The 115,343-nt window shown below is 53.5% G+C and carries 104 protein-coding genes, 2 tRNA genes, 3 rRNA genes and 2 pseudogenes (2 of these 111 cut by a window edge); 58 read left to right on the top strand and 53 right to left on the bottom strand.

The window, feature by feature from the left end; genetic code table 11:
• From pepQ to rrf, 9 genes are all read left to right on the top strand, one after another.
• Positions 1 to 331: the final stretch of a Xaa-Pro dipeptidase gene (gene pepQ / locus AL479_RS08275; protein ID WP_061075737.1), read on the top strand. 1,001 nt of this gene lie to the left of the window's left edge; only the last 331 of its 1,332 coding nucleotides appear in the window; its start codon lies beyond the left edge, outside the window; it ends in the stop codon at positions 329 to 331.
• Positions 331 to 945 carry an IMPACT family protein gene (locus AL479_RS08270; protein WP_061075736.1) on the top strand — a complete coding sequence of 205 codons (615 nt, stop codon included), beginning with the start codon at positions 331 to 333 and terminating at the stop codon, positions 943 to 945. The genes pepQ and AL479_RS08270 overlap by 1 nt, the downstream gene beginning before the upstream one ends.
• 38 nt (positions 946 to 983) lie before the next feature.
• Positions 984 to 2,435: a Trk system potassium transporter TrkH gene (trkH, locus tag AL479_RS08265; RefSeq protein WP_042326189.1), complete on the top strand. Its 1,452-nt coding sequence runs from the start codon at positions 984 to 986 to the stop codon at positions 2,433 to 2,435.
• An 11-nt stretch (positions 2,436 to 2,446) separates the two neighbouring features.
• Entirely contained in the window at positions 2,447 to 2,992 is a 546-nt protein-coding gene (hemG, locus tag AL479_RS08260; protein ID WP_061075735.1) for a menaquinone-dependent protoporphyrinogen IX dehydrogenase, read from the top strand.
• 378 nt (positions 2,993 to 3,370) lie between these two features.
• A 16S ribosomal RNA gene (locus AL479_RS08255) occupies positions 3,371 to 4,912 on the top strand.
• 69 nt (positions 4,913 to 4,981) lie between these two features.
• Positions 4,982 to 5,058: transfer RNA gene (locus tag AL479_RS08250), tRNA-Ile, on the top strand.
• 108 nt (positions 5,059 to 5,166) lie between these two features.
• A tRNA-Ala gene (locus AL479_RS08245) sits at positions 5,167 to 5,242 on the top strand.
• A gap of 171 nt (positions 5,243 to 5,413) precedes the next feature.
• Positions 5,414 to 8,318: ribosomal RNA gene (locus tag AL479_RS08240) — 23S ribosomal RNA — on the top strand.
• 131 nt (positions 8,319 to 8,449) lie between these two features.
• Positions 8,450 to 8,565 (top strand): 5S ribosomal RNA (gene rrf, locus AL479_RS08235).
• The 16S, 23S and 5S rRNA genes sit together here with 2 tRNA genes alongside, the layout of an rRNA operon.
• Before the next feature lie 104 nt (positions 8,566 to 8,669).
• On the opposite strand, the gene mobB is transcribed toward rrf, so the two are convergent.
• Positions 8,670 to 9,173, bottom strand: coding sequence for a molybdopterin-guanine dinucleotide biosynthesis protein MobB (gene mobB, locus AL479_RS08230; RefSeq protein WP_071887602.1), 504 nt, complete (start codon positions 9,171 to 9,173; stop codon positions 8,670 to 8,672).
• The gene (gene mobA, locus AL479_RS08225) at positions 9,170 to 9,697 is read right to left on the bottom strand and encodes a molybdenum cofactor guanylyltransferase MobA (RefSeq protein ID WP_061075733.1); all 528 of its coding nucleotides are present in this window, start codon (positions 9,695 to 9,697) and stop codon (positions 9,170 to 9,172) included. Before mobA ends, mobB begins: the two co-directional genes overlap by 4 nt.
• Before the next feature lie 126 nt (positions 9,698 to 9,823).
• On the opposite strand from mobA, the gene AL479_RS08220 reads away from it, so the two are divergent.
• From AL479_RS08220 to dsbA, 3 genes are all read left to right on the top strand, one after another.
• A complete protein-coding gene (locus tag AL479_RS08220) occupies positions 9,824 to 10,093 on the top strand; it encodes a YihD family protein (protein WP_042325406.1) in 270 nt (89 codons plus the stop codon).
• A 76-nt stretch (positions 10,094 to 10,169) separates the two neighbouring features.
• Positions 10,170 to 11,156, top strand: coding sequence for a serine/threonine protein kinase (locus AL479_RS08215; protein ID WP_061075732.1), 987 nt, complete (start codon positions 10,170 to 10,172; stop codon positions 11,154 to 11,156).
• Between the two features lie 14 nt (positions 11,157 to 11,170).
• Positions 11,171 to 11,794, top strand: a complete 624-nt coding sequence (gene dsbA, locus AL479_RS08210) for a thiol:disulfide interchange protein DsbA (RefSeq protein WP_044327813.1) — start codon at positions 11,171 to 11,173, stop codon at positions 11,792 to 11,794.
• A 12-nt stretch (positions 11,795 to 11,806) separates the two neighbouring features.
• On the opposite strand, the gene AL479_RS08205 is transcribed toward dsbA, so the two are convergent.
• Entirely contained in the window at positions 11,807 to 12,742 is a 936-nt protein-coding gene (locus tag AL479_RS08205) for an acyltransferase (protein ID WP_061077947.1), read from the bottom strand.
• A 364-nt stretch (positions 12,743 to 13,106) separates the two neighbouring features.
• Between AL479_RS08205 and polA the strand changes: the two genes are divergently transcribed.
• Positions 13,107 to 15,893, top strand: coding sequence for a DNA polymerase I (polA, locus tag AL479_RS08200; RefSeq protein WP_061075731.1), 2,787 nt, complete (start codon positions 13,107 to 13,109; stop codon positions 15,891 to 15,893).
• A gap of 333 nt (positions 15,894 to 16,226) precedes the next feature.
• On the opposite strand, the gene yihA is transcribed toward polA, so the two are convergent.
• On the bottom strand, positions 16,227 to 16,859 hold the full coding sequence (gene yihA, locus AL479_RS08190; protein ID WP_042998843.1) for a ribosome biogenesis GTP-binding protein YihA/YsxC: 633 nt from the start codon (positions 16,857 to 16,859) through the stop codon (positions 16,227 to 16,229).
• Positions 16,860 to 17,105: 246 nt separating this feature from the next.
• Here yihA and AL479_RS24135 point away from each other — a divergent pair.
• The 3 genes and pseudogenes from AL479_RS24135 (at position 17,106) to hemN (ending at position 19,511) form a co-directional block, all read left to right on the top strand.
• Positions 17,106 to 17,334 (top strand): annotated as a pseudogene (locus tag AL479_RS24135) (hypothetical protein).
• 103 nt (positions 17,335 to 17,437) lie between these two features.
• Positions 17,438 to 17,950: a Der GTPase-activating protein YihI gene (yihI, locus tag AL479_RS08180; RefSeq protein WP_061075729.1), complete on the top strand. Its 513-nt coding sequence runs from the start codon at positions 17,438 to 17,440 to the stop codon at positions 17,948 to 17,950.
• 187 nt (positions 17,951 to 18,137) lie between these two features.
• The gene (gene hemN, locus AL479_RS08175) at positions 18,138 to 19,511 is read left to right on the top strand and encodes an oxygen-independent coproporphyrinogen III oxidase (protein WP_061075728.1); all 1,374 of its coding nucleotides are present in this window, start codon (positions 18,138 to 18,140) and stop codon (positions 19,509 to 19,511) included.
• Between the two features lie 88 nt (positions 19,512 to 19,599).
• On the opposite strand, the gene AL479_RS08170 is transcribed toward hemN, so the two are convergent.
• The 4 genes from AL479_RS08170 to glnA all read right to left on the bottom strand — a co-directional run bounded on the left by AL479_RS08170 (position 19,600) and on the right by glnA (position 23,969).
• Positions 19,600 to 19,710: a YshB family small membrane protein gene (locus AL479_RS08170; protein WP_090050632.1), complete on the bottom strand. Its 111-nt coding sequence runs from the start codon at positions 19,708 to 19,710 to the stop codon at positions 19,600 to 19,602.
• A gap of 110 nt (positions 19,711 to 19,820) precedes the next feature.
• Positions 19,821 to 21,230, bottom strand: a complete 1,410-nt coding sequence (gene glnG, locus AL479_RS08165) for a nitrogen regulation protein NR(I) (RefSeq protein ID WP_042325420.1) — start codon at positions 21,228 to 21,230, stop codon at positions 19,821 to 19,823.
• Positions 21,231 to 21,238: 8 nt separating this feature from the next.
• On the bottom strand, positions 21,239 to 22,288 hold the full coding sequence (glnL, locus tag AL479_RS08160) for a nitrogen regulation protein NR(II) (protein ID WP_044257151.1): 1,050 nt from the start codon (positions 22,286 to 22,288) through the stop codon (positions 21,239 to 21,241).
• A 271-nt stretch (positions 22,289 to 22,559) separates the two neighbouring features.
• Complete coding sequence (gene glnA / locus AL479_RS08155; protein ID WP_042325425.1) at positions 22,560 to 23,969, bottom strand: glutamate--ammonia ligase; 1,410 nt, start codon at positions 23,967 to 23,969, stop codon at positions 22,560 to 22,562.
• A 376-nt stretch (positions 23,970 to 24,345) separates the two neighbouring features.
• On the opposite strand from glnA, the gene typA reads away from it, so the two are divergent.
• Positions 24,346 to 26,169: a ribosome-dependent GTPase TypA gene (typA, locus tag AL479_RS08145; RefSeq protein ID WP_042325427.1), complete on the top strand. Its 1,824-nt coding sequence runs from the start codon at positions 24,346 to 24,348 to the stop codon at positions 26,167 to 26,169.
• 61 nt (positions 26,170 to 26,230) lie between these two features.
• Here the strand turns inward: typA and ompL are convergent, their stop codons facing one another.
• The 9 genes from ompL to yihU form a co-directional block, all read right to left on the bottom strand.
• Positions 26,231 to 26,923 (bottom strand): porin OmpL, encoded by a 693-nt coding sequence (ompL, locus tag AL479_RS08140; protein WP_061075727.1) that lies wholly within the window; start codon positions 26,921 to 26,923, stop codon positions 26,231 to 26,233.
• Between the two features lie 67 nt (positions 26,924 to 26,990).
• Positions 26,991 to 28,409, bottom strand: a complete 1,419-nt coding sequence (locus AL479_RS08135) for an MFS transporter (protein ID WP_061075726.1) — start codon at positions 28,407 to 28,409, stop codon at positions 26,991 to 26,993.
• A gap of 39 nt (positions 28,410 to 28,448) precedes the next feature.
• Positions 28,449 to 29,837, bottom strand: coding sequence for an MFS transporter (locus AL479_RS08130; RefSeq protein ID WP_061075725.1), 1,389 nt, complete (start codon positions 29,835 to 29,837; stop codon positions 28,449 to 28,451).
• A 45-nt stretch (positions 29,838 to 29,882) separates the two neighbouring features.
• Entirely contained in the window at positions 29,883 to 31,919 is a 2,037-nt protein-coding gene (locus tag AL479_RS08125) for an alpha-glucosidase (RefSeq protein ID WP_061075724.1), read from the bottom strand.
• Positions 31,920 to 32,040: 121 nt separating this feature from the next.
• Positions 32,041 to 32,916: a sulfite exporter TauE/SafE family protein gene (locus tag AL479_RS08120; protein WP_061075723.1), complete on the bottom strand. Its 876-nt coding sequence runs from the start codon at positions 32,914 to 32,916 to the stop codon at positions 32,041 to 32,043.
• 91 nt (positions 32,917 to 33,007) lie between these two features.
• Positions 33,008 to 33,901: an aldose-1-epimerase gene (locus AL479_RS08115; protein WP_061075722.1), complete on the bottom strand. Its 894-nt coding sequence runs from the start codon at positions 33,899 to 33,901 to the stop codon at positions 33,008 to 33,010.
• 86 nt (positions 33,902 to 33,987) lie between these two features.
• Positions 33,988 to 35,229 (bottom strand): sulfoquinovose isomerase, encoded by a 1,242-nt coding sequence (yihS, locus tag AL479_RS08110; protein ID WP_061075721.1) that lies wholly within the window; start codon positions 35,227 to 35,229, stop codon positions 33,988 to 33,990.
• Positions 35,230 to 35,244: 15 nt separating this feature from the next.
• A complete protein-coding gene (gene yihT, locus AL479_RS08105; protein ID WP_061075720.1) occupies positions 35,245 to 36,123 on the bottom strand; it encodes a sulfofructosephosphate aldolase in 879 nt (292 codons plus the stop codon).
• 20 nt (positions 36,124 to 36,143) lie between these two features.
• Positions 36,144 to 37,034 carry a sulfolactaldehyde 3-reductase gene (gene yihU, locus AL479_RS08100; protein WP_061075719.1) on the bottom strand — a complete coding sequence of 297 codons (891 nt, stop codon included), beginning with the start codon at positions 37,032 to 37,034 and terminating at the stop codon, positions 36,144 to 36,146.
• A 166-nt stretch (positions 37,035 to 37,200) separates the two neighbouring features.
• Here yihU and AL479_RS08095 point away from each other — a divergent pair, with 166 nt between their 5' ends.
• From AL479_RS08095 to fabY, 7 genes are all read left to right on the top strand, one after another.
• A complete protein-coding gene (locus tag AL479_RS08095) occupies positions 37,201 to 38,097 on the top strand; it encodes a sugar kinase (protein WP_061075718.1) in 897 nt (298 codons plus the stop codon).
• A gap of 32 nt (positions 38,098 to 38,129) precedes the next feature.
• Positions 38,130 to 38,933 (top strand): DeoR/GlpR family DNA-binding transcription regulator, encoded by an 804-nt coding sequence (locus tag AL479_RS08090; RefSeq protein WP_061075717.1) that lies wholly within the window; start codon positions 38,130 to 38,132, stop codon positions 38,931 to 38,933.
• 432 nt (positions 38,934 to 39,365) lie between these two features.
• Positions 39,366 to 41,981 (top strand): autotransporter outer membrane beta-barrel domain-containing protein, encoded by a 2,616-nt coding sequence (locus AL479_RS08085; RefSeq protein ID WP_061075716.1) that lies wholly within the window; start codon positions 39,366 to 39,368, stop codon positions 41,979 to 41,981.
• A gap of 142 nt (positions 41,982 to 42,123) precedes the next feature.
• Entirely contained in the window at positions 42,124 to 42,723 is a 600-nt protein-coding gene (gene yihX, locus AL479_RS08080; protein WP_061075715.1) for a glucose-1-phosphatase, read from the top strand.
• Positions 42,717 to 43,589, top strand: coding sequence for a virulence factor BrkB family protein (locus AL479_RS08075; RefSeq protein ID WP_044257165.1), 873 nt, complete (start codon positions 42,717 to 42,719; stop codon positions 43,587 to 43,589). Before yihX ends, AL479_RS08075 begins: the two co-directional genes overlap by 7 nt.
• Positions 43,586 to 44,023 carry a D-aminoacyl-tRNA deacylase gene (dtd, locus tag AL479_RS08070; RefSeq protein WP_061075714.1) on the top strand — a complete coding sequence of 146 codons (438 nt, stop codon included), beginning with the start codon at positions 43,586 to 43,588 and terminating at the stop codon, positions 44,021 to 44,023. The genes AL479_RS08075 and dtd overlap by 4 nt, the downstream gene beginning before the upstream one ends.
• A gap of 44 nt (positions 44,024 to 44,067) precedes the next feature.
• A complete protein-coding gene (gene fabY, locus AL479_RS08065; protein WP_042325456.1) occupies positions 44,068 to 45,009 on the top strand; it encodes a fatty acid biosynthesis protein FabY in 942 nt (313 codons plus the stop codon).
• Positions 45,010 to 45,023: 14 nt separating this feature from the next.
• On the opposite strand, the gene AL479_RS08060 is transcribed toward fabY, so the two are convergent.
• The gene (locus AL479_RS08060) at positions 45,024 to 45,956 is read right to left on the bottom strand and encodes an alpha/beta hydrolase (protein WP_061075713.1); all 933 of its coding nucleotides are present in this window, start codon (positions 45,954 to 45,956) and stop codon (positions 45,024 to 45,026) included.
• Positions 45,957 to 46,163: 207 nt separating this feature from the next.
• Between AL479_RS08060 and AL479_RS08055 the strand changes: the two genes are divergently transcribed.
• Together AL479_RS08055 and AL479_RS08050 are read left to right on the top strand one after the other, a co-directional pair.
• Positions 46,164 to 46,406: a CopG family transcriptional regulator gene (locus tag AL479_RS08055; RefSeq protein WP_161215612.1), complete on the top strand. Its 243-nt coding sequence runs from the start codon at positions 46,164 to 46,166 to the stop codon at positions 46,404 to 46,406.
• The gene (locus tag AL479_RS08050; protein WP_061075712.1) at positions 46,406 to 46,792 is read left to right on the top strand and encodes a type II toxin-antitoxin system VapC family toxin; all 387 of its coding nucleotides are present in this window, start codon (positions 46,406 to 46,408) and stop codon (positions 46,790 to 46,792) included. The genes AL479_RS08055 and AL479_RS08050 overlap by 1 nt, the downstream gene beginning before the upstream one ends.
• Positions 46,793 to 46,822: 30 nt before the next feature.
• Here the strand turns inward: AL479_RS08050 and fdhE are convergent, their stop codons facing one another.
• From fdhE to fdnG, 7 genes are all read right to left on the bottom strand, one after another.
• Positions 46,823 to 47,752 carry a formate dehydrogenase accessory protein FdhE gene (gene fdhE / locus AL479_RS08045; RefSeq protein ID WP_061075711.1) on the bottom strand — a complete coding sequence of 310 codons (930 nt, stop codon included), beginning with the start codon at positions 47,750 to 47,752 and terminating at the stop codon, positions 46,823 to 46,825.
• Positions 47,753 to 47,896: 144 nt separating this feature from the next.
• On the bottom strand, positions 47,897 to 48,583 hold the full coding sequence (locus AL479_RS08040) for a response regulator transcription factor (RefSeq protein ID WP_061075710.1): 687 nt from the start codon (positions 48,581 to 48,583) through the stop codon (positions 47,897 to 47,899).
• A 4-nt stretch (positions 48,584 to 48,587) separates the two neighbouring features.
• Positions 48,588 to 50,084, bottom strand: a complete 1,497-nt coding sequence (locus AL479_RS08035) for a sensor histidine kinase (protein ID WP_061075709.1) — start codon at positions 50,082 to 50,084, stop codon at positions 48,588 to 48,590.
• Positions 50,085 to 50,101: 17 nt separating this feature from the next.
• Positions 50,102 to 51,439, bottom strand: coding sequence for a vWA domain-containing protein (locus AL479_RS08030; protein ID WP_061075708.1), 1,338 nt, complete (start codon positions 51,437 to 51,439; stop codon positions 50,102 to 50,104).
• A gap of 173 nt (positions 51,440 to 51,612) precedes the next feature.
• Positions 51,613 to 52,248: a formate dehydrogenase cytochrome b556 subunit gene (fdoI, locus tag AL479_RS08025; RefSeq protein WP_061075707.1), complete on the bottom strand. Its 636-nt coding sequence runs from the start codon at positions 52,246 to 52,248 to the stop codon at positions 51,613 to 51,615.
• Entirely contained in the window at positions 52,245 to 53,150 is a 906-nt protein-coding gene (gene fdoH, locus AL479_RS08020; protein WP_061075706.1) for a formate dehydrogenase O subunit beta, read from the bottom strand. Before fdoH ends, fdoI begins: the two co-directional genes overlap by 4 nt.
• 12 nt (positions 53,151 to 53,162) lie before the next feature.
• Positions 53,163 to 56,213: a formate dehydrogenase-N subunit alpha gene (fdnG, locus tag AL479_RS08015; protein ID WP_146109690.1), complete on the bottom strand. Its 3,051-nt coding sequence runs from the start codon at positions 56,211 to 56,213 to the stop codon at positions 53,163 to 53,165.
• Between the two features lie 192 nt (positions 56,214 to 56,405).
• On the opposite strand from fdnG, the gene fdhD reads away from it, so the two are divergent.
• The 10 genes from fdhD (at position 56,406) to AL479_RS07955 (ending at position 64,011) form a co-directional block, all read left to right on the top strand.
• Positions 56,406 to 57,242: a formate dehydrogenase accessory sulfurtransferase FdhD gene (gene fdhD / locus AL479_RS08005; protein WP_061075704.1), complete on the top strand. Its 837-nt coding sequence runs from the start codon at positions 56,406 to 56,408 to the stop codon at positions 57,240 to 57,242.
• A gap of 128 nt (positions 57,243 to 57,370) precedes the next feature.
• Complete coding sequence (locus tag AL479_RS08000) at positions 57,371 to 57,583, top strand: DUF1471 domain-containing protein (protein ID WP_042998873.1); 213 nt, start codon at positions 57,371 to 57,373, stop codon at positions 57,581 to 57,583.
• A 401-nt stretch (positions 57,584 to 57,984) separates the two neighbouring features.
• Entirely contained in the window at positions 57,985 to 58,965 is a 981-nt protein-coding gene (locus AL479_RS07990) for a 6-phosphofructokinase (RefSeq protein ID WP_061075702.1), read from the top strand.
• Between the two features lie 11 nt (positions 58,966 to 58,976).
• Positions 58,977 to 59,291 (top strand): PTS sugar transporter subunit IIB, encoded by a 315-nt coding sequence (locus tag AL479_RS07985; RefSeq protein ID WP_042325486.1) that lies wholly within the window; start codon positions 58,977 to 58,979, stop codon positions 59,289 to 59,291.
• Positions 59,284 to 60,651 carry a PTS sugar transporter subunit IIC gene (locus AL479_RS07980; RefSeq protein WP_061075701.1) on the top strand — a complete coding sequence of 456 codons (1,368 nt, stop codon included), beginning with the start codon at positions 59,284 to 59,286 and terminating at the stop codon, positions 60,649 to 60,651. The genes AL479_RS07985 and AL479_RS07980 overlap by 8 nt, the downstream gene beginning before the upstream one ends.
• Positions 60,638 to 61,480, top strand: a complete 843-nt coding sequence (locus AL479_RS07975; protein ID WP_061075700.1) for a class II fructose-bisphosphate aldolase — start codon at positions 60,638 to 60,640, stop codon at positions 61,478 to 61,480. Before AL479_RS07980 ends, AL479_RS07975 begins: the two co-directional genes overlap by 14 nt.
• 59 nt (positions 61,481 to 61,539) lie before the next feature.
• The gene (locus AL479_RS07970) at positions 61,540 to 61,809 is read left to right on the top strand and encodes a hypothetical protein (protein WP_061075699.1); all 270 of its coding nucleotides are present in this window, start codon (positions 61,540 to 61,542) and stop codon (positions 61,807 to 61,809) included.
• Positions 61,810 to 61,841: 32 nt separating this feature from the next.
• Positions 61,842 to 62,279 carry a PTS sugar transporter subunit IIA gene (locus AL479_RS07965; protein ID WP_061075698.1) on the top strand — a complete coding sequence of 146 codons (438 nt, stop codon included), beginning with the start codon at positions 61,842 to 61,844 and terminating at the stop codon, positions 62,277 to 62,279.
• Entirely contained in the window at positions 62,276 to 62,836 is a 561-nt protein-coding gene (locus tag AL479_RS07960; RefSeq protein WP_061075697.1) for an AAA family ATPase, read from the top strand. The genes AL479_RS07965 and AL479_RS07960 overlap by 4 nt, the downstream gene beginning before the upstream one ends.
• 131 nt (positions 62,837 to 62,967) lie before the next feature.
• Positions 62,968 to 64,011, top strand: a complete 1,044-nt coding sequence (locus tag AL479_RS07955) for a YiiG family protein (protein WP_071887599.1) — start codon at positions 62,968 to 62,970, stop codon at positions 64,009 to 64,011.
• Between the two features lie 41 nt (positions 64,012 to 64,052).
• Here AL479_RS07955 and AL479_RS07950 read toward each other — a convergent pair whose 3' ends face one another.
• Entirely contained in the window at positions 64,053 to 64,376 is a 324-nt protein-coding gene (locus tag AL479_RS07950) for an AzlD domain-containing protein (RefSeq protein ID WP_061075695.1), read from the bottom strand.
• A complete protein-coding gene (locus tag AL479_RS07945; protein ID WP_042998885.1) occupies positions 64,376 to 65,035 on the bottom strand; it encodes an AzlC family ABC transporter permease in 660 nt (219 codons plus the stop codon). The genes AL479_RS07950 and AL479_RS07945 overlap by 1 nt, the downstream gene beginning before the upstream one ends.
• Before the next feature lie 98 nt (positions 65,036 to 65,133).
• On the opposite strand from AL479_RS07945, the pseudogene AL479_RS07940 reads away from it, so the two are divergent.
• Positions 65,134 to 65,679 (top strand): annotated as a pseudogene (locus tag AL479_RS07940) (helix-turn-helix domain-containing protein); the annotation flags it as partial.
• 339 nt (positions 65,680 to 66,018) lie between these two features.
• Positions 66,019 to 67,410 (top strand): carbohydrate porin, encoded by a 1,392-nt coding sequence (locus AL479_RS07935; protein ID WP_061075694.1) that lies wholly within the window; start codon positions 66,019 to 66,021, stop codon positions 67,408 to 67,410.
• A gap of 42 nt (positions 67,411 to 67,452) precedes the next feature.
• Here AL479_RS07935 and rhaM read toward each other — a convergent pair whose 3' ends face one another.
• From rhaM to rhaB, 9 genes are all read right to left on the bottom strand, one after another.
• Complete coding sequence (gene rhaM / locus AL479_RS07930) at positions 67,453 to 67,767, bottom strand: L-rhamnose mutarotase (RefSeq protein ID WP_061075693.1); 315 nt, start codon at positions 67,765 to 67,767, stop codon at positions 67,453 to 67,455.
• On the bottom strand, positions 67,764 to 68,912 hold the full coding sequence (fucO, locus tag AL479_RS07925) for a lactaldehyde reductase (protein WP_061075692.1): 1,149 nt from the start codon (positions 68,910 to 68,912) through the stop codon (positions 67,764 to 67,766). The genes rhaM and fucO overlap by 4 nt, the downstream gene beginning before the upstream one ends.
• Before the next feature lie 60 nt (positions 68,913 to 68,972).
• Positions 68,973 to 69,977, bottom strand: a complete 1,005-nt coding sequence (locus tag AL479_RS07920; RefSeq protein WP_061075691.1) for an ABC transporter permease — start codon at positions 69,975 to 69,977, stop codon at positions 68,973 to 68,975.
• Positions 69,974 to 70,978 carry an ABC transporter permease gene (locus tag AL479_RS07915; RefSeq protein WP_061075690.1) on the bottom strand — a complete coding sequence of 335 codons (1,005 nt, stop codon included), beginning with the start codon at positions 70,976 to 70,978 and terminating at the stop codon, positions 69,974 to 69,976. The genes AL479_RS07920 and AL479_RS07915 overlap by 4 nt, the downstream gene beginning before the upstream one ends.
• Entirely contained in the window at positions 70,978 to 72,483 is a 1,506-nt protein-coding gene (locus AL479_RS07910; protein ID WP_061075689.1) for a sugar ABC transporter ATP-binding protein, read from the bottom strand. Before AL479_RS07910 ends, AL479_RS07915 begins: the two co-directional genes overlap by 1 nt.
• Positions 72,484 to 72,602: 119 nt before the next feature.
• Complete coding sequence (gene rhaS / locus AL479_RS07905; RefSeq protein WP_042998894.1) at positions 72,603 to 73,589, bottom strand: rhamnose ABC transporter substrate-binding protein; 987 nt, start codon at positions 73,587 to 73,589, stop codon at positions 72,603 to 72,605.
• Positions 73,590 to 73,688: 99 nt separating this feature from the next.
• Positions 73,689 to 74,516 carry a rhamnulose-1-phosphate aldolase gene (gene rhaD, locus AL479_RS07900; RefSeq protein ID WP_061075688.1) on the bottom strand — a complete coding sequence of 276 codons (828 nt, stop codon included), beginning with the start codon at positions 74,514 to 74,516 and terminating at the stop codon, positions 73,689 to 73,691.
• Between the two features lie 110 nt (positions 74,517 to 74,626).
• Positions 74,627 to 75,886 carry an L-rhamnose isomerase gene (gene rhaA / locus AL479_RS07895; protein ID WP_061075687.1) on the bottom strand — a complete coding sequence of 420 codons (1,260 nt, stop codon included), beginning with the start codon at positions 75,884 to 75,886 and terminating at the stop codon, positions 74,627 to 74,629.
• Positions 75,883 to 77,352: a rhamnulokinase gene (gene rhaB / locus AL479_RS07890; RefSeq protein ID WP_061075686.1), complete on the bottom strand. Its 1,470-nt coding sequence runs from the start codon at positions 77,350 to 77,352 to the stop codon at positions 75,883 to 75,885. Before rhaB ends, rhaA begins: the two co-directional genes overlap by 4 nt.
• A 300-nt stretch (positions 77,353 to 77,652) precedes the next feature.
• On the opposite strand from rhaB, the gene rhaS (AL479_RS07885) reads away from it, so the two are divergent.
• A complete protein-coding gene (gene rhaS, locus AL479_RS07885) occupies positions 77,653 to 78,489 on the top strand; it encodes an HTH-type transcriptional activator RhaS (protein ID WP_061075685.1) in 837 nt (278 codons plus the stop codon).
• A 154-nt stretch (positions 78,490 to 78,643) separates the two neighbouring features.
• Complete coding sequence (gene rhaR / locus AL479_RS07880; RefSeq protein WP_061075684.1) at positions 78,644 to 79,492, top strand: HTH-type transcriptional activator RhaR; 849 nt, start codon at positions 78,644 to 78,646, stop codon at positions 79,490 to 79,492.
• Here the strand turns inward: rhaR and rhaT are convergent.
• Positions 79,489 to 80,523 (bottom strand): L-rhamnose/proton symporter RhaT, encoded by a 1,035-nt coding sequence (gene rhaT / locus AL479_RS07875; RefSeq protein WP_061075683.1) that lies wholly within the window; start codon positions 80,521 to 80,523, stop codon positions 79,489 to 79,491. The two genes, rhaR and rhaT, sit on opposite strands and share 4 nt — an antisense overlap.
• Positions 80,524 to 80,809: 286 nt before the next feature.
• Between rhaT and sodA the strand changes: the two genes are divergently transcribed.
• Positions 80,810 to 81,430 carry a superoxide dismutase [Mn] gene (sodA, locus tag AL479_RS07870; RefSeq protein ID WP_044257452.1) on the top strand — a complete coding sequence of 207 codons (621 nt, stop codon included), beginning with the start codon at positions 80,810 to 80,812 and terminating at the stop codon, positions 81,428 to 81,430.
• A 193-nt stretch (positions 81,431 to 81,623) separates the two neighbouring features.
• Positions 81,624 to 82,607, top strand: coding sequence for a 2-keto-3-deoxygluconate transporter (gene kdgT, locus AL479_RS07865; protein WP_061075682.1), 984 nt, complete (start codon positions 81,624 to 81,626; stop codon positions 82,605 to 82,607).
• An 85-nt stretch (positions 82,608 to 82,692) separates the two neighbouring features.
• Here kdgT and AL479_RS07860 read toward each other — a convergent pair whose 3' ends face one another.
• Entirely contained in the window at positions 82,693 to 83,583 is an 891-nt protein-coding gene (locus tag AL479_RS07860; protein WP_061075681.1) for a dihydrodipicolinate synthase family protein, read from the bottom strand.
• A 153-nt stretch (positions 83,584 to 83,736) separates the two neighbouring features.
• On the opposite strand from AL479_RS07860, the gene yiiM reads away from it, so the two are divergent.
• Positions 83,737 to 84,411 carry a 6-hydroxyaminopurine reductase gene (gene yiiM, locus AL479_RS07855; RefSeq protein WP_061075680.1) on the top strand — a complete coding sequence of 225 codons (675 nt, stop codon included), beginning with the start codon at positions 83,737 to 83,739 and terminating at the stop codon, positions 84,409 to 84,411.
• Positions 84,412 to 84,526: 115 nt separating this feature from the next.
• On the opposite strand, the gene cpxA is transcribed toward yiiM, so the two are convergent.
• Both cpxA and cpxR read right to left on the bottom strand, forming a co-directional pair.
• Positions 84,527 to 85,900 (bottom strand): envelope stress sensor histidine kinase CpxA, encoded by a 1,374-nt coding sequence (gene cpxA / locus AL479_RS07850; RefSeq protein ID WP_044328277.1) that lies wholly within the window; start codon positions 85,898 to 85,900, stop codon positions 84,527 to 84,529.
• Entirely contained in the window at positions 85,897 to 86,595 is a 699-nt protein-coding gene (gene cpxR / locus AL479_RS07845) for an envelope stress response regulator transcription factor CpxR (protein WP_001033731.1), read from the bottom strand. The genes cpxA and cpxR overlap by 4 nt, the downstream gene beginning before the upstream one ends.
• A 150-nt stretch (positions 86,596 to 86,745) precedes the next feature.
• Here cpxR and cpxP point away from each other — a divergent pair, with 150 nt between their 5' ends.
• The 11 genes from cpxP (at position 86,746) to AL479_RS07790 (ending at position 98,865) form a co-directional block, all read left to right on the top strand.
• On the top strand, positions 86,746 to 87,246 hold the full coding sequence (cpxP, locus tag AL479_RS07840; protein ID WP_061077946.1) for a cell-envelope stress modulator CpxP: 501 nt from the start codon (positions 86,746 to 86,748) through the stop codon (positions 87,244 to 87,246).
• Between the two features lie 148 nt (positions 87,247 to 87,394).
• The gene (gene fieF, locus AL479_RS07835; RefSeq protein ID WP_061075679.1) at positions 87,395 to 88,297 is read left to right on the top strand and encodes a CDF family cation-efflux transporter FieF; all 903 of its coding nucleotides are present in this window, start codon (positions 87,395 to 87,397) and stop codon (positions 88,295 to 88,297) included.
• A gap of 184 nt (positions 88,298 to 88,481) precedes the next feature.
• A complete protein-coding gene (gene pfkA / locus AL479_RS07830) occupies positions 88,482 to 89,444 on the top strand; it encodes a 6-phosphofructokinase (protein WP_061075678.1) in 963 nt (320 codons plus the stop codon).
• Positions 89,445 to 89,637: 193 nt separating this feature from the next.
• On the top strand, positions 89,638 to 90,627 hold the full coding sequence (sbp, locus tag AL479_RS07825) for a sulfate/thiosulfate ABC transporter substrate-binding protein Sbp (protein ID WP_061075677.1): 990 nt from the start codon (positions 89,638 to 89,640) through the stop codon (positions 90,625 to 90,627).
• Between the two features lie 102 nt (positions 90,628 to 90,729).
• Positions 90,730 to 91,485 carry a CDP-diacylglycerol diphosphatase gene (locus tag AL479_RS07820; RefSeq protein WP_061075676.1) on the top strand — a complete coding sequence of 252 codons (756 nt, stop codon included), beginning with the start codon at positions 90,730 to 90,732 and terminating at the stop codon, positions 91,483 to 91,485.
• 265 nt (positions 91,486 to 91,750) lie between these two features.
• Entirely contained in the window at positions 91,751 to 93,085 is a 1,335-nt protein-coding gene (locus tag AL479_RS07815; RefSeq protein ID WP_042325550.1) for an MFS transporter, read from the top strand.
• A gap of 10 nt (positions 93,086 to 93,095) precedes the next feature.
• Positions 93,096 to 94,046, top strand: coding sequence for an aminoimidazole riboside kinase (locus tag AL479_RS07810; protein WP_061075675.1), 951 nt, complete (start codon positions 93,096 to 93,098; stop codon positions 94,044 to 94,046).
• An 18-nt stretch (positions 94,047 to 94,064) separates the two neighbouring features.
• Positions 94,065 to 95,105: an ADP-ribosylglycohydrolase family protein gene (locus AL479_RS07805; RefSeq protein WP_044328837.1), complete on the top strand. Its 1,041-nt coding sequence runs from the start codon at positions 94,065 to 94,067 to the stop codon at positions 95,103 to 95,105.
• A 62-nt stretch (positions 95,106 to 95,167) separates the two neighbouring features.
• Positions 95,168 to 95,890 (top strand): GntR family transcriptional regulator, encoded by a 723-nt coding sequence (locus AL479_RS07800; protein WP_061075674.1) that lies wholly within the window; start codon positions 95,168 to 95,170, stop codon positions 95,888 to 95,890.
• Positions 95,891 to 95,975: 85 nt separating this feature from the next.
• Positions 95,976 to 97,280 carry an SLC13 family permease gene (locus AL479_RS07795; RefSeq protein WP_061075673.1) on the top strand — a complete coding sequence of 435 codons (1,305 nt, stop codon included), beginning with the start codon at positions 95,976 to 95,978 and terminating at the stop codon, positions 97,278 to 97,280.
• A gap of 112 nt (positions 97,281 to 97,392) precedes the next feature.
• Positions 97,393 to 98,865 carry a DASS family sodium-coupled anion symporter gene (locus AL479_RS07790; protein ID WP_061075672.1) on the top strand — a complete coding sequence of 491 codons (1,473 nt, stop codon included), beginning with the start codon at positions 97,393 to 97,395 and terminating at the stop codon, positions 98,863 to 98,865.
• Positions 98,866 to 98,907: 42 nt separating this feature from the next.
• On the opposite strand, the gene tpiA is transcribed toward AL479_RS07790, so the two are convergent.
• Positions 98,908 to 99,675, bottom strand: coding sequence for a triose-phosphate isomerase (tpiA, locus tag AL479_RS07785; protein WP_061075671.1), 768 nt, complete (start codon positions 99,673 to 99,675; stop codon positions 98,908 to 98,910).
• A 112-nt stretch (positions 99,676 to 99,787) separates the two neighbouring features.
• On the bottom strand, positions 99,788 to 100,384 hold the full coding sequence (locus AL479_RS07780) for a YiiQ family protein (RefSeq protein WP_061075670.1): 597 nt from the start codon (positions 100,382 to 100,384) through the stop codon (positions 99,788 to 99,790).
• Between the two features lie 100 nt (positions 100,385 to 100,484).
• Here AL479_RS07780 and AL479_RS07775 point away from each other — a divergent pair, with 100 nt between their 5' ends.
• Positions 100,485 to 100,913: a DUF805 domain-containing protein gene (locus AL479_RS07775; RefSeq protein ID WP_061075669.1), complete on the top strand. Its 429-nt coding sequence runs from the start codon at positions 100,485 to 100,487 to the stop codon at positions 100,911 to 100,913.
• Between the two features lie 75 nt (positions 100,914 to 100,988).
• On the opposite strand, the gene fpr is transcribed toward AL479_RS07775, so the two are convergent.
• From fpr to glpF, 4 genes are all read right to left on the bottom strand, one after another.
• On the bottom strand, positions 100,989 to 101,735 hold the full coding sequence (gene fpr / locus AL479_RS07770; protein WP_061075668.1) for a ferredoxin--NADP(+) reductase: 747 nt from the start codon (positions 101,733 to 101,735) through the stop codon (positions 100,989 to 100,991).
• A 96-nt stretch (positions 101,736 to 101,831) separates the two neighbouring features.
• Positions 101,832 to 102,842: a class II fructose-bisphosphatase gene (gene glpX, locus AL479_RS07765; protein WP_061075667.1), complete on the bottom strand. Its 1,011-nt coding sequence runs from the start codon at positions 102,840 to 102,842 to the stop codon at positions 101,832 to 101,834.
• 159 nt (positions 102,843 to 103,001) lie between these two features.
• Positions 103,002 to 104,510 carry a glycerol kinase GlpK gene (gene glpK, locus AL479_RS07760; protein ID WP_042325572.1) on the bottom strand — a complete coding sequence of 503 codons (1,509 nt, stop codon included), beginning with the start codon at positions 104,508 to 104,510 and terminating at the stop codon, positions 103,002 to 103,004.
• 22 nt (positions 104,511 to 104,532) lie between these two features.
• The gene (glpF, locus tag AL479_RS07755) at positions 104,533 to 105,378 is read right to left on the bottom strand and encodes a glycerol uptake facilitator protein GlpF (RefSeq protein WP_042325574.1); all 846 of its coding nucleotides are present in this window, start codon (positions 105,376 to 105,378) and stop codon (positions 104,533 to 104,535) included.
• A gap of 388 nt (positions 105,379 to 105,766) precedes the next feature.
• Here glpF and zapB point away from each other — a divergent pair, with 388 nt between their 5' ends.
• Positions 105,767 to 106,012, top strand: coding sequence for a septal ring assembly protein ZapB (zapB, locus tag AL479_RS07750; RefSeq protein WP_102602991.1), 246 nt, complete (start codon positions 105,767 to 105,769; stop codon positions 106,010 to 106,012).
• 230 nt (positions 106,013 to 106,242) lie between these two features.
• On the opposite strand, the gene rraA is transcribed toward zapB, so the two are convergent.
• The 7 genes from rraA to priA all read right to left on the bottom strand — a co-directional run bounded on the left by rraA (position 106,243) and on the right by priA (position 114,230).
• The gene (rraA, locus tag AL479_RS07745) at positions 106,243 to 106,728 is read right to left on the bottom strand and encodes a ribonuclease E activity regulator RraA (protein ID WP_042998924.1); all 486 of its coding nucleotides are present in this window, start codon (positions 106,726 to 106,728) and stop codon (positions 106,243 to 106,245) included.
• Between the two features lie 92 nt (positions 106,729 to 106,820).
• Positions 106,821 to 107,750 carry a 1,4-dihydroxy-2-naphthoate polyprenyltransferase gene (gene menA / locus AL479_RS07740; protein ID WP_061075666.1) on the bottom strand — a complete coding sequence of 310 codons (930 nt, stop codon included), beginning with the start codon at positions 107,748 to 107,750 and terminating at the stop codon, positions 106,821 to 106,823.
• A gap of 66 nt (positions 107,751 to 107,816) precedes the next feature.
• Positions 107,817 to 109,148: an HslU--HslV peptidase ATPase subunit gene (gene hslU / locus AL479_RS07735; RefSeq protein WP_044257468.1), complete on the bottom strand. Its 1,332-nt coding sequence runs from the start codon at positions 109,146 to 109,148 to the stop codon at positions 107,817 to 107,819.
• A gap of 9 nt (positions 109,149 to 109,157) precedes the next feature.
• The gene (hslV, locus tag AL479_RS07730) at positions 109,158 to 109,688 is read right to left on the bottom strand and encodes an ATP-dependent protease subunit HslV (RefSeq protein WP_015966504.1); all 531 of its coding nucleotides are present in this window, start codon (positions 109,686 to 109,688) and stop codon (positions 109,158 to 109,160) included.
• A 91-nt stretch (positions 109,689 to 109,779) separates the two neighbouring features.
• The gene (gene ftsN, locus AL479_RS07725) at positions 109,780 to 110,763 is read right to left on the bottom strand and encodes a cell division protein FtsN (protein WP_061075665.1); all 984 of its coding nucleotides are present in this window, start codon (positions 110,761 to 110,763) and stop codon (positions 109,780 to 109,782) included.
• Positions 110,764 to 110,848: 85 nt separating this feature from the next.
• Positions 110,849 to 111,874, bottom strand: coding sequence for a DNA-binding transcriptional regulator CytR (cytR, locus tag AL479_RS07720; protein WP_044257471.1), 1,026 nt, complete (start codon positions 111,872 to 111,874; stop codon positions 110,849 to 110,851).
• Positions 111,875 to 112,031: 157 nt separating this feature from the next.
• Positions 112,032 to 114,230 (bottom strand): primosomal protein N', encoded by a 2,199-nt coding sequence (gene priA / locus AL479_RS07715; RefSeq protein ID WP_105291732.1) that lies wholly within the window; start codon positions 114,228 to 114,230, stop codon positions 112,032 to 112,034.
• Between the two features lie 204 nt (positions 114,231 to 114,434).
• Between priA and rpmE the strand changes: the two genes are divergently transcribed.
• Together rpmE and AL479_RS07705 are read left to right on the top strand one after the other, a co-directional pair.
• Entirely contained in the window at positions 114,435 to 114,647 is a 213-nt protein-coding gene (rpmE, locus tag AL479_RS07710; RefSeq protein ID WP_042325590.1) for a 50S ribosomal protein L31, read from the top strand.
• Between the two features lie 352 nt (positions 114,648 to 114,999).
• On the top strand, positions 115,000 to 115,343 hold the 5' portion of the coding sequence (locus AL479_RS07705; RefSeq protein ID WP_061075664.1) for an oligogalacturonate-specific porin KdgM family protein. The gene runs 337 nt beyond the window's last position; 344 of the gene's 681 nt are visible here — the first part of the coding sequence; its start codon is at positions 115,000 to 115,002; the stop codon falls past the right edge of the window.

Below are 115,343 nucleotides of genomic sequence, written 5' to 3'. Positions count from 1 at the left end.
GCACGGTATCGGCCATCCGCTGGGCCTGCAGGTGCATGATGTTGCTGGCTTTATGCAGGATGACAGCGGTACGCATCTTGCCGCGCCGTCCAAATATCCGTATCTGCGCTGCACCCGTGTGCTCCAGCCGGGCATGGTGCTGACCATTGAACCGGGCTTTTATTTCATCGAATCTCTGCTCGCGCCGTGGCGTGAAGGGCAGTTCAGCAAACACTTCAACTGGCAGAAAATTGAAGCGCTGAAACCGTTTGGTGGTATTCGTATTGAAGACAACGTGGTGATCCACGAGAACAACGTTGAAAACATGACGCGGGATCTGAAACTGGCGTAATGGACAGTTGGTTAATCCCTGCGGCACCGGTCACCGTTGTCGAAGAGATCAAAAAAAGCCGCTTCATTACGTTGTTGGCGCATACCGATGGCGTTGAGGCGGCAAAGGCGTTTGTGGAATCAGTCAGAGCGGAGCACCCGGACGCCCGTCACCATTGCGTGGCGTGGGTGGCGGGAGCGCCCGATGATTCGCAGCAACTGGGCTTTTCAGATGATGGTGAACCGGCGGGAACGGCAGGCAAGCCGATGCTCGCGCAGTTGATGGGCAGCGGAGTTGGGGAAATTACCGCCGTCGTCGTGCGCTATTACGGCGGGATCTTACTCGGCACCGGCGGACTGGTTAAAGCCTATGGCGGTGGGGTAAACCAGGCATTGCGTCAGTTAACGACGCAGCGCAAGACGCCATTAACCGAATATACTTTGCAGTGTGAGTACGCGCAGTTGGCTGGCGTTGAAGCACTTCTGGGTCAATATGACGGCAAAATCGTCACCAGTGATTACCAGGCATTCGTTCGGTTACGGGTGGCGCTTCCTTATGCGAAAGTGGATGAATTTTCAGCAAAGCTGGCAGATTTTAGTCGTGGTTCATTGCAATTGTTAGCGATTGAAGAATAATCCCCACCTCATTTTGAAGAACTAAGGAAGCGGCAGAGATGCATTTTCGCGCCATTACCCGAATCGTAGGACTACTGGTCATCTTATTTTCGGGCACGATGATCCTCCCGGGGCTGGTAGCGCTTATCTATCGTGATGGGGCGGGACGCGCATTTACGCAAACCTTTTTTGTCGCGCTGGTGATTGGTTCCATGTTGTGGTGGCCGAACCGTCGTGAGAAAGGCGAACTGAAATCCCGTGAAGGGTTTCTGATCGTGGTACTGTTCTGGACCGTGCTGGGTAGCGTGGGTGCGTTGCCCTTCATTTTTTCTGAAAGCCCGAACCTCACAATTACCGATGCGTTTTTCGAATCATTCTCCGGACTGACCACGACCGGCGCCACCACGCTGGTGGGGCTGGATTCGCTACCGCATGCGATCCTCTTTTATCGCCAGATGCTGCAATGGTTTGGTGGGATGGGAATCATTGTACTGGCCGTCGCGATCTTGCCGATACTCGGCGTCGGTGGGATGCAGCTCTATCGCGCTGAAATGCCTGGACCGCTGAAAGATAACAAGATGCGCCCGCGTATTGCCGAAACGGCAAAAACGCTGTGGTTGATCTACGTCCTGCTGACGGTCGCCTGCGCGCTGGCGCTGTGGTTTGCTGGCATGCCAGCGTTTGACGCCATCGGACACAGTTTCGCCACTATCGCGATCGGCGGGTTTTCTACCCATGATGCCAGCGTGGGCTATTTTGACAGCCCAACGATTAACACCATCATCGCTATCTTCTTATTAATCTCCGGCTGTAACTACGGCCTGCACTTCTCGTTACTGAGTGGCCGCAGCCTGAAGGTTTACTGGCGTGACCCCGAATTTCGCATGTTCATTGGCGTCCAACTGACGCTGGTGGTCATCTGCACATTAGTGCTCTGGTTCCATAACATCTATAGCTCCGCGCTGACGACGCTCAATCAGGCCTTTTTCCAGGTGGTGTCGATGGCTACCACGGCCGGATTTACAACCGACAGTATTGCGCGCTGGCCGCTTTTCCTGCCGGTACTGCTGCTATGCTCCGCGTTTATCGGCGGTTGTGCGGGATCAACGGGCGGGGGACTGAAGGTTATCCGTATCCTCTTGCTGTTCAAACAGGGGAACCGCGAGCTGAAGCGCCTGGTACATCCCAATGCGGTCTATAGCATCAAACTGGGGAATCGCGCGCTGCCGGAGCGTATTCTTGAAGCGGTCTGGGGATTTTTCTCGGCGTATGCGCTGGTCTTTATTGTCAGTATGCTGGCGATTATCGCGACTGGCGTGGACGATTTCTCTGCCTTTGCTTCCGTGGTGGCGACGCTGAACAACCTTGGGCCCGGGCTGGGCGTCGTGGCGGATAACTTTGCCAGTATGAATCCAGTGGCAAAATGGATCCTGATTGCCAATATGCTGTTCGGTCGTCTGGAAGTCTTCACTTTGCTGGTACTTTTTACCCCGACCTTCTGGCGTGAATAATGGAGTAACACGTGAAAACACTGATTCTTTTCTCATCTCGTGATGGACAGACCCAGGAAATCGCCGCTTATCTGGCGTCAGAACTCAAAGAGCTTGGCGTTTGTACGGATGTCGTCAATCTGCATCGTACCGAAGAGCCTGACTGGGAACGCTATGATCGTGTGGTCATCGGCGCATCCATTCGTTATGGACACTATCATTCCGCATTTCTCGAGTTTGTGAAGAAACATGCGACGCGACTGAATCACATGCCAAGCGCGTTTTACTCCGTCAACCTGGTGGCGCGTAAACCGGAAAAGCGGACGCCGCAAACCAACAGCTACGCGCGCAAGTTTTTAATGAACTCGCAGTGGCGGCCAGACCGTTCTGTGGTTATCGCCGGGGCGCTGCTGTATCCACGCTATCGCTGGTATGACCGCATAATGATTCAACTCATTATGAAAATGTCGGGCGGCGAAACGGATACGCGTAAAGAAGTTATCTATACCGACTGGGAGCAGGTCGCGAGTTTTGCCCGAGAAATCGCTCAGTTAACTCCCGATTCGGTGGTTAAATAAACGTAAAGAGTAAAAAATGCGCGGTTGAGAAATTATTTTAAATTTCCCCTTGTCAGCCCGAAATAACTCCCTATAATGCGCCTCCACTGACACGGAACAACGGCAAACAAGCCGCCGGGTCAGCGGGGTTCAGAGATGAACGCCCACAGAGAAAAGCGAAATAAATGCTTGACTCTGAAGCGGGAAAGCGTATTATGCACACCCCGCGCCGCTGAGAAAAAGCGAAGCGGCACTGCTCTTTAACAATTTATCAGACAATCTGTGTGGGCACTCAGAGTGACATGGATTCTTAACGTCCTCGGACGAAAAATGAATACCAAGTCTCAAAGAGTGAACACGTAATTCATTACGACGTTTAATTCTAAGAGCATCAAACTTAAATTGAAGAGTTTGATCATGGCTCAGATTGAACGCTGGCGGCAGGCCTAACACATGCAAGTCGAACGGTAACAGGAAGCAGCTTGCTGCTTCGCTGACGAGTGGCGGACGGGTGAGTAATGTCTGGGAAACTGCCCGATGGAGGGGGATAACTACTGGAAACGGTAGCTAATACCGCATAATGTCGCAAGACCAAAGAGGGGGACCTTCGGGCCTCTTGCCATCGGATGTGCCCAGATGGGATTAGCTTGTTGGTGAGGTAACGGCTCACCAAGGCGACGATCCCTAGCTGGTCTGAGAGGATGACCAGCCACACTGGAACTGAGACACGGTCCAGACTCCTACGGGAGGCAGCAGTGGGGAATATTGCACAATGGGCGCAAGCCTGATGCAGCCATGCCGCGTGTATGAAGAAGGCCTTCGGGTTGTAAAGTACTTTCAGCGGGGAGGAAGGCATTGTGGTTAATAACCACAGTGATTGACGTTACCCGCAGAAGAAGCACCGGCTAACTCCGTGCCAGCAGCCGCGGTAATACGGAGGGTGCAAGCGTTAATCGGAATTACTGGGCGTAAAGCGCACGCAGGCGGTCTGTCAAGTCGGATGTGAAATCCCCGGGCTCAACCTGGGAACTGCATTCGAAACTGGCAGGCTTGAGTCTCGTAGAGGGGGGTAGAATTCCAGGTGTAGCGGTGAAATGCGTAGAGATCTGGAGGAATACCGGTGGCGAAGGCGGCCCCCTGGACGAAGACTGACGCTCAGGTGCGAAAGCGTGGGGAGCAAACAGGATTAGATACCCTGGTAGTCCACGCCGTAAACGATGTCTATTTGGAGGTTGTGCCCTTGAGGCGTGGCTTCCGGAGCTAACGCGTTAAATAGACCGCCTGGGGAGTACGGCCGCAAGGTTAAAACTCAAATGAATTGACGGGGGCCCGCACAAGCGGTGGAGCATGTGGTTTAATTCGATGCAACGCGAAGAACCTTACCTGGTCTTGACATCCACAGAAGTTTTCAGAGATGAGAATGTGCCTTCGGGAACTGTGAGACAGGTGCTGCATGGCTGTCGTCAGCTCGTGTTGTGAAATGTTGGGTTAAGTCCCGCAACGAGCGCAACCCTTATCCTTTGTTGCCAGCGGTTAGGCCGGGAACTCAAAGGAGACTGCCAGTGATAAACTGGAGGAAGGTGGGGATGACGTCAAGTCATCATGGCCCTTACGACCAGGGCTACACACGTGCTACAATGGCATATACAAAGAGAAGCGACCTCGCGAGAGCAAGCGGACCTCATAAAGTATGTCGTAGTCCGGATTGGAGTCTGCAACTCGACTCCATGAAGTCGGAATCGCTAGTAATCGTGGATCAGAATGCCACGGTGAATACGTTCCCGGGCCTTGTACACACCGCCCGTCACACCATGGGAGTGGGTTGCAAAAGAAGTAGGTAGCTTAACCTTCGGGAGGGCGCTTACCACTTTGTGATTCATGACTGGGGTGAAGTCGTAACAAGGTAACCGTAGGGGAACCTGCGGTTGGATCACCTCCTTACCTTAAAGAACCTGCCTTTGTAGTGCCCACACAGATTGTCTGATGAAAAACGAGCAGTAAAACCTCTACAGGCTTGTAGCTCAGGTGGTTAGAGCGCACCCCTGATAAGGGTGAGGTCGGTGGTTCAAGTCCACTCAGGCCTACCAAATTCGCTCCCGTGCTTTGTTGTGGCAAAGCTCGCATACTTCAGTATGCTTCGCTTCACCACGCCGCGCCCGGCAACGAATTGGGGATGAGGTTTAACTACACTGTATGGGGCTATAGCTCAGCTGGGAGAGCGCCTGCTTTGCACGCAGGAGGTCTGCGGTTCGATCCCGCATAGCTCCACCATACTGTAGAACGTTATCAAGAAAACTTCAGAGTGAACCTGAAAAGGTGCACTGCGAAGTTTTGCTCTTTAAAAATCTGGATCAAGCTGAAAATTGAAACGACACACCGTTAATGGTGTGTTCGAGTCTCTCAAATTTTCGCAATCAGAAGTGAAACATCTTCGGGTTGTGAGGTTAAGCGACTAAGCGTACACGGTGGATGCCCTGGCAGTCAGAGGCGATGAAGGACGTGCTAATCTGCGAAAAGCGCCGGTAAGGTGATATGAACCGTTATAGCCGGCGATGTCCGAATGGGGAAACCCAGTGCAATTCGTTGCACTATCGTTAACTGAATACATAGGTTAACGAGGCGAACCGGGGGAACTGAAACATCTAAGTACCCCGAGGAAAAGAAATCAACCGAGATTCCCCCAGTAGCGGCGAGCGAACGGGGAGCAGCCCAGAGCCTGAATCAGCATGTGTGGTAGTGGAACGGTCTGGAAAGGCCGGCGATACAGGGTGACAGCCCCGTACACAAAACTGCACGTGTTGTGAGCTCGATGAGTAGGGCGGGACACGTGGTATCCTGTCTGAATATGGGGGGACCATCCTCCAAGGCTAAATACTCCTGACTGACCGATAGTGAACCAGTACCGTGAGGGAAAGGCGAAAAGAACCCCGGCGAGGGGAGTGAAAAAGAACCTGAAACCGTGTACGTACAAGCAGTGGGAGCCTCTTTATGGGGTGACTGCGTACCTTTTGTATAATGGGTCAGCGACTTATATTCTGTAGCAAGGTTAACCGAATAGGGGAGCCGAAGGGAAACCGAGTCTTAACTGGGCGTTAAGTTGCAGGGTATAGACCCGAAACCCGGTGATCTAGCCATGGGCAGGTTGAAGGTTGGGTAACACTAACTGGAGGACCGAACCGACTAATGTTGAAAAATTAGCGGATGACTTGTGGCTGGGGGTGAAAGGCCAATCAAACCGGGAGATAGCTGGTTCTCCCCGAAAGCTATTTAGGTAGCGCCTCGTGAATTCATCTCCGGGGGTAGAGCACTGTTTCGGCTAGGGGGTCATCCCGACTTACCAACCCGATGCAAACTGCGAATACCGGAGAATGTTATCACGGGAGACACACGGCGGGTGCTAACGTCCGTCGTGAAGAGGGAAACAACCCAGACCGCCAGCTAAGGTCCCAAAGTCATGGTTAAGTGGGAAACGATGTGGGAAGGCTCAGACAGCCAGGATGTTGGCTTAGAAGCAGCCATCATTTAAAGAAAGCGTAATAGCTCACTGGTCGAGTCGGCCTGCGCGGAAGATGTAACGGGGCTAAACCATGCACCGAAGCTGCGGCAGCGACACTAAGTGTTGTTGGGTAGGGGAGCGTTCTGTAAGCCTGTGAAGGTGTGCTGTGAGGCATGCTGGAGGTATCAGAAGTGCGAATGCTGACATAAGTAACGATAAAGCGGGTGAAAAGCCCGCTCGCCGGAAGACCAAGGGTTCCTGTCCAACGTTAATCGGGGCAGGGTGAGTCGACCCCTAAGGCGAGGCCGAAAGGCGTAGTCGATGGGAAACAGGTTAATATTCCTGTACCAGGTGTTACTGCGAAGGGGGGACGGAGAAGGCTATGTTGGCCGGGCGACGGTTGTCCCGGTTTAAGCGTGTAGGTGTGTGTTCCAGGTAAATCCGGTTCACTTTAACACTGAGGCGTGATGACGAGGCACTACGGTGCTGAAGCAACAAATGCCCTGCTTCCAGGAAAAGCCTCTAAGCATCAGGTAACATCAGATCGTACCCCAAACCGACACAGGTGGTCAGGTAGAGAATACCAAGGCGCTTGAGAGAACTCGGGTGAAGGAACTAGGCAAAATGGTGCCGTAACTTCGGGAGAAGGCACGCTGATAGGTAGGTGAAGCGACTTGCTCGTGGAGCTGAAATCAGTCGAAGATACCAGCTGGCTGCAACTGTTTATTAAAAACACAGCACTGTGCAAACACGAAAGTGGACGTATACGGTGTGACGCCTGCCCGGTGCCGGAAGGTTAATTGATGGGGTTATCCTCGCGGAGAAGCTCTTGATCGAAGCCCCGGTAAACGGCGGCCGTAACTATAACGGTCCTAAGGTAGCGAAATTCCTTGTCGGGTAAGTTCCGACCTGCACGAATGGCGTAATGATGGCCAGGCTGTCTCCACCCGAGACTCAGTGAAATTGAACTCGCTGTGAAGATGCAGTGTACCCGCGGCAAGACGGAAAGACCCCGTGAACCTTTACTATAGCTTGACACTGAACACTGGTCCTTGATGTGTAGGATAGGTGGGAGGCTTTGAAGCGCGGACGCCAGTTCGTGTGGAGCCAACCTTGAAATACCACCCTTTAATGGCTGGTGTTCTAACGTGGACCCGTGATCCGGGTTGCGGACAGTGTCTGGTGGGTAGTTTGACTGGGGCGGTCTCCTCCTAAAGAGTAACGGAGGAGCACGAAGGTTAGCTAATCCTGGTCGGACATCAGGAGGTTAGTGCAAAGGCATAAGCTAGCTTGACTGCGAGCGTGACGGCGCGAGCAGGTGCGAAAGCAGGTCTTAGTGATCCGGTGGTTCTGAATGGAAGGGCCATCGCTCAACGGATAAAAGGTACTCCGGGGATAACAGGCTGATACCGCCCAAGAGTTCATATCGACGGCGGTGTTTGGCACCTCGATGTCGGCTCATCACATCCTGGGGCTGAAGTAGGTCCCAAGGGTATGGCTGTTCGCCATTTAAAGTGGTACGCGAGCTGGGTTTAGAACGTCGTGAGACAGTTCGGTCCCTATCTGCCGTGGGCGCTGGAGAATTGAGGGGGCTGCTCCTAGTACGAGAGGACCGGAGTGGACGCATCACTGGTGTTCGGGTTGTCATGCCAATGGCACTGCCCGGTAGCTAAATGCGGAAGAGATAAGTGCTGAAAGCATCTAAGCACGAAACTTGCCCCGAGATGAGTTCTCCCTGACCCTTTAAGGGTCCTGAAGGAACGTTGAAGACGACGACGTTGATAGGCCGGGTGTGTAAGCGCAGCGATGCGTTGAGCTAACCGGTACTAATGAACCGTGAGGCTTAACCTTACAACGCCGAAGATGTTTTGGCGGAATAGAGAGAATTTCAGCCTGATAACAGATTTGCGAAAACGAAATATTTTGCGCTGAGGCAAGACAGCATCAGAGTAAAATATTCGTTTTGAGCACAAAAGAATTTGCCTGGCGGCTGTAGCGCGGTGGTCCCACCTGACCCCATGCCGAACTCAGAAGTGAAACGCCGTAGCGCCGATGGTAGTGTGGGGTCTCCCCATGTGAGAGTAGGGAACTGCCAGGCATCAAATAAGTGAAGAAGCCCATCCTGACGGATGGGCTTTTTTGCGTTTCTGGACCGCCAAATTATGTAGGCCGGGTAAGGCGAAGCCGCCACCCGGCAAGTCGTCAGATCGCACTCCACTCCACAATAAATTCCGCAATCACATCCACATCATTTAAATCCAGCACCGGAACTTCAAGCGGCAATACAACATCACTGGCCACCGCAATCACATGCTCATCCAGCGTTAACTCGCTGAAATCATGCCCGGCATCGCTTCTGAACAGCAGGATCTTAGGCACGGCCTCATGCTTAAATCCCTCAACCAGCACCAGATCCAGCGTGGCATGATCCATCCTGCTGACCAGGTACGCCAGATCCAGTTCGGGTTCTTCAGGCGTCTCAGTCATTAATGCCCAACGTTGCTGACTGGCGACCAGCGTTTGCGCCGCTCCTGCTTTGCGTAGCTCGTAGCTGTCTTTGCCTGGCTTATCCACATCCATATCATGATGCGTATGTTTGATAAGCCCTGGGCGGATCCCGGCGGCGCACAGCGCCGGGATGAGCTTCCTGAGCAGCGTCGTTTTTCCCGTTCCGCTCCACGCGGCGATAGCCAGTAAAGGGATCATGGTTTCTCCTGCCATTTATCAAGCTCCTCAAGGGTATTCACATTCACAAACGCTTCCTTGCAGTCGCTGAAGTCAACGGCATGCCCACCTGCCTGACGCATGAAAACCATTACCCGCCGCTCGCCTGACTGTAAATAGCGCTGCAAAAATGGCTGGACTGAGCGGTGAACCAGCGCAATGGTGGGATGATCGCGCTCTCCATCATGCACCCATACCACCGGTGCCTGATTGCACCGGGCACGTAATCGGGCTGCCAGCGTCTGCGGGATAAAAGGGGTATCGCAGGGGCAGAACAGAAACCAGTCGCCAGTCTCCTGTTGGAAAACAGAAAGCATGCCCGCCAGCGGGCCGGGAAAATCCGCCATCACATCTGAAATGACTTTCAGGCCACCCGAGCGATAAATTTCCTGATGTCGATTCGCATTCACAACCACTGTATTCAGTTGCGATAACAGCGTATCGGCGACATGTTTCCACAGCGGTTTCCCTCTAAGCTCAAGCAAGCCTTTATCAATGCCCCCCATTCGCCTGGCCTTTCCACCAGCCAGTACAACCCCTGTTATTGCACTATCCTGATTCACTGATATCGCCTCTTTTATTGTGGGATTGACCCTGCTAACGTGTCTGTCTCAAGAGTAAGGAGCACGACCATGAAATGTAAACGCCTGAATGAAGTTATTGAACTCCTCCAGCCAGCCTGGCAAAAAGAGCCCGACCTGAACCTGATGCAATTTTTGCAGAAACTGGCGAAAGAGTCAGGTTTTGACGGTGAACTGGCGGATTTAACCGACGACATTCTGATCTATCACCTGAAAATGCGCGACTCTGCAAAAGACGCGGTTATTCCCGGTATTCAGAAAGATTACGAGGAAGATTTCAAAACGGCGCTGTTGCGCGCTCGTGGCGTAATTAAAGAGTAAAAGCTTGTAAGCGGGGCCACCGAAGTTGTTATGAAATGATATCCTGAATCATTCGACGTATTTTCCGGATGATGGGATGAATAACAACGCTTTCAATTTCCAGACATTACACCCGGATACCATCATGGATGCGCTGTTTGAGCAGGGGATCCGGGTGGATTCTGGTCTTACTCCGCTTAACAGCTATGAAAACCGCGTCTATCAGTTTCAGGATGAAGACCGTCAGCGTTTTGTCGTTAAATTTTATCGCCCTGAGCGCTGGTCGGTTGACCAGATCCTGGAAGAGCACCAGTTTGCGATTGAGCTGCTCGAGGATGAGGTCCCGGTTGCTGCGCCGCTGGCTTTTAATGGTCAGACGCTCTTATCGCATCAGGGGTTCCACTACGCGATTTTTCCAAGCGTAGGCGGCCGACAGTTCGAAGCAGATAATATCGATCAAATGGAAGCGGTGGGCCGTTATCTGGGGCGTCTGCACCAGACCGGCCGTAAGCAGCCATTTACCTGGCGACCAACCATCGGGCTGGACGAATACCTCGTCGAGCCGCGTAAACTCTTCGAACATGCCCGACTCATTCCGTCCGCACAAAAGGCCGCTTTCCTGAAAGCGACGGATACGCTGATTGCGGCCGTCACTGAGCGGTGGCATACGAATTTTGACCGCCTTCGTCTACATGGCGACTGCCACGCTGGAAATATCCTCTGGCGCGAGGGGCCGCTGTTTGTCGATTTAGATGATTCCCGCAATGGTCCTGCCATTCAGGATTTGTGGATGCTTCTTAATGGTGATAAAGCTGAGCAACGTATGCAGCTTGAGACGATTATTGAAGCTTATGAAGAAGTTAGTGAGTTTGAAACATCTGAAATTGAACTGATTGAACCTTTACGTGCTATGCGTTTGGTTTATTATCTTGCCTGGCTGATGCGTCGTTGGGACGATCCTGCGTTTCCTAAAAACTTCCCGTGGTTGACCGGGGAAGATTACTGGCAACGACAGACCGCGACATTTATCGAGCAGGCAAAAGTCCTGCAAGAACCCCCATTACAATTAACACCCATGTATTAATCGGAGACGTAATCATGAAAAAGATTTGGCTGGCGCTGGCTGGTATGGTTTTAGCTTTTAGCGCATCGGCAGCGCAATTCGAGGATGGTAAGCAGTATACCACCCTGGAAAAGCCCGTTGCCGGTGAACCGCAGGTGCTGGAGTTCTTCTCTTTCTATTGCCCACACTGCTACCAGTTTGAAGAAGTTCTTCATGTTTCTGAGAACGTGAAGAAAAAACTTCCTGAAGGCGTCAAAATGACCAAATACCACGTTGAGTTCCTGGGCCCGTTGGGCAAGGATCTGACGCAAGCGTGGGCCGTCGCGATGGCTCTGGGCGTAGAAGATAAAGTGACTGTGCCGATGTTTGAAGGGGTACAGAAAACCCAGACCGTGCAGAGTGTTGCAGATATCCGTAAAGTGTTCGTGGATGCCGGCGTTAAAGGCGAAGATTACGATGCCGCGTGGAACAGCTTTGTCGTGAAATCACTGGTTGCGCAGCAGGAAAAAGCCGCTGCCGATCTGCAACTGCAGGGCGTTCCGGCGATGTTTGTTAACGGTAAATATCAGGTGAATCCGCAAGGCATGGATACCAGCAGCATGGATATCTTTGTTCAGCAATATGCTGACACGGTGAAATACCTGGTCGGTAAGAAATAAAAGCAGCGCCGGTCAGTGACCGGCGTTTTTAGTTGCCGCTTTAATCTCTTCTATTAACACGTCTTTTTCGCTCCACAGCGTATTCAGCCAAAGCTGGAAACGACGCTTAAATCCTTTATCGTTAACGTAGTCGCCGTGCAGTTCTTCCTGAATGGGTTGCATGTCCACGCGAACCACAATGCGCGTCAGTTTCCCGCTCAGCATATCGAAGAATGGCGTACGGTCGTTTTCCGGATAGCACAGCGTAACATTAAGTAATTTATCGAACTGCGAGCCTAACACGTTAAGCGCCATCGCAATGCCAGCCGCTTTTGGTGGCAACAGGTGTTGATACGGCGAGTGGGTCTGCTGACGTTTTTCTTCGGTAAAGCGAGAGCCTTCGACGAAATTAACGATCGTGGTGGGATGCGCGCGGAATTTCTCGCAGGAACGGCGGGTAGTCTCGACGTCTTTACCGCGACGTTCCGGATGGCGCAGAAGGTAAGCGCGTGAATAGCGCTTCATAAATGGCATATCCAGCGCCCAGCAGGCGAGGCCGATAAAAGGCACCCAGGCCAACTGCTGCTTCAGGAAATACTTGTTCATAGGAATGTGTTTGCGAAAGAGTACGCACAGCACCACGATGTCCGCCCAGCTGTGATGATTACACACCAGCAGATACCAGTTTTTCTTGCTCAGTCCTTCCAGACCCTGTACATCCCATTTCAGCCATGGATTGAGATGCAGCAGCAGGGCGAGGCCTTCACACCAGCAGTACATCATGAAATTACAAAACAGAGAAACCTTGCGCCAGACGAACGGAACGGGCAGCAGGAGCTTTACCAGTCCGGCCAGAATGATCGGTACGGAGCACAAAATCGTGACCACAATGGTCAATGCGATGCTCAGCAACAGGGTGACTGTAGCGAGTAATCTCGCCATGATTAAATTATTCAAAGGATTAGCCATAAACAGTACGCTAAAGTCGCGCAAGGGGGCTGATTTTATCAGAAAATGGCCCAAATGACGGTTCTTCGCGACAGAGAAAAACACGCCATATCTATCCACATTCGGTAATTCAATGAAAACATAAAGGGTTTATTCTGTGGTTTTTATAACTAATTGAAATTAAACAATATAATAAATGATGGTTAAAGCATCGATTTGAAATTAATGCGATGAAAATTAATTATGCACAAAGTTATCCACAGGCGGCTTTGCGAGCGATCCAGAAGATCTGCAAAAGAATTACGACAAATGTGGTGAAAAACTCATGTTTTCATCCTGTCTGTGGCATCCTTTATCCATAATCTGATAAACAGGCACGGACATTATGGTTCAGATCCCAGAAAACCCACTTATCCTTGTAGACGGCTCCTCTTATCTCTATCGCGCATACCATGCGTTTCCGCCGCTGACCAATAGCGCAGGCGAACCGACAGGCGCGATGTACGGTGTCCTCAATATGCTGCGCAGCCTGATCCTGCAGTATCAGCCAACGCATGCCGCAGTGGTATTTGATGCCAAGGGTAAAACCTTCCGTGACGAATTATTCGAGCATTACAAATCGCATCGCCCGCCGATGCCGGACGATCTGCGGGCGCAGATCGAACCGCTGCATGCCATGGTGAAAGCGATGGGGCTGCCGCTGCTGGCCGTATCCGGTGTGGAAGCGGACGACGTAATCGGTACCCTGGCGCGTGAAGCAGAAAAAGTGGGGCGCCCGGTGCTGATCAGCACCGGTGATAAAGATATGGCCCAACTGGTTACGCCAAATATCACCCTCATCAATACCATGACCAACACCATTCTTGGCCCGGATGAAGTGGTGACGAAATATGGCGTACCTCCCGAACTGATCATCGACTTCCTGGCGCTGATGGGCGATTCCTCCGATAACATTCCTGGCGTGCCGGGGGTCGGGGAAAAGACCGCGCAGGCGTTGTTACAAGGACTGGGCGGTCTAGATACCCTGTACGCCGAGTCAGATAAAATTGCCGGGTTGACGTTCCGTGGTGCGAAGACTATGGCGGGTAAACTTGAACAAAATAAAGAGGTGGCTTACCTCTCCTATAAACTGGCGACGATCAAAACAGACGTTGAGCTGGAACTGACCTGCGAACAGCTGGAAGTGCAACAGCCACAAGCTGACGAACTGGTTGGGTTGTTTAAAAAGTATGAGTTCAAACGCTGGACCGCCGATGTCGAAGCGGGCAAGTGGTTACAGGCGAAAGGAGCGAAACCGGCGGCTAAACCGCAGGAAACGATCGTCGTTGATGAAGCACCGGAAGAGGCCGCTACTGTGCTTTCCTACGATAACTACGTGACTATTCTCGATGAAGCGACGCTGGAAACGTGGATTACGAAGCTGAAAAAAGCGCCAGTGTTTGCCTTCGATACCGAAACCGACAGTCTGGATAACATCTCCGCCAACCTGGTCGGTCTCTCATTTGCTATTGAACCGGGGGTGGCGGCTTATGTGCCAGTGGCGCATGACTATCTGGATGCGCCGGATCAAATCTCCCGCGATCGTGCGCTGGCGATGCTCAAGCCGCTGCTGGAGGATGAAAATGCGCGTAAGGTCGGGCAAAACCTCAAGTACGACCGCGGCATTCTGGCGAATTATGGTATCGAACTGCGCGGCATCGCTTTTGATACCATGCTCGAGTCGTACATTCTGAACAGCGTTGCCGGTCGTCACGATATGGACAGTCTGTCCGATCGCTGGCTGAAGCATAAAACCATTACTTTCGAAGAGATTGCGGGCAAAGGGAAGAACCAACTGACCTTTAATCAGATCGCGCTGGAAGAGGCGGGACGTTACGCGGCAGAAGATGCCGATGTCACCTTACAGCTGCATCTGAAAATGTGGCCAGAGCTGCAGCAGCACAAAGGGCCGCTGAACGTCTTTGAAAACATCGAAATGCCACTGGTACCGGTGTTATCTCGCGTAGAGCGTAACGGTGTGAAGATCGACCCTGCGGTGCTGCGCAAGCACTCCGAGGAGATCACGCTCCGTCTGGCGGAGCTGGAACAGAAAGCCCATGAGATTGCAGGCGAAGTATTTAACCTCTCTTCAACCAAGCAGTTGCAGACGATCCTGTTCGAGAAACAGGGCATTAAGCCGCTGAAGAAAACCCCAGGCGGCGCGCCGTCAACCTCTGAAGAAGTGCTGGAAGAACTGGCGCTGGATTACCCGCTACCTAAAGTGATTCTTGAGTATCGCGGTCTGGCGAAGCTGAAATCGACCTACACCGACAAACTCCCGCTGATGATTAACCCGAAAACCGGGCGTGTGCACACTTCGTATCATCAGGCTGTGACCGCGACGGGCCGTTTGTCATCGACCGATCCGAACCTGCAAAACATTCCGGTACGTAACGAGGAAGGGCGCCGTATCCGTCAGGCATTTATCCCGCCGAAGGATTACCTGATTGTTTCTGCGGACTATTCGCAGATTGAACTGCGTATTATGGCGCACCTGTCACGCGACAAAGGGCTGCTGACAGCGTTTGCCGAAGGGAAGGACATTCACCGCGCCACCGCCGCCGAAGTGTTTGGTCTGCCGCTGGAGACCGTGACCAGCGAGCAGCGTCGTAGCGCGAAAGCGATCAACTTTGGTCTGATCTACGGTATGAGTGCGTTCGGTCTGGCGCGCCAGTTGAACATTCCGCGTAAAGAAGCGCAGAAATACATGGACCTCTATTTTGAACGTTATCCCGGCGTGCTGGAGTATATGGAACGTACCCGCGCTCAGGCGAAAGAGCAGGGCTACGTTGAAACGCTGGAAGGTCGTCGCCTCTATCTGCCGGATATCAAATCCAGCAACGGCGCGCGTCGTGCGGGTGCTGAGCGTGCGGCGATTAACGCCCCGATGCAGGGTACCGCTGCCGATATTATCAAACGGGCGATGATTGCGGTCGATGGCTGGCTGGAAACGGAAAAACCGCGCGTGCGTATGATCATGCAGGTACACGATGAACTGGTGTTTGAAGTACACAAAGACGACCTGGATACGGTAGCGAAAAAGATCCATCAGTTGATGGAGAACTGCACGCGCATTGATGTACCGCTGCTGGTGGAAGTCGGAAGTGGTGAAAACTGGGATCAGGCGCACTAAGTGCTCGCGAGATAACGCGCTTTTTTCGTAATTAAGCAACATAAGTGCGCGAGTTTTGTGATGGGTATTGGAATTCCCTATGTAAAGAATGAAAAAAAATTACAAAAAGTGCTTTCTGAGCTGCTCAAAAAAGAGTAAAGTTATTCGCGTAGGGTACAGAGGTAAGATGTTCTATCTTTCAGACCTTTTACTTCACGTAATCGGATTTGGCTGAATATTTTAGCCGCCCCAGTCAGTTTCTGACTGGGGCGTTTTTTATGGGCGAAAGAAAGAGATGGCAGGCGTGCCAGACCGGATAAGACGCACCGCGTCGCTATCCGGCGTTGCGATAAATTACTCCCCGCCTTGATCCTCTTCAACCGGCGCCAGTTCGTTAAACCAACTGTCCAGCTTCTGCCGTAATTTATCCACACCCTGTTTTTTCAGCGATGAAAAGGTCTCAACCTGCACATCACCGTTAAAGGCTAATACCGCTTCACGGACCATATTCAGCTGCGCCTTACGCGCACCGCTTGCCAGTTTGTCCGCTTTTGTCAGCAGCACCAGTACCTGGATGTTGCTCTCGACGGCCCACTGGACCATCTGTTGGTCGAGATCTTTCAGCGGGTGGCGAATATCCATCAATACCACCAGTCCCTGCAGGCTCTGGCGTTTTTCCAGATACTCACCCAGCGCGCGTTGCCACTTGCGCTTCATCTCTTCCGGCACTTCGGCGTAACCATAGCCAGGGAGGTCAACAAGGCGTTTGCCGTCGACCACTTCAAACAGGTTAATCAACTGAGTGCGGCCAGGCGTTTTCGACGTTCGCGCCAGGCTCTTCTGATTGGTCAGCGTGTTCAGTGCGCTGGACTTACCTGCGTTGGAACGGCCAGCAAAAGCCACTTCAATCCCCGTATCGGAAGGTAAATGGCGAATATCAGGCGCGCTCATCACAAAGTGCGTCTGTTGATAATTCAGGTTAATCAAAGCGGTCGTCTCCGTCAGTCAAAGCTTTGCCGCGATTATACCTGAACAGGAGCAAAAGACTGATTTTTCGACATGGGTCTGTTGTGAGTAAAAACCCTGCATGTTGTGAGACATTGCCGATCGTTCTTATACGAAATTTCAGAGTAATTGCAGAGCAAATAATTAAATAAATCAACTAAATCATGATATTAAAAAGTATGTAATATTCTGAAAATGCCAGAACTGTGCTGCCAGTGACTTGTTACTTTGCTCCAAAAGAGTAGAGTAATCCCCATAGCGAGGATAGCTGTACAGGAAGACGACTCAGGATGAGGGTCAGGAGCGCCAGGAGGCGAAGACACAGGATTGTCAGGATGACAGGCGTTCGGAGACGTTGGTATACGGAAACGGAAAAGACACGGAATGTTCCAGGCTGAAGGATAAACAGGGTGTGTTGACGGCCGACAGGGAATGTAGGACCCGTTCAGGGTTGTGAGTAAGGTGAAAAGGCGACAGAGCAATCTGTCGCCTTTTTTCTTTATTTCTGCTAGATTCCGGCGCAATTATATACTGAATAAAACAGCCAAAGACGAATCACTATGAAATCCACTTCTACACCACGCGGCAAAGGCCCTGCAAAGGCACGCCGTAAAACCCGTGAAGAGCTGAATCAGGAAGCTCGTGACCGCAAGCGTCAGAAAAAACACCGTGGACACGCGGCGGGTAGCCGTGCGACCGGTGGTGACGCGGCGTCAGGCGGTAAAAACAAGAATCAACAGAAAGATCCACGTATCGGCAGTAAAACCCCTGTTCCATTGGGTGTGACCGAAAAAGTCACCAAACAGCACAAACCGAAGAGCGAGAAACCTATGCTTTCACCGCAGGCTGAGTTGGATTTACTGGAAACGGATGAGCGCCTGGATGCGCTGTTAGAACGTCTGGAAGCAGGCGAAACCCTGAGCGCAGAAGATCAGTCCTGGGTGGATGCCAAACTGGATCGCATTGATGAACTGATGCAGAAGCTAGGCCTCTCCTACGATGATGACGAAGAAGAAGAGGAAGAGGACGAGAAGCAGGAAGATATGATGCGCCTGCTGCGTGGCGGTAACTAACGGTTTACACCGTGGGCCTGCCCGTCCTGCTTATAACCCTTCCGGTTATATGTTATCTGGTGTGGTTATTCGTTAAACTACAGCGGTTGTCGCGGCGACAGAAGTGGCTGCGCAGCCGGCTTAGTACTCGACATGGAGTGCGGCCGGTACGCCGTACCCGCCAGAGACGCCATCGGAAGGAGTGAGCATGTCAGAACAACAAATAGACTGGGATCTGGCCCTGATCCAGAAATATAACTATTCCGGGCCACGCTATACCTCGTACCCGACCGCGCTGGAATTTTCTGATGCGTTTGGCGAACCGGCGTTTTTACAGGCTGTCGCGCGCTATCCTGAGCGTCCGCTCTCGCTTTACGTCCATATCCCGTTTTGCCACAAGCTCTGCTACTTCTGCGGCTGCAATAAGATTGTGACCCGTCAGCAGCATAAGGCCGATCAGTATCTGGATGCGCTGGAACAGGAAATTGTGCACCGTGCGCCGCTGTTTGCCGGACGTCAGGTCAGCCAACTGCACTGGGGCGGCGGCACGCCAACCTATCTGAATAAAGCGCAAATCAGTCGTCTGATGACGCTGCTGCGAAATCATTTCCACTTCAATGCGGATGCGGAGATTTCGATCGAAGTCGACCCCCGTGAGATTGAGCTGGATGTGCTCGATCATTTGCGCGCGGAAGGCTTCAACCGTCTCAGTATGGGCGTGCAGGACTTCAACAAAGAGGTCCAGCGACTGGTTAACCGTGAGCAGGATGAGGAGTTTATCTTTGCGCTGCTCAATCACGCACGTGACATTGGCTTTACTTCGACCAATATCGATCTGATTTACGGTTTACCTAAACAGACGCCGGACAGTTTCGCCTTTACTCTGAAACGGGTTGCGGAATTAAGCCCCGATCGTCTGAGCGTCTTTAACTATGCGCATTTGCCGACACTGTTTGCCGCGCAGCGCAAAATTAAAGATACCGATCTGCCTAGCGCGCAGCAGAAGCTGGATATTTTGCAGGAAACCATCTCCTCGCTGACAGAGACCGGCTATCAGTTTATCGGTATGGACCATTTTGCCCGCCCGGATGACGAGCTGGCGATTGCCCAGCGTGAAGGCGTTCTCCACCGTAATTTTCAGGGATACACCACCCAGGGCGACACCGATCTGCTGGGGATGGGCGTTTCTGCCATCAGCATGATTGGCGATTGCTATGCCCAGAACCAGAAAGAGCTGAAACTCTACTATCAGCAGGTGGATGAGCGGGGAAATGCCTTATGGCGCGGCATCGCGCTGACCCGCGATGACTGTATCCGTCGTGACGTCATCAAGTCGCTGATCTGCAACTTCCGTCTCGACACTGCCGCAGTTGAGCTGCAGTGGGATCTGAACTTCGCGGATTACTTTGCCGAGGACCTGAAGCTGTTGGCGCCGCTAGCGAAAGATGGGCTGGTGGATGTGACAGCGAAGGGTATTCAGGTTACGCCGAAAGGCCGCCTGCTGATTCGCAACATTTGCATGTGCTTTGATGCGTATCTGCGCCAAAAAGCACGGATGCAGCAGTTCTCACGCGTGATATAAAAACGTAGCCCGGTGGCGCTAACGCTTACCGGGCCTACGATTGATGTTGCCTGTAAGCCAGATAAGCATAGCGCCATCCGGCACAGTGTTAGCTGAACAGCCCAACCAGCGCGGCGCACAGTACTGCGGCAACCGCAGTTTGTGGCGTATGGCTGTCGACCGCTCCGCTTGATAGCAGATTTATAATCGATTCCAGCATGTTTTGTCCCCCGTTTGCCGGGCACGATCATACTGAACTCATCGGAACAGTAAAGCGCAAAATAACGGCAATTTGCGCTCAATTATTAATCTTTACACAAACGTGTGACGTTACTCCATTCCCAGCTCTTTTAACTTACGCGTCAGGGTATTACGCCCCCATCCGAGCAAGCGTGCCGCTTCCTGTTTATGGCCCTGTGTATGACGTAGCGCGGTGGTCAGCAACGTGCGTTCCATTTCAGGTTGTGCTTCCGACAGCAGGTTTTGATGACCGGAACGCAGCGCCCGATCCGCCCACTGCGCCAGGAGCGTGGCCCAACTGTCCGGCTGGAGATGCGACGGACTTTCCGGCGCGGTGGCTTCGAACAGTTCAGCGGGGAGATCCTGAATTAATACCTCTTGTCCGGCCGCCATCACGGTTAACCAACGACAGGTATTTTCCAGTTGGCGAACGTTGCCCGGCCATGCCAGCCGCGTCAGCGCCGCTTCGGTTTCCGGGTGCAATAACTTGGCTTCTACGCCCAGTTCGCGAGCCGCAACCTGCAGGAAGTGGCGCGCCAGACGCGGAATATCCTCCCGGCGCTCGCGCAGCGGCGGCAGGTGTACGCGGATAACGTTCAGACGATGGAATAAATCCTCACGAAACTTGCCTTCCTGCACACGCAGTTCCAGATTCTGGTGAGTCGCGGCGATGATACGTACGTCCACCTTCACCGGCGCATAGCCGCCAACGCGATAAAACTGCCCGTCGGCTAATACGCGCAAAAGACGGGTCTGTACATCCAGCGGCATATCGCCGATCTCATCAAGAAACAGCGTGCCGCCATCGGCCTGTTCGAAGCGTCCCTGACGAATGGTATTCGCTCCGGTAAACGCCCCTTTTTCATGACCAAACAGTTCGGATTCGATCAAATCTTTCGGAATCGCCGCCATGTTCAGCGCGATAAACGGCGCTTTGGCGCGTGGGCTGTGGCGGTGCAGGGCGTGTGCGACCAGCTCTTTACCCGTCCCGGACTCCCCGTTAATCAACACGCTGATGGAGGAACGAGAGAGCCGCCCGATAATACGAAACACATCCTGCATGGCCGGCGCTTCACCGATGATGTCGGTTGTCGGGCCGTTGAGCTGAATATTGCGCGGCTGCTGCTGTTCCTGATAATGACTGATGGCGCGTTCAACCAGCGCCACCGCTTCATCGATATCAAAGGGTTTCGGCAGATAATCAAACGCCCCTTGCTGATAGGCGCTGACGGCGGCATCCAGATCGGAATGCGCGGTCATTATGATGACCGGAAGCATTGGATGACGCTGTTTAATCTGTTTTAACAGCGCCAGCCCGTCCATTCCCGGCATCCGAATGTCGGACAACAGCACGTCCGGCGTTTTGCTCGCCAGCGCGCCCAGCACGTCGTTACCGTTTTCAAAGGTCGTACAACTCAGACCCGCCCCGGCGAGAGCACGTTCAAGCACCCAACGGATGGAACTATCGTCATCGACTACCCAGACTATCCCTCGTTGCATAAGCACCTCTATTTCCGAATCGGCAGATAAACCGAGAACTCGGTATGACCTGGCCAACTGGTAAATTCAATTTTGCCGGAATGCTGATCGATCAAATTACGGGCGATGGATAATCCCAGCCCGGTGCCGCCTTCGCGGCCGCTGACCATGGGGTAAAACAGCGTATCCTGTAAGTGGGAAGGGATCCCCGGTCCGTTGTCCTCGACGTCGATACGCGCCGCCAGGCGATAGCGCTCGCCGTGCAGCGTGAGCTGGAACGCGGTACGGGTACGTAGCACGATCTCCCCACCGTCTGACCCCAGCGCCTGCAACGCATTACGGACAATATTCAACAACACCTGCTCGATCTGTTCCGGGTCGTGCGGCAGTTCCGGCAGGCTGGGATCGTAATCGCGGACCAGCGTGACGTTGGCCGGTAACTCCATAGAAACCAGCGCCACCACGCGCTCTGCCACCTTATGAATGCTTTCCGTGACATGCGTTCCCGGCATCTGCGGGCCCAACAGTCTGTCGACCAGATTACGCAGCCGATCAGCCTGTTCAATAATGACTTTGGTGTATTCCAGCAGCGCCGGATCGGGCAGGGCTTTACTTAATAGCTGTGCAGCGCCGCGTAAGCCACCGAGCGGGTTTTTAATCTCGTGCGCCAGTCCACGTACCAGATCGCGCGCGGCGACCTGCTGAGCGTGCTGTAGCTGCTCCTGGCTGAGGCGGCGCTGGTTATCCATCGGCGCCATTTCGAGCAGGATCTGGCCGTCCGGCAAACGCTGTGCGGTGAGCGACAGAATGTGCGAACGCCCATCAATTACCAACGTGACCTCATTGTCGGTAAACCCTTGGCCCGCCTCTAAGCTTTCGCGCATCAGTTCGATATTCAAAGAAAAATAGCTCAGGAGTTCAGGAAGCGGCGTACCAAACAGTTTGCGGGAGCTTTGGGCGAGTAACTGCTGCGCGGCCGGGTTGGCGTAATGCACCGCCAGCTCATCGTCGACCAGTAAGATGCTGTTGATTAAAGAATTGAGGATCTGCCCAGCATCGGGCAGCGTGCCTGTTGCCATACAGCAGTCTCCTGAATAGTTTGCACCAATTTAGTGCATTATAGCTTTTTATGTAGAAAAAGCGCGAAGGATCAGATTGTTGACGGTGAAAAAAGCCCATCGTGAGATGGGCTAAAAGTTTCCACGGCAACTAAAAACTCCTGACGCTTTTCACGCCGTTGCTGCGTTGGCTACCTTCGCTCACCCCAGTCACATAGTTATCATGCTCCTGGGGATTCGCTCCGTTGCCGCCTTGCCGCAACGCGAAATTCGTCGGACGTTTAAGATACGGTTACACGCTGTAGTACAGCTCAAACTCTACCGGGTGCGGCGTCATGCGTACGCGGTCGTTTTCTTCAATGCGCAGCGCGATGTAAGCATCGATGGCTTCATCAGTGAACACGCCGCCCGCTTTCAGGAACTCACGATCCAGGTTCAGCTCGTTCAGGGCTTCTTCCAGAGAGCCTGCAACCTGTGGGATCTCTTTCGCCTCTTCCGGCGGCAGGTCGTACAGGTTTTTGTCCATGGCTTCGCCCGGGTGGATCTTGTTCTTAATGCCGTCAAGACCGGCCATCAGCAGGGCTGCAAAGCACAGGTACGGGTTCGCAGCCGGATCCGGGAAGCGGACTTCGATACGACGTGCTTTCGGAGACGCTACCACTGGAATACGGATAGAGGCAGAACGGTTACGGGCAGAGTAAGCCAGCATAACCGGTGCTTCGTAACCCGGGACCAGACGCTTGTATGAGTTGGTGGTCGGGTTCGCCAGGGCGTTAATCGCTTTAGCGTGTTTGATCACGCCGCCGATGTAGTACAGCGCTTGTTCAGACAGGCCCGCATATTTGTCGCCGGAGAACAGGTTGGTACCGTTCTTGGACAGGGACATGTGGCAGTGCATACCGGAACCGTTATCGCCGAACATCGGTTTTGGCATAAAGGTCGCGGTTTTGCCGAAGCGGTGAGCGACGTTGTGTACCACATATTTGTAGATCTGAATTTCGTCCGCTTTTTTGGTCATGGTGTTGAAGCGGGTTGCCACTTCGTTCTGACCCGCAGTCGCCACTTCATGGTGGTGAGCTTCAACGACCAGGCCCATCTGCTCCATCACCAGACACATTTCAGAACGGATGTCCTGAGCGGAATCTACTGGTGGAACCGGGAAGTAGCCGCCTTTCACTGCCGGACGGTGACCTTTGTTACCACCTTCGTACTGGGTGGAGGAGTTCCATGCGCCTTCGATGTCATCGATAGCCACGTGAGAACCGGAGATTGACGCGCCGAAACGGATGTCGTCAAACAGGAAGAATTCTGGTTCTGGCCCAAACAGAACGGTATCCGCGATACCGGTAGAGCGCAGGTACTCTTCAGCACGCTTGGCGATAGAACGCGGGTCGCGGTCATAGCCTTGCAGGGTACCAGGTTCCAGGATGTCACAACGGATGATCAGGGTAGAATCCGCGAAGAACGGGTCGATGACCGCAGTAGAAGCATCCGGCATCAGCACCATGTCGGATTCGTTGATGCCTTTCCAGCCACCAATCGAAGAGCCGTCAAACATTTTGCCTTCTTCGAAGAATTCGGCATTTACCTGATGAGCAGGAATCGTGACGTGCTGTTCTTTACCTTTGGTATCAGTGAAGCGCAAATCAACAAACTTCACTTCGTGCTCATTCAGCATCGTCAAAACGTGTTCAGCGGACATACTTAACTCTCCAGATTGGTCATAGTCGTCGTGGTAACGAGGTGTTCAATTCTTTAATCATTGGCCGTGTCGCCGTAAAAAAGATAAAGCGAAATCTGTGCCAACTTTTAAATTGCCCCTAAAAGGCGTTATCATGCGCACCATCGTGCAAAAGGGTTGCACCATGTTGTGTATGTTGCACCAGTATAGTGCTTTAATGTGAACATTAAGCACCATATTGGTGCAATGGACCGTGCATAACCCTTTTAACGCTCCGTGAAAGCGATCACAAAGAAACTCTGCAATACTTGTTTGCGGAGGATGTTTGTGATCCTGTTTTGTAGTGCGATTAATCCGTGTACAATAACGCGCTATTTCTAATGCCTGAGGCAAAGTTGTGATCGAAAATTTGCGTAACATCGCCATCATCGCGCACGTTGACCATGGTAAAACTACCCTGGTTGATAAGCTGCTGCAGCAATCCGGTACGTTCGACTCTCGTGCCGAAACTCAAGAGCGTGTGATGGACTCCAACGATTTGGAGAAAGAGCGTGGGATTACCATCCTCGCGAAAAACACCGCTATCAAATGGAATGATTATCGTATCAACATCGTTGATACCCCTGGGCACGCAGACTTCGGTGGTGAAGTTGAGCGTGTCATGTCCATGGTTGACTCTGTGCTGCTGGTGGTTGACGCATTTGACGGCCCGATGCCGCAGACGCGCTTCGTGACCAAAAAAGCCTTTGCGCATGGCCTGAAGCCGATCGTGGTCATCAACAAAGTTGACCGTCCTGGCGCGCGTCCGGACTGGGTTGTCGATCAGGTATTTGACCTGTTTGTGAACCTCGACGCGACCGACGAACAGCTGGATTTCCCGATCATCTACGCTTCTGCGCTGAACGGTATTGCTGGTCTGGACCACGAAGATATGGCGGAAGACATGACCCCGCTGTATCAGGCGATTGTCGACCACGTACCTGCGCCGGACGTTGACCTTGATGGTCCGTTCCAGATGCAGATCTCTCAGCTGGACTACAACAACTACGTTGGCGTTATCGGCATCGGCCGCATCAAACGCGGTAAAGTGAAGCCGAACCAGCAGATTACTATCGTGGATAGCGAAGGCAAAACCCGCAATGGTAAAGTCGGTAAAGTGCTGACTCACCTGGGTCTGGAGCGTATCGATAGCGATCTGGCAGAAGCCGGCGACATCATCGCGATCACCGGTCTGGGCGAGCTGAACATCTCTGACACCATCTGCGATCCGCAGAATGTGGAAGCGCTGCCGGCGCTGTCTGTTGATGAACCGACCGTCACCATGTTCTTCAACGTCAACACCTCTCCGTTCTGTGGTAAAGAAGGTAAATACGTTACCTCTCGTCAGATCCTTGACCGCCTGAACAAAGAGCTGGTGCACAACGTTGCACTGCGTGTTGAAGAAACTGAAGATGCGGACGCGTTCCGTGTATCCGGTCGTGGTGAGCTGCACCTGTCTGTTCTGATCGAAAACATGCGTCGTGAAGGTTTCGAAATGGCGGTTTCCCGTCCGAAAGTTATCTTCCGTGAAATCGACGGTCGTAAACAAGAGCCGTTCGAGAACGTGACGCTGGACGTTGAAGAGCAGCACCAGGGTTCTGTCATGCAGGCACTGGGCGAGCGTAAAGGCGACCTGAAAAACATGAATCCAGATGGCAAAGGCCGCGTACGTCTCGACTACGTGATCCCAAGCCGTGGTCTGATCGGCTTCCGTTCAGAATTCATGACCATGACCTCCGGTACCGGTCTGCTGTACTCCACCTTCAGCCACTACGACGACGTACGTCCGGGTGAAGTGGGTCAGCGTCAGAACGGCGTACTGATCTCCAACGGTCAGGGTAAAGCGGTTGCGTTTGCACTGTTCAGCCTGCAGGACCGCGGTAAGCTGTTCCTGGGTCACGGTGCCGAAGTGTACGAAGGCCAGATCATCGGTATTCATAGCCGTTCCAACGACCTGACCGTAAACTGCCTGACCGGTAAGAAACTGACCAACATGCGTGCTTCCGGTACCGACGAAGCCACGGTTCTGGTTCCGCCGGTTAAGATGACCCTGGAACAAGCTCTGGAGTTCATCGATGACGACGAACTGGTAGAAGTGACTCCGCAGTCTATCCGTATTCGTAAACGTCACCTGACGGAAAACGATCGCCGCCGCGCGAACCGTGGTCCGAAAGAAGATTAATTCATCATCTTGTGACGAAAAAGCCGCTGATATCAGCGGCTTTTCTTTTACCTCTGCGAACTCAGAAGAAATATTTAACCCCAACGCGAATCTGGTTTTGTTCGCGGTGATAGGGTTCTACGTTACGGTCCAGCCAGCGTAGTTCGAAGTAGGGCAGCCAGTTCTGGTTGATCCGATAACGGAAGGTATTCGTAATTTCCCAGTGATGATCCTTGCCATTGCTGCTATTAAAATCATTTACCCGCATAAAATAGTGGGGTTCAAAGGTATACGAGAATTTATCGGTAATAATAAAGTTCCAGTAGTTGCCGATCTCATAGGTATCGTTATTATCCCGATCGCCATTTAAATCGACCGAGCTGTAATTATTATGATTGTAGCGGTTACGTACCGTCAGATTAAACCACGGAGTAAACTTGTAATTGACGTCGAGATAGACCGCGCCGCTGGAACCAATACTCTTGTCGGTAATCAATCCGCCGGGTTGGATGGTTAATTTGTCCGTGGGTTTGAATAACGGGTACCAACCTTCAATCTCGTTATAACCGTGCTTTAACTCGTCTTCACGCTGGAGCGTGTAGGTGTTGGTGAGCATGATGCCGGCACCCATATCGAAGTTATAGCCAACACGTAACATGATCTCCTGCTGGTCGGAGGCCAGATTATAAGCTTCCCGGTTTTCGACATAAGCACCGGCAAAAACAGAGGTTGATATCACTGAAGATAACAGGATGATGGTGTTTAATGTTTTCATCATAAATCCATTTTTTAAGCGTAGGGAAGCCGCCATCCATTAGGATGGAAATAGCGGCAAGTTTTATTTATAGATTTACAGTAGCGATGTTATTATCGTTATTAGTTACGTCAGAAATAGTGTTATTCTTTTTTCGTTGATTAATTTCCTCGATAATAAAAGCGAAGCGCGCTTCGTTGAGCTTATAAAAGAAACCCATAGTCAATGCGGCAATCATCGCCAGACCACAGGGCCAGAGAAAAATTAACTGGCGTAATCCCAGTAAGGTGGCATCACTTTGTGCGATGTTTGGGACATAGCCAATCTGGGTCAGCATAATACCGGGCAGGAACCCCGCCAGCGCAGCGGAAATCTTCCGCGAAAAAGTATATCCCGTGTAGACGGAACCTTCTGCGCGAATCCCCGTTTTCCATTCGCCGTAATCGACGGTATCCGGCACCAGTGCCCAGTTCAGGCTGTTAACGAAGGCGGTGCCGAAAAAGGCAATGCAGGAGAAGATGATAAAGGTGAAGGAACTGTCGCCCCAGAAATAATTCAGGATATCGCCAAGCGCCCATAACACCATACCGGCTAAGTACACCTGTTTTTTACCGAAGCATTTAACCGTCCAGGGGACAAGAATGACACCGATTAAAACACATCCCATGCTGAAGAATCCCATCCATGATAATAGATGCGGATCGTTCAGGACGTATTGTGTGTAATAGACCTGAATGGCTAATTTGATATTAAAGGCAGCCAGCGTACATAAGTTGGCGATACAGAGTACGAGCAGTGGCGGATTATGAAAAATGGCGAAGAACGACTTGAGGATACCCATCTTATGCTCTGATGAGACGGTTTCTCTGTAATGCTCCTTCACGCCTTTGAAGCACAGCATCATGAACCCAAATCCACAGACAGAAAAAATGAATGCGGCACAAGCATAGCCGAGGGCTGAAGAAGAAAAGAGCGATTGCAGAGGAATAAATGCCACCGTGCAAACTAATAGCCCCACGGTTGCGCCTCCCTGCCGGAAAGCAGCCAGTTGCGCCCGTTCGTTCGAGTTTTTGGTCATCGCAGGGATCATTGCACCATAAGAGCAGTTCATCAGGCTGTAGAAAAGGCCAAATAACATAAACAACCCTGTTGCGATGGCGGTTTTGATCGGCAGGCTAAATGTGGTGGTAATAAATTGTACCGTCGCAATAATCGCTGAAGGGATTGCCGCATACAGGATAAAGGGGCGGAATTTCCCCATCGGTCCAATATTTCTGCGTGAGTCAAGCAGAAATCCGGTGAGCATATCGGTGAATGCGGTAAAGAATTTTGCCACCAGAAAGATGATCCCACCGTAATAGGCGGGCATTCCCAACTCATCAGTATAAAATTTCAGCAGATATAATGTGCCGACGCTCAGCATGAGATTGGAGCCAATATCGCCCACGCCGTAGGCCAGTTTTTCTCGCAAACTCAGTTTCAGGGTTAGTGGATCTTGGTCAGACATAATCAATCCTCGTGAAGTCCCGCAAATTGCCACTCTTTCTCACACTGGAATAACGCGTTTACGGGCTTCGATTTCGCCAACGATACGGATATACATCTTTTCGTTGAGATCGTAGAAACAGCCCATCGCAATAACGGTGACGACTGCCAGCGCACAGGGATAAATAAAGATCAGTTGTCGCAGGCCCTCGACCGTTCCCGCCGATTGCACCACGTTTGGCACATAGCCTATTTGGGTCAGCATCCATCCCGGGAAGAAACCCGCCAGCGCTTGTGAGACTTTACGGAAGAAGGTGAAGCCAGTGTAGACCGTTCCTTCAGAACGTACGCCGGTACGCCATTCGCCGTATTCTACCGTATCGGAGACCAGCGCCCAGTTCAGGCTGTTTACAAACGCAGAGCCGAAGAACGCCAGGCATGAGAAGGCGACAAAACTGACCGATCCTCCGCCGAAGAAGTAGTTAAGCAGATCGCCTGCGACCCAAATCAGCAGTCCGCCGATATAGACCTTTTTCTTGCCAAAGCGGCGGACCATCCCCGGCATTAAAAAGACGCCGATGAAAATACATCCCATGCTGAAAAAGCCCATCCATGAAAGCAAAATCGGGTCGTTCAGCACGTACTGGGTGTAATAAACCTGGATCGCCAGCTTGACGTTAAATGCGCCGAGCGTACAGAGGTTGGCAATACACAGAATGAACAGTGGGCGGTTACCGGCGATGGCGCGAAATGACTGCAATAATCCGGGTTTCTGCGCCGCGTCGATGGGTTTCACTTCGACATAGCGCTCTTTTACCCCGGCATAGCACCACCACATGAAAAACAGTCCGAACAGAGAGAACAGCGTTGCGGCGAAGATATACCCTAGCTGCGAATTGCCTTCGATCAGGTTCATGACCGGCACAAAACCGACGGTACATAGCAATAGGCCAAGCGTCGCACCACCCTGCCGCCAGGCGGCGAGCGAGGCGCGTTCGTCCGGGTTTTTAGTGATGGCGGGCACCATTGCGCCATAGGAGCAGTTCATCATGCTGAAGAACAGCCCGTAGAGCATGAACAGGACAGTCGCCATTACCGTTTTGCCGGTAATTTCAAACGGTGTACCGACAAAGTTAGCGATAGCCAGCAGGGTCACCGGAAACGCAGCATACATAACGAAAGGGCGGAATTTACCTTTTGGACCGATTTTACGCCGTGAATCGAGCATAATACCGGTTCCCATATCGGTAAACGCGGTAAAAAACTTGGCAATAAGGAAAATAATGCCACCATATGTGCCCGGTAAACCGAGAACATCGGTATAAAACTTCAGTAAATAGAGCGTACCGATATCCAGAAGAATATTGGAACCTAAATCACCCATCCCGTAGGCGAGTTTTTCCTTAAAAGGCAAGCGTAGGGTTGCCGGATTGGTTATGTTTTGACTCATGATTATCCCTCATTTGCCCGTGAGTTTCCCCACGGGCGAGCCTTATTAGATGTGGCGTAAAGATGCAAACAGCGACGCCCACTCACTTTTCGCGCGATAAAAGACCGGCGGTTTACCCAGCGGCGCATCCAAGGTGATCTCGCCACCCCGATGGGTTTCACCAGTCCAGAGGTTCACCCAGTTATCCTCCGGCAGATACAGCGTCCAGTCGTTGCGACCCTGCTCATGTACCGGAGCGACCAGCAGATCCTGTCCCAGCAGGTATTGGTATTTCAGGGTGTAGGTGTGTGCATCGTCTTCGTAATGCAGGAATAGCGGACGCATGACTGGCAAGCCGGTTGCGGTGTTTTGTGCGACGGTTTGCTTGAGATACGGCTTCAGAGAGGTAAAGACAGTCGTCATTCTGGCGAAATGGGCAATGGTTTCGCCATCGCCGTCAAACTGCCAGTTATCGCCGGGACGGTTACCTTCGTGGGTACGCATCATCGGCGTGAAGGCGCTGAAATCACACCAGCGCAGCAGCAGCTCTTTGCTGCGTTTCATGTCAAACAGCGTGGTGTAACCACCGATGTCGCTGTGGTGCAGGCCGTGACCGGTCATGGCTAGCGAGAGCGCGGCGGGGACAACGGAAGCAAGGCCATCATCCAGACTCCAGTCCACGTTCTGATCGCCAGCCCACATCATGGTGGAATACTTTTGACTGCCGGTATAACCCGCACGCATGAAGAACAGGATTTCGCCAAGCTTGCCGGTTTCCTGAAGCGCCTCGTAGTTACATTTTGCCCACAGTGCAGGCCAGGCGTTATGCATGATCTCAGCACTGACGCCGTTATGCAGAACTGTGTCGGTCGGCAGATATTCGCCAAAGTCCGCCATCCAACCGCCGCAGCCGAGTTCGATCATGTTTTTCTTGATGACGCCTTTGAACCAGTCATAAGCCGCCGGGTTGGTCAAATCAACAACGCCACCGTAAAACTCACCAAATTCAACAAGGTAATCATTACCTGACATATCTTTTGCCAGATAGCCGTGCTTTGCCGCTTCGGCGCACAGGTCTTTATCGCTGGCGACATACGGGTTGATATATGAAAGGAATTTCACGCCTTCGGCATTCCACTGTTTGATACGGCTGTCCAGTTGTGGATAGTTGTCGCTGTTCCATTTCCAGTTCCACATCACGCGCTTACCGAATGAAGTCATGCGGATCCCGGACCAGTCCTGCGCCCAGATGCCGTTTACCTTCACGCCAGCACGGCGCATCGTATCCAGTTTTTTCTGGCAAACGTCGGTGCCGCCCTGAATGCCCAGTGTGACGCCATCATAAATCCAGTCTGGTAACTCGGGTTGACGACCTAACAGCGCGGTCAGTTTTTCCAGCAGCGCGATATAGGTGTCGGCGCATTCAATTCGCAGGGTGGTTTTATCCTCCCACAATGCCAGTTCGTGATAATCCGGCGCGCTGAAGTCAAAATTCATGTAGCAGCTATTATCAACGTGGCAGTAATACTTCTGCGTACTGACAAACGTAGGTTGCGGGAAGAAGGTCCAGTAGTAGTCCCCGCCGGCGTTCTCTTTGCAGTCGGCTTGCCAGGTGACGTAGCTGGTTTTATTACGGCCCACCCCCTGTTCGCTGGTCCATAACGGGAACGGTTTCCCGCGCAGGTCGAAGTAAGAGAACTGTTCGCCGCAGCCATAAACATGGTCGTCCGGGTTAGCAGCCAGTCTCAGCCAGATGCGGTTATGGTTGCGATCGTCGTTGTGCAGATCCAACTGCAGACGACCTGCTTCATCGACAGAGATATGCAGCGTCGCATTGACAGCATCACCACGGCTAAAGCGTACTTTCCAGCCATCGGTTGATTCGCTGACCGTGGCATCGGTCAGGGCAATTTTCTCGTTAAGCTTATCTTTAATGCTGAAGTTACCGCGAAACATATCGATATCGGCGACGCCAGCACCTACCCACAGACAGGGGGATTCTGTCGTATGGCGTAAGATCACGCGCTGCTGATAACGTAATGCAAAACCATCAATAATTTTTTCGACCTGAACAAACGATAAATGTCGGGTTTGCGTACTCATATAAAACTCTCCATGAAATAGGGAACGCGAGCACAGTAATGGATTATGGTTTGCTATTTTTCATTCGCTTTAAACCGTTACGCGCGACCATTAGGTAGCGCGTAAAAAAGATAATTCGTTATTATTGACCGGTATCCGCTTTACGGATCTCCGCTATTTTTTTACCCAGCAATAGCTGTAATACTGCCAGCAAGACAAAAGGTGGCAGGAGCGCAGTGAACGCGGAAATACCCATTGCCCCTTTTATTAACATGGCCCCAGAGGCAATCAACAATAAAAAAACCAGAACACGGAAGACTTTTACGGAAATACGTTTATGCACATACTGTCCAACCAGTGAACCGAGGATCATGGTAGGAATACAGAAAATGACCAGTTTAAAGGTTGAGATCGTCAATATCCCGCTGGTCGCCAGACCGCCAACCACGGCAATATTATTCGCCGTAAAGAACGCATTCAATGTACCGCGAAATGCCGCCGGGCCTAAATTACGCAACATGCCGTACATCACTACCGGTGGGCCGTTCGTCGAGAAGGCAGCACCCAATGCACCCGCGACAGCACCCAACGGCGCAGCAATCCAGCGGCGGTCGTAAACGGGCAGGCGAGGAATAAACATGCTGTAGAACGAGTAGAGGATCAGAAATCCACCCAATCCAATTTTCATGATGTGATCGGGCAGGTAAGACAGCGCATACAGGCCTACCGGGATCCCCAGAAATGAGAAGCCGATCAGCACCGCCGCCGAACGCCAGTCTGTCTCTTTGCGTGACAGCCAGGTGGCATAAATGGCCGTCGCCGTACCGACAATAACGGAAAGTGGGGTCGCCATTTTAACGGGCAGCATCAGAGTGATGAGCGGCATGGTGGTTAATCCGCCACCAAAACCTGCACATATCCCCACAAAGGTATAAAGAAACATTAATGCGATGACGGTATAGACAACCTGGTTATCTAACATCACGCCATCGGGAGTAAATAAAGTAAAGAAATCCATTGTCATTCCTTCATTATCAAATAAAGCTTCAAAATGTGACTCCGGATATTTTTAAGTCCGAAGAGATGAGCTTTTTGCATTAAATAAGTTATTACACTGCTGTTTTTTTGCCTCGAATATTAAAAAATAACTGATGTTGTTCTTGGGGCTTGAGTAATATTAAATCTGTCCCAGAGTTAAACGCATTGGGTGGACAACTCATGGGTTCGACAGCTAATCCCTGACGATCTAATTTTTCTCCACTGTAAACCTGTAACCACGGCTGATCGGAAAATAAACTGACGGACAGTGCCTGCTGTTGATGAATCATCTGCATTTCCCACGGGCTACCGTGTGTCCTGAAGGTATGATCAATTTTTTGATCGCCTACAGTACGCAAGGTGGAATAGTCCAAATCCATTTCTTCAACGGGATATAACGTCGTGGGGTTGGCCTTTGCATCGACAGCAAAAACCTGCTTTGCCGGAAGTCGCAGCATACAGTCATCAACAGGCGCTAAATTGCAGGTTAAATAGGGGTGGATCCCGACGCCGTAGGGTGCGGGTTGTTTACCACTATTTTTACTGATGATGGCAACAGAAAGCCCCATCTCCGCGTCCAGTGAGTAGATAACCTGAGACATCAACGAGAAGGGGTAACCATAACTGGGCGGTAAAAAAAGCGTCAAAGAGACCCTTGTCGCCGTCAACGCCTCAATCTGCCAGTCGCGCCAGGCAAGCAGACCATGAATGGCCGCCTGAGAACTGTGCTCATTGATCGGTAACTGATAGTCCCGCCCCTTATACTGGTAGCAGCCGTTGGAAATGCGATTAGGCCAAGGGATCAATACCTTGCCCAGATGAGCCAGTGGCATTTCTTCTGGATTGTGCGGTATGACCAGATGTTTGCCCTGCCAGGTCAGTTCGGCAAGACCTGCACCGACAGAAACAATCTGCGCCCGATAATCGCCCGCAACGAGTAAAATCGAATTCCCACTACTTTGCATACACGTCACCTGTCTATGAGAGCCCCTTCGTGAACAACGGTACAGGCAACGTTCGCATGTTGCTATGCCGTGTTTCTCAGACTGATTTATTTCGCATTAATGTCCAATAGGCCCGCCGCAACGGCAGGTGCCAGACCAGGTGCTAGCGGGATGCGCGGGATGACCAGACAATGCAACAGGTGATAAATATCCTGCTTGCCGTCCCATACCCGGGTTGTGACCTTGTTGTCAGCATCCAGCTCCTGCCACCATGAACCATTTTCGTAATCCATCAGGTACTTAATGCAGTATTCCCACCATGTCTGATACCAGGTTTCGTACTGACGATCGCCCGTTACCGTATACAGTGCATAGGCGGTGCCCATCGCTTCCACAATGGGCCAGCGCACACGTTCACGAACAATGGGCTTACCATCCCAGCCAACGGTGTACACGATACCGTCAGCGCCATCGGGTGCCCAGGCATCACGAATGGTGGCGTGGAAAAGACCTTTTGCGTCTTCCAGTAACCAGGCGGGCGGCTGCTCGCATCTTGCTTCTAACGCGGCGTGGATATGCAGCATCAGACGCCCCCACTCAATCCAGTGGCCAGGCGTGCCGCCATAGGCGCGGAAACGATGAGCGGGGTTGTCTTTGTTGTAATCGCGGACCGGGTTCCAGTTCACGTCGAAGTGCTCATTGACACGGTATTCCCCTTTGCGGGCGACATCGTGAATGATGACCGAGGCGATGCGGATCGCACGATCCAGCCATTTTTTGTCATGGGTGACGTCGTAAACAATCAGGAAGGCTTCAACGGCGTGCATATTGGCATTGCCGCCGCGATAGTCTTCGGTTTTGCTAAACGCTTCATCCCAGGATTCCAGACACATTTGCTCTTCTTCACTCCAGAAGTATTTCTCAATGACTTCAATGGTGTAATCGAGCAGTTTCCTGGCCTCAGGGTGTCCGGTGGTGACCGCGCTGGCAGCGCCCAGCAGCGCAAAAAAGTGTTGGTATCCCTGTTTGGAGGCATCTACCACGCCTTCGTCATTCACACAGGCGTACCAGCCGCCGTATTTTTTATCCCGTAGCGCGCCGTTCATAGCCTTGATGCCGTGATCAACCAGGCTGTAAGCGCCTGGTCTGCCCATCGCAGCGGCGACGGAATAGACGTGCAGCATACGGGCGGTGATCCACAGGTGCGTGCCCATCTCTTCTTTGATCTGTCCTTTGTTACCCAGCCAGCCGAATCCGGTCGGTACTGCCGCATTCTTACCAAAATTGAAGATGCGGTCGGTTTCTTGTTCCAGCCAGCGGTTGTGGCTCATTGTGTTAAACCATTTCATTCTTTGATCCTCGTATTAACGGCGGCGGGCCATCATTTCATCGACAATTTCACCTAAGCGTTGCAATTTAGGTGCAGAAACATCACGCAGCATCATCTCGCTGTCCGGCAGGCCAACCACCGATGACCAGACCGCACGACCGGCCAGGAAACCGGAAGCGCCAGCACTCATCGCGACGCTGACCGCGCGTGGAAACAGCTTTTCGTCAACGCCGGAAGAGAGAATGACCCACGGCATATTGATGTGTTCGTTCAGGTGCTGAGAGGCGCTGAGCAGGGCTTGTTGTGTGCCTTTACCATGCAGCGGCATTTCGACCTTGTAGAGATCGGCGCCGCTGTCGCCCAGCTCTTTAGCGGCATCGATAATTGCTTGTTCGCGATCGAATTTATCTCCGCGACGCGGCGGACGGACCACCGGTTCGATGATGCTCAACAGACCATGGCTATGGCACAACGCATTGAACTCTTTCACCATTTCAAGACGTTGTTGCGCGTCTTCATCACTACGCCAGAGCACCAGCAGCTTTAAGGCTTTCGCGCCATCCTGCTTTACGGCTTGCGGATTGATGCTTTTATCAATCACCACGCTGTCGACGGGAATGCCATTACCTGGGATGAAGGCGTCGGCGGCGACAATCATGGCGCAGCTTTTGGCAACTGCGTTTTGCTCTACCGCCTGGCGGTAGCAAAACTGTTGGTCAAGCAGGATCGCGGAGGCATACGGCGAGAGAATCTTTGCAGCATTGACTTTAAAATCCGTGAGATGCTGATCGGTGACCGGCATTGGCGTGCCTGCGGCGGCAAACATCAGGCGCATCGCTTCACGCTGGTCAACGGCCAGCATGGCGAAACCGCCGGAAGGTCGGGTGATATCTTTCAGGGTGTACGTGGTCATTCTTCAGTCCTTTTTACCTGTCAATGGTGGTTTTTCAGTCCGGCAGAAGTGCGAACCTGTTCAAGAATGGCGGTCCAGTCTTCCCGCCCACGGCCAGCGGCTCGCGCCTGGTTATAAACTTCTCTGGACGCCGCGCCGAGCGGCATAGGAACGTGCAGCTGGTTGGCGACATCCAGCGCGATGCCAAGATCTTTGTGGGCCAGGTCGATCATGAAGGCCGGGGAAAGATCGCCTTTCAGCACTTTGTTCGGCCACGAGGTGGTGAAGTGACCTTTACCTGCGGGTGTACCGCTCATGACCTGTAACGCCACATCGAAGGAGAGGCCCAGTGCTTCACACAGCACGGTGGCTTCGGCTGACAGGGCATTCAGCGCGATGCTCATATAGTTGTTAATCAATTTCACGCGGATCCCCATCCCGGGGCCTCCGGCGTTAATCAGTTCATTGCCCATTGCCATCAGTACCGGTGTGGCGCGCTCGACCTGGTCCGGTGTGCCGCCCGCCAGCAACAGCAATGTACCGGCAACGGCGTGGTCGGAGGTTCTCCCGACCGGTACATCCATCATGGAGAAACCTTTAGCGCGCAGGTCGGCGATCAGCTTGTCAGTCTGTAAGGGATGGATGGTTGACATATCGATCACCAGAGCTTGTGGGGAGAGGCTTTCACAAACACCGCCTTCACCCAATAACACGCTGTGTACCAGATCGCCGTTGGGCAGCATCGTGATGACAAACTCAGCGCCTTCTGCGGCCTGTGCTGGAGAGCGGGCTGGTTGTGCCCCTTTTTCGACCAGACGCTGTACGGCATCGGCGTTAACGTCAAAAACGCTGAGTTGGTGACCCTGCTTGAGTAAATTGCTCGCCATTGGGGCGCCCATCTGTCCTAATCCGATAAATGCGATTACTGCCATATCGTTCTCCTGAGAGGGTGGTGTCATTTTTTGTCACTTATGACCGGTTGTTTATGTCTGTTTTTGATCGTATTTGTAATTTATGGTCAAAAAATTGACAGCCGTCACTTTTTAAACATTTTGTGGAATTAAAATAATCTCATCCCGAAATGCTTAAGGAACGACCATGATTCGTATTGCTTGTGTAGGTATTACTGTGCTGGATCGCATCTATTATGTAGAAACGCTACCAACGGAGGGCGGTAAGTATGTGGCGAATCGTTATACCGAAGTGGGCGGCGGGCCTGCTGCGACAGCCGCAGTGGCTGCGGCAAGGTTGGGCGCTCAGGTGGACTTTATTGGCCGCGTGGGCGATGACGACACCGGAAAACACCTGCTGGCGGAGCTGGAATCCCTGGGGGTAAATACCCGCTACACCCGGTGCTATGCCGGAGCGAAGTCATCACAGTCCGCCATTATGGTCGACGCTCATGGGGAGCGGATTATCGTTAATTTCCCCAGCCCCGATCTGCTGATGGAGGCTGACTGGCTTAACGACATCGACTTTTCTCAGTGGGATGTGGTACTGGCGGACGTTCGCTGGCATGAAGGGGCAAAGCAGGCCTTTACGCTGGCGCGTCAGGCGGGCGTGAAGACGCTACTGGATGGCGATGTGACGCCGCAGGACATTAGTGAGCTGGTGGCTTTAAGCGATCATGCCGCGTTTTCGGCCCCGGGTCTGGCGCGCCTGACGGGCATCAATGAGACCGCCAAGGCGTTGAAACAATCACAAACGCTCACAAATGGACATGTCTACGTCACGCAAGGTAGCGAAGGGTGTTACTGGATAGAAAATGGCATGCTGCAACACCAGGCCGGTTTTGCGGTGGATGTGGTGGATACAACCGGGGCAGGCGATGTTTTCCACGGTGCACTGGCATTCAGTCTCGCGTCAGGAAGCGAACTGAAAGACGCGGTCAGATTCGCCAGTGGGGTGGCGGCGCTGAAGTGTACCCGACCCGGCGGGCGTGCAGGAATTCCTGACTGTGATCAAACCCGATCTTTTCTGTCACTTTTTGTATAAAATGCAGGGCAATGGTTTTTCGAGGAATTTTCATGAGTTTTACCGAACTGACCGGTAACCCACGGCATGATCAGTTGCTATCGCTCGTTGGTGAGCGTGGGTATATGAACATTGATGAACTGGCGGGTTTACTGGATGTCTCTACGCAGACGGTGCGCCGTGATATTCGTAAATTAAGCGAACAGGGGCTGATTACCCGTCATCACGGCGGTGCAGGCCGCGCATCCAGCGTGGTTAACACCGCTTTTGAGCAACGTGAAGTCTCGTGGACGCAAGAGAAGAAAGCCATCGCGGAAGCGGTGGCGGACTATATTCCAGATGGTTCAACGGTGTTCATTACCATTGGCACCACCGTGGAACAGGTGGCGCGGGCGTTATTGAACCACAATCATCTGCGCATCATCACCAATAGCCTTCGGGTTGCGCATATTCTCTATAACAATCCCCGCTTCGAAGTGATGGTCCCCGGTGGAACACTGCGGCCACATAACAGCGGTATTATTGGCCCTTCTGCGACCGCGTTCGTCGGCGATTTCCGTGCGGACTATCTCGTCACCAGCGTCGGGGCGATTGAAAGCGATGGCGCGATGTTAGAATTTGACGTCAATGAGGCCAGCGTGGTGAAGACGATGATGGCCCACGCAAGGCATATTCTGCTTGCTGCCGACCATACGAAATACCACGCCTCAGCGGCGGTTGAGATAGGCAATATCTCTTCCGTCACTGCACTGTTTACGGATGAGCTTCCCGGTCCGGCCCTCCATACGCTTCTCCAGTCTCATCAGGTTGAAATCGTCCAGGTTAGTCCGGACCAGGATGATGTCGTTTCTGCGTAACAAACTCCTTTTGAATAAACCGCCGTTCAGGCGGTTCTTATCACAAAAAATAAAAATAGTTAAACATCCTGGTATTACGTATAAAATTCCTAAAACCCGTATGGGTTATCAAAATGTGTTTTTAATACACATTGATTTATAAGCCTTTTTCACCTTCATTACGCATTCTTTTTATTCGTTGAAAAAACTCCCAGGAATAGTATTAATAAATGGATAGTCTTTTATTAATTTTCCTTTTTCGTCATTTCAAGCCCCGTTGACATAACATTTGAATAACTGTATTAATCGCGCAAAAGGAAAGATTTATAATTTTAAGGTAAGCGAATCTTTAAGGTTTTAAAGATGAACGGACCCGCTTTGCCTTTTAATTAATTTTTACTGCGTCTTTTATGCTCTTATCCGAAAAAAGAGTAGTACGGAAAAGGTATTCCTATGAAAACACAAAAAATGAAATGCAAACCACCCTCACCGGGGAAATTGGCACTCTGTATCGCCAGTGCGCTGGCGCTCGGAGGATTCAGCGGGCAAGTCGCTGCGGCATGCAGTTACACCACCACAGCACAGCTCTTTTGCGATAACACCACGATCTATCACTACGGCAATCCACTCGGTGGCGATGGCCGAGATTACACTGGATTTGATGAAGTGCGTATCGATACGACTTCAGAAGGTACTACCGCCGGGCTAACCGGTTGGGGCGTCTATATTGATAATATTGGCTATAAGTTTAAAAATCTTGTTATCAATACAACAGGCACTGCAGCAGATGGTATCCATTCTAAAAACGCAGGTGGTAAGCTGGTTGCTGATAATATTTACATTACAGCAACAGGCAGTAGCGCCGATGGTATCAACATCGGTCGCGAACTCCAGGCGGATTATTCAGTCGTTGAAGTCAATGGTAATGTGACTGTTGATGCTGAAAATGGAATGGGGTTACGTGCTAACGCATCGGCGAATAAAGACAATGCCCAGTCATCCATAATTATTCATGGGAATACGGATATTGTTACTCGTGGTCCCGGAGGCATGAATACAGGTTATGGTATTTATGCAGGTAGAGATCCTGCACAACTTACAGGAACTGCAAGAGGAAATGCGGATATTACGCTCAATGGCACGACGTCAGTCACGACGTCAGGTCGAAGTGCACATGCAGTGTATGTGGGGCGTAAAGGAACCATAAACCTGAATAACGTTGATTTAAAAACCTCTGGTGTCACTGCGCACGGCGTTTATGCGTCTTCATCTACTGAGTCCGCAACGGTGAACCTGGGTGGCGATACGAAAATTCAGGTGACTGACAGTGGCGCTTATGCCATTTACGCATATGGTTCGCAGGGCGTCATTCGTTCATGGGATTACGCTACCGATACGGCTGACTCAGGTGTGTACGACATTGAAGGCAATTTACGTGCTTATTATGGCGGCACCATGGATCTGCGTATGGAAGATGGAAGCCGCTTTGTAGGCAAAGCCGATTCTTCACAAGAGAATAGTAATGCAACCTACCACGGCTCGCTGGATTTGAGTATGAAGGGCGCCAGCAGCGAATGGACGATGACTGGCAATTCCGTGGTCTCTAACTTGACCCTGGATCAGGCGACGCTGCGCTACAGTCCTGACGGCGTGTCTCGCGATGATGCGGGAACGTTCAAGACGTTGACTGTGATAGGAAACTACATCGGGACCAACGCGTTGTTAGTGCTGAACACCGTACTGGAAGGTGACGGTTCATTAACTGACATGCTGAAAGTGAATGGTGATACCTCCGGTAATACCAAAGTGGGCATCAACAACATTGGTGGTGTCGGTGAACTGACTGTCGATGGGATTAAAATTGTCGAGGTTGCCGGCAACTCTGACGGTACCTTTACAAAATCAGGGCGTATCGTCGCCGGTGCGTATGACTATGATGTGGTGAAAAAAGCCAGTGACTGGTATCTGACCAGCGAACTGTCACCGGTGGATCCGCCGCCGCCCGTTGATCCAGAACCGGAGCCAGATCCCGATCCCGCGCAGCCAGACCCGGTTGATCCTCCAGGACCGCCAGCGCCAACCCCACCGCCTGTGGAGCACCAGTATCGCCCTGAATTTGGGAGCTATCTGGCGAACAACTATGCGGCTAATACCATGTTTATCACCCGTCTGCACGACCGTCTGGGTGAGACTCAGTACACCGACATGCTGACTGGCGAAGAAAAAGTCACCACCATGTGGATGCGTAACGTAGGTGGCCATAATCGCTTCACTGACGGCAGCGGACAGCTGAAAACCACCGCTAACCGTTATGTTCTGCAGTTAGGCGGCGATTTGGCGCAATGGAGCAGTGACGGCCTCGATCGCTGGCATCTGGGTGCCATGGCGGGTTATGCCAACCAGAAAAGTAAAACCCGTAACAGCTACACTGGCTATGCGTCTCGTGGTCAGGTAGATGGTTACAGCGTGGGTTTATATGCCACCTGGTATGCCAATGAAGCGGATAAGACCGGGACCTATCTGGATAGCTGGGTGCTGTATAACTGGTTTGATAACACCGTTAGCGGCGATCATCTGGCCAGCGAAAACTACAAATCCGACGGTATCACGGCGTCTGTTGAAGGCGGTTACAGCTTCCTGGTCGGGGAAAGTGAGAATAAAACCTACTGGATCCAACCGAAAGCACAGGTTATCTGGATGGACGTGCAGGCTGATTCACACCGCGAACACAACGGAACTCAGGTGAAAGACAAGACGGATGGTAACCTGATGACACGCCTTGGTGTCCGTGCTTACCTGAAAGGTCACGCGGAGAAAGATGCCGATAAAGGCCGCGATTTCCAACCGTTTATTGAAGCAAACTGGATCCACAATACCAATAATCAGACCGTACAGATGGGCTCCATCAAGGATGAAATCAGCGGGACACGTAACATTGGTGAACTGAAAGTGGGAGTCGAAGGGCAAATCAATCCTCGCCTGCAGGTGTGGGGTAACGTTGCGCAGCAGGTAGGCGACAACAGCTACAGCGATACCACCGCGATGTTCGGGGTGAAATACAGCTTCTGAGAAACCGATAAATATCACACCAGAACAAGGCGATGCCCTCAGGGCATCGCCTTTTTTTCCTTCATCTTTCCCTGACGGGCGCATAGTCAAAACGCCCCTTTCCCGCTACAGTTATTCATCCACGGCAAGTAAGGAGAGGGACATGCTCTATATCTTTGATTTAGGTAATGTGATTGTCGATATCGACTTCAACCGCGTATTAGGTACCTGGAGCGATCTGAGCCGTGTGCCGCTGGCATCGCTAAAGCAGAGCTTTACGATGGGTGAGGCCTTCCATCAGCACGAACGGGGAGAAATCACTGACGAAGCGTTTGCCGAGGCCCTTTGCCATGAGATGGATCTGTCGCTGAGCTACGAACAGTTTTCCCACGGCTGGCAGGCCGTTTTTGTCGCGCTGCGGCCTGAGGTTATCGATATCATGCAGAAACTGCGTGAGCAGGGGCATCGCGTGGTCGTCCTGTCGAACACCAACCGGCTGCATACGACGTTCTGGCCAGATGAATATCCAGAGATTCGCCAGGCGGCGGACCATATTTATTTGTCGCAGGATCTGGGGATGCGCAAGCCGGAGACGCGGATTTATCAGCATGTGTTACAGCAAGAGGGTTTTTCAGCGAGCGATACGGTCTTTTTTGACGACAACGTCGATAATATAGAAGGGGCCAACCAGTTGGGGATAACCAGCATTCTGGTGACCGATAAAACCGTCATCCCTGACTATTTCGCGAAGTTGTTATGCTAAAAACCGTGCATCAAAAAGCCAGGCATCATACCCGACCGATCTGGGCCTGGCTGAAGCTCCTCTGGAAGCGCATTGATGAGGACAATATGACGACCCTGGCAGGGAATCTTGCCTACGTCTCATTGCTCTCATTAGTGCCGCTGATCGCCGTTGTATTTGCGCTTTTCGCCGCTTTTCCGATGTTTTCCGATGTCAGCGTCCAGTTGCGACACTTTATTTTTGCCAACTTTATCCCGGCAACGGGCGATGTGATCCAACGTTATATTGAACAGTTTGTCGCCAACTCTAATAAAATGACGGCGGTGGGAGCCTGCGGGTTAATCGTCACCGCGCTGTTGTTGATGTATGCCATTGATAGCGCTCTGAATACTATCTGGCGCAGTACGCGCACGCGGCCAAAAGTGTACTCCTTTGCCGTGTACTGGATGATTTTGACGCTGGGACCATTGCTGGCAGGGGCCAGCCTGGCGATCAGTTCCTATCTTCTCTCATTACGCTGGGCCAGCGATCTCAATACGGTGATTGATGATGTGCTGCGCCTCTTTCCGCTGATCCTCTCCTGGCTCTCATTCTGGCTCCTCTACAGCGTGGTGCCGACCACGCGCGTACCGAATCGAGATGCGATTGTCGGCGCCTTTGTCGCCGCGGTACTGTTCGAGGCCGGAAAGAAAGGTTTCGCGCTTTATATCACCATGTTCCCGTCATATCAGCTTATTTACGGCGTGCTGGCGGTGGTACCCATTTTGTTTGTCTGGGTGTACTGGACGTGGTGTATCGTCTTGCTTGGCGCGGAAATAACTGTCACTCTCGGGGAATACCGCAAACTCAAACAAGCCGCAGAACAAGAAGAAGCAGACCAACCATGATTGCATTAATTCAGCGCGTAACCCGTGCCAGCGTCACCGTGGAGGACGAAGTGACGGGTGAAATTGGCTCAGGACTTTTAGTGTTGTTGGGTGTCGAAAAGGATGACGACGAGCAGAAAGCGAATCGCCTGTGTGAACGCGTGCTCGGCTACCGTATTTTTAGCGATGCCGAAGGCAAGATGAACCTGAACGTGCAACAGGCGGGCGGGAGCGTGCTGGTGGTTTCACAATTTACGCTGGCGGCGGATACCGAGCGCGGCATGCGCCCGGGGTTCTCTAAAGGGGCGACGCCGGAGCGGGCGGAGGCCCTGTACGACTATTTCGTCGAACGCTGCCGCCAGCAGGAAATGAACACGCAGACCGGTCGCTTCGCTGCGGATATGCAGGTTGCGCTGGTGAATGATGGCCCCGTGACGTTCTGGTTACAGGTATGAATCAGCTTCCGGCGTGGCCGCGGGTAACAAGAGAGAGTACAGCTATGTATCACCTTCGAGTACCGCAAACAGAAGAAGAATTAGAGCGTTACTATCAGTTTCGCTGGGAAATGCTGCGCAAGCCGCTGCATCAACCGAAGGGTTCCGAGCGTGATGCCTGGGACGCGATGGCGCACCACCAGATGGTGGTGGATGAAGAGGGCAATCTGGTTGCCGTCGGGCGGTTGTACATCAATGCCGATAATGAGGCTTCCATCCGTTTCATGGCTGTCGATCCCACCGTGCAGGAGAAGGGGCTGGGAACGCTGATGGCGATGACGCTGGAGTCCGTCGCGCGTCAGGAAGGGGTCAAACGAGTGACCTGTAGCGCGCGGGAAGACGCAGTCGAATTCTTCGCCAAGCTGGGGTTTGTCAATCAGGGCGAAATCACCACGCCGCAAACTACGCCAGTCCGCCACTTTTTGATGATCAAACCGGTTGCCTCGCTCGATGACATTTTGCATCGCGGCGACTGGTGCGGACAACTGCAGCAGGCGTGGTATGAGCACATCCCGCTGAGCGAGAAGATGGGTGTGCGCATTCAGCAGTACACCGGGCAAAAATTTATTACCACCATGCCGGAGACCGGCAATCAAAATCCGCATCACACGCTGTTTGCCGGGAGCCTGTTTTCGCTGGCTACACTGACCGGCTGGGGGCTCATCTGGCTGATGCTGCGCGAGCGCCATTTGGGGGGTACGATTATTCTCGCTGACGCCCATATCCGCTATAGCAAGCCTATCAGCGGCAGACCCGCCGCAGTTGCCGATCTCGGCTCGTTGAGCGGCGATCTCGACCGTCTGGCGCGTGGAAAAAAGGCGCGGGTTCAACTGCAGGTAGAACTGCTGGGCGATGACACACCGGGCGCTATTTTTGAAGGTATTTACATCGTCCTGCCCGCCCGACCGTTTGGCCCCTATGAAGAAGGCGGAAACGAGGAAGAGTAGGGGTTGCCCTCTCTTTATTCGATAACAGTTTCTGAGCGCTGAGTACATACACGCCAGGCAATATCCTGCATTGCGCTGCGTGCTGCATGGCTGACGCCGGCTAGCTGGAAAAACCCATGAATCACGCCGAGGTAGCGCTGGCAGGTGCAGTCGACGCGTTGCGCCGTCAGTCGGTGATACAAAAGTTCGCCTTCGTCGCGCAGCGGATCAAATTCAGCGGTGATGATGTGCGTGGGCGGTAAGTCGTTGAGATCATCTCGCCAGAGTGGGCTGGCTTCGGGATGCTGGCGATCTGTATGGGGCATATACATCTCATACCCGGTAAGCAAGGTGTCGCGGGTAATGATGTAGTCCAGACCGTTGCGGGTATAGCTCTCACACTTTGCGGTCGCGTCGAGCATCGGGTAGATCAGCACCAGTTGTGCGGGTAGCCATTGTTTTGCTGCCTTCAGGCGCAATGCCGTCACCAGCGCCAGGTGTCCGCCCGCACTGTCCCCGGCAAGCGTGATGTGCTGGCGTTCAACGCCAAGCTGCTCCGCATATTGCCAGATCAGGTTGGCCCCTTTTTCGGCATCGTCATGCGCCGCAGGAAACGTGTGTTCTGGCGCGAGGCGGTACTGTACGGCAATCACCCGGCAACCGCTGGTATACGCCAGTTGCCGCAACTGATTATCATGCGTGGCAAATCCGCCGCTCACGAAACAGCCGCCGTGGTAGTAAATAACGCAGGGCAGAGCGCCCGAAGCGTGGCGCGGCGATACGACGCGCAGCGTCATCCCCTCCAGCTCAACATCGCTGACTTCTACGCGCGTTTCGGTCTCTCCGGCCAGCACGGTACTGGCGATATAGCCCGCTCTCCGGTCATCAATATGTTGCCGTCGAGCAGAAGGGCGACCCGCTGCAATAAATTCCTCGACCAGTTGTGCGATACCGTTTTCAAGCACCATTTTCTTAATCCCTTAAATCTGTATGAATATACAGTGTTATAACCTGGTTTTTCATGAAAGAGAATGGTGGATTTGGGTCAGGGTGAAATTCTGGAAAGCGCCTCGCAAAAGGAAAAGTCACTACGGGGATCGCTTTTTTCCTGCTTGCCGACGGTGTATGTTGTTTGAAAATTATTCGTCACTGATATACTGGAGGTATATGTGAGCATAATGGCTGGGATGGACATGGGCAGAATATTACTCGACTTATCCGATGAGGTGATCAAACGCCTTGATGATCTCAAGCAGCAGCGGAATCTGCCCCGTGCGGAGTTGCTGCGCGAAGCGGTTGAACAGTACCTTGAAAGGCAAGGCCAGGCTGAAACCACAATTTCCAATGCGCTGGGGCTCTGGCAGGGTTGTGAGGAAGACGGCGTTGAGTATCAGAGGACGCTGCGCGAGGAATGGTAATGCAAAAGGGACCCGTGTTGTTCGATACCAATATCCTGATTGATTTATTTAGCGGGCACCAGGAAGCGCAGCGGGTACTGGAAGCGTATCCGCCGCAGAATGCCATCAGCTTGATTACCTGGATGGAAGTCATGGTGGGGGCAAAAAAATACCATCAGGAATATCGTACGCGTGTGGCATTGAGTGCGTTCAATATCATCGGTGTATCACTGGAAATTGCTGAGCGAAGCGTGAATCTCAGGCAGGAATATGGGATGAAACTTCCGGACGCGATCATTCTGGCTACAGCGCAGATTCATCGGTTTGCGCTTGTGACGCGCAACACCAGAGATTTTGCAGGGATCCCTGGCGTCATTACCCCTTATCAGTTGCAAACCGGACGATAAGCACCGTCCGGTATCACACGTTGCAGGCGTTTACTCCCCTTCACCCGGGAACAGGAACGGGTTGATGGAACTGCGAGCGAAGCCTTCTTGTTCCATACGTGCGTCCAGCACCAGCGATGCGAGGTCGTCGGCGACGGCTTCCACTTTCGGGTCTTTTTCCTGATAGAGGATCTTCAGGTAAGTTCCGCAGTCACCGCAGCTTTCGGCTTTGATTGCCGCCTGCTCATTGTCCAGTGACCAGTAGTGCAGATCGCGGCTTTGCTCGCAGTTGCTACATTTAACACGAACCACATGCCACTCAGTTTCGCAGAGGTTGCAGTGCAGATAGCGCAGCCCCTGGGTGGTGCCAATTTGCACCATGCTGGAGACCGGCATCGAGCCGCACACCGGGCAGTACTGACGTTGCTCGCCGTATTCCGCGCGGGCTTTGCCCGGGATCAGGCTGGCCATTTGCGCCCAGTACAGCGAGAGCGCGGCCCAGATGAACGGGGCCTTATCGCTGCTGACCGCAGCGAAATCAGAGGAAAACAGGGCGCTGGCCATCTGTTCCAGTTCCTGTTCGGAGGCTTTTTCCAGATTTTCGATCACCGCCAGCGCCGGGCCGCTCATCTCAGGTTTCAGTTCGGCGATCAGCGAGTGCAGCAGTTTCTGCCAGTGTTTATCGCGCGGCAGAACGTGGATATCCAGCGGTGGCTTACCCTGATCGTTGGCTTCTTTGATGCGTGCGGTGAGATCCATCTGCAACGGATGGTCATACAGCACCACTTCCTGGGCATGGGCGATCAGCGCAGCAAAGCGCAGGTAATCCCCCAGCGGGTTATTCTCAGCCAGTTCGCGCAGACGCTCGGCGCGACGGTTATACAGATTTTTGAGCCGGGGGAATAATAACGGTGGAATCATATCCGTCGCGCGTTTCTCGCTCTTTTCCAGCTCATCTTGCGGGATGATACGAATGCTCATTCAGTCACTTCCTGGTTAGGCAGATTTAGCTATGTGTAATCCGCTCTGTGAATTGGCGGGCATTTCGCGCCCGCTCTGGTGAATGTCATTAATGATAACCGCAATCGACCTGCGGGTTATAGCGGTGACATCGCAATGTATGCGTTACGATACCTGATATCGATACCCCAGACCATGCACCGTTCGGATTAGCTGCGGCTGATTGGCATCCTGTTCGATGACTTTGCGGAGCCGGGAAATGTGCTGATCCAGCGTACGGCTATTGGGCAAATAGTCGTATCCCCACGCCGCATCGAACAGCATATCGCGCGTAACCACCTGATTTTGATGACGCTCCAGACAGCTTAAAATGCGGACTTCCCGCAGCGTAAGCTCCAGCTTTTGCTCGCCGCGCCAGGCGCACAGCTCATTCGGGAACACCGTCAGGTCGCCAAAAGCAAAGCTGAGGTTAGGCTGCGTGGCGTTATGGTTCAAACAGCGACGGGCGATGGTTTTTATCCGTGCCCGCAGTTCATGAATACCAAACGGTTTGCTGATGTAGTCATCTGCCCCCAGTTCCAGCCCCACGACACGGTCGATCTCTTCATCTTTGGCGGAGAGAAACACGATGGGAATGTGCTCGTTCTGGCGGCGAATTTCCCGGCAGACCGTGTAGCCATCCATTTCGGGCATCATAATATCTAACAGCACAAAGTCCGGTTTATCGCGGTGATAACTCTCCAGCGCCGCACGCCCGTCCGGTGCGGCAATGAGCGAATAACCCTCGCGCGACAGCGCATCCACCAGACCCTGGCGGATGTTGGCATCATCTTCGGCAATCAATATCTTCATGTTCTCATCCCTGCGGCAGCGTAAGGGTAAAGCGGACGCCGGGCTCTTGCGCCGTTACCTGAACCTTGCCGTTCAGGCGTTGCGCCAGCTGGCAAGCGATGGTGAGCCCAATACCGGTACCTGAAACACCCTCGGTAATGGAGGATTTGACCCGATAAAACGGGCGGAAGATCAAGGACATCTCATTCTCTGCAATACCGGGACCATAGTCGCGAACGGCGATCTCCACGTTTTCCGCAACGCGTTCAACGGTCAGATCCACCCGCAGACCCTGCGAAGCGTATTTTTCGGCATTACTCAGAAAATTGCTGACAATTTGCGTGATCACGTCGCGATCGCTGTGCAATGTCAGATTCTCAGGGCAGGACATGTGAATCGTCATGCCTTTTGCCTGCAACGCAGGCGTAAAGATCTGCGTGATTTCTGTCATCAGACAGCGGAGATTGACTGGCTGAAGATGCAGTTTCGGTGCGCGCGTAAAGGTCAGGATATTCTGGATAAGCCGCGATAACCGTTGCCCTTCCTGAGTGATCACATCCACATAGCGTCGCTCGTGCGTTTGTTCATCATCCAGCCCTTCGCGCAGCAGTTCGGCATAGAGTGTGATGTTGGTAAGCGGTGTTTTCAGTTCGTGCGACACCTGACTGACAAAATCGACCTGCTGGCGCGCCTGACGCGACGCGCGGGTATATTCCCGCCACAGCGAGAAGCCCAACAGTGCGACGGCGACCAACAGCAGGACGATTAACGCGCCGCCCCACAGCCAGATATGCCAGAGCGGCGCGTTGACGCCGTAAGCGCTGACCTGCCATGTTGTGAGCGGATACTCCAGCGTGCGGGAGTCCAGTAAGGTGAGCCGCCGCAGATCCGCCTGCGCGTTCTGATAAAGCTGACGGCCATTTTCCGTCACTCTGACAATCTGCTGCGGATCCTCCGGGTTCACCTGAATGCCGTTCGCCATATCCATCATCAGCTGTACCCAGGAGAGGCGAAAACCGATGATCGCCCCGTCTTTCTGTCGCCAGTAGATCAACAACGGTTCCTGAGTCTCAAAGCTAATAAACCAGCCGGCCTGCGGCGTGTCCTGCTCGCTGTGCGTCATATGACTGGCAAGTTGGCTGGGATCGTTGACCAGCGGGCTGAGCAGGCGTACCCACTCTTTATCCTCGTTGCTCAACGACAGGCGTTCATCAGGGTAGAGGAGATGATTTTTCCGCAAAATAAAGACGTCGGCAATGTCGCTGTCGTTCTCTTTGAGCGCGCTGAGGGTGGCGGCATCAGCAGGGTCGATAAAATCGCCAATCGCATGTAGCCGGGAGGCTTTTTGCTGCAGAATATTTTCGATACCCGTGGCAACGCTGGCGGTTTGCGATTTCGCCAGGGTCTGGGTCTGGTACTGGCGCAACAAGACTTCATGTTCCAGAGTGCGAACGCCCAGGTAAGCAAGCAGGATAAAAAACATCAGTGTCATGACGAGATAAATCGGCTTGCGTCTGAGCATCCAGCACTCCTTGTGGATCAGTTCGATTTCGAACTCTGGTTTTTGGTTTTATAGCTCTGCTCTTTCAGGGATTTGCGCGACGCTTCTTTGCTTTCGCTTTCCATCCTGTCCAGCAACTTAAGGTTTTCCTCTGCGCTCTCCTGTGCCTTCATTCTGGCGGCCGGTGCGCTAAGCGGTAACGCGCTGAGTGTACTGGAATTTTCGCGCAGGATCGCTTTCGCCTCGTCCATTTTACCTTCATCAATGAGCTGTAACGCCTGCTCATTCTGAATGGCGGATTTCTGAATGGCGGAATCGACGACCACATCCTCTACTTGCGCTTTCTGAACGTCGCTGGCAGAGGCGGTATAGCTGACGGCCATCTTGTCATCCCAGCGCTCTTTTTGCCCGGTGGCGAGGTTGTTATAGCTGACGTTGACCTCAGCGAGCGGCTTACTCTGTGCGGCCTGGCCTTTCGCCGGCAGCACCTCCAACATGACATACTTCTCCTGATTGGCGTAAAGCTGGTTCAGTTTTACGGTCACCCTGTTGTCGCGGATTTCACCTTCACGCCCCAGCAGACGCAGTGGCTTAACGTTATCGGCAACGTTAATTTGCACCACCACATCCTGAGCGACGACGGACATCACATCGCCAAACTCATGGGCAAAGGCCTTCTCCAGCGCGTCGGTATTCTGTACGAACACGTGGTTGCCGTCGCTGTACTGGGCAATCGCCGCCATCAGATCTTCATTGTAGCCTTCGCCAATGCCCATCGTTGTGATGGCAATGCCTTTGCGGGCGGCAATTTTACCCAGTTCCGCCAGTTCGCTGGTGGAGGAGGGACCGACGTTCGCCTGACCATCAGACAGCAGGATGATGCGGTTAACATGGGCCTTATCGAGGAATTTACCGGTTTCTTTGATACCGCGGCTGACCCCGGCAAACAGTGCGGTACCGCCGCGTGCGGTCAGTCGTTCACGGATTTGGCTGATAAGCGTCGCTTTATTGCCGATTTTGGCCGCCGGCACGATGACATCCACGACGTCGTCGTAAATCACCACCGAGAGCGTGTCCTGGGCGCTTAAGGTGTTCACCGCCATCACGGCGGCTTCCGTCGCCTGTTCGATGCGGTCGCCGCGCATCGAGCCGGAGCGGTCAATTACCAGCGCGAGGTTGATCGGGCTGCGTTTAGTTGCATGCAGCGGGAAACCCGTCAGTGACACTTTGAGGTAGTTTTTGTCCTGGCTGTTTTCCAGCACCAGAGGGGAGGCCAGTTCGGATTTAATCGTCACTTTCGGCGCGGGGGGTTGTGCCGCCGTTGTTGTCGCAAGCAGTCCCAATGCCAGGGCTGCGAAGAGGTGTTTGAGATTCACGGTACGTCTCCTTGTCTTAAGAATCGACTCCATTCTTATGCGACCGCAACGACGGTTGGTCTGTTATCTGTATAAAGTTGTCAAAAAGTTGTCAAAACAAAAAACAATTCTTAAAAAAAACGCCGGAAACTCAGTCTCCGGCGTCATTTTATCGGTTCACGAACAGCCTTTGCTTACGGCTGAGTCTTATCCTGCTTTTCGCGAACTTCACGGTACCAGCGCGGGTGATGCTTCTTCGCCCAGGAGCGGGTTACCCAGCCTTCCACCATCGCGGTGATGGTGCCTTTTACCCACAGCGCGGCGTAAATATGCACCATGATAACCACAATCAGCGCGACGGCGGCAAATGAATGCAGCATTAACGCGAAGCGGATCACCGGAATGGAGAACGCGGGCGCAAAGTACGGACGCCAGATAATCACACCGCTCACCAGCAGCAGCACCAGGAAGATAATCGCCGCCCAGAACACGCATTTCTGACCGAAGTTATACCGCCCGGTGTCACCCACCTCTTCGTTGACGACAATCTTGCGAATGTTCTTCGCCCAGAAAATGTCATCCCGGTTAATCAGGTTGTGGTGCCAGTAACGGAAGAACATGATGATGAACGAGGCAAACATGATGACGCCCACAAACGGGTGCAGAATACGCGCCAGCTGCGGAGTCCCCATGATTTGCATCAGCCAGTTGAAGGACGGGAAGAAAAAGCCCAGTCCGCTCACCGCCGCCAGCACGAAGCAGAAGGCGGTGACCCAGTGGTTGATGCGTTCCGGCGCCGTGTAGCGCACGATGGTGTCACGTCTTTTCATTTGCGCACCTCATCGTCTTTCTCTTCATGCAGGTTGTCTTCTTCCTCATCCGCACGGTTCGGACCGACACCGACGTAGTGGAAGATGCTGGCCGCAAAGGTCGCGGCAAAGCCGACCGCTGCAAGAGGCTTCCAGATCCCTTTCCAGAATTTCACGGTGGCGCTGATTTCCGGGTTCTCCGGCAGACCGTGGTACAGATTCGGTTTGTCGGCATGGTGCAGCACATACATCACGTGCGTCCCACCAACGCCTGCCGGATCGTACAGGCCAGCGTTGTCGTAACCACGGGTTTTCAGCTCTGCCACGCGCTCGCCTGCCAACGTTTTCATATCCTCTTTGGAACCAAAGTGGATAGCACCCGTTGGGCAGGTTTTCACACAGGCTGGCTCCTGGCCGACGGTCACGCGGTCAACACACAGCGTACATTTGTAGACGCGGTTGTCTTCCGGGTTCAGTCGCGGCACGTCGAACGGGCAACCGGCGATACAGTAACCGCAACCGATGCACTGCTCAGACTGGAAGTCGACAATCCCGTTGGCATACTGAATGATAGCGCCTTCAGCCGGACATGCCTTCAGGCAGCCCGGATCGGCGCAGTGCATACAGCCATCCTTGCGGATCAGCCATTCCAGTTTGTCGTTCTGCTCCACTTCCGAGAAGCGCATCACCGTCCAGGATTTGGCAGTTAAATCCGCCGGGTTGTCGTACACCCCGACGTTGCTACCGATTTCATCACGGATATCGTTCCACTCAGAACAGGCCACCTGACAGGCTTTGCAGCCGATGCAGGTGGTGACGTCGATGAGCTTCGCTACCTCTTCCTGGAAGTCCCGCGCCTGAGGCGCGGGGGTGAGACCGTTAGTCGCGGAACGACGGATAATGTCTTGCGATTGATAAGCCATAAGTCGTCTCCGTTACACCTTTTCCACGTTCACCAGGAAGGACTTAAATTCCGGCGTTTGTGAGTTTGCATCGCCCACCGACGGCGTCAGGGTGTTCGCAATAAACCCTTTCTTCGCCACGCCTTCATAGCCCCAGTGAATGGGAATACCGATAGTATCGATATCCTTACCGTCTGCCTTCAGCGTGCGAATACGCTTGGTCACCACTGCTTTGGCTTTGATATAGCCGCGGTTAGAGGAGACTTTAACGGTATCGCCATGCGCGATGCCGAGCTTGTTCGCCAGCGTTTCACCGATCTCCACAAACTGTTCCGGCTGTGCGATAGCGTTAAGCAGCGCATGCTTGGTCCAGTAGTGGAAGTGCTCGGTCAGACGGTAAGTGGTCCCGACGTACGGGAATTTATCGGCTTTACCCAGCGCTTCGGCGTCGCCCTTAAAGATACGGGCGGCAGGGTTAGAGATAACGTTCGGATGCAGCGGGTTAGTTCCCAGCGGCGTTTCAAACGGTTCGTAGTGTTCCGGGAACGGCCCTTCCGCCATCTTGTCGAGGGCAAACAGGCGCCCCATCCCTTCCGGCTGCATGATGAACGGTCCGACATCGCTGCCTGGGGCGGCGGCGCTGTAGTCCGGAATGTCCATCCCGCCCCATTTCGCGCCGTCCCATTTCAGGATTTGGCGCTTCGGATCCCACGGGTTGCCCTGCGGGTCAGCGGAAGCACGGTTGTACAGGATGCGGCGGTTCAACGGCCACGCCCATGCCCAGCCCAGCGTATTGCCCAGACCGGATGGATCGGCGTTATCGCGACGCGCCATCTGGTTGCCTTCCGGCGTCCAGCTACCGGCGAAAATCCAGCAGCCGCTGGAGGTGGTGCCATCGTCACGCAACTGAGCAAACGAGCTGAGCTGTTGGCCTTTCTTCACGATCACAGCGCCCGTTGCCGGGTCGATAAGATCGGCCAGCGCTTTGCCGTTGCTCTCCATCGCCACTTCTTCCGATGCCGGTTCATGTGGGGTAGCGTAGTTCCAGGTCATGCTCAGCACCTGTTCCGGGTTGGCACCGCTCTGCTCGGCATACATCTTGCGCAGGCGCAGGAAGATACCGGCCAGGATTTCACCGTCGGTGACTGCGATCCCCGGGGCGTCCGCGCCTTTCCAGTGCCACTGCAGCCAGCGACCGGAGTTCACGATCGAGCCGTTCTCTTCGGCGAAGCAGGTGGACGGCAGGCGGAACACTTCGGTCTGGATTTTCGACGGATCCACATCGTTCGACTCACCGTGGTTTTGCCAGAAGGTGGAGGTCTCAGTGTTGAGCGGATCGATCGTCACCAGGAACTTCAGTCTGGAGAGTGACGCGATGGTTTTGTTTTTGTTCGGGAATGATGCGACCGGGTTGAAACCCTGGCAGATATAGCCATTGACCTTGCCCTCTTTCATCATCTCGAAGTACTGCAACACGTCATACCCTTTGTCCCACTTCGGCAGCAAGTCAAAGCCCCAGCTGTTTTCTGCTGTTGCTTTATCGCCATAGAAGGCCTTCATCAATGAGACGAAGAATTTCGGGTAGTTGCCCCAGTAGTTGACCTGGTCTTTCAACAGCGGTTTCGGCGTGTTGGCGGCCAGATACGTTTGCAGGTCGGCTTGTTTTTCACTCGGCAGCGTCAGGTAACCCGGCAGACTTTGCGACAGCAGGCCTAAGTCCGTCAGCCCCTGAATGTTGGAGTGGCCGCGCAGGGCGTTAACGCCGCCGCCTGCCATCCCCATGTTGCCAAGCAGCAACTGGATCATCGCCATGGTGCGAATGTTCTGTGAACCGATGGAGTGTTGTGTCCAGCCGAGGGCATACAGGAACGACGCGGTTTTGTCTTTCGCGCTGGTTTCCGCAATGTACTCGCAAACTTTCAGGAAGTCGGCTTTTGGCGTACCGCAGATGTTTTCCACCACGTCCGGCGTGTAGCGGGAGACGTGCTGTTTCAGCAGGTTCCAGACGCAGCGCGGGTGTTGCAGGGTGGTATCGCGTTTCGCAAAGCCCTCTTCGTCCAGCTCATAGTTCCAGCTGGTCTTGTCGTACTTGCGTTGATCCGCGTTATAGCCGGTGAACAGGCCATCTTCGAAGCCGAAATCTTCACGCACGATCAGGCTGGCGTTGGTGTAGGCCTCGGTGTATTCGCGGTTATATTTTTCGTTCGTCAGCAGGTACAGCATCACGCCTGACAGGAAGGCAATGTCAGTACCAGAACGGATTGGGGCATAGAAATCGGCCACCGACGCCGTACGCGTGAAACGTGGATCGATCACAATCAGCTTCGCGCCGTTGTGAATTTTCGCTTCCATCGCCCAGCGGAACCCGACCGGGTGTGCTTCAGCGGCGTTACCGCCCATCACCACGACGAGGTTGGCGTTCTTAATGTCGACCCAGTGGTTGGTCATCGCACCGCGACCAAATGTTGGAGCAAGACTTGCTACCGTTGGTCCGTGTCAGACACGCGCCTGGTTGTCGACCGCGAGCATACCGAGCGCGCGGGTGAATTTTTGCGTTAAAAAGCCGGTTTCGTTACTGGACGCGGAAGCACACAGCATCCCGGTCGAGAGCCAGCGGTTAACGGTGACGCCATCGGCGTTTTGCGCAATGTAGTTGGCATCGCGGTCTTCTTTCATCAGTTTCGCGATGCGGTCAAATGCCTCATCCCAACTGATCTGTTGCCATTTATCCGAGCCTGGCGCGCGGTATTCCGGGAATTTCAGGCGGCTTTCGGAGTGGATGAAGTCCACCAGACCGGCCCCTTTCGGGCAGAGCGCACCGCGGTTGACCGGATGGTCCGGGTCACCTTCGATATGGAAGATCGACGCTTTGGCGTTTTTTGCACCGTCGCCGAGGCTGTACATCAACAGCCCACAACCAACGGAACAGTAAGTGCAGGTATTACGGGTTTCGCGGGTGCGCAGCAGTTTATATTGCCGTGTTTCCGCGAGCGCTACGCCGGGCGCGAAGCCCAGTGCTGCCGCCGTGGTGCCTGCCATACCGCCAGCGCAGATCTTAAAGAACTGCCTTCTGCTGACCTGCATGGTTTGCTCCTTTTTCGACATTGTCACATCCCTTTCACATTCATGTTGGTGAGCGCTCAGGGTGTGGTTGTTATTTTTCTTTGCGGACGGGACCGCAAAGGTCCAGAATTGGGTCAATTCCCCCCATCCAGGAGGGGCTTGTGACAGAATACCACAATGTTGGTACGTGTGTTCTTATACGGTTAAAAGAAAGTGAATAAGATACATCCAAAAGAAGTCGAAAATGTGATAAATGTCACGAGTTCTCGCCAGATTAACCTTTGGAAGCGTGAGGATTTGCAACACCCTCAGCCGGATGAGGTAGCTGAAGAGGTGCCTGTGGCACTGGTTTATAACGGCATTTCTCATGTTGTCATGATGGCCTCGCCGAAGGATCTGGAACATTTTGCGGTCGGTTTTTCCTTGTCTGAGGGGATTATTGACAGCCCGCGCGAGATCTATGGCATGGATGTTGTGCCCTCCTGTAATGGTCTCGAAGTCCAGATCGAGCTTTCCAGTCGCCGTTTTATGGGGCTGAAAGAACGCCGTCGCGCGTTGGCCGGACGCACCGGCTGTGGCGTGTGCGGCGTTGAGCAGCTCAATGACATCGGTAAACCCGTGCAGCCGCTGCCGTTCACCCAGACCTTTAACCTCGCCAGACTTGATCACGCATTAAGGCATCTGAAGGATTTTCAGCCAGTGGGGCAGCTCACCGGGTGTACGCATGCTGCGGCGTGGGTGATGCCATCGGGTGAACTGGCGGGCGGCCATGAAGATGTCGGTCGACATGTTGCGCTGGATAAACTGCTGGGGCGCCGTGCCGCCGAAGGTGAGAGCTGGATGCCGGGAGCAGCGCTGGTCTCCAGCCGCGCAAGCTATGAGATGGTGCAGAAGTCTGCAATGTGCGGCGTTGAGATCCTGTTTGCGGTTTCTGCCGCCACCACGCTGGCGGTAGCCGTCGCGGAGCGCTGCAATCTGACGCTGGTGGGGTTCTGTAAGCCAGGCAGGGCGACCATTTATACCCATCCGCAACGTTTAATCGCTGAGTGATTTTGATTCAATTAATTTGAATAAGATGGGCAAATCCTTCCGCTTTTAGTTGTCTGAGTAACGGCCTATTATTTATCACATCAAGGCACGGTGCCTTATTCAAACAACTAAGTTAAAGGGTTTATATCATGAAAAGCATCAAAACTTTTGTCGCAGTTATCGCTCTCGCTACTTCTTTCGGTTCTTTTGCTGCTCAGTCTGTGACGGCGACCGGTTCTACTCTGGAAAGTGCTGAAGCAAAAATCGCCGCTCAGGCTGAACAGGCTGGTGCAAGTTCCTATAAAATCACTCAGGCTTACACCGGTAACCGCGTGCACATGACGGCGGAACTGCTGAAATAAGTTCATCTTCATTGTCGAAAGAGCGCCCTTGAGGCGCTTTTTTTGTCTCTGCTATTCCTTTCCCGTCCCTCTTTTTCCCTTCAAAGGCACTAACAGAAAATAAAAATGGGGTCTTAATCACATTTTTATCTTTTTATAAAATACGTCTGCTAAAGGAAAAACAGTTCGAAGCTAAGGGATTTTCCTCTCTGCATTAACTCAATGATATCTAAATAAATAAAAAAATAAGTGTTAACTCCGTCGCTAATTTTAAATGTGAAGAATCTCACAAAAAACGTCTGGTTATGGCGGCTGTCAATACTACTCCCTGACAAATTTATCGGCATAATGTGATCTTCGTTGCAAATAACAGGCTTGAAGTCAGGGAAAAATGTTTCCACGGGTGCTTCGGAGGAAACGCAATGAAAATTGGTATTGTCATTAGTGGTGGCGATGTTTCTGGAATAAATAATTTCATATTCCAGATCGCCAGACTCGCCGATGCAGAAATTACCTTATTCAATGGTGGTATTCCCGGCTTGCTGGAAAAAAATCATCATGACGTTGCATGGCGTGATTTGGTCGATTTTTCTATCGCGGCAATCCCTCTCATTACCTCGGGAAGAACAACCCGTAAGTTGCAGCGTAGCGAATATGAAACGATCGCCAGAAAACTCAAGTCGCTGCATATTGATGTGCTAATTATGGCGGGCGGCGACGGCAGTTTACAGTTTCTCAATACCCTGAGCGAATTTGATATTAATTGTTTTGGCGTGGGGATGACTATCGATAATGATGTTTATGGCAGTCATTATACGATTGGTTTTTCGACCGCCTGCGAACAGATTATTAAGGAGGTTTCTCGTTTACGAAATACGGGCAGAGCGTTACCCGGTCGCGTGTTTATGGTGGAGTTATTGGGGGGATATTGTGGTGAATTAACGCTGCAATCTGCGATTAAATGCAATGCAGATATCGCCCTGATTCCGGAATCCCAGATGTCGCTTGACGCCTTAGCGGAACGGGTAAAGCAAAAACTGACCGTCCAGAACAGCGTGATTATTCTGTGCTCAGAAGGCTACACCAGAGAATATTCTCCCGGCTTTCAGGGGGCGATTGACACCATGATTAAGCAACTCGAACCGCGTATTGGCGAGCGAATTCGTAAAACGATTGTTGGTTACGGTTTACGTAATGGCGATCCGACCTGTGAAGAAATTTATCAGGGCACCATTATGGCGAGCGAAGTGGTTCGGTGCATCCAGTCAGGGATGAAAAATAAAGCGATTATTATAAATCAAAGCAATAAACCTATTCCGATTGATCTCGTAAGTATGAAAAAACGTCTGGTCGATACAGAAGGACATCATTACAAACTTGCCAAACAACTCAATATTATTTGAGGAGACCTTACATGCTGAAAATTCTTTGCGTATGTGGCTGCGGCCTCGGTTCAAGTTTTGCTATTGAAATGACGGCGAAAGCGGTTTTAAAGAAACTGGAAATTCCTGCTCATATCGAACATACCACGGTATCTGAAGCAGGGGCGTTTAAATCTGACATGATCCTGACGCAAAAAACCTTTGCTGACATCTTAACGGCTGATGCCAGTGAAGAAGAAATTAAACGGGTCGTGGTTCTGAATAAGCTCACGGACAAAGACGAAATTGAAGCCAAAATCGTCGCGTTTTTAAAAGAGCGGAATCTGAAGGTAGCTCATTATGAATAGCTTCGTTGAATTCATCGTTAAGGATTTGCTCGGTCAGGCGTCGATATTAATCGCGTTTATCGCGATGCTCGGACTGATCCTGCAAAAGAAATCACCGGGAAAAACCGCAGAGGGGACGTTTAAAACGCTGCTCGGTTTTTTAATCATGATGGCCGGGATCAATATTATTGTCGCCACACTGACCTTCCTGAACGATATTTTTACTCAGGGATTTGGTATGAAGGGCTACATTACCGATGTGGCCGCCATTGCCGGGTTAGCTAACCGTGAGTTGGGCTCAGAAGTGGCGTTAACTCTGATGGTGATTTTTGCCGTCAATATCATCATCGCGCGTCTGACACCGCTGAAATACATCTTCCTGACCGGACAAGCTTTATTGTGGATGGCGACCATTGGCGCGGTCATTGGCTATAAATCGGGGCTCACCGGACTGCCGTTGATTCTGACCGGTGGGATTTTTGGCGGCATGATGGCGGTACTGATGCCTGCGCTGGCGCAACCGGTGGTCAGACGCATCACCGGCTCGGATGATGTGGCGTTGGGACACTTTTGTACTATCGGCTACCTCGTGCAGGCGGCGGTGGCCAAAGTGGTAGGTAAAGGATCTCGCTCCACGGAAGATCTTGAATTACCCGATAACTTCAAGTTCTTACAGGATACCTACCTCGCCATGGCGGTAGTGATGGTGCCGATGTACCTCATTCCGGCGCTGGCGGCGGGGCCAGAATATATCGCCCAGTTCTCCGGCGGCGTGAACTACCTGATGTATGCCTTCATGCAGTCCATTCAGTTTGTGGCTGGCGTCTTCGTGCTCTACAGCGGCGTGCGCTTATTGCTCAATGAACTGGTTCCGGCGTTTCGTGGTATCGCCATGCGTATCGTTCCCGATGCTAAGCCCGCGCTGGATTGCCCGGTTCTGTTCCCTTATGCGCCCAACGCGGTGATTGTTGGATTCCTGGCGACCACTGTCGGTTCCATCATCGGCATGCTGGTGTTCCCGATGTTTGGTCTGGCGATGATCCTGCCGGGTCTGCTAACCAACTTTTTCGCCGGGGGGACCGCAGGCGTCTTTGGCAACGCGCTGGGCGGCCGTCGTGGCGCGATGATCGGCGGCGTTGTTCACGGTCTGTTCATCACCTTCCTGCCTGCGATTCTGGTGCCGATGCTGGAAACCTACGGCTTCACCGGCGTCACGTTCAGCGATTCTGACGTCATCAGTTCCGGCCTCGTTTTAGGCCACGCCTTCCAGAATAACTGGCTGTTTGTCGCGTTGTTCATTGTTTTTGTTGCCGCACTGGCATGGTTCGTAAACGGTAAATCCGCTAAGCCAAAAGGGGAAAATGTTCATGAGTCTGTATAACTTCAACGAGATCCTAAAAATCGGCCAGGAAAGAAATTTCAAAGCGATTGGATCCTTTAACCTGCACTGTATTGAAATGCTGCCTGCGTTTTTTAAAGCGGCGCAAAAAACGAATAGCCCGTTAATGATTCAGATTTCAACCGGGACGGCAGAATATCTGGGTTATCGCCTGCTGGTTGATGCGGTGCGTTCGCTGGCGGAGAGCGAGAATGTCCCGACCTGTCTGCATCTGGATCACTGCTCTGATATCAGCGCCATTGAGACGGCGATGAATGCCGGATTCTCCTCAGTCATGTATGACGGCTCGCACCTGGAACTGGAAGAGAATATCGGTAATACCCGCATCGTGGTGGAGATGGCGAGACCGCGCAATATTACGGTGGAAGGCGAGCTCGGGGCTATTGGTGGCTCAGAGGATGGTAAAGCGGTGGCGGCAGAAGATATCTGCTTTACGACGGTAGAAGATGCCAAACGCTTTGTCGATGAAACGCGGGTCGACATGCTGGCGGTGTCGGTGGGCACAGTGCACGGCCTGTATACCGGCAAGGCGCAGATTCAACATCAGCGGCTACAAGAGATCAGCGCTGCGACCGGTGTTCCACTGGTGTTACACGGTGGGACGGGGGTGAGTGACGACGATATGCGCCTGGCCGTCACCGAAGGGATTAATAAAGTGAATGTCGGCACGGAAATGAACGTACAGTGGGTTGATCAGTGTAAAAACACCTTTGAGAAAGGCAAGGTGAATGACAGCGTCCGTAAGTTTTTAATTCCGGCAAATAATGCAGTGACCCAGGTATTAATGGAAAAGATCGCGTTATTTAAATAACTCCGTTATTAATAAATGATGTTTTGTTGCCCTGTTGTCCATCAGGGCGGGGGATCGCTATGTTTGAATCTTTGAAATCGTTATGGAAAAAAGAAACACGCCCGCCGGAAGATTATGATGAACAATCCCGTGTTCTGACGGAAGAAATCGCCAGGCTGGAAGGTGAACTGCAGGGCAACCCAGGTAATGGTGAAATACAGAAAGCATTAATGCTGATCTATAACCGGGCGTTGTCGGTCTATGCCAAAAGCCAGACGCATCGGCAGGATATTGATTCGCTTTTTGTGCGTATAGATGAGTTGCGTAATGTTATTCGCCGGAATATTTAGCGTCGGGTTTATTAAGCGCTTAGGGAGTCGTCATGACGATAAAAGAATTACTGGTCGAGGCCGATGCGATTCAGGTTGGCGTCGCGGAAAACGACTGGCAGAAGGTGATTCAACTGGCGGCCAGACCACTGGTCGCAAAAGGGTATATTTCAGCGGAATACAGTCAGGCGGTTATCGACAATACCCTCAGTCATGGGGCGTATTATGTATTTGATGAAGGTGTTGCGATCCCCCATGCCCGTCCAGAATGCGGCGTGAAGCGTAACTGTTTTAGCATGGTGCTGTTGGATAAACCCATTCAGTTTGCCGACAGTGAAGCCGCCGACATTGTCATTATGTTTGGCGCGCAGGACAGTAATGCGCATATTGAAGAGGGCATCCGCGCCATCGTCGCCTTACTCGATAACGATGAACGCATGGCGAAGTTGCGGGCAGCACGTTCCCGGGAAGAGGTGGTCGCGTTGCTATGAAACGACACCTCGCGCCGGACTGTAAAACAGTCATCCTGATTAACGGGATCCCCGCTTCAGGTAAAAGTACGATTACTCGTCAGCTCTCCGAGACGTTCAGTTTGCCACTGCTGACGATTGATGGGATCAAAGAGCCGTTTATGGCGCGCTTTACGGATATCGACCGGCCTTTCAACCGGCAGTTGGGCTGTGCGGCCTATGAGGTGATCTGGTCGATTATCGGCCACTCTCCGGCGAATGTTGTCTGGCTGGTTGATGCCTGGTTTGGCTTTCAGCCTCGCGAGACGTTGCAACAGCTATTGCAGCAGGCGGGTGTTGAGAAGGTGTTGGAGGTGTGGAACCGCATCACGCCTGAGCTGGCGGTGACGCGCTATGCCACCCGCTTACAGGATCGCAAGCCGGGTCATCCTGGCGAGGAGTATCTACCCGAGCTGGCGCAACTAGCAGAACGCGCCGAGCCAATGCGGCTCGGACCGGTATTTACAGTAGATCAACAGCAAACGCTGGATGTTGAATCCGTTATCGCCTGGATTGAAACACAGATAAGCAAAGCGTAATTCGTTAATTCTTCATTATGTTTAAAAGCGCCAGTCGGCGCTTTTTTTGTATCTGAATCACCTCGCTATTACGTTATGATTATTTTCTTGGGTCGACACGCAGATCTTTAATCTTAATGGAAGGGATATCAATGAAAAGAAATTTATTGTCTACAGCAATAGGTTGCGCGTTATTATTAACAGGGGTTGTCGGCTGCGATGATAATAAAAAAGTGGAAAGCACACCACCACCATCAACGTCTGCCGCAACTCCGGCTCCGGAAAAACCTACAACCTCTTCAGATGTCAGCAAAAATGAAGAAAAGAGCATGGATTCAGAGCATGTCATTAACGAAAAAATGCGTGTTTACATTGAGTGCTATAATGATATTGATGAAACTATTTATCGTACTATTCAATCATATGCTATATGGCTGGCCGATTTTAAAAAGGGCCCCACAGGTAAGGAAGCCTATGTCTACGGCATAGCTAAGATTACGAATAATTTAGAAAAGTGCCGCGCCGATATGTCTGAGGTTGCGGCATTAAAGCCAGAACTGGAGCCTATTGATAAAGCAGCTTTACCCTATATCAATTCAGCAATTGATATGGTGAAAATAATAAATACAATGAATCAATATTATGAGCAACAAGATTACAAAGATGATGCTTTCGTAAAAGCCAAAGCGTTGCATACGGAGTTTATGCAGGCATTTTCGACCTTCAAACCGACATCTGACGCATACTCCGCAGCGATTCATGAAATCAATGACCGACGTCAGGAACAACGGCTTCAAAAGATTGAGGCGCAGGAAGGGAAGTCTCTTAACTACTATTCGCTGTCGATCATGCTGATCAGCAAAAAGATTAATCAAGCACTGCAGTCCGATCGGTTTGATGCGGATGTGGCGATGAAACAGGTGCAGGATTTGAGTCAGCAAATCGAGCAGTTGAAAGCGACGCTGGGTGACAGCAAAAACGGCTCCCAGGATCAGGCCTCAACCTTTATCGATGCTGCGGAAAAGTATCTTCTGGATGCGAAAAAACGTGTCCGCCGCATCCGCGACAAAACGCCTTTGACGATGGAGGAGGAAATGTTGATGGACGGTTCCCCACAAATGGTGGAAGGTTCTTTTGAGAAAATGATGGACAGTTACAACCAGATGGTAACGTGGTTTAACGCGATGAACCGTTAATTTGCAGTAATGTCAGATAAAAGCGCCCGCGGGCGCTTTTTTTAGTGTATCCCCACCATTCGCAGCAGCGCGGTCACCACGGCTGCGGCGACGATCACCACAATCAATGGCATCTTACGCCAGGCAAGAAAGACCGCGAATGCCACGCCGAGGACGCGCGCCATGCCAGCAAAGTGCTCGCCTTCATAAAAGGTGGTGGCCAGAGCGACGGAAAATAGCAGTACTGTGGCGGCGTCGGATAACAGCGCCTGAGCGCGTTCAGAAAGCGCCAGGCGGCTGCCCAGCTTTGCGCCGCCGAGGCGCATTAAATAGGTGCCTGCCGATAAAAGAGCGATACCGACGATAAACAGCGTCATGTTGCCCATTATTTTTTCCTCGTCAGTAAGCCCAGCAGGGAGAGCAGCACCGGCAGTCCGACCGGCGCAAAAGGAACGGCGGCGAGCGACACGGCGGCTCCGCTCAGGCCCCGAATCAGGGTGGTACGGTTTTTAAACGCCGGGACGACGAGAGCCAGCAGGATAGCCGGGAACACGGCGTCCAGCCCGATGGTTTCGGGGGCTGGCAGCAGTTGACCCACCACGGTGCCCAGCAGGGTCCCCAGCGGCCACAGAATGGCAACGCCGAGGCCGCATAGCCAATAGGCGGCTTTGCGCTGCTCCGGGGTTTTCTGCGACAGGCCGAACACGACGCTTTCATCGTTCATAATATGGCAGCCGAAAAAACTCGCCGCGCGGGTGCCGACCAGGTCGCGTACCGTCACGCCAAACGGAACATGGCGGGCGTTAACCAGTAAACCGGCTGCGGCAGCGGCTAACGGATTCCCGCCGCTGGCGACAATGCCGATAAACATAAATTCGGACGCCCCTGCCAGTACACAAATAGAGAGTACAAACGGCACCCACACCGGGAAGCCGTAAGCCATCGCCAGTGAACCGTAGGACATCCCTACTACGCCTACCGCCAGGCAGACCAGAAAGATTGCTTTTATCGTATCTGCCTTCAGACAGGAGAAGAAGTGCGCCATGATTTAGCCATATCGAACGAATTTCCATTATAATGAACGCAACATCAGCGTTTGACAAGATGAACGATTCGTTCGATATAAAAAACATGGAGTCGGGTATGACACAACCCATCAGCGTGATCGCCAAAAGTCTGGTTCGCGAACGTCAGCGGACGGGGCTGTCGCTGGCAGAAATCGCCCGACGGGCGGGGATCGCCAAGTCGACGCTTTCCCAACTGGAAGCGGGGAATGGTAATCCTAGTCTGGAAACCCTCTGGTCGCTTTGCGTGGCGCTGGATATTCCCTTTGCGCGGCTGCTGGAGCCGCAGGTGCAAAAAACGCAGGTGATCCGTTGCGGTGAGGGCACGAAAGTGGTGGCCGAACAGGCGCACTATCAGGCAATTTTACTGGCTGCTTGCCCACCTGGCGCACGGCGCGATATCTATCTGTTGTTGACCCAGCCCGGAGCCGACCGCATTTCTCAGCCGCATCCACCGGGCTCGATCGAACATATTATTGTGACGAAGGGAAAAGCGTTGGTCGGACTGACAGAAGCGCCAGAAGTGTTAGGTGAGGGCGACTATATTTGTTATCCCGCCGATCAGGAGCATATCTTCCAGGCGCTGGAAGCGGATACCCAGGCGATTCTGGTGGCCGAGCAGAGTTTAGCGAACCTGGAATTTCACCGCTATGGTATGCAAAAAGCGCCCCCGAATGATTACTTCTAATTATTTTTCATCTTAATTCATATTTAATTGTTTTTATGATATTTCGTTTATTTAAGCCCTTTTGTTATATTCCTCACGAACTGAAAGCTTTCTGCGTTTACACAAAGAAAGCTGCATGTTAGTAATTGCTGGCCTGTGGCGCTGTAACAGTTGATTATTATCGTCAATTGCTGCCGTTATTAAATATAAGAATAATACATACTATCTTGTTATTCATTTTGCGTATTTCTAAAAGAAATACGCTGTCCGTTATTTATTTTCAAGGAGCGCAAATAAATGAGGAAATCGACGCTGGCTTTAGCAATAGGTCTGTTATTAATCGCTAATAATGGTTTTGCTAAAACGCAAAAAATGACTCTGGAACAACGGCTCGAACAACTGGAAGCACGACTGGAGGCCGCAGAAAATCGGGCGGCGAAGGCGGAAGGCCTGGTCCAGCAATTACAGACCCAACAGGCAACCGAAATCCGTGAAATTAAGGCGGCGCAGGGCAACACGCCAGTTAACGGCCAGACCCCTCCTGAGGAGACAAAAAAGAATGCCGCGACACCGAATCTGCTGCTTTCCGGTTATGGCGATCTGAAAATCTATGGTGATGTTGAATTCAACATGGATGCGGAAAGTAATCATGGCCTGCTGGCAATGACCAATGCCAATGTTGACCATGATCCGACTAACGAACAGTGGAATATCAATGGCCGAATTTTGCTGGGCTTTGATGGCACACGTAAGCTGGATGATGGTTATTATGCCGGATTCTCCGCCCAACCGCTGGGTGATATGTCCGGTACGGTGAATATCGATGATGCCGTCTTCTTCTTTGGTAAAGAAAATGACTGGAAAGTGAAAGTGGGACGCTTCGAAGCCTACGACATGTTCCCACTGAATCAGGATACCTTTGTAGAGCATTCGGGGAATACCGCCAACGATCTGTATGACGACGGCAGCGGTTATATCTACATGATGAAAGAAGGCCGCGGTCGTTCTGATGCCGGCGGCAACTTCCTCGTCAGCAAGCAGGTGGATAACTGGTACTTCGAGTTAAACACGCTGCTGGAAGAAGGAACTTCACTCTATAACGATGACGAATTCCACGGTCGGAAAATGGATCAACAGAAAAACGTTGCCTATTTGCGTCCGGTTATTTCATGGTCGCAGGATGCGTTCTCTGTCGCTGCCGCGATGGAATCGAACGTCGTCAATAACGCCTATGGCTACACCAACTCAAACGGCAAATTTGTCGATCAGTCGGACCGTACCGGTTACGGTATGACGATGACATGGAATGGTTTAAAGACCGATCCGGAGAATGGCATCGTGGTAAACCTGAATACTGCTTATCTTGATGCCAGTAATGAAAACGATTTTACCGCCGGCCTGAACGCGCTGTGGAAACGTTTTGAATTAGGTTATATCTACGCGCATAACAAGATTGATGACTTCGAAGGGGTGGTGTGTGATGACGGCTGCTGGATTAATAATGAAGGCACCTATGACATTCATACTATTCACGCTTCGTATCAGTTCGCTAACGTGATGAATATGCAAAACTTCAATATTTACCTTGGCGCATATTACTCAATTCTGGATAGCGACGGAGATAACGTGAACGGCGACGATTCTGATAATCGTTATGGTGGTCGCGTTCGCTTTAAATATTATTTCTAAAGGAAAAGGCCCGGTAGCGCTGATGTCTACCGGGCTCATCGATTACTCCAGATAAAACACTTCTTTCAGCTCTGCGCTCACCGGGCTGTTATCCGGATTCGCGGGCATGACGTCGCGCATATGCTTCCACCAGCGCTGACAAACGTCAGTGTTGGCAACGGCGTTCCAGCGTTCTTCGGACTCAATCTCTATGGTCGCAAACAGCAAATTGCGCGGCGCATCGAGATAGATCGCGTAATGATGCGCGCCGTGCGCTTTCAGCACGGCTTCCAGCTCCGGCCAGATGGGATTATGACGACGCTGATACTCCTCATGCGCGTCGGCATTCACCTGCATCACGAACGCTTTGCGGATCATAACGCCTCCAGATACAACTCGCGCACTTCGTCACGGCTGGCCGTACGCGGGTTACACGGTGCGCAAGGATCAGCCAGCGCTTTGTCCAGCCAGCCTTCGATATCCTCTTTGGTGACGCCAAGCTGGCTGAAACCTGCCGGAATACCGACACGTTTGCTTAGCGCGCGGATGGCGTTGATCGCTTCCATACTTGCTGCTTCATCGCTCATACCACGGGTATCGACACCCATCGCCTGCGCGATGCGGGCAAAACGCGCTACCGCGTTCGGGCGGTTAAAGTTTTCGATAATCGGCAGCAGGATGGCGTTACAAACGCCGTGCGGCAGGTTATGCGTGGCGCCCGGCTGGTGCGCCAGGGCGTGAACCAGCCCCAGACCGGCGCTGTTGAACGCCATCCCCGCCAGATACTGACCAAACGCCATTTGCTCGCGCGCTTCCAGGTTGTGACCCTCATCGACCGCTTTCGGCAGCCACAGGTTAATCAGGCGAATCGCTTCCAGCGCATTGGCGTCGGTCAGCGGATGCGCGCCAACAGAAACATACGCTTCCACCGCGTGGGTCAGCGCATCCATACCGGTTGCTGCCGTCACGGAGGCCGGGATTTCCAGCATCACGCTGGCATCGTCCACGGCGATGTCCGGGATAATGTTCGGATCGATGATGACCTCTTTCACCTGACGTCCGGAGTCGATGATCACTGCGTTACTGGTCATCTCGGCGGCGGTTCCGGCAGTGGTGTTGATGGCAACCAGCGGCACGCCTGGGTTTTTCACTTTCCCCACGCCGGAGTAGGCGGTGGAAGGCCCCGGGTTCGCAGTGAGGATTTTCACGGCTTTAGCGGTATCGATCGGGCTGCCGCCGCCAAAGGCGATGAGGTAATCACAGTTCGCGTCCTGATAAGCCGCGTAGCCTTTTTGCACCAACGCTTCGGTCGGGTTCGGGAACACCTCATCGAACAGATGGTACGACATGTTGTGCTCATCCAGCGCCGCAAACAGACTGTCGAGCAGGCCCAGCTTAACCAGTTGACCGTCGGTGACGATCAGCGCTTTTCCCCATTGTTTGTTCGCAACGAGGTTCACCATATCGCCAATCGCGCCTGCGCCGTGCAGACTGATTTTCGGAAGTGCCAGCATAAAGCTCATGTTGTTTCTCCTTAAAGTGATGATATTTCCGGCGGCAAAACTCCATGTCGCCGGAGGGATTCAGATTCGTCGTCGTTGCATCATTCGGCGGGTAAGAATTGGCAGCGAGATCACCACGATCAGCATCGCGCCGATAATGATCGACATCACGATGCCCGGCACGTTGAGCAGGCTCAGGCCGAAGGTCACCAGCCCCATCAGGAACGCTGCGATGATGACGCCGGTCATGCTGCCGGAGCCGCCGAGAATATTGACGCCACCCAGCACCGCCATTGTCACCACGGCCAGCTCCCAGCCCATCGCGATGGTGGGACGCGTACTGCCGAGTCTGGAGGTGAGCAACACGGCGGCCAGTCCCGCCATGAGTCCGACCAGAGCGAATAAAATCAGGTTGTGACGTTTCACGTTAATGCCGGAGTACCACGCGCCCACCGGGTTATTGCCGATGGCATAGGTGCGGCGACCAAAGTTCGTTTTGTGCAGCAGGAAGGTGAACACTATCGCCAGCACGATAAACAGCGCAAACTCGAACGACAGCGCGCCCCAGACGTAGCCCTGACCAAACCACGCAAAGCTTTCCGGGTAAGCATTCAGCGCCTGATCGCCGAGTAAAATGTAGGTTATGCCGCGATACAAACTCATGGTGCCGATGGTGATCACGATGGATGAGAGGTTAAACCGCGTCACCAGGATGCCGTTCAGCAGCCCGCATAAGAGTCCGGTTCCCAGCCCGACGCAGACCAGCAGGGGCGTATCCATTCCCGCTGCCGCGCAGAACCCCATGGCCGTCGAACTGAGCGCCAGGGTTGACGCCACCGAGAGATCAATTTCCCGGGCGATAATCAGCATCGCCATTGGCAGCACGATGATCGCTTTTTCGGTGAAGTTGAACGTTGCGTCGGAGAGATTCCAGATGTTGAGGAAGTACGGCGAGGCCAGCGCGTTGACGATAAACACCGCCAGGGTGACGGCGAACAGAAAACCTTCCCAGCACAACAGGCGTTGCCAGACCGCGCGCGTGTCGGGGGCGCGTTCGATCGCTTCAGACGTCATCACTTTACTCATGAGTTCACCGCCTGTTTTTGCCGCGCCAGCGCCGCGTTGCGCAGAATTAAGCGGCCTCTGTGTTTATTGCTGCGTTCGTTGAGCAGAACGGCAATCACGATCACTGCGCCGGAAATAGCCATCTGCCAGAAGGGTGAGATGCCAATGACGGGCAATGCGTTATTGATCACGCCAAGGAACAATGCGCCACACAGGCAGCCGAGAACGCGACCGATTCCTCCCATCGTACTGATACCCCCAATCACACAGGCTGCCACAACCTGTAACTCAAAACCGTTAGCTACATCGACATAGGCAACAGCGAATCGGGAAATCCACAGGTAGCCGCAGAAACCGGCGAGGGCGCCCGACAGGCAGAAGCTGACGAACTGCATTTTCCCGGCGTTGATTCCGGTGTAATACGCCGCAGTGGCATTCCCGCCTGCGGTGTACAGCGCCCGCCCTGTGCGGCTGTAGCGCAGGAAGTAGCTCACCACGATAACGGCGGCGATGGCGCACCAGCTCAGTACCGGCAGGCCAAGCAGTGCAAAACGAGGAAGGGCGAGGAAGCTGTCGCTCATCTGATGCGAGTTAATCCAGCCGCCATTCGACAGCAAAAAGATAATGCCGCGATAAATGCTCATGGTGCCGAGCGTGACCACAATCGCCGGAATGCCTAACTTCCAGACCAGCAGACCGTTGATCATTCCCATCACCAGACCGCAGACGGTTGCCAGTAACATCAACGCCCAGACGGGGATCTCAGGATGCTGGAAGTTGAGCAGGGCGACGATCATCCCGGTGAGCGCCAGATTAGCGGCCATCGACAGGTCGATACCTTTGGTCAGCAGCACCATCATTTGCCCGAGCGCGAGGATGATCAGAATCGAGGTGTCATTGAAGATCTCGGCCAGGTTGCCGGGAGAGACAAACGACGGGACGCGACTGCCGATGGCGGCGATCATCAGGAGGATGACTGCTGCCAGCAGGGCTTCGCGATGTTTGAGCAGACGCTGAATCATTATGCTGCCTCCTTACCGATGCCGCTGGCGGCGCTGACAATGGCCTCCGCCGTGGCTTCTCCGGCGCGGTATTGCGCGACCATCAGCCCTTCGTGCATGACGATAATTCTGTCCGCCATGCCCATCACTTCCGGGAGCTCAGAGGAGACCATGATCACCGCCAGCCCTTGCGCCACCAGTTCGGACATAAACTGGTGTACCGCCGCTTTTGAGCCGATATCGATGCCTTTAGTCGGCTCGTCGAGAATAATCACTTCAGGGTGGGTGGCGAGCCATTTACCGATCACCACCTTTTGCTGATTGCCGCCAGAAAGCGTCTCGACCGCCTGACGCCAGCTAAACGCTTTGACCTGCAGGCGTTTAGCATAGCTGTCCGCCAGTTGCCACTCTCGTGCCGCATTGAGCACGCCGCGCGGATTCAGCTTACTCAACTGCGGCAGACTGATGTTCTCGGCGATACTCATTTCAATGATGGCCCCCTGTTTTTGCCGCTCTTCCGGCACGCAGACAATACCGGCACGAATCGCATCGGCGGGCTGATGAAAATGAATGGCCCGTCCGTTGAGACGGATTTCACCGTGAGAAGGCCGGGATACGCCGGACAGCGCCTGCATCAACTCGGTCCGTCCCGCCCCCACCAGCCCGTAGAAGCCGAGGATCTCCCCTTTTCTCAGGGTGAAATCAATGTGGGCAAATTCAGTGGGATGGCAGAGATCTTTCACCTCCAGCACCGTCTCACCTTTCTCGCAGGCCACTTTCGGGAAGGTCTGGGTAATAGCGCGTCCTACCATCATGGCGACCATCCGCTCTTCGCTAATCTCATGGATGTCGCCGGAACTGACGAATACGCCGTCGCGCAGAATGGTGTAGTGGTCCGCCAGCTCAAAGATTTCATCGAACTTGTGGGAGATAAACAGAATCGCTTTGCCTTCCTGCTTCAGGCGCTCAACGATTTGATAGAACTCCAGAATTTCGTGTTGCGACAGTGCGGCGGTCGGTTCATCGAGAATCACCACCTGGGCCTCAAAGGAGAGCGCGCGGGCAATGGCCACCATATGGCGCTGGGCGATGCTCAGGGTTTTCAGCGTGGCGCGTGGATCGATCTGCACTTCCAGTCGGGTGAGGATCGCCTGCGCCCGACGGTGCATTTCTGGCCAGTCGAGCTTTTTGAAAAGGCCGGTGTACAGGTACTGGCCGACAAAAATATTCTCGGTCACCGACAGCTCATCGAACAACACCGTTTCCTGATGAATCGCGGTGATACCGATTTTATGCGCCGCTTCCGGCGTCGGGAGCTGAATGGGAATGGCCTTGTAGAGGATTTCCCCCTCTTCAGGCTGATAGATGCCGGTCATGACTTTGACCAGCGTGGATTTCCCTGCGCCGTTTTCGCCCACCAGCGCGGTCACTTTGCCTGGCCAGAGATCGAGCTGAACGTTCTCAAGGGCGCGCACGCCGGGGAATATCTTGGTGATCCCGTGAAGTTGTAGTAAAGGGGTGGACATGTCAGTTCTCCTCTTCATGTAGCGTTGCCGGATGGCGCTAACGCTTATCCGGCCTACAAAACGTATCGGTACCCGCAGGCCGGATAAGCACAACGTCATCCGGCGGCGTGACCCTGGGATCAGAAGATTTTTGAGAACTTATCAATGTTGCTGGCATCGTAGACGAATGGCTTAGCCATCGCGCCATTGCCGTCGGCATCCAGTTGCACTTTACCCAGTTTCCCCATATTGGCTTCGGTTTTGCTGGCAGTGCCTTTGACCAGATCGTCCGCCAGATACGTCGCCGCATAGCCCAAATCGATAGGGTTCCAGATCGCAAAACTTTTTGACGCGCCTGACTTCACCGCGCCCGCCATTTCAGACGGCAGTCCGAGGCCGGTCACGTACACTTTGCCAATTTTGCCCTGATCCTTCACCGCCTGTGCCGCGGCGACAATACCGACGGAAGATGGGGAGACGATCACTTTCAGGTCCGGGTAAGATTTGAGCAGTCCTACCGCTTCGCGGTAGCTCTTGTCTGAGAGATCGTCGCCATAGGCCACGGTCACCAGGTTGATAGACGGATATTGCGGAAGCACCTTTTTCATCTCCGCAATCCAGATATTCTGGTTGGTTGACGTTGGCGTGGCGCTCAGGATCGCCACATCGCCTTTCTCCACGTTCAATGCCTTCAGCGCATCGGCGGCGAGTTTGACGTTGGTTTCGCCGATCAGGGCGTTATTTGACGGGTTAAGGTGGATTTGCCGTCCCGCAGGCGCGACGCCGGAATCCCATGACACCACTTTGATTCCGCGCTGCATCGCTTTCTTCAGGACGGGCACAACGGCATCGGGATCGTTGGCAGAGATGGCGATCGCATCGACGCCCTGGGCGATCAGCCCATTCAATACTTCGATCTGCGCTTCAGCGGTAGTTGTGGTGGGACCGGTGTAGATCACTTTGACATCACCGATCTCTTTAGCCGCTTCCTGGGCGCCGACGTTTGCCGCTTCGAAAAATCCATTACCTAACGATTTCGCCACCAGGGCGATTTTTACTTCAGCTAAAGCGGAACCGGACAACGCCAGAGCGGCAACGGTGAGGATCAAGCTTGTCTTTATATTCATTGCTTTTACTCCACATCATGTTGATTCCCATAGGGAATGGTTTGGATTTGCAGGTGACAGAGTTCGCCCCGTCTCAGTGAGCGGGGCGCGATGTTGTTATCAATACAGTTCTAATGCACTGGCGAGCGGGGTGACGCCAAAGCGTTTACCCAGCGCGATCAGTTCCTCGCGGCTGATGGTTTGCTTCATACCGCCCATCGACAGCACTTTGACTAACACTTCGGCGGACTTCTCGGCGGTATCGATCAGTCCAAACGCCTCATCCAGCGTCGGGCCGCTGCCGAATACGCCGTGGAACGGCCACAGCACCAGCGAATGTTTCTGCATTTCCTGCGCGGTGGCCTGGCCGATTTCATCGGTGCCCGGCACCATCCATGGCAGAATGCCCACGCCATCCGGGAAAACCACCAGACACTCGGTACTGCCTTCCCATAATTTGCGGGTAAAAAGCGCGGTGCTGTTTTCCAGCACATAGGTCAGGGCGATCAGGTTGGTGGCGTGGCAGTGCATGATCACGCGATCTTTACCTTGCGTGGTCTGGATGCGTTCACAGTGTGACAGGAAGTGTGCCGGCAACTCAGAGGTAGGCACCGCCTCGTTCGTCAGCCCCCATAGAATGTGGTAGCCCGCTCCGTCGCTGTCCACTTTCACGATGCCTAAATTGGCGGCGGGATCGAGCTGTACGTTGCGGAAGAATTTACCGGAGCCGGTCACGATAAACGGCGTGTTCGCCAACTGCGGCATTGGCTGGCTCAGGGCAATGTAGCGTGGCGTTGGATGGAAATCGGCGCTGAAAGGGGCAATATCCGCGTCATCGAGACGCAGCGTCAGGTTGCCGCCGTTGCGCTCGTCCCAGCCTTTCAGCCAGGCGTCGGAGGTGGCTTTAATCATCCCCTGGACAAACCAGGCGTCGAGAATATTTTGCATAAAAGATCTACCTGTCTTAGTCAATGCCCGATGTCGCTGCGCTTATCGGGCTTACGATGTTGAGTGTGTCAGTAGGCCGGATAAGCGCAGCGCCATCCGGCAATGATGTGTTAACCGCGTTTGCTCAAAATCTCTTTCTCATAGGCGCGCACGCTCTCCAGCCACTGACTGCCGGCGGGCGTGTCATGGCGCTGGCAATACATCTCCCATACCGCCTGCCACGGCAGACATTTCTGCTCTTCCAGCAGCGCCAGACGTGCGGTGTAATCGCCGCAGGCCTCCAGTTGGCGCAGATGTTCGGTTGGCTCCAGCAGGGCGCGCAGCAGCGCTTTTTTCATATTGCGGGTGCCGATGACCCATGCCGCGATGCGGTTGATGGAGGCGTCGAAGAAGTCGAGACCGATGTGGACGCGGTCGAACAGGTTGTGGCGTACGATCTCGCTGGCAATCGCCTGGGTTTCATCATCCAGCAGCACCACGTGGTCGCTGTCCCAACGCACCGGGCGGCTCACGTGCAGCAGCAGACGCGGCACATACAGCATGGCGGCGGAGATTTTGTCGGAGATCACTTCTGTCGGATGGAAGTGTCCCGCATCAAGGCACAGCGCGGTCTGGCGGCTGGTGGCATATCCCATGTAGAACTCGTTGGAACCGACGGTGTAGCTTTCTGCGCCGATGCCAAAGAGTTTGCTTTCAACGGCGTCGATATGGTGCGCCGGGTTCAGTTTTTCGCTGATGACTTCGTCAAGCGCGTCCATCAGACGCTGACGCGGAGCCAGGCGGTCCACGGTGACATCTTTCATGCCGTCCGGGATCCAGATATTCATCACTGACGGTGTGCCCAGTTGCTCGCCAAAGTATGCGGATACGCGGCGGCTGGCCTTGCAGTGGTCGATCCAGAACTGGCGGATAGTGTCGTCGGCATGCGCCAGCGTGAAGCCGTCAGCGCTCAGCGGATGCGAGAAGCAGGACGGGTTGAAATCCAGACCGAGTTGATGCGCTTTTGCCCACTCCACCCAGTTTTTAAAGTGTTCCGGTTTGATTTTGTCACGGGCGACCGGGGTATCGGACTCCAGATAGATGGCGTGCAGGTTCAGGCGTTTAGGGCCTGGGATCAGGCTGAGCGCCTGCTCCAGATCGGCGCGTAGCTCATGGGCATTACGCGCTTTACCCGGGTAGTTACCGGTGGCCTGAATACCGCCGGTGAGCGATCCTTCCGGGTTTTCGAAACCGGCTACATCATCGCCCTGCCAGCAGTGCATTGAGACCGGCAGACGATCGAGCTGGCGCAGTGCCTCCTCGACATCAATACCTACTGCGGCGAAGCGTTGTTTCGCCAGTTCCCAGGCTTGTTCCAGTTGAGTGGTCATGCGCAAAGCTCCTTTGTCTGTCGTTTTGAATGAAATTGCGTCACATAGCGGGCAATCTCACTGTCAGGATTGGGGGTAAACGTGGTCAGGTTGTAATTGGCGGTGACCACCTGGCGGAAGTCATCGACGTTGTTGAGTTCATCCAGCGTCATCAACTGGATACCGATGTTGCCGAGCGTAGACGCTTCAACAGGCCCCGCCATGACGCGAATACCGCAGGCATCGGCGCACAGTTGGTTCAGCAGGGCGTTCTGGCAGCCACCACCGACAATGTGCAGTTGGCTGAACGATTCGCCGCGCAGTGTCGCCAGTTCCTGCAGGACATCGGCGTACAGCAGTGCGAGGCTGTCGAAAATACAGCGCGCCAGTTCCGCGTCGCTATCAGGCACCGGCTGTCCGGACTCGCGACAGGCGGCCTGAATTTCAGCGCTCATGTTGGCGGGGTTGATAAAGCGATCGTCATTCGGGTTGATCAGAAAACGGCAGGCGGGCAATGCGTGCGTTGCGGCAATCAGCGCGGACAGGTCATCCACCTGACGCTCTTTCAGCACGCGCTGTAGCAGCCACAGACCCATGATATTTTTCAGTACCCGATAACGCCCTTCCGCGCCGCCTTCATTGGTGATGTTCGCAGCCAGCGCGGCGTCGTTGGTGTAAGGCGTTCTGCTTTCAAAGCCCATTAACGACCAGGTGCCGGATGAGAGATACGCGCTGTGTTTATCAGCCAGCGGCGAGGCGATCACCGCGCTGGCGGTGTCGTGACTGGCGACGGCCACTACGGGGATCTGATTCTTCTGCGGGCAAATCCAGTAACCAATCACGTTGCCCGGATGCGTCGGGTGACCAAACCAGGCGTTGTCCGCTCCCGTCCACGCCAGCAGCGTCTCATCCCAGTCATCACTGTTGATGTTTACCAGTTGCGTGGTGGTGGCGTTGGTGTATTCCCAGTTCAACTCCCCGGTCAGACGGAAGCTGAAGTAGTCGGGGATCAGCAGGGCATGTGCGACCTGTGAAACCCACTCCGGCTTTTGTTCAACCAGCGCACGCAGCTGGTAGAGCGTGTTGAACGGCAGAAACTGGATCCCGCTGCGTTGATAAATGGCGCATTTACCGAGCTGTTCCTGTGCGCGTTGCATCACGCCCGTGGTACGGCTGTCACGGTAGGAAACCGGCAGCCCGACGCGCTGGCCTTGTTTATCGATCAGGACATAGTCCACACCCCAGGTATCAATACCGATACTGTCAATGCGGATACCTTCATCGCAGACTTTTTCCAGCCCCAGGCGGATGGCGTCTTCGAGACTGTCGAGATCCCAGGTGTCGAAACCGTCCTGCTTTTGCAGACAGTTGACGAAGCGATGGATTTCACGCAGCGTCAGGGTGCGATGTTCACTGTCATAGCGCGCCAGCATTACGCGTCCGCTGGAGGCGCCAAGATCGACAGCGACACAATGGCGAAAAGTCATAGTGAGGTCCTTCTGAGTTTCATTAGGCCCAGTCTAGAAAACCTCGTCATGGCTCACCTTCTTGTTACTGACAGGCAAAATTGGCCGCTGGCAAGAAAGCAAAGGTGAACGTGATAACGTTCACAGTTTCCGGTAATAAGCGCGATTTCCCCTGATGTGACGCCGTCCGCATTTCCGGATCTTTCCCGTCTTTTCTTGAAAAATTGACCTTGTTTGCACAGTTTTATGTCAAAAATTTAAGGTGAGGTGGCTAACCCTTAATTACTATTTCTGACATGTTCATTTGACCTGGATGCCATCATGACCGTACTGCACTGCGTGGATTTTTTTCCATCAGGTAAAGCGCCTGTGGCCATTGAACCCCGGCTACCTCAGTCCGCTTTTCCAGAACATCATCATGATTTTCATGAGATTGTGATTGTGGAACATGGCACCGGTATTCATGTGTTCAATGGACAGCCCTATACCATCAGCGGCGGTACGGTCTGCTTTGTCCGCGACCATGACCGACACTTGTATGAGCATACGGACAATCTTTGTCTGACCAATGTGCTCTACCGTTCACCTGATGCGTTCCGCTTTCTGGCCGGGTTGGATCAGTTACTGCCGCAGGAACAGGATGGCGTGTATCCCTCCCACTGGCGGGTGAATCAGAGTGCGCTACAACAGGTGCGTCAGCTGGTGGCAAAAATGGAACAGGACGGCGATGAGAGCGATCTCCCCGGCGTGGCCAATCGCGAAATTCTGTTTATGCAACTGCTGGTGCTGTTACGCAAAAGTAGCCTGATGGAAGGGGCGGAAAATAACGATGCGCGCCTGAACCATTTGATGGCCTGGCTGGAAAATCATTTTGCGGAGGAGGTCTGCTGGGAGGCGTTGGCCGATCGCTTCTCGCTTTCTCTGCGCACGCTGCACCGCCAGTTGAAACAACAGACCGGGCTGACGCCGCAGCGCTATCTCAACCGTCTGCGCTTAATCAAAGCCCGCCATCTGTTGCGTCATAGCGATGAAAGCGTTACAGAAATCGCCTATCGCTGTGGTTTTGGCGACAGTAACCACTTTTCGACCCTGTTTCGCCGTGAATTTGACTGGTCGCCGCGTGACATCCGCCAGGGACGGGATGCGTTACTTCAGTAACGCGAATGCTATCAACGTTTTTCGCCGCCAGAATGTTAATAATCATCAATCTGTGATGCCGGATGGCGACGCGGTGGCGTCTTATCCGGCCTGGGTGTTGACGTAATTTGCGGGCCGGGTAAGGCGAAGCCGTTATCCGGCAAGGAATATTCAGGTGGTGAATCAACTGATTCTTCTAAAAGACGACTTCTTTGCGAATGCCGGACAGGCCGTCGCTGTCGCCGATCGCTATCCGCAGGACGTGTTTGCCGAACATACGCATGATTTTTGTGAGCTGGTGATCGTCTGGCGCGGCAATGGTCTGCATGTGCTCAACGACCGTCCCTATCGCATTACCCGTGGCGATCTGTTCTATATTCGCGCTGAAGACAAGCACTCCTACACCTCCGTTAACGACCTCGTGTTACAGAACATTATCTACTGCCCGGAGCGGCTAAAGCTGAATCTGGGCTGGGAGAACGCGATCCCGGGTTTTAACGGTACGCCGCGGCAACCGCACTGGCGACTGGGTAGTGTCGGTATGACGCAGGCGCGCCAGGTGATAAGCCAGCTTGAGCATGAAAGTAACCAGCATGATCCGATCGCCAACGACATGGCGGAGCTGCTCTTTGGCCAACTGGTGATGACGTTGAAGCGTCATCGCTATGCGACCGACACGCTGCCGGCGACCTCCAGCGAAACGCTGCTGGATAAACTGATTACCGCGCTGGCCGCCAGTCTGGAACGTCCTTTTGCGCTGGATGCCTTCTGCGATCGGGAAGCGTGCAGTGAACGCGTGCTGCGCCAGCAGTTTCGTAGCCAGACCGGAATGACAATTAACCAGTATCAGCGCCAGGTCCGTGTCTGTCATGCGCAATATTTGCTTCAGCACAGCCGTCTGATGATCGGTGAGATTTCGATGAAGTGTGGGTTTGAAGACAGTAATTACTTTTCTGTGGTGTTTACGCGGGAAACCGGGATGACGCCCAGTCAGTGGCGTCATCTCAGTAATTCAACGGATTAGCTTGCCATACCCAGACCGACAATGTTGGCGGCGATGATGATCACCACGCATCCCAGACTCAGGACGCTGACAGGACGACGTCCGGCGTTGTTCCACTCTTTCAGTACCAGACCGACGATACCGCCGCACAGCACGTAGAAACTCATGTGCAGCATCCAACTGATGTAGTCATATTGCGCCGGAATGCGCGCGTGGCCCCAGGCGTAGAAAAAGAACTGCAAATACCACATCAGGCCACCCAGCGCGGACAACAGCACGTTGGTGATGATAAGCGATTTTGCCAGTGAGAAGTCGGCTTTTACCGACAGGTTCTTCACTTTTGCCAGACGAATAAAACAGAAGCCCAGGTTGACCAGCGCGCCGCCGCCCATGATCACCACGTAGCTTGGCAGGGCGACATACAGCGGGTCGACACCCAGCGCCGCAGCGGCTTCATGCATCGGCTTCGCGGCGTTCATCGCAAACGACATGCCTGCGGAGAAAATGCCGCACATTACCGCCAGCAGCAGCCCTTTTTTCAGGTTGAAATCTTCGGCTTTGATGCCCATTTTGCGCTCTTTGAGCTGACCCGCGCGGGTGACGATCCCGACGCCAATCAGCGCAACCAGCACCCCGAGCAGCGTCATACGCCCGCCTTCGGTGTTAATCAACACATCAAAATTGCCGTTGATGATAGGAGTCATCAGCGTACCGACAATCAGCGTGATGCCAATGGCAATGCCAATCCCCATCGACATGCCGAGGTAGCGCATGGTCAGGCCGTAGTTAATATTGCCGATGCCCCACATTGCGCCGAACAGAAACACCGGAAGCAGAGTGGAGAGGCTGAACGAACGGTAGTAGGCCCAGAAGTCGGGCAGTAGCATGGCGCTGATGGTCCACGGAAGGATCAGCCAGGAGACAATCCCGCCGACCGACCACATGGTTTCCCATGACCACTGTTTCACTTGTTTGAACGGGGCATAGAAACAGGCTGCACTGGCCGCACCTATCAAATGCCAAAAAATACCCATCGTAATCGCGTTACTCATCACATCATCCTCATTGTTTTTATCGTCGTTTCTACCCTTCCGACGTCATGAGTTTAAAAATTGCGCAGATGTATAACCTTTTGCCGATTGCCGCGATTTTCCCTTTCTGGCAAAGACCCGGTTAAGTGGGTGATATGGCTCACATAATCAGCAAAAGACGTTAATGTAATAACCTTATTAAAAGTACGGCATTGATAATCATTTTCAATATCATTTAATTAACTATAATGAACCAACTGCTTACGCGGCGTTAACACCCGGCCGCTCGACAATAATGGAGATGATTATGAGTTATACACTGCCATCCCTGCCGTACGCTTATGATGCGCTGGAACCGCACTTCGATAAGCAGACGATGGAAATCCACCATACCAAACACCACCAGACCTATGTAAACAACGCCAATGCGGCGCTGGAAAGTCTGCCTGAATTCGCTAACCTGTCTGCTGAAGAGCTGATCGCTAAACTGGATCAGGTACCGGCCGACAAGAAAACCGTTCTGCGTAACAACGCAGGCGGTCACGCTAACCACAGCCTGTTCTGGAAAGGTCTGAAAAAGGGCACTACCCTGCAGGGCGATCTGAAAGCGGCTATCGAACGTGATTTCGGCTCTGTTGATAACTTCAAAGCGGAGTTTGAAAAAGCGGCCGCAACTCGTTTCGGTTCCGGCTGGGCCTGGCTGGTGCTGAAAGGCGACAAACTGGCGGTCGTTTCAACCGCAAACCAGGATTCCCCGCTGATGGGCGAAGCGATTTCTGGCGCGTCCGGCTTCCCGATTGTGGGCCTGGACGTCTGGGAACACGCTTACTACCTGAAATTCCAGAACCGTCGTCCGGACTACATTAAAGAGTTCTGGAACGTGGTGAACTGGGACGAAGCGGCTGCGCGTTTCGCTGCAAAAAAATAAGTCTTATTTAACAAGACATCGCGTTTATATAACCCCGTCGGCGTGGCCGGTGGGGTTTTTTTGTGATCAAAATCGAATCAAAAACAGTGATCCACAAAAATTGAAACATTGTTTTGTTATGTGGTGGGGATCACTTTTATTATTGTGCTGAATGTCTATCGTTGACACATCTTTACATCGGAAGGTGATGGAAATGCAGATTAAACGCACGATAGAAAAAATCCCTGGTGGCATGATGCTCGTCCCTCTGTTCCTGGGCGCGTTGTGTCACACGTTCTCTCCTGACGCGGGGAAATATTTTGGCTCATTCACCAACGGGATGATCACCGGCACGGTGCCTATTCTGGCCGTGTGGTTCTTCTGCATGGGGGCCTCCATCAAGCTGAGCGCGACGGGTACCGTCCTGCGTAAGTCCGGGACGCTGGTGGTGACTAAAATTGCCGTGGCGTGGGTGGTGGCGGCGATTGCCTCGCGGATTATTCCTGAACATGGCGTGGAGGCAGGATTCTTTGCCGGGCTGTCGACACTGGCGCTGGTTGCGGCAATGGACATGACCAACGGCGGGCTGTACGCGTCCATTATGCAACAGTACGGCACCAAAGAAGAGGCCGGGGCATTTGTTCTGATGTCGCTGGAATCTGGCCCGCTGATGACGATGATCATCCTCGGTACGGCCGGGATTGCGTCGTTTGAACCGCATGTGTTCGTCGGCGCAGTGCTGCCTTTCCTGGTGGGCTTCACGCTGGGTAACCTGGACCCGGAACTGCGCGAATTCTTCAGTAAAGCCGTCCAGACGCTGATCCCCTTCTTCGCCTTTGCGCTGGGTAATACCATCGATCTGAGCGTGATCGCACAGACCGGTCTGTTGGGTATTCTGCTGGGTGTGGCGGTGATTATCGTCACCGGTATCCCACTGATCATTGCCGATAAACTGATTGGCGGCGGTGACGGTACAGCAGGGATTGCCGCCTCCAGCTCAGCAGGGGCTGCAGTGGCGACACCGGTACTGATCGCAGAAATGGTGCCCGCGTTTAAACCGATGGCGCCGGCTGCAACTTCGCTGGTCGCTACCTCGGTGATTGTGACATCAATCCTGGTGCCGATTATCACCTCCATCTGGTCGAAGAAGGTCAAAGCAAAAGTGGCGACAGTCGAAATCCAGAATGCAGTGAAATAATACAATAAAGCCGGATAGCACTACGCTTATCCGGCTTGTTTTTGCGTCATAACAAGGCCTGGTGAATCTCACCAGGCCTTGTCTTTTAACGACCAAACACCTCATCAATCGTCCGGCAATCGTGTTCGTTTAACTCGCCGCCCGCATTGCGTGAAACCCCCGTGCAATAGCCAAACTTCCGCGATACCACCGTCTTGATGGTGGTGACGAAATCTTCGCCGATGGCATAAATCGACATGTACACGCCAATTTTCTGCTGAATGTCGCGAAGGGCCGCCAGGTCACCGGCCTTGAACGCTTCACGCGCACTGACAAACAGCTCCGGCATCACGTTGTTGAGTCCAGAGATAATCCCCGCGCCGCCAGCCAGCAGATTGGGAATAAAGTACTCGTCATAGCCTGAGAGGACAGCAAAGTCGTCACGCACGGCCTGAGTTGCCTCGATCATTCTGCGGGTATGCGACTGACAGTCAACGGTATCTTTGATCCCGGCAAAGTTCGGGAACTCGCTGGCAAGCTGGGCGACCAGATCCGGCGTTAAATCGCTGCCGGTGCGCGGCGGAAAGTTGTAGGCGAACCATTTACCACTAAGCTTTTGTCCCAACTGGCGGAAGTAGCTCAGCAGCTGCTTCGGCGTTTGACCGTAGTAATAGGGCGGCAGAACCATCACTGCATCGTAGCCCGTACGATAGGCTTCCTGCGCCATCCGCAAGACATCGTGGATGCAGGTGGAGGAGACGTTAGCCACCATCTTCAGCGAGCTCATGGCGCGCGCCTCGCGAATCAACAGCAGGCGTTCGTCGAGGGTGAAGGAAGCGAACTCCCCGATACTGCCCATCAGCAAAATTACGTCGATTTTTGCGTCAGTCAGGCGTTGAAGGTGTTGGCTCAGACCGTTGAGATCGATATTACCATCCTGATCCATTGGCGTAATGGAGGGGCACCAGACGCCAGCAAACTGCGTTTGACCTGTCACGTTGTTGACTCCTTATTATGAAATGGCGTTTCAAAATCACTTCCATTGATAGCATGGATATCTGCGCGTCGTGTGAACCTTGCTCTCATTTTGCGCGGTTGAGGTAAAATAATTGTGGTTAAATAGGGCAAATTTATCGGGGAGAGGGACCAGATGCGATATCCAGTAGACGTGTTCAGCGGCAAGATTCAGGACTACGCGGGAAGCCGCCCCAGTGCGATTGGCAAAATTCAGGTCGATGGCGAACTGATGCTGACGGAGCTGGGTCTGGAAGGCGATGAACAGGCAGAAACGAAAATCCACGGCGGGCCCGATCGTGCGCTGTGCCATTATCCGCGCGAGCATTACCTGTACTGGGCGCGTGAATTCCCGGAGCAAGCGGATCAATTCGTGGCCCCGGCGTTTGGCGAGAACCTCTCTACCGATGGCCTGACGGAACAAAATGTTTATATCGGCGATATTTTCCGTTGGGGCGAAGCGCTGATTCAGGTCACTCAGCCGCGTTCACCGTGCTTCAAGCTCAATTTCCACTTTGGTATCAGCGATATGGCGAGCCTGATGCAGAACTGCGGCAAAACGGGTTGGCTGTGCAGCGTGATTGCGCCTGGCATGGTGTCAGCCGATGCGCCACTGGAGTTGCTCTCCCGCGTTAGCGACGTCAGCGTGCAGGAGGCGATCGCCATAGCCTGGCATATGCCTTTTGATGATGAACAGTACCATCGTTTACTGTCAGCGGCGGGGCTGTCGAAGAGCTGGACGCGAACGATGCAAAAGCGTCGTTTAAGCGGCAAAATCGAAGATCAATCACGGCGTTTGTGGGGCAAATAAGCGCTGCTATCCGCAACGGAAAAAATGCCTGATGGCGTTACGCTTATCAGGCCTACCGTTCGTGGAGAGTTGTAGGCCGGATAAGGCGTTTACGCCGCTATCCGGCACAATACCGTTACGAACGCTTATACAGCGGCAACCAAATCACCAGCCGTAAACCGCCCAGCGGGCTGTCTTCGGCTTTCACCCAGCCGCGATGCTGCTGAATGGCGGTTTCTACAATCGCCAGACCCAGACCGGTGCCGCCGGATTCGCGATCGCGCGCTTCATCGGTACGATAGAACGGGCGGAAAATCTGCTCACGGTCCTCCGGACTGACGCCAGGACCATCATCATCCACCGTGATTGTAATCCCGTCTTTATCCACCGCGAAGCCGACTTCAATCTTCGTGTGTGAATAGCGCAGGGCGTTACGGACGATGTTTTCCAGCGCACTTTCCAGCGCGTTCGGGTTACCGTACAGCGGCCACGGTCCCGGCGGGAAATTCACCGTGAGCGATTTGCCCATCTGTTCGGCTTCAAAGGCGGCGTTATCCAGCACCTCGCCCCACAGATGATTGGCCTTCATCGTTTCGCTGACCAGAGCGTTTTTCTGCTGATTGCGCGACATGACCAGCAGATCGTTGATCATGCTGTCCAGACGCTGTGCTTCAGTCTCAATACGCTCCAGTTCCTTGCTCTCACCGCTGCGGCGACGCAACAGCGCGGTCCCCAGTTGCAGACGGGTGAGCGGGGTTCTCAGTTCGTGTGAGATATCAGACAACAGACGCTGTTGCGTGGTCATCATCCGTTCCAGCGCGGTCACCATCTGGTTAAAACTGGCGCCTGCGGCAAGAAATTCCTGCGGGCCGGCTTCCAGTTCAGGATGCTGACGCAGGTTACCCTGAGCCACCTCATCCGCCGCGTTTTTCAACTTACGCGCCGGTTTCGCCAGGCTCCATGCCAGCCATAACAGCAGCGGGGAACTGACTAACATCGTGACAATCAGCAACAACAGCGGGCGGTCAAACAGCAGGTTGATAAAATCGGATTGGGAACTGCTGGCCGGTCGAATCAGGTAAAGCTGGTAGTTATCTTCCCCGTCTCTGACGGAGAAGGGCCCCACCATTTCAACGCGACCGTACTTTTTCTTCTGCGGATGATCGGCGTTGTCCGCCTGACCAATAAAGTTACGAATGATCTGCATTTCGCTACGTTCTGCGCCGATCACGCGTCCTTCGGTGGTCACAAGCAATAACCGCTGTCCCGGCGGCGCCCACTTGTCAATCGCACGGAACAGGCGACGCCACCACATCAAATCATTAGGTGGATCGTTCGCGAGTTCAGCTTCTACGTGTTGCTCAATCATTAACCCCTGGCGCTGTTCGCTGTCCAGTAGCTCGGTCATCTGGCGTGAGTCGAGCTTGGGTAACATCAGTACCAACATCAACACCAGTGCCAGCGTCAACCAGAAGATGGCAAAGATGCGCGCGGTTAAGCTCCCTATCATGAAGCGGAAACCATCAGATAGCCGCGACCACGCAGGGTTTTAAACCACGGATGCCCGTCTTTCCGCTCCGGCAGTTTGCGCCGCAGGTTGGAGATATGCATGTCGATGGCACGGTCGAAAGGCGTCAGGCGTTTACCCAGCACTTCCTGGCTCAAATGTTCACGCGATACCACCTGGCCGAGATGCTGCGCCAGCAGATAGAGCAGGGTAAATTCGGTACCGGTTAACTCCAGCGTCTGGCCATCAAAGCTGGCTTCCTGGCGGCCCGGATTAAGGCTAAGGGCATCCACTTCCAGCGTCGGCGAGCCGTTATCGCTGCTCTGCTGCTGCTCGCTCCAGTGCGAACGACGCAGGATCGCGCGGATACGGGCGACCAGTTCACGATCGTTAAACGGTTTCGGTAAATAGTCATCCGCACCCAGCTCAAGGCCGAGTACGCGATCCAGTTCGCTGCCGCGGGCGGTCAGCATAATCACGGGGGTCTGGTGTGTCTGGCGAAGCGCTTTCAGCGTATCGATACCGTTTTTCTTCGGCATCATGACATCAAGCAAAAGTAAATCAATGCTGTCGTCCAGAAGCTCAAGCGCCTGCTCCCCGTCATGGGCAACCAGCACATTGAAGCCTTCCATTTCGAGCAGCTCCTTTAACAGGGAAGTCAGCTCTCGGTCATCATCAACTAACAGGATTTTATTCATTGTTTAAGTACCTCCGAGGCAGAAATTACGTCATCAGGCGTCGCTAATCCATGACTTTACGTTGTTTTACACCCCCTGACGCATGTTTGCAGCCCGAATCGTAAACTGTCTCTCGTTGAATCGCGACAGAAAAGATTTTGGGAGCAAATGATGCGCAAAGTTACCGCTGCCGTCATGGCCTCAACGCTGGCACTCAGTACGGTTAGCCATGCAGCTGAAGTCGTTACAGGCGATAACTGGCACCCGGGTGAATCCCCTGCACCGCGCACTGTACAAAGCCATATGTTTGACGGCATAAGTTTAACCGAACATCAGCGTCAACAGATGCGAGATCTGATGCAGCAGGCCCGACATGAACAGGCGCCTGTTAATGTTAGCGAAATGGAGACGATGCATCGTCTTATTACCGCAGAAAATTTTGATGAAACCGCGGTACGCGCTCAGGCAGAAAAGATGGCGCAGGCACAGGTTAGCAGACAGGTCGAAATGGCCAGAGTCCGCAACCAGATGTATCGCCTGCTTACCCCCGAGCAGCAAGCGGTTTTAAACGAGAAGCATCAACAAAGAATGGAGCAGTTGCGCGACGTGACGCAATGGCAAAAAAGTTCTTCGTTGAAGTTATTGAGTAGTAGCAACTCACGTTCCCAGTAGTAAACCCTGTTTTCCTTGCCATAGACACCATCCCTGTCTTCCCCCACATGATGTGGGGGTTTTTTTTGCCTGTAAATTGTCACTGTCATAATCACTGACTGTCTTACACCATCCGTTATACTACCGGCATAAGAGGGCAGGAGTGTTTATGAATCAATCCTATGGGCGGTTAGTCAGTCGGGCGGCCATTGCCGCGACAGTGATGGCGTCGCTGTTACTTTTGATCAAAATTTTTGCGTGGTGGTATACCGGATCGGTGAGTATTCTGGCGGCGCTGGTCGACTCGCTGGTAGATATCGCCGCGTCGCTCACTAACCTGTTAGTGGTGCGCTATTCGCTGCAGCCGGCGGATGATGAGCATACCTTTGGTCACGGCAAAGCGGAATCGCTGGCCGCGCTGGCGCAAAGCATGTTCATTTCCGGTTCGGCGCTGTTTTTGTTTTTAACCGGTATTCAGCATCTGATTTCACCTACGCCGATGAAGGATCCCGGCGTGGGGGTTGTGGTGACCATTATCGCCCTGATATGTACTGTGGTGCTGGTCTCGTTTCAGCGCTGGGTGGTGAAGCGGACGCAAAGCCAGGCAGTACGGGCAGATATGCTTCATTATCAGTCTGATGTTATGATGAACGGTGCGATTCTCGTGGCGCTCGGTCTGGCCTGGTACGGCTGGCATCGCGCGGACGCATTGTTTGCATTGGGGATTGGCATCTATATTTTATATAGTGCATTACGCATGGGCTATGATGCCGTCCAGTCGTTACTGGATCGCGCATTACCCGATGAAGAACGTCAGGAAATTTTTGACATCGTGACATCATGGCCGGGCGTCAGTGGTGCTCACGATCTCCGTACGCGGCAGTCAGGGCCGACCCGCTTTATTCAGATTCATTTGGAAATGGAAGATAATCTGCCGCTCGTTCAGGCGCATGTTGTGGCTGAACAGGTAGAGCAGGCGATTTTACGGCGTTTTCCGGGCTCCGATGTCATTATCCATCAGGACCCGTGTTCCGTCGTCCCCAGGGAAGGCAAAAGGTTTGAGCTTTCGTAAGTGAGCGTAAAAAAGAGAGCCAGGCTCGCATTTTGTGTATAAATTACCGCCATTTGGCCTGACCTGAATCAATTCAGCAGGAAGTGATTGTTATACTATTTGCATATTCGTTGGATCGTCTCGCTATGCAGGATCGACTTCCGGCAACAGACTTCATTTTGCATTCCAAAGTTCAGAGGTAGTCATGATTAAGAAAATCGGTGTGTTGACAAGCGGCGGTGATGCGCCGGGCATGAACGCAGCAATCCGTGGTGTGGTGCGTGCAGCACTGACGGAAGGACTGGAAGTCATGGGGGTTTATGATGGCTACCTGGGTCTGTACGAAGACCGCATGGTGCAACTTGACCGTTATAGCGTGTCCGACATGATTAACCGCGGTGGTACCTTCCTGGGTTCCGCTCGCTTCCCGGAGTTCCGTGACGAAAACGTCCGCGCCGTGGCTATCGAAAACCTGAAAAAACGTGGAATCGACGCGCTGGTGGTGATCGGCGGTGACGGTTCTTACCTGGGTGCGAAACGCCTGACTGAAATGGGCTTTCCGTGCATCGGTCTGCCTGGCACTATCGATAACGATATCAAAGGCACTGACTACACCATCGGTTACTTTACGGCGCTGGGCACCGTGGTTGAAGCGATTGACCGTCTGCGCGACACCTCGTCTTCTCACCAGCGTATCTCTATCGTTGAAGTGATGGGCCGTTACTGTGGCGACCTGACGCTGGCGGCGGCGATTGCCGGTGGCTGTGAGTTCGTTGTGGTACCGGAAGTGGAATTCAGCCGTGACGATCTGGTCGCTGAAATCAAAGCGGGCATCGCGAAGGGTAAGAAACACGCTATCGTGGCAATCACTGAGCACATGTGCGATGTCGACGAACTGGCGCATTACATTGAGAAAGAGACGGGCCGTGAAACCCGCTCGACCGTACTGGGTCACATCCAGCGCGGCGGTTCTCCAGTGCCTTATGACCGCATCCTGGCTTCCCGTATGGGTTCTTACGCCATTGAACTGCTGCTGGAAGGTCACGGTGGTCGTTGCGTCGGTATTCAGAACGAAAAACTGGTTCACCATGACATCATCGATGCTATCGAAAACATGAAGCGTCCGTTCAAAGGTGACTGGCTGGATTGCGCGAAGAAACTGTACTGATTCTTCTCTGTTCTACGCTTATCCGGCCTACAGATCGCAAAGACTTGTAGGCCGGATAAGGCGCCAGCTACCATCCGGCATAAGCCTTTCATATATTCCCCCAAGTTATAGCCAATCTTTTTTTATTCTTTAATGTTTGGATGCCTTTCTGGCACGCTTTGCTCATCACAACACAACATAAGAGAGTTGGGCGATGAACAAATGGGGCGTGGGGTTAACCTTGCTGCTGGCATCCAGCGGCGTTCTGGCAAAGGATATTCAATTACTGAACGTGTCTTACGATCCAACACGTGAGCTGTACGAGCAGTACAACAAAGCCTTTAGCGCGCACTGGAAGCAAGAAACGGGCGATAACGTGGTGATTCGTCAGTCGCACGGCGGGTCAGGCAAACAGGCGACTTCGGTGATTAACGGCATTGAGGCGGATGTGGTGACGCTGGCGCTGGCCTATGATGTTGATGCGATTGCCGAGCGCGGCCGTATTGATAAAAACTGGATCAAGCGCTTGCCGGACAACTCTGCGCCTTACACTTCCACCATTGTGTTCCTGGTTCGCAAAGGTAACCCGAAGCAAATTCATGACTGGAACGATCTGGTTAAGCCTGGCGTTTCGGTGATCACCCCGAACCCGAAAAGCTCCGGCGGAGCACGCTGGAACTATCTGGCTGCCTGGGGCTATGCACTGCACCACAACAACAACGATCAGGCGAAAGCGCAGGATTTTGTGAAGGCACTGTTTAAGAATGTCGAAGTGCTGGATTCTGGCGCGCGCGGTTCGACCAATACCTTCGTGGAACGTGGCATCGGCGATGTACTGATCGCCTGGGAGAACGAAGCGCTGCTGGCGACCAATGAGTTGGGCAAAGATAAATTTGAAATCGTGACACCGAGCGAATCCATTCTGGCTGAACCGACGGTTTCCGTCGTGGATAAAGTGACCGAGAAGAAAGGCACTCAGGCCGTGGCAGAAGCCTATCTGAAGTATCTCTACTCACCGGAAGGTCAGGAGATTGCGGCGAAAAACTACTACCGCCCACGTGATGTGGATGTGGCGAAGAAATACGAAAATGCGTTTCCGAAACTGAAGCTCTTCACCATTGATCAGGAGTTCGGCGGCTGGACGAAAGCGCAGAAAGAACACTTCTCGAATGGCGGAACGTTCGATCAGATCAGCAAGCGCTAAACGCGGAGCGCAGTAGAGGCCCGGGGCACTTGCCGCCGGGCTTTTTTATTTGTCATCATTTTGCGTTACTCTTGCAGGCCGTTGAGATACAGGGAACGCGTTATGAAAAAAACAGGCTGTGGACTACTGGCCGTTGTCGTTATTGTCGCAGCGGCAGGTTTTGGCTACTGGAAGCTGGCCGGAAACCCGGATGCGTTACGTAAGATTGTCCTTGAGCAATGCCTGCCCAACCAGTTGCAGCATCAAAACCCTGCGCCATGTGCCGAAGTGAAGCCCGATGCCGGATATGTGGTCTTTAAAGATCGCAATGGCCCGCTGCAATATCTGTTGATGCCGACTTACCGCATTAACGGCACCGAGAGTCCGTTGCTGGTGGAACAATACACGCCGAATTTCTTCTGGCTGGCCTGGCAGGCGCGCGATTTCATGAGCCAGAAGTATGGCCAGGATATTCCGGACCGCGTTGTTTCGCTGGCAATCAATTCGCGCAGCGGACGGACGCAAAACCATTTCCACATCCATATCTCCTGCCTTCGTCCTGATGTCAGAGCGCAACTGGACGCTAACCAGGCCAAAATCAGCACCCGCTGGCTACCGTTGCCGGGCGGACTGCGTGGTCATGAATATCTCGCCCGTCGCGTGACGGAAAGCGAACTGGCGCAGCGCAGTCCGTTTATGATGCTGGCAGAAGAGGTGCCGGAAGCGCGCGAGCGAATGGGCAGCTATGCGCTGGCGCTGGCGCGTCAAAGCGATGACGCTTTTGTTCTGTTGGCGACGCAGCGCAACATGCTGGCGTTTAACCGGGCCTCGGCGGAAGAAATTCAGGATCACGACTGTAAGCTCCTGACTCAGCCCTGATCGCCATGCCGACGGTTGTCGGTGTTTTTTTGCACAATCTCCCACTTCAGGCCAGCGAAGATGTATCGTTGGTTAAAATAATGTGAATTCGATCAAAAGATATAAAGGTATACCTTTATATCTTTTATGATTCCATTACACTCCCTCATAACACCTGATCCTGGTTTTCTGGGTCATGCGTTAATCATAAAAGCTTTTATTTCACGTAGTTACGTCATCCTTTTTTCGACATTCTTGCGCTGAACGGCGCAAAAGGAATACCGATATGAAATTGTCTATCGTGGAAAAAATAGGTTTCGGCGCCGGGGATATGGCGATCAACGTAGTGATTATTGCCATGCAGCTACTGCTGGCATATTTCTACACGGATATTTACGGTTTACGGGCAGCAGATGTGGGGGTGCTGCTGGTGGTTGTGCGGATGATCGATGCCATTATCGATCCGGCAATGGGAATGCTGACCGACAAAGTGTCGACCCGCTGGGGACGCTATCGTCCATGGTTGTTATGGTTTGCCATTCCATTTGGCTTTGCCGTCTATCTGATGTTTATCACGCCGGATATGGCGTATACGGCGAAGCTGGCGTGGGCCTATTTCACTTACATCCTGATGACGCTGGTCTATACCGCGATCACCATCCCTTACATCTCTCTGATTGGCGTCATCACGGACGATCCGGGCGAGCGTCTGAGCGCCAACGGGTATCGTTTTGTGATGACCAAAATCGCCGCGTTTCTGGTGACGATTGTGGTTCCCATGCTGGCGGTCTGGCTGGGACAGGGCAATAAAGCGCTGGGTTATCAGCTCTCTATGGGCCTGATGGGGGCGATGGGCGCTGTGCTGTTTATCTTCTGCTTTATGACCACCCGCGAACGCAGCGAGCCTGAGTTGCCGTCACTGTCAGTCAAACAGCAGTTCGCGAATCTGCTGCGTAACGACCAGTGGCTGATTCTGGGCGTGGTGATTATGTTGCTGATGTGCGGCTACGTGATCCGCGGTTCGGTCGCCGCCTATTACGCCAAATATTATCTGAATGGCGGTGACAGCCTGATTTCACCGTTCCTGACCGTCGGCGTCGTGGCGTCTATTCTGGCGATGATTGCGACCACGTGGGTGACTAAGTTCTGGGACAAAATAAAAATGTTCCGCTACACCCAACTGATGACTTTCGCGCTGAGTATCGGCATGTATCTCTGCGTCGGACAGCAGAACCTGATCCTCGCCTTTGTCTTTTACTTTCTCATCAACTTCTTCTGCGACATGCAAATGCCGGTGTTCTGGTCTTCCATCGCGGAGGCGGTCGATTACGGCGAGAAGAAAACCGGGCTGCGCGTTTCCGGACTGGCTTTCGGCGGCATTCTGTTCTTTCAGAAATTCGGGATGGGGATTGCCGGCGGCGTCCTTGGCTTCCTGCTGAGCCACTTCGGCTACCAGGCGGATGTCCAGCAGAGTGCAAGCTCGCTGACCGGTATTGCGCTGATGATGACGCTCATCCCTGCCATCTTCCATCTGGTGGTTGGCGTGGTGATGAAAAAGTATCTGATCAACAACGATTATTACCGCGATATCCAGAGTGAACTGGCGCAGCGTCAGGCGTGAGGAGGAGCAGATGAGTCATCTCAAAAAAGTCTGGGTGATTGGCGATGCGTCCGTGGATCTGGTGCCGGAAGGCGCGGACACCTACCTGAAATGTCCGGGTGGCGCATCGGCTAACGTCGCCGTTTGCATCGCGCGACTGGGTGGCGACTGTGAATTTATCGGCTGTCTTGGGGAGGATGACGCCGGACGTTTCCTCCGCCAGACGCTGGCGGAAAACGGGGTAGGCGTGGGTTCATTGCGCCTCGACCCACAGCAAACCAGCGCGGTACTGATCGTCAATCTGACGCCAGAAGGCGAACGCAGTTTTACCTATCTGGTACATCCCGGCGCGGACACTTTTGTCTCGGTGCAGGATTTACCGACCTTCAGCGCCAACGAGTGGTTTTACTTCAGCTCGATTGGCCTGACCGACAGTCCGGCGCGTGAGGCGTGTCTGGAAGGCGCCAGACGCATGAAGGCGGCGGGAGGACACGTCATGTTCGACGTCAACCTGCGCGTCAGCATGTGGCGGGATACCCATGAAATCGCCCCCTTACTCGCACAATCTATTGCGCTGGCCTCTATTTGCAAGGTCTCTGCGGATGAGCTGTGTTGGCTGGGTAAGGTCGAACGCTGGCAGGACGCACGCTATCTGATGCGTGAACTTGGCTGTGAAACCACCGTTATCTCACTGGGCGATGCAGGGGCGTACCTGGTGACGCCAGAGGGCGAATGCGCGTTTCCGGCCGCAAAAATTTCCGTGGTGGACACCACCGGAGCGGGCGATGCGTTTGTCGGCGGGCTGCTTTATACCCTTTCACAGGCCGCTTCCTGGGACAGTCACTTGCTGGCGCAGGCGATCGGTACCGCCAACGCCTGCGGCGCGATGGTGGTCACGGCAAAAGGGGCGATGACCGCGCTGCCTTACCCTGAACAGCTCGCGGCTTTTCGCGCCAGCCATCCACTGGAACAAATATGCTAAACCGTTAAGGAGTCATTCATGCACGTTGAAATTAACAAAATACTGGGCTGCCTGATTGGTGCCGCTGCGGCGGACGCGATGGGCGCGGCGACCGAAGTGCGTACTCAGCAACAAATTCGCGAATACTTCGGTGGCTGGGTAACCGGTTTTGAGAAACCGCCCGCCGATACGTTTGGTCGCTGTAATGAAGCCGGAATGTGTACCGATGACTTTATTCAGGCGAAGTACATCATGGACGCCCTGCTACAGCACCATCGTCAGGTGAGTGATGAGGCAATGCGTGAAGCCTTCCAGCGCTGGCTGGCCTATCCGTACTACGCCAATTTTACCGGGCCAACCACCCGGGCCGCGATGAAAGCCATCTTTAACGATAATCGCGTATCCCTGCAGGGGGAACTGGAAGGCGAGAAGCAGTCGGTACAGATTATCAATAAGGGGAATGCGGAAGCCACCAACGGCGCGGCAATGAAGATTTGGCCTGCCGCTGTATTGCATCCTGGCGACATAGAAAAAGCGATTCAGACTGCGCTGGATATCTGCCGCTTTACCCACAATAACGTACTGGCGATGTCTGGTGCAGCGGCGATGGCGGCGGCAACCAGCGAGGCGCTACAGTCTGTCGCGAGTGCGGAAAGCATCATTGCGGCCGGGATTTACGGCGCTGACCGGGGCTATGCGCTGGCGGCAGAACAGGGTGCGATGATGGTTGCCGGGCCGTCGGTGGCGCGTCGTATTGAACTGGCGGTGGCGATCGGCAAGCGGCACGCCCACTGGGAGACGGCGATTGTCGAGATTGCCGATATCATCGGGTCCGGGCTGCACGTCAGCGAGGCGGTTCCGGCAGCGTTTGGTCTGTTCGCGTGTTGTCCGGATTCGGCCGTTGATGCTATCATTTCCGCCGTTAATATCGGCAATGACACCGATACCGTCGCCACCATGGTTGGGGCACTCTCCGGCGCCTGGCACGGTGCTGATGCTTTTCCTGCCGACTATTTAACTACCGTTAATCGTATGAATCATTTCGATTTGGCTGAACTCGCCAGACAGATTAAAGGGTAGCGCGCTGCCCTGCGGGGGCGGCGACAACCGTCCCCGACTGGCAGACTTTCGAGGTAAATGGCTTGCAGGTTGATAAAACGAGTTTCACTCCGCTGTATAAGCAGTTGTTTTATATCATCTGCCAGCAGATCCAGAACGGCACTCTGCCGCTGGGGAGTCAGTTGCCAACGCAAAAAGCGATCGCGCAAACCTATAATGTGTCGCTGATCGTCGTGAAACAGGCGTGGAGTGAGTTGATCAACGCCGGTGTGATCACCTCTCAGCGCGGAAGTGGTTCTGTGGTGAGCGCGGTGCCGGAAGGCGTCAGCTATGGTCATACCTTTCGCGGGATCACCAGCGACCTGCGTGATGCCAGCGTGGCGGTTGAGAACCGCATTCTGGAGATCGCCACACGCCGGGCGCGTGATGCGCAGGAAGATGGTTTAAGCCTGCCGGCCCATCATCACTATCTCTATATTTCTCGGGTGCGATACCTGAACGAGCGCCCGTTTAACCACGAGAAAATTTATCTCGATCTCTCCTTTTTTCCGGGCCTCACGCTGACGGCCGATGAACTGGCCCATACCTCGCTTTATCACCTGTTGAATGTGAAAAGCGATTCGGCGATCGAAAAGGTCGATGCCATTTTGCCCGGTCCCGATCTTTGTGAGAAGTTGCAGATCGCTGAGAACAAACCGCTTCTTTCTGTGGCGCGCCAGACGTTTATGGCGGGGGAAGCGCATCCCTTTGAGTATTGCCGCTACTATGTGCTGTCTGACTACTTCGGCGAAATCCATTATCACTAACCCTCTGCTTTTTTAGGGGGAGACGCGCGTTTACAGAAGGGGGATGCCCCCGTATTCTTGTTGAAAAAAACAACAGGAGACAGGCATGTCGCTCTGGTTTTCACACCCTCTGTTTCTGCCCTCGCTGGTGGTGATTGTCACCATCCTGCTCTGGGCAACCTCGCTATTGCCGGAATTTATCACCGCGCTGCTGTTCTTCACGGTAGCGATGGTGGCGAAAATCGCTCCACCGGATGTCATCTTTGGCGGCTTTGCCTCCTCGGCGTTCTGGCTGGTATTCAGCGGCTTTGTGCTGGGCGTGGCGATCCGCAAAACCGGACTGGCGGACAGGGCGGCTAGAGCGCTGTCATCACGGCTGACGGAATCCTGGCCGCTGATGGTCTCAAGCGTGGTGCTGCTGAGCTATGCGCTGGCGTTTGTGATGCCCTCCAATATGGGGCGTATCGCACTGCTGATGCCCGTCGTTGCGGCGATGGCGAAGCGTGCCGGGATCCTCGATGGCACTCGTGCGTGGTATGGACTGGCGCTTGCTGTGGGTTTTGGCACTTTTCAGCTTTCCGCCACCATTCTGCCCGCCAACGTGCCGAATCTCGTGATGAGCGGGGCGGCGGAGGGGTCGTACGGCATCCACCTCAACTATCTGCCTTACCTGCTGCTGCATACGCCGGTATTAGGCTGGCTGAAAGGCGGGCTGTTGATTGCGCTGATCTGCTGGCTGTTTCCCGGAAAACCCCATGCGCCCCGTGAATTCTCACCACCGGAGCCGATGAGCCGCGACGAAAAACGGCTGGCCTGGATGTTGGCAGTCGTGCTGGTGATGTGGGTCAGCGAAAGCTGGCATGGCATTGGCCCGGCGTGGACCGGACTGGCGGCAGCGGTCATCACCCTGTTACCGCGCGTCGGGTTCATCAATGGAGAGGAGTTTTCCACGGGAGTAAACATCCGTACCTGCATTTATGTTGCCGGTATTCTTGGCCTGGCGAGCGTTGTGACGCAAACCGGTATTGGCAGTGCGGTCGGTGAAGCGCTGCTGCATGTGATGCCGCTGGATCCGGAGAAACCGTTCACCAGTTTCCTCGCCCTGACCGGCATCACCACCGCGCTTAACTTCATTATGACCGCCAACGGCGTTCCGGCGCTGTATACCACCCTGGCGCAGAGCTTTTCTGAGGCCACGCAGTTTCCGCTGCTGTCGGTGATTATGATTCAGGTGCTCGGCTATTCAACGCCGCTGCTGCCGTATCAGGCATCGCCTATTGTGGTGGCGATGGCGTTGGGCAGGGTGCCGGCGAGAGCCGGGATGCTACTGTGTCTGGTGCTGGCGGTGACGACTTATCTGGTCCTGCTGCCACTGGACTATGCATGGTTTAATATATTAGGAAAATTGTAGTGTTAATTGCCTGATTATTTTAGTTTTGTGAGAGGGTGGTGAGTTTTACCTGCACGAATGACGGTTAATACTGAAACGCATACTTATGCGCAGGATACTCAAGGATTGATCCATGGATAGATTGACCCCCATTCGCGGTTGGCCCGCCATCATCTCGATTGTTATCACACTGACCATCTGGTTTATCATCCCTTGTCCGGCGGACGTGACGCCACAGGCGTGGCATCTGCTGGCGCTGTTTATCGGCACGATTGCGGCCATTATTGGTAAAGCGATGCCCATCGGGGCGATTGCTGTTGTGGCGATCATGCTGGTGGCGATGACCGGCGTGACGAATCCCGGTAAGCCTGCGGCAGCGCTTAACGATGCGCTGAGCGGCTTTTCCAACCAACTGATCTGGCTGATCGGTTTATCGATCATGCTGTCGCAAAGCTTGCTGAAAACAGGACTCGGGGCGCGTATTGGATACGGATTTATTGCGTTGTTTGGTAAGCGAACCTTAGGTATCGCATGGGCATTAACCCTCGCGGAAACGCTGATTGCCCCCGTCACCCCAAGTAACACGGCGCGCGGCGGCGGCATTATCCACCCGGTGATGCGCGCCATCGCCGACAGCCTTGGGTCGCAGCCTGGTAATAGTGAAAATGGCTCAACGGGGCGCTATCTGGCGCTGGTGAATTACAACATTAATCCGATCAGTTCGGCGATGTTCATCACCGCAACGGCGCCTAACCCTCTCATTGTCACCTTTTTGACTCAGGGGACGGATGGGGTATTGAACATGACCTGGGGGATGTGGGCCATTGCGGCACTTCTTCCGGCGGTAGTCTCGCTGCTGGTGATGCCCATCGTCATCTGGTGGCTCTATCCACCTGCCATTACCCGCACGCCCAATGCGCCGCAGTTCGCCCGGCAAAAGCTGGATCTTCTCGGCCCGCTGTCGCTGGCGGAAAAAATCACGCTGGCGGTGTTCATTTTGCTGCTCTGCCTGTGGGCTGGCGTTCCCGCGATGATCATGGGCAGCGGCTGGACCGTTAACCCCACCAGCGCGGCGCTGATCGGCTTATCGATTCTGTTGGTGACGGGGGTATTACACTGGGAGGATATCCTTAAGTGCCGCGGCGCCTGGGATACCATTGTCTGGTTTGCCGCGCTGGTGATGATGGCGGATTTCCTCAGCAAACTGGGACTGGTCGGCTGGCTGGCGACCAGTGTGGGGACGGCAATCAATCATCTTGGCGTCCACTGGAGTATTGCGACACTGCTGTTGATCCTGCTTTACGTCTATTCTCACTACTTTTTCGCCAGCACCACGGCGCATATCACGGCCATGTTCTCCGCCTTCTTCATCGCGGGGTTAGGTCTGGGCGCGCCACCGGCCCTGCTGGGGCTGATGCTCGGTTTCTCTTCCTCATTGATGATGTCGCTCACCCACTATGGTACGGGCACTGCGCCGATTATTTTTGGCTCTGGCTACGCCACGCTGGCGGAATGGTGGAAGACGGGGCTGGTGATGAGTGTGGTGAACCTGACTATCTGGGCGGTGACCGGGGCTTTCTGGTGGCGCTGGCTGGGATACTGGTAATACGGGGATCAGTCGGGGGAGAGGTTCCCCCGACTGCACAACTTAAGCCTGTTTTGCCGCTTCAGCTGCTTTGACGATCACAGCGAAAGCGTCAGCTTTCAGAGAAGCACCGCCAACCAGCGCGCCGTCGATGTCCGGCTGAGTGAACAGTTCTGCCGCATTGGCTGCGTTTACGGAACCGCCGTACTGGATGATGACCTGCTCAGCAATTTTCGCGTCCGCTTTGGCAATGTGGTCACGGATAAATTTGTGAACAGCCTGTGCCTGCGCTGGCGTTGCGGATTTGCCGGTGCCGATTGCCCAAACCGGTTCGTAAGCGATAACCACGCCTTCGAATGCCGCAGCACCCTGAGTTTTCAGCACGGCGTCGATCTGACGCGCGCACACTTCTTCTGTTTTGCCCGCTTCGTTTTCAGCTTCGGTTTCACCGATGCATAGAACCGGAGTCAGACCCTGCTCTTTCAGCACGGCGAATTTTTTCGCGATCAGTTCGTCAGACTCTTTGTGGTAAGTACGACGCTCAGAGTGGCCAATGATGATGTACTGTGCGCCGATGTCTTTCAGCATTTCAGCGCTTGTTTCACCGGTAAATGCGCCGGACAGGTTCAGGTCAACGTTCTGTGCGCCCAGGAGGATGTGGCTACCGGCCGCAGCGTGTTTTGCCAGATCGATATACATTTCCGGCGGCGCGATCGCTACCGCACAGCCAGCGACGCCAGCCAGCTCTGTACGCAGGTTAGCAACCAGTTCGTTTACCATGTGGCGGCTGCCGTTCAGTTTCCAGTTACCCATCACTAAAGGATGTCGCATTTCTATTCTCCACGCTTTGTCAGCGAATTAAGGAAGATGGCCGCCCCTCAGGGCAGCATGGTCTGTGAAACAGTATAGAGATCACTCCCCGGAAAGGCTTTGCTTTTTATCATCAATTGGACCCGTCCAGGTTTTCAGATAACGCCAGCTTAATCGGTTCAACCGCGAAGGTCAGCCCCTTTTCGCCGTTATCTGCGACAACATAGCGAATTGCGCCTTCGGTCTCCGCGTAATAGCGCTTATTTTTCCCCGACGTAAGCAGCTTTTGCAGCTTTTTCTGGCTCTGCTCTTTGGTCAGCAAGGGGGCGACCGTGCGGATCACTGCCGCCATATATTCCAGCGCTTTGGCTTTCGCCGCTTTCTGTTCTGGCCCCTGAATCGGCAGCCAGGTTATCTGCATGCTCTTGATCTTCAGCGTTCCGCGCTCAAGAGCGGTCGAGGCGTACAGGTTTTCATTAATTTTGCTGGCCGCACGGGTGAGATTGGCTTTGTCGCGACTACTGTCGATGGCGCGGAATTCATTTAAGGTAAGCTTCGGATTTTGCGTATTAAAGTTTTCGCGAAACTGGCTGATGGAAAGGTCAAACGTGGGAGCGCCAGCGAGTAAATACGGCGCGGTGGTGGCCGCCAATGGCTCAGCCGCCAGCGTCGGAGGGCTGGAGAGCATCGCAGAAAACAATAATAAAAACAGTGAACATCCTGGCTTCATCAATCTTACCTTTCGTTATGACTGTTCACGATTAAAACGATAACCGTCTGGCTTGTCAAAAGGGTAAACTGTCGAAGATAGTCATTTTAAAGGAACAGACATGACCCTACAGCAGTGGTTATTCTCATTTAAAGGGCGTATTGGACGCCGTGATTTCTGGATCTGGATTGCGCTGTGGATTGTCAGCATGGTGGTTCTGTTTTCGCTTGAGAGTCAAAAATTACTCCCCGATCAGATTGCTCCCTTTGCCCTGGTGTGTCTGCTCTGGCCGACGGCGGCGGTTACGGTGAAACGTCTGCACGATCGTGGGCGTTCGGGGCTGTGGGCATTATTGATTATTCTTGCCTGGATGCTGTTAGCCGGCAACTGGGCGATTTTGCCGGGAATGTGGCAATGGGTAGTCGGACGCTTTGTACCGACGCTGATCCTCATCATGACCCTTATCGACCTGGGGGCGTTTGTTGGTACCCAGGGCGAAAATAAATACGGTAAAGACACGCAGGATGTCGCGTTTAAATCAGCGCCCTGAATCGCACGCCGGATGCGCTTCGCTTGCCCGGCCTACGGTAGGCCGGTTAAGGCAGAACATTCATCCGACACCGTATTACCAGTAGTGTTCTGCGGTCATATGACCAGGCCGGCGGCGCAAATGTTTGGTCATCTGCCGGGTCTCTTTCAGCAACTGCTGCGTGTCGCGAACCATTTGCGGATTTCCACACAGCATCACATGGCTGGTTTCTTTATCCATCGGTAAGCCTACCGCTTTTTCCAGTTCGCCACTTTCAATCAGTGCCGGAACGCGGCCGGTCAGTGAACCTGCGACGGTCTCCCGGCTCACCACCGTCTGGATCCGCAGTTTGCCTTCGTAGCGCTTTTGCAGCGCCTGCATCAGCGGCAGGTAGCTTAAATCGGCGGCGTAGCGTGCAGCATGGACCAGCACCAGATTTTTGAAACGTTCGAGATCTTTACCCAGTTGCAGAATCGATAAATAGGGACCGATGGCGGTGCCGGTTGCCAGCATCCACAGCGTGTCACAATCCGGTACTTCGTCGAGCACAAAGAAGCCAGCGGCTTCGCTCACCACCTGTACTTCATCGCCGGGCTTGAGTGCCGCCAGACGTGGGCTTAGCTTACCGTCAGGCACGGTAACCAGGTAAAACTCCAGATCGGGATTATCAGGGGCATTCACATACGAGTAAGCGCGCTGAACGCGCTCGCCGTCAATCTCAAGACCGAGCTTGGTAAATTGACCTGCGGTGAAGGGATGAACGGGGGCGTGAACGGTCAGACTAAACAGGGCATCGGTCCAGTTCTGTACCTTTGTGACTTTGCCTGTTACCCAATCTGCCATGGTTTTCTCCTGTACTGGTCTCGTTCCCTTATCTTCGTTCGTTGGCGGAAAGATTTCCAGCCCGGAGGGGCTGGAAGGCTCGAACGAACAAATCAATTACAGGATGTGCGCCTGCACGTCCGGGTCTTTGCGATCGAGGTAGTGAATCGACTGAATGCGGCGGATGGTGCGTGACTTACCGCGGATTAGCAGCGTTTCGGTGGTCGCGATATTACCTTTACGGCTGATCCCTTCCAGCAGATCGCCTTTAGTGATGCCGGTTGCGGAGAAGATGACATTGTCGCTGCGCGCCATTTCATCCAGACGCAGCGCTTTACCGGCCTCGATGCCCATTGCCTGACAGCGTGCGAGCTCCTGTTCGCCGATGCGACGGTTCTCTTCGCTGTCGCCTTTGACATCATGACGTGCCAGCAGGCGGCCCTGCATGTCGCCATCCAGCGCGCGGATTACCGCAGCGGACACCACGCCTTCCGGCGCACCGCCAATCCCGTACAGCACATCCACTTCGCTGTCCGGCATACAGGTCAGGATGGACGCGGCAACGTCGCCATCAGGAATCGCGAATACGCGTACGCCAAGCGTCGCCATCTTTGCGATCACGTCATCATGGCGCGGTTTCGCCAGAATCGTCACCGTCAGTTCGCTCAGCGGTTTGCCCAACGCGTCGGCGATATTGCGCAGGTTTTCTTCCAGCGGCAGATTGAGATCGATGCTGCCTTTTGCGCCTGGTCCGACAATCAACTTTTCCATGTACATGTCAGGCGCGTTCAGGAAGCAGCCCTTGTCACCAACGGCCAGAACGGCCAACGCGTTAGCCTGGCCCATCGCCGTCATTCGTGTGCCTTCAATAGGGTCAACGGCAATATCCACCGCGTCGCCGCGACCGGTACCGACTTTCTCACCGATGTAAAGCATCGGCGCTTCGTCGATCTCGCCTTCCCCGATCACGATGGTTCCGTCAATGTTGACCTGGTTTAGCATTATGCGCATGGCGTTAACCGCCGCGCCGTCGGCGGTGTTTTTATCACCACGTCCTAACCATTTGTAGCCAGCCAGCGCCGCCGCTTCGGTTACGCGGGAAAATTCGATGGCAAGTTCTCGTCTCATAGCAAACTCGTAGCAGAAAGGAATGGCGCGAAGTGTAGCACAGGGGAGAAGAGGGAATTATTGATATCAGAGGGGGAGTGTGCGGGGTTGTTCCCGCACCCGTAATACAATTCGTAGGCCGGATAAGACGCTTTCGCGTCGTTATCCGGCAATTCACGATTACTCTTCGTGGTCTTCCCACGCCAGCGCGCGTTTGACCGCTTTCTTCCAGCCGCTGTAACGGTAGTTACGCTCGGTGGTTTCGATGCCAGGACGGAATTCGCGTTCGATGACCGCTTTCTCCTGTAGTTCATCAAGGTTCTGCCAGAAACCGACCGCCAGACCGGCCAGGTAGGCCGCACCTAACGCCGTTACTTCACGCACTTCCGGACGCTCAACGCGCGTGCCGAGAATGTCAGACTGGAACTGCATCAGGAAGTTGTTGGCGACCGCGCCGCCGTCCACGCGCAGGGCGTGCAGGCGAATGCCGGAGTCTGCTTGCATTGCTTCCAGTACGTCACGGGTCTGGTAAGCGATAGATTCCAGCGTTGCACGGATGATGTGGTTGGAGTTCACACCACGGGTCAAACCGAAGATCGCGCCACGCGCATACGGGTCCCAGTACGGCGCGCCCAGGCCGGTAAAGGCCGGCACGACGTACACGCCGTTGGTGTCCTTCACTTTGGTCGCGAAATACTCGGAATCGAAGGCGTCGCTGATGAGCTTCATTTCATCACGCAGCCACTGAATGGAGGCGCCCGCCATAAACACGGCGCCTTCCAGCGCATAGTTCACTTCCCCGGTCGGGCCGCAGGCGATGGTGGTCAACAGGCCGTTTTCGGACTTCACCGCTTTCTCGCCGGTGTTCATCAGCATAAAGCAGCCGGTACCGTAGGTGTTTTTCGCCATCCCTTCCTTCACGCACAGCTGGCCGAACAGTGCCGCCTGCTGGTCACCGGCGATGCCGGAGATCGGAATACGCGTGCCGCCTTTACCGCCGATGTTGGTCTGGCCGTAGACCTCGGAAGAACGACGCACTTCCGGCAGCATGGCGCGTGGAATATCCAGCGCATCCAGCATCTTGTCGTCCCAGTCCAGCGTGTGGATGTTGAACAGCATGGTGCGTGAGGCGTTGGTGTAATCCGTTACGTGTACGCGTCCCTGGGTCATTTTCCAGATAAGCCAGGTGTCAACGGTACCGAACAACAGTTCGCCGCGACGTGCGCGCTCACGAGAGCCTTCGACGTGGTCGAGGATCCACTTCACCTTGGTGCCGGAAAAATACGGGTCAATGACCAGACCGGTGTTATTGCGGATGTACTCTTCCATGCCATCGCGCTTCAGGCGTTCGCAGATATCCGCGGTACGACGGCACTGCCAGACAATCGCGTTATAGATAGGTTTACCGGTCTCTCGTTCCCAGACGATGGTCGTTTCACGCTGGTTAGTAATCCCGATAGCTGCAATCTGATCGGAACTGATGTCCGCTTTCGCCAGGACTTCCACCAGAGTAGAGCTCTGCGTTGCCCAGATTTCCATCGGGTCGTGTTCTACCCAGCCTGCTTTCGGGTAGATCTGCTCAAATTCGCGCTGTGAGACGCTTACGATATTGGCATCATGATCCATCACGACGGCGCGGGAGCTGGTGGTTCCCTGGTCGAGCGCAACGATATATTTTTTCTCAGTCATAATTATTTGTCCCGTAGTCACATTACAGCGAAGCTTTTTGTTGTGAAGTGGTCGTGGTTTCCTTCTCTTCCACGGCACAGGTATCGCACGGCAAATGGCGACCGATCAGCTTGCGATAGGCGAAAGCGCCCAAAATAGCGCCAACGATGGGGCCAAACAGCGGCACCAGGAAGTAAGGAATATCTTTGCCACCGGTGAAGGCGACATTACCCCAGCCCGCGAGCCAGGCGAACGCTTTCGGACCGATGTCACGTGCCGGGTTCATCGCAAACCCGGTCAGTGGGCCCATGGATGCGCCGATAACCGCAATCAGTAAACCAATCAACAAAGGAGCCAGCGGGCCACGCGGTACACCGTTACCGTCATCAGTCAGCGCCAGAATAAGCCCCATCAGGATAGCGGTAATCACCATTTCAACCGCGAAGGCCTGCACAAAATTGATATGTGGGTTGGGATACGTTGAGAAAGTGCCGGCCAGATCAACACTCTCAATGCTGCCACGTACAATGTGGTGCGTTTGTTCGAAGTCGGCGAAAAGATTGTAGTAAAGCCCGTAAACTAACGCCGCTGCGCAAAAGGCACCGGCAAATTGAGAAAGGATAAAAGGAACAACTTTGCGCTTGTCGAAACACGCAAACAGCCACAACGCGATAGTGACTGCCGGGTTGAGATGTGCGCCAGACACACCTGCGGTCAGGTAGATAGCCATGGCTACCCCCAGTCCCCAGATGACGCTGATTTCCCACTGTCCAAAAGACGCACCCGCGACTTTAAGCGCAGCGACACACCCCACACCGAAGAAAATCAACAACCCGGTACCGAGGAATTCAGCAATGCACTGGCCTTTTAAGGTTGATGTTTGACTCATAATCGGATCCTGAAGAGTTTAATGTTTATTGTATGCGAGGAGGTCACTGACGTCCGCGATGCCCTGTAGGCACACTGTTAATTTATCGTTAACGAGCACAAACGAGAAATATCGAACTTAAAATGTGTGTGCTCCGTCAATAAAATGAGCGTTTTCGCGCCATAAAGCGCGTTTTGTTATACAAAAATAGTGTGAGCTGAATCATTTCATTAACCAAAGTGTTAACACTTAAGGGTTAGGCCGTCGATGTCTGTAAGAGTCGACTGAAAAGTGTTGCAAACCGCAATCAGCGCGGGATGCCGCTGGACAGGGAGGGCGGGGCTTCATACAATCGGCACTATATATTGTGCGCGTTCACGTGAAGCGTCGCCTTGCAATTCAGGAGAGTATGACCATGTCTTTAGAAGTGTTTGAGAAACTGGAAGCAAAAGTACAGCAGGCGATTGATACCATCACCTTGTTGCAGATGGAAATTGAAGAACTGAAAGAGAAGAACAGCTCTCTGGCGCAGGAAGTGCAATCTGCACAGCACAGCCGCGAAGAGCTCGAGCGCGAAAATCAGTCTCTGAGAGAACAGCAGAATGGCTGGCAGGATCGTCTACAGGCGCTGCTGGGCCGCATGGAAGAAGTCTAATCCTCGTCATCTTTCACATTATGGCGGCGTTGGCTGCGCGTATTCACCCCAGTCACATAGTTATCTATGCTCCTGGGGATTCATCCGCTTGCCGCCTTGCCCTAACGCGAAATCTTTAGAGGATTCCTGAGCAAGTCGCTTGTAGGCCGGATAAGGCGCTTGCGCCGCCTTCCGGCATTGTCTCAGATGACACCGCGCATAAAAAAGGCACCTTGCGGTGCCTTTTTTGATCACTCGATATCAAGCGGGTCTTCGGAGAGAATGATTCCGGTGTTATCGGCGTACAGATGGTCGCCGGAGAAGAACGTCACGCCGCCGAAATTGACGCGCACATCGCTTTCCCCAATCCCTTCACCTGCTGCACCTACCGGAATCGCGGCAATCGCCTGAATGCCGATGTCCAGCTCTTCCAGATCGTCTACCTGACGCACCGCGCCGTAGATGACCAGGCCTTCCCATTCATTTTGCACAGCCAGACGCGCCAGTTCGGCGTCGACCAGCGCACGACGGACAGAACCGCCGCCGTCGACCAGCAGAATGCGACCACGGCCATTTTGTTCGAGCAGATCGTACAGCAACCCGTTGTCCTCGAAACATTTCACTGTGACGATTTGTCCGCCAAACGACGACCGTCCTCCAAAGTTAGAGAACAGGGGTTCCACGACGTTGACATCTTCTTGATAGATGTCACAAAGCTCGGAAGTATCGTATTTCATAGGCTTAACGTTCAGTTGCTGCGAGAATTTTTAGTATATCGCGCTAAGCGTACTGTTGGCAAAATCATCAATTGTTAATTGATATTTGTCAGTTATCTTGCCCACTGACTTAAGAAAATCCCGACGACAAACAGTAGGTTAGTCAGCAACGCGGCTTTTACTGTACGTTCAAGCATTGGGCGCATCGCTGCCGGTTCCATCTGGCGCATCACGTAACGCGCCTGTTTTACCAGCACTGGCGCGGCCAGCAGGAATAGCCAACCCCACGGACTTTGCAGCGAAAGCAGGTTAAACAGCGCCAGGCAGACCAGCGTTCCTATCAGTAAGCAAGCGTGGTAACGACGGGCATTTACGGCGCCGAGGCGGACAACCAGCGTGTTCTTGCCGTTTTCCCGGTCGCTGTTGATATCGCGCAGATTATTGATGTTAAGCACGGCGGTGGCCAGCAGACCGCAGGCGGTAGCCGGAAGGATTAACGCCGGGATCAGTGTATGCGCCTGCAGATACCAACTGCCCATCACGCTCAGCCAGCCAAAGAAGACCAGCACGGAAATATCGCCCAGACCGATATAGCCATAAGGACGATTGCCCACGGTATAGGTGATAGCGGCAATGATCGACAGCACGCCGAGCACCAGGAAACCGACAAAATCCGCCGGTGTGCGGCACGCCACCGCAACCAGCGACAGACCGGACAAGCAAATGAGCACGACGGTGATGATCAGCGCGCGCTTCATCTCCTGTTGAGTGATTACCCCTTTTTGCATCCCACGCAGCGGCCCAATACGATCCGGCTTATCGCTGCCCTTAACGGCATCACCATAGTCGTTGGCGAGGTTTGACAGGATTTGCAGAAGCCCTGCCGTAATGAGCGCCAGCAGGGCGACCAGCGGATCAAAGTATCCCTGCCACCATGCCAGGGCCGTACCGACGATGATCGCCGCGAAGGCGAGCGGTAGGGTCTTGGGTCGTAAACTTTCCAGCCAGGCCTGGGAGCGGCTAATTTGTTGTTGTTCAGTCATATTTAGCGCCAATAAAAATGGGGCCTTTCAGCCCCATCAACAATGATGAAAATGCAGTGAACGCGATTATAGGATAAAACGGCTCAGATCTTCATCTGCGACCAGCGCATCCAGATGTTTGCTCACATAATCCGCATCAATTGTTATGCTTTGACCGTTCAAATCGCTCGCATCATAGGAAATATCTTCCATCAGACGCTCCAGAACGGTGTGCAGGCGACGGGCACCGATGTTTTCGGTGGTCTCGTTAACCTGCCATGCTGCTTCAGCAATACGCTTGATACCGGATTCAGTAAACTCAATGTTGACGCCTTCGGTCGCCATCAGCGCTTTGTACTGCACGGTAACAGAAGCGTTAGGTTCCGTCAGAATACGTTCGAAGTCGCTGGTGGTCAGCGCCTGCAGCTCTACGCGAATCGGCAGACGGCCCTGCAGTTCCGGGATCAGGTCAGACGGTTTCGCCACCTGGAATGCGCCGGAGGCGATAAACAGAATGTGGTCGGTTTTGACCATACCGTGTTTGGTCGAGACGGTGCAGCCTTCAACCAGCGGCAGCAGGTCGCGCTGTACGCCTTCACGGGACACGTCCGGGCCTGAGGATTCGCCGCGCTTACAGATTTTGTCGATTTCGTCGATAAACACGATCCCGTGCTGCTCAACGGCGTCGATAGCTTCCTGTTTCAGCTCTTCCGGGTTCACCAGTTTGGCCGCTTCTTCTTCAATCAGCAGCTTCATCGCGTCTTTGATTTTCAGCTTACGCGCTTTCTGCTTCTGCCCGCCCAGGTTCTGGAACATGGACTGCAGCTGGCTGGTCATCTCTTCCATTCCCGGAGGCGCCATGATTTCCACGCCCATCGGCGCGGCGGCAAGATCGATCTCGATTTCTTTATCGTCGAGCTGGCCTTCACGCAGCTTTTTACGGAACGCCTGACGTGCAGCGGACGGTTCAGACTGTTGCTCCGCCTGGCCCCAGTTATTTTTAGCTGGTGGGATCAGCACATCAAGAATGCGCTCTTCTGCCATCTCTTCCGCACGATAGCGGTTTTTTTCGATCGCCTGGACGCGAACCATTTTGATGGCGGCATCGGTCAGATCGCGGATGATAGAGTCGACTTCTTTACCGACATAACCCACTTCGGTGAATTTTGTCGCTTCCACTTTGATGAACGGCGCGTTGGCAAGCTTTGCCAGACGACGGGCGATTTCGGTTTTACCGACGCCGGTTGGGCCGATCATCAGAATGTTTTTCGGTGTGACTTCATGGCGCAGCTCTTCGTCGAGCTGCATGCGGCGCCAGCGGTTACGCAGTGCAATCGCCACGGAACGCTTGGCGTTATCCTGGCCGATGATGTGCTTATTCAGTTCGCTGACGATTTCGCGTGGGGTCATTTCAGACATGGGAGATCCTTACGCTTTAGACGGTAATTCTTCAATGGTATGGAAATGGTTGGTGTAAATGCAGATATCACCTGCAATATCCAACGCTTTTTCAGCAATGTCGCGAGCGCCGAGCTCGGTGTTTTCCAGCAGAGCACGTGCCGCAGCCTGGGCGTAGGGACCGCCGGAGCCGATGGCAATCAGATCGTTTTCCGGCTGCACGACGTCACCGTTACCGGTGATGATGAGGGAGGCGGTTTCATCCGCGACCGCCAACAGCGCTTCAAGTTTGCGCAGCATGCGATCGGTACGCCAGTCTTTCGCCAGCTCAACGGCGGCTTTGACCAGATGTCCCTGATGCATTTCCAGCTTGCGCTCAAACAGTTCGAACAGCGTGAATGCATCCGCCGTACCACCCGCAAAGCCAGCAATGACTTTGTCGTTGTACAGACGACGCACTTTCTTCACGTTGCCTTTCATTACGGTGTTACCCAGTGTGGCCTGACCATCACCGGCGATAACCACATGGCCGTTACGGCGTACGCTTACTATTGTTGTCACGAGCAGACCCCTTGGTTACAAATACAGAATACAAGCCCCGCACAGTGTACGGGGCGTAATGCAACTATAGATGGGGGGGATTTTGGGGGTTTCAACCCCCGGAGGCGAGTCGAATACAGTTTGTGTGACCTGCCATCTTCAGACGGCTAATGGTGCTGTCGGCATTCTCTTTGCCTTTCACCGGCCCGATGACCACGCGGTTCCAGCCATTGTTGGTGGTGATTTTGGAGTCAAAGCCTTCAAAAGCTAACTGCGCACGCACGGTTTCTGCCTGCTCAGCGCCTTTAAACGAACCACACTGCACCATCCAGCGACGTTCGTCTTTCTTCTCTGCCGTCGGCTTCGGAGCCTCTGGCACGCGCTCAACCGGCGCGGCTGGCTGTGTTTTTGGCTGCGACGCCGTGGTGTGCGCCGGTGTCTGTAGCAGATCCTGGTACGGCTGCGATGTCGTGGCAGATTTCTGCGGCTGCGTAGCAGGCTTCGACGGTTGCTGTACTGGCGCCGTTTGCGCAGTACGCGTTTGCGTCTGTGGCGGCGTACGCGGCTGTTGAACCGGCGGCGTGCTGTTCCACTGCTGCTGTTGTTGCTCAACCTGACGTTGCTGAGCCTGGCGCTGCAACGTTTGCTGACGCTGTGCCGGCGTCTGCTCGTTCCACGGCACTTCGTTGAGCTGCGTCGGCTGCTGGCGCATATCGGCCTGCATTTGCGCAAGTAGCTGGCGCTGTTCTTCAGTCAGTTGATCCGGCTTCATGACTTCACCACCGGCAGACGGTTCTGTAGGCGTACGTACGCCCGGCTGGCGGCTTTCCAGCTCTTTAATATAGCGCCAGCGCTCTTCCGGTTTTGGCGGCAACCCGTTGCCGGTCACTTTCTGACCCTGCAACGTTTCGGATTCTTCTTTTTTATGATGCGTAATGAAGTACAGACCACCGATAAAGGCCACAAGCACGGCGGCGGCAATGGCGACCATTGCGGGCGATACCGCAGACGTGTTGCGTTGCTTTTTCCGTGAGGTGCTCTTTTTGCGCCGCGAAGATGCCGGTTGGCCGCGACGTACATAATCTCGTTGTGCCACTATCGTTTCGCTGTATTGATTCGTTCGTCAGCCCGCCATGTTACTTAAGCGGCGGGCCTTTGACCAGACACGGTGTCTGAAAGGTTTACGTTAAGGCGCGCGTCGTACCCCGAAGGATTAACTCACAATCCATTAAACGCGAGCCGCTGTTGACATTTTGCCCCTGAATTTGGTCAAGCAGCAACAGCATCGCTTCGCGACCAATTTCGAAGCGCGGTTGCGCAACGGTGGTCAGCGGCGGATCGCAAAATTCCGCCAGGGCGATGTTGTCGAAACCAATAATCGACAGGTCATCCGGGACGTTGATGCCCTGACGTTTGGCCCATGAGAGGGCGCCAAGCGCCATGACATCGCTATGACAGAATACCGCTGTCGGTGGTTGCGGCAAGTCGAACAGTTGTTTAAGCGCATTGCCGCCCGCTTCGTAGGTAAAATCCCCACGGGCGATATAGTGTGGATCAACGGTAATACCGCAACGACGCAGCGCCTGTACGTAACCCTGCAAGCGGTAATGACACAGCGGCATCTCTTCCGGCCCGGCAATGCAGCCAATGCGCTGATGTCCCAGCTCATGCAGGTAGTTCACGGCATTGAAGGCGGCGGTCAGGTTATCGATATGGACGGTGGGCAGTTCCAGTTCCGGCGCAAATTCGTTCGCCATCACCATCGGCGGCAGATTGCGCTGCTCTTCAATACTGGCGTCAAACGGCAGACGAGAGCCCAGCAGCAGCATGCCATCAATTTGCTTGGTGATGATCAGATTGACGAAGGTTTTTTCCTGCTGGTTCTGATGCGCGCAATCGCCGATCAGCACCAGATAGCCATGACTGGCGGCGGTGACCTCGATCCCACGGATCAGTTCGCTAAAGAAGGGATCGCAAATATCCGGAACAATCACCAGGATGGTTCGCGATTCATTGCGTTTGACGTTGCGTCCCGCCGCCTGCGGTAAATACCCCACCTCTACAGCTGCCTGTTCAACCCGGTTTCGGGTGGACTGAGAGACTTTATCCGGGTTCATTAGCGCGCGAGACACGGTTGCCGTTGAGACTTTCGCCTTCATAGCAACATCTTTCATTGTAGCGGCAGCAACCTGCTTATTCGGTTTCACTCTTTCTCCTCGCCTGGGAAATCCGGCGCAGCACAATCCCTGTTTAAATTCACATCGGAAACATTTTTATCAGATAGCGAATGGAAACGGTTACAGAATTTTCATAAAAAGTGTGATGGGTGTTAAATTTTACGATCCGCCTCGCATCGTGAGGGGATTATCCCTCAATAGGATCGACATCCAGCACCCATTTCACCTTGCGTGAATCCGGTAAGGTATTGATGAGCGCGAGCGTTCCACTGACGATATGTTGCAAACGAATTCGTGACGGATGTTGCAATAAAATCTGCCAGCGATAGCGTCCGCCGCGCTTCGGCGCCAGCGCCGGAACGGGGCCTAACACCCAGAGCTTGTCATCTGCCAGCGGGCTGGCCTGGATCAGATTACGCAACTGCTGCAAAAACAGCGGAGCCTGCTGATTATTATGATCTTCTGCACGCACGATGACGTGGCTGGTCCACGGCGGCAGTTGCATCGTTTGGCGTTCGGCCAGCGCCTGTTCGGCAAATGCGTCATAGCCTTTATGCAACAGGGTTTGCAGCAGCGGATGTTCCGGATGATGAGTCTGCAAAACCACTTCCCCCTGTTTGCCTGCGCGTCCTGCGCGCCCGGAAACCTGAGTATAAAGTTGGGCAAAGCGCTCCGCCGAGCGGAAGTCTGCGGAGAACAACGCGCCATCCACATCCAGTAGCGCAACCAGCGTCACATCAGGGAAATGGTGGCCTTTCGCCAGCATCTGGGTGCCGATCAGAATCCTTGCGCCGCCGCGATGCACCTCCGCCAGATGCTGCTCAAGCGATCCTTTTCGGCTGGTGGTGTCGCGGTCAATGCGGGAAATCGGCACGCCGGGAAAGAAGGGGGCTAAGGCTTGTTCAAGCTGCTCGGTGCCTAACCCGACCGGCACCATATGCGTGGAGCCGCAGGAGGGGCACTGACGCGGCACCGGGCGCTGACTGTCGCAGTGGTGACAGCGCAAGTGGTGTTGCGCCTGGTGCAGGGTGTAATAGTGATCGCAACGCGGACACTCTGCAATCCAGCCGCAGTCGTGGCAAAGCAACGCAGGCGCAAAGCCCCGGCGATTGAGGAATAAAATCACCTGGTTGTCGGCCTGTAAATGCTGGCGCATACGGGCGATCAGCGCCGGCGCCAGACCAGCCTGTACCTGCTGACCTTTTAAATCCAGTACGTGCTGGGTGGCGGGGCGCGCGTTTCCGGCCCGGCGTGTCAGGCGCAGCATGCGGTATTTTTTCTGCCGCACGTTGCACAGCGTTTCCAGCGCCGGGGTGGCCGAACCGAGGATAATCGGGATGTGTTCACTATGGGCGCGCCAGACCGCCAGATCGCGGGCATGGTAGCGCCAGCCTTCCTGCTGTTTATAGGAACTGTCGTGTTCTTCATCGATCACGATCACGCCAAGATTTTTAAACGGTGTAAATAAGGAGGATCGGGTGCCAATGACGATCGCCGCTTCGCCGTTTTTCGCCTTCAGCCAGGCAGAGAGGCGTTCGCTGTCGTTGAGCGCGGAGTGGAGTACTTCCACCGGCGCGTTGAAACGTTCGCGAAAGCGGGCGATGGTTTGCGGCGTCAGGCCAATTTCCGGCACCATTACCAGCGCCTGTTTACCCTGCGCGAGGACGTTTTCCAGTACGCTCAGGTAAACTTCGGTTTTACCTGACCCCGTCACCCCGGCCAGCAACCAGGCAGAGAAACTGTCTGACGCACTGTGAATGGCGCCAACGGCGGTGGCCTGTTCGGTGTTCAGGCGCAGACGTTCGCCGCAGACCGCGTAATTTGTGCGCCAGTCGCTAAAACCAGGCGTTTCGCTCGCCAGTTCGCACAAGCCTTTTTTACGCAGCGCCTGAAGCGCGGCATCGTTGAATTCGAGATCGGCCACGCGATCGCGCCAGATTTTTCCCTGTCGCAACGCAGCCAGCGCCCGCTGCTGTTTGGGGGAACGCTTCAGGCTATTGAGATCAACGGCCTGACCCTCTTCGGTGGCAAACCAGTACCACATTGGCGCGTTGGTAGCGGGTTTCCCCTGGCGCAACAGGATGGGCAGGGCGTGGAACAGCACATCGCCGATGGGATGATGATAATAATCCGCCGCCCAGATCAGCAGACGCCAGACGGAGGTCGAAAAGAGCGGTTCATCATCCAGCACGTCAACGATCGCTTTCAGTTCATGCAGCGGCAGCTCGCTTTTGTCGCTGACCGAGACCACGATCCCGACACGCTCCTGCTGCTTGCCAAACGGCACGCGCACGCGACACCCGGCCTTGACGTTCATGCCTTCCGGCAGAAGATAGTCAAAGGTGCGTGGAAGCGGAACGGGTAAGGCAACGTGCGCTACGGGCATAAATCGTCCTGACTTGAAATCTGGCGGGTTAGTATACACATTAGTCGTGGGTGACGAGCGAATCAGTTTGCATGAGTGGGCTAATTTCTGTATGATTCGCCGCCTTTGATGCAAATTGCTTGTGTCAAAACTATACTATCAACATCGCGTGGTGTCTGGCGTTAGGGCTGGAAGAGCGACGCGGCCTTAAACTGAGGTTTCCCCATGAAAAAAGATATTCACCCGAAATACGAAGAAATTACTGCTACCTGTTCTTGCGGTAACGTCATGAAAATCCGCTCTACCGTTGGTCACGATCTGAACCTGGACGTGTGCGGTAAATGCCACCCGTTCTACACTGGCAAACAGCGTGACGTTGCAACCGGTGGCCGTGTTGACCGCTTCAACAAGCGCTTCAACATCCCGGGCAGCAAATAAGTTTCAGCTGTCAAAAAAAAAGCGCCGACTGGCGCTTTTTTTGTATCTGAATTTTATCTGTTCCATATATATCATTGACGTCTTGAATGAATAATGTGACACTAACTTGAAATGGTGTTTTTAATTTATCGGTAAATTGTTTCTGTTGGTGATGTCTGTCTCTCTTATCTTCCCTTTTTTGCCATAATTTTTATTTGCTGGCAAAATTTGAAAGGTTTTACCTTTCCCACTTAAATAAACTTCACTGCGTAATATAAAATTATTTTATCTTTATTTTCATCATTGCATTTTTATCGTAGTGATGTTGATAAGGTCAGATTGTTGTGGACGTTTTCTATTGAGAGGGATTGCTATGAAGCGTAGATATGCGTTATTACTTATTCCAATATTATCTGGAGCCGCTCATGCCGGCTATGTAGATTATCGTCATGAATATTATGACGACGGACGTAACTATGACCGTGTTTATATGTCCCATCGTTTTGCCAGTGGATTTGGCGTTGCGGTAGAGGCGATTTCGCGCTCCGATGATTCGGATCCAAAACATCCGGTTAATAACATGGAGACGAACGGTAACGAGTACACGGCCAGTTACCAGTTCACCTGGCAAAACCTTGTCTGGCAACCGGGACTGGCAATAGAAACAGATGAAGGCCAGGCCATCTATAAGCCGTATTTGCGCGTGCAATATAATAT

The sequence above is a fragment of the Citrobacter amalonaticus genome (genome assembly GCF_001559075.2).
Lineage (GTDB): Bacteria > Pseudomonadota > Gammaproteobacteria > Enterobacterales > Enterobacteriaceae > Citrobacter_A > Citrobacter_A amalonaticus_F.
The sequence above is the reverse complement of the archived record's forward strand: the minus strand, read 5'-3'. Positions and strand labels throughout refer to the sequence as shown.

Coding starts and splice junctions, on each gene's coding strand:
- AL479_RS08270 (WP_061075736.1), top strand. CDS start 331: ATGGACAGTTGGTTAATCCCTGCGGCACCGGTCACCGTTGTCGAAGAG.
- trkH (WP_042326189.1), top strand. CDS start 984: ATGCATTTTCGCGCCATTACCCGAATCGTAGGACTACTGGTCATCTTA.
- mobB (WP_071887602.1), bottom strand. CDS start 9,173: ATGATCCCTTTACTGGCTATCGCCGCGTGGAGCGGAACGGGAAAAACG.
- mobA (WP_061075733.1), bottom strand. CDS start 9,697: ATGGGGGGCATTGATAAAGGCTTGCTTGAGCTTAGAGGGAAACCGCTG.
- AL479_RS08220 (WP_042325406.1), top strand. CDS start 9,824: ATGAAATGTAAACGCCTGAATGAAGTTATTGAACTCCTCCAGCCAGCC.
- AL479_RS08215 (WP_061075732.1), top strand. CDS start 10,170: ATGAATAACAACGCTTTCAATTTCCAGACATTACACCCGGATACCATC.
- dsbA (WP_044327813.1), top strand. CDS start 11,171: ATGAAAAAGATTTGGCTGGCGCTGGCTGGTATGGTTTTAGCTTTTAGC.
- AL479_RS08205 (WP_061077947.1), bottom strand. CDS start 12,742: ATGGCTAATCCTTTGAATAATTTAATCATGGCGAGATTACTCGCTACA.
- polA (WP_061075731.1), top strand. CDS start 13,107: ATGGTTCAGATCCCAGAAAACCCACTTATCCTTGTAGACGGCTCCTCT.
- yihI (WP_061075729.1), top strand. CDS start 17,438: ATGAAATCCACTTCTACACCACGCGGCAAAGGCCCTGCAAAGGCACGC.
- hemN (WP_061075728.1), top strand. CDS start 18,138: ATGTCAGAACAACAAATAGACTGGGATCTGGCCCTGATCCAGAAATAT.
- AL479_RS08170 (WP_090050632.1), bottom strand. CDS start 19,710: ATGCTGGAATCGATTATAAATCTGCTATCAAGCGGAGCGGTCGACAGC.
- glnG (WP_042325420.1), bottom strand. CDS start 21,230: ATGCAACGAGGGATAGTCTGGGTAGTCGATGACGATAGTTCCATCCGT.
- glnL (WP_044257151.1), bottom strand. CDS start 22,288: ATGGCAACAGGCACGCTGCCCGATGCTGGGCAGATCCTCAATTCTTTA.
- glnA (WP_042325425.1), bottom strand. CDS start 23,969: ATGTCCGCTGAACACGTTTTGACGATGCTGAATGAGCACGAAGTGAAG.
- ompL (WP_061075727.1), bottom strand. CDS start 26,923: ATGAAAACATTAAACACCATCATCCTGTTATCTTCAGTGATATCAACC.
- AL479_RS08135 (WP_061075726.1), bottom strand. CDS start 28,409: ATGTCTGACCAAGATCCACTAACCCTGAAACTGAGTTTGCGAGAAAAA.
- AL479_RS08130 (WP_061075725.1), bottom strand. CDS start 29,837: ATGAGTCAAAACATAACCAATCCGGCAACCCTACGCTTGCCTTTTAAG.
- AL479_RS08125 (WP_061075724.1), bottom strand. CDS start 31,919: ATGAGTACGCAAACCCGACATTTATCGTTTGTTCAGGTCGAAAAAATT.
- AL479_RS08120 (WP_061075723.1), bottom strand. CDS start 32,916: ATGGATTTCTTTACTTTATTTACTCCCGATGGCGTGATGTTAGATAAC.
- AL479_RS08115 (WP_061075722.1), bottom strand. CDS start 33,901: ATGCAAAGTAGTGGGAATTCGATTTTACTCGTTGCGGGCGATTATCGG.
- yihS (WP_061075721.1), bottom strand. CDS start 35,229: ATGAAATGGTTTAACACAATGAGCCACAACCGCTGGCTGGAACAAGAA.
- yihT (WP_061075720.1), bottom strand. CDS start 36,123: ATGACCACGTACACCCTGAAAGATATCACCCGACCTTCCGGCGGTTTC.
- yihU (WP_061075719.1), bottom strand. CDS start 37,034: ATGGCAGTAATCGCATTTATCGGATTAGGACAGATGGGCGCCCCAATG.
- AL479_RS08095 (WP_061075718.1), top strand. CDS start 37,201: ATGATTCGTATTGCTTGTGTAGGTATTACTGTGCTGGATCGCATCTAT.
- AL479_RS08090 (WP_061075717.1), top strand. CDS start 38,130: ATGAGTTTTACCGAACTGACCGGTAACCCACGGCATGATCAGTTGCTA.
- AL479_RS08085 (WP_061075716.1), top strand. CDS start 39,366: ATGAAAACACAAAAAATGAAATGCAAACCACCCTCACCGGGGAAATTG.
- yihX (WP_061075715.1), top strand. CDS start 42,124: ATGCTCTATATCTTTGATTTAGGTAATGTGATTGTCGATATCGACTTC.
- AL479_RS08075 (WP_044257165.1), top strand. CDS start 42,717: ATGCTAAAAACCGTGCATCAAAAAGCCAGGCATCATACCCGACCGATC.
- dtd (WP_061075714.1), top strand. CDS start 43,586: ATGATTGCATTAATTCAGCGCGTAACCCGTGCCAGCGTCACCGTGGAG.
- fabY (WP_042325456.1), top strand. CDS start 44,068: ATGTATCACCTTCGAGTACCGCAAACAGAAGAAGAATTAGAGCGTTAC.
- AL479_RS08060 (WP_061075713.1), bottom strand. CDS start 45,956: ATGGTGCTTGAAAACGGTATCGCACAACTGGTCGAGGAATTTATTGCA.
- AL479_RS08050 (WP_061075712.1), top strand. CDS start 46,406: ATGCAAAAGGGACCCGTGTTGTTCGATACCAATATCCTGATTGATTTA.
- fdhE (WP_061075711.1), bottom strand. CDS start 47,752: ATGAGCATTCGTATCATCCCGCAAGATGAGCTGGAAAAGAGCGAGAAA.
- AL479_RS08040 (WP_061075710.1), bottom strand. CDS start 48,583: ATGAAGATATTGATTGCCGAAGATGATGCCAACATCCGCCAGGGTCTG.
- AL479_RS08035 (WP_061075709.1), bottom strand. CDS start 50,084: ATGCTCAGACGCAAGCCGATTTATCTCGTCATGACACTGATGTTTTTT.
- fdoI (WP_061075707.1), bottom strand. CDS start 52,248: ATGAAAAGACGTGACACCATCGTGCGCTACACGGCGCCGGAACGCATC.
- fdoH (WP_061075706.1), bottom strand. CDS start 53,150: ATGGCTTATCAATCGCAAGACATTATCCGTCGTTCCGCGACTAACGGT.
- AL479_RS08000 (WP_042998873.1), top strand. CDS start 57,371: ATGAAAAGCATCAAAACTTTTGTCGCAGTTATCGCTCTCGCTACTTCT.
- AL479_RS07990 (WP_061075702.1), top strand. CDS start 57,985: ATGAAAATTGGTATTGTCATTAGTGGTGGCGATGTTTCTGGAATAAAT.
- AL479_RS07985 (WP_042325486.1), top strand. CDS start 58,977: ATGCTGAAAATTCTTTGCGTATGTGGCTGCGGCCTCGGTTCAAGTTTT.
- AL479_RS07980 (WP_061075701.1), top strand. CDS start 59,284: ATGAATAGCTTCGTTGAATTCATCGTTAAGGATTTGCTCGGTCAGGCG.
- AL479_RS07975 (WP_061075700.1), top strand. CDS start 60,638: ATGAGTCTGTATAACTTCAACGAGATCCTAAAAATCGGCCAGGAAAGA.
- AL479_RS07970 (WP_061075699.1), top strand. CDS start 61,540: ATGTTTGAATCTTTGAAATCGTTATGGAAAAAAGAAACACGCCCGCCG.
- AL479_RS07965 (WP_061075698.1), top strand. CDS start 61,842: ATGACGATAAAAGAATTACTGGTCGAGGCCGATGCGATTCAGGTTGGC.
- AL479_RS07960 (WP_061075697.1), top strand. CDS start 62,276: ATGAAACGACACCTCGCGCCGGACTGTAAAACAGTCATCCTGATTAAC.
- AL479_RS07955 (WP_071887599.1), top strand. CDS start 62,968: ATGAAAAGAAATTTATTGTCTACAGCAATAGGTTGCGCGTTATTATTA.
- AL479_RS07950 (WP_061075695.1), bottom strand. CDS start 64,376: ATGGGCAACATGACGCTGTTTATCGTCGGTATCGCTCTTTTATCGGCA.
- AL479_RS07945 (WP_042998885.1), bottom strand. CDS start 65,035: ATGGCGCACTTCTTCTCCTGTCTGAAGGCAGATACGATAAAAGCAATC.
- AL479_RS07935 (WP_061075694.1), top strand. CDS start 66,019: ATGAGGAAATCGACGCTGGCTTTAGCAATAGGTCTGTTATTAATCGCT.
- rhaM (WP_061075693.1), bottom strand. CDS start 67,767: ATGATCCGCAAAGCGTTCGTGATGCAGGTGAATGCCGACGCGCATGAG.
- fucO (WP_061075692.1), bottom strand. CDS start 68,912: ATGAGCTTTATGCTGGCACTTCCGAAAATCAGTCTGCACGGCGCAGGC.
- AL479_RS07920 (WP_061075691.1), bottom strand. CDS start 69,977: ATGAGTAAAGTGATGACGTCTGAAGCGATCGAACGCGCCCCCGACACG.
- AL479_RS07915 (WP_061075690.1), bottom strand. CDS start 70,978: ATGATTCAGCGTCTGCTCAAACATCGCGAAGCCCTGCTGGCAGCAGTC.
- AL479_RS07910 (WP_061075689.1), bottom strand. CDS start 72,483: ATGTCCACCCCTTTACTACAACTTCACGGGATCACCAAGATATTCCCC.
- rhaS (WP_042998894.1), bottom strand. CDS start 73,589: ATGAATATAAAGACAAGCTTGATCCTCACCGTTGCCGCTCTGGCGTTG.
- rhaD (WP_061075688.1), bottom strand. CDS start 74,516: ATGCAAAATATTCTCGACGCCTGGTTTGTCCAGGGGATGATTAAAGCC.
- rhaA (WP_061075687.1), bottom strand. CDS start 75,886: ATGACCACTCAACTGGAACAAGCCTGGGAACTGGCGAAACAACGCTTC.
- rhaB (WP_061075686.1), bottom strand. CDS start 77,352: ATGACTTTTCGCCATTGTGTCGCTGTCGATCTTGGCGCCTCCAGCGGA.
- rhaS (WP_061075685.1), top strand. CDS start 77,653: ATGACCGTACTGCACTGCGTGGATTTTTTTCCATCAGGTAAAGCGCCT.
- rhaT (WP_061075683.1), bottom strand. CDS start 80,523: ATGAGTAACGCGATTACGATGGGTATTTTTTGGCATTTGATAGGTGCG.
- sodA (WP_044257452.1), top strand. CDS start 80,810: ATGAGTTATACACTGCCATCCCTGCCGTACGCTTATGATGCGCTGGAA.
- kdgT (WP_061075682.1), top strand. CDS start 81,624: ATGCAGATTAAACGCACGATAGAAAAAATCCCTGGTGGCATGATGCTC.
- yiiM (WP_061075680.1), top strand. CDS start 83,737: ATGCGATATCCAGTAGACGTGTTCAGCGGCAAGATTCAGGACTACGCG.
- cpxA (WP_044328277.1), bottom strand. CDS start 85,900: ATGATAGGGAGCTTAACCGCGCGCATCTTTGCCATCTTCTGGTTGACG.
- cpxR (WP_001033731.1), bottom strand. CDS start 86,595: ATGAATAAAATCCTGTTAGTTGATGATGACCGAGAGCTGACTTCCCTG.
- cpxP (WP_061077946.1), top strand. CDS start 86,746: ATGCGCAAAGTTACCGCTGCCGTCATGGCCTCAACGCTGGCACTCAGT.
- fieF (WP_061075679.1), top strand. CDS start 87,395: ATGAATCAATCCTATGGGCGGTTAGTCAGTCGGGCGGCCATTGCCGCG.
- pfkA (WP_061075678.1), top strand. CDS start 88,482: ATGATTAAGAAAATCGGTGTGTTGACAAGCGGCGGTGATGCGCCGGGC.
- sbp (WP_061075677.1), top strand. CDS start 89,638: ATGAACAAATGGGGCGTGGGGTTAACCTTGCTGCTGGCATCCAGCGGC.
- AL479_RS07820 (WP_061075676.1), top strand. CDS start 90,730: ATGAAAAAAACAGGCTGTGGACTACTGGCCGTTGTCGTTATTGTCGCA.
- AL479_RS07815 (WP_042325550.1), top strand. CDS start 91,751: ATGAAATTGTCTATCGTGGAAAAAATAGGTTTCGGCGCCGGGGATATG.
- AL479_RS07810 (WP_061075675.1), top strand. CDS start 93,096: ATGAGTCATCTCAAAAAAGTCTGGGTGATTGGCGATGCGTCCGTGGAT.
- AL479_RS07805 (WP_044328837.1), top strand. CDS start 94,065: ATGCACGTTGAAATTAACAAAATACTGGGCTGCCTGATTGGTGCCGCT.
- AL479_RS07795 (WP_061075673.1), top strand. CDS start 95,976: ATGTCGCTCTGGTTTTCACACCCTCTGTTTCTGCCCTCGCTGGTGGTG.
- AL479_RS07790 (WP_061075672.1), top strand. CDS start 97,393: ATGGATAGATTGACCCCCATTCGCGGTTGGCCCGCCATCATCTCGATT.
- tpiA (WP_061075671.1), bottom strand. CDS start 99,675: ATGCGACATCCTTTAGTGATGGGTAACTGGAAACTGAACGGCAGCCGC.
- AL479_RS07780 (WP_061075670.1), bottom strand. CDS start 100,384: ATGAAGCCAGGATGTTCACTGTTTTTATTATTGTTTTCTGCGATGCTC.
- AL479_RS07775 (WP_061075669.1), top strand. CDS start 100,485: ATGACCCTACAGCAGTGGTTATTCTCATTTAAAGGGCGTATTGGACGC.
- fpr (WP_061075668.1), bottom strand. CDS start 101,735: ATGGCAGATTGGGTAACAGGCAAAGTCACAAAGGTACAGAACTGGACC.
- glpX (WP_061075667.1), bottom strand. CDS start 102,842: ATGAGACGAGAACTTGCCATCGAATTTTCCCGCGTAACCGAAGCGGCG.
- glpK (WP_042325572.1), bottom strand. CDS start 104,510: ATGACTGAGAAAAAATATATCGTTGCGCTCGACCAGGGAACCACCAGC.
- glpF (WP_042325574.1), bottom strand. CDS start 105,378: ATGAGTCAAACATCAACCTTAAAAGGCCAGTGCATTGCTGAATTCCTC.
- zapB (WP_102602991.1), top strand. CDS start 105,767: ATGACCATGTCTTTAGAAGTGTTTGAGAAACTGGAAGCAAAAGTACAG.
- rraA (WP_042998924.1), bottom strand. CDS start 106,728: ATGAAATACGATACTTCCGAGCTTTGTGACATCTATCAAGAAGATGTC.
- menA (WP_061075666.1), bottom strand. CDS start 107,750: ATGACTGAACAACAACAAATTAGCCGCTCCCAGGCCTGGCTGGAAAGT.
- hslU (WP_044257468.1), bottom strand. CDS start 109,148: ATGTCTGAAATGACCCCACGCGAAATCGTCAGCGAACTGAATAAGCAC.
- priA (WP_105291732.1), bottom strand. CDS start 114,230: ATGCCCGTAGCGCACGTTGCCTTACCCGTTCCGCTTCCACGCACCTTT.
- rpmE (WP_042325590.1), top strand. CDS start 114,435: ATGAAAAAAGATATTCACCCGAAATACGAAGAAATTACTGCTACCTGT.